The sequence below is a fragment of the Pantoea sp. SYBGC1 genome, from assembly GCF_057197005.1.
Genome location: NZ_JBXUNM010000006.1, coordinates 57,672 through 165,147, shown reverse-complemented (window position 1 = coordinate 165,147; position 107,476 = coordinate 57,672). Strand labels below are relative to the sequence as shown.

The 107,476-nt window shown below is 57.1% G+C and carries 91 protein-coding genes and 5 tRNA genes (1 of these 96 running past the window's edge); 30 read left to right on the top strand and 66 right to left on the bottom strand.

All coding sequences use genetic code 11. The features are described from left to right. Positions 1-618: 618 nt before the first annotated feature. From corA to AC2CF9_RS12395, 9 genes are all read right to left on the bottom strand, one after another. Positions 619-1,572, bottom strand: a complete 954-nt coding sequence (gene corA, locus AC2CF9_RS12435) for a magnesium/cobalt transporter CorA (RefSeq protein WP_039381760.1) — start codon at positions 1,570-1,572, stop codon at positions 619-621. Positions 1,573-1,758: 186 nt separating this feature from the next. Next, the gene (ysgD, locus tag AC2CF9_RS12430; protein ID WP_349919670.1) at positions 1,759-1,812 is read right to left on the bottom strand and encodes a YsgD/CorL family protein; all 54 of its coding nucleotides are present in this window, start codon (positions 1,810-1,812) and stop codon (positions 1,759-1,761) included. A gap of 75 nt (positions 1,813-1,887) precedes the next feature. After that, positions 1,888-4,050, bottom strand: a complete 2,163-nt coding sequence (gene uvrD, locus AC2CF9_RS12425) for a DNA helicase II (protein WP_150017878.1) — start codon at positions 4,048-4,050, stop codon at positions 1,888-1,890. Between the two features lie 166 nt (positions 4,051-4,216). Beyond that, positions 4,217-4,933, bottom strand: coding sequence for a 5-amino-6-(5-phospho-D-ribitylamino)uracil phosphatase YigB (gene yigB / locus AC2CF9_RS12420; protein ID WP_484557143.1), 717 nt, complete (start codon positions 4,931-4,933; stop codon positions 4,217-4,219). Then, positions 4,930-5,832 (bottom strand): tyrosine recombinase XerC, encoded by a 903-nt coding sequence (gene xerC, locus AC2CF9_RS12415; RefSeq protein WP_150017876.1) that lies wholly within the window; start codon positions 5,830-5,832, stop codon positions 4,930-4,932. Before xerC ends, yigB begins: the two co-directional genes overlap by 4 nt. After that, a complete protein-coding gene (locus tag AC2CF9_RS12410) occupies positions 5,829-6,533 on the bottom strand; it encodes a DUF484 domain-containing protein (RefSeq protein ID WP_150017875.1) in 705 nt (234 codons plus the stop codon). The genes xerC and AC2CF9_RS12410 overlap by 4 nt, the downstream gene beginning before the upstream one ends. Then, positions 6,530-7,354 carry a diaminopimelate epimerase gene (dapF, locus tag AC2CF9_RS12405; protein WP_150017874.1) on the bottom strand — a complete coding sequence of 275 codons (825 nt, stop codon included), beginning with the start codon at positions 7,352-7,354 and terminating at the stop codon, positions 6,530-6,532. The genes AC2CF9_RS12410 and dapF overlap by 4 nt, the downstream gene beginning before the upstream one ends. 29 nt (positions 7,355-7,383) lie before the next feature. Beyond that, positions 7,384-7,587, bottom strand: coding sequence for an LPS translocon maturation chaperone LptM (gene lptM, locus AC2CF9_RS12400; protein WP_039381747.1), 204 nt, complete (start codon positions 7,585-7,587; stop codon positions 7,384-7,386). Between the two features lie 112 nt (positions 7,588-7,699). Beyond that, positions 7,700-10,258, bottom strand: a complete 2,559-nt coding sequence (locus tag AC2CF9_RS12395) for a class I adenylate cyclase (RefSeq protein ID WP_484557142.1) — start codon at positions 10,256-10,258, stop codon at positions 7,700-7,702. 308 nt (positions 10,259-10,566) lie between these two features. On the opposite strand from AC2CF9_RS12395, the gene hemC reads away from it, so the two are divergent. Genes hemC through hemY form a run of 4 tightly spaced genes read left to right on the top strand, consistent with a single transcriptional unit; the run spans position 10,567 to position 14,598 of the window. Continuing rightward, on the top strand, positions 10,567-11,508 hold the full coding sequence (gene hemC, locus AC2CF9_RS12390; protein ID WP_039385678.1) for a hydroxymethylbilane synthase: 942 nt from the start codon (positions 10,567-10,569) through the stop codon (positions 11,506-11,508). Beyond that, positions 11,505-12,245, top strand: a complete 741-nt coding sequence (hemD, locus tag AC2CF9_RS12385) for a uroporphyrinogen-III synthase (RefSeq protein ID WP_484557141.1) — start codon at positions 11,505-11,507, stop codon at positions 12,243-12,245. The genes hemC and hemD overlap by 4 nt, the downstream gene beginning before the upstream one ends. A gap of 23 nt (positions 12,246-12,268) precedes the next feature. Next, positions 12,269-13,399 (top strand): uroporphyrinogen-III C-methyltransferase, encoded by a 1,131-nt coding sequence (gene hemX, locus AC2CF9_RS12380; RefSeq protein ID WP_484557140.1) that lies wholly within the window; start codon positions 12,269-12,271, stop codon positions 13,397-13,399. Positions 13,400-13,401: 2 nt separating this feature from the next. Beyond that, positions 13,402-14,598: a protoheme IX biogenesis protein HemY gene (hemY, locus tag AC2CF9_RS12375; RefSeq protein WP_484557139.1), complete on the top strand. Its 1,197-nt coding sequence runs from the start codon at positions 13,402-13,404 to the stop codon at positions 14,596-14,598. Positions 14,599-15,797: 1,199 nt separating this feature from the next. Here the strand turns inward: hemY and AC2CF9_RS12370 are convergent. From AC2CF9_RS12370 to trxA, 18 genes are all read right to left on the bottom strand, one after another. After that, positions 15,798-15,874, bottom strand: a tRNA-Pro gene (locus AC2CF9_RS12370). Between the two features lie 38 nt (positions 15,875-15,912). Continuing rightward, positions 15,913-15,999 (bottom strand) — tRNA-Leu (locus AC2CF9_RS12365). A 16-nt stretch (positions 16,000-16,015) separates the two neighbouring features. Next, positions 16,016-16,091, bottom strand: a tRNA-His gene (locus tag AC2CF9_RS12360). Between the two features lie 90 nt (positions 16,092-16,181). Next, positions 16,182-16,258: transfer RNA gene (locus AC2CF9_RS12355), tRNA-Arg, on the bottom strand. A gap of 158 nt (positions 16,259-16,416) precedes the next feature. Further along, positions 16,417-17,151 carry a lipopolysaccharide N-acetylmannosaminouronosyltransferase gene (gene wecG / locus AC2CF9_RS12350; RefSeq protein WP_150017870.1) on the bottom strand — a complete coding sequence of 245 codons (735 nt, stop codon included), beginning with the start codon at positions 17,149-17,151 and terminating at the stop codon, positions 16,417-16,419. A 27-nt stretch (positions 17,152-17,178) separates the two neighbouring features. Next, the gene (gene wzyE, locus AC2CF9_RS12345; RefSeq protein ID WP_108570104.1) at positions 17,179-18,522 is read right to left on the bottom strand and encodes an ECA oligosaccharide polymerase; all 1,344 of its coding nucleotides are present in this window, start codon (positions 18,520-18,522) and stop codon (positions 17,179-17,181) included. Then, on the bottom strand, positions 18,519-19,589 hold the full coding sequence (gene wecF, locus AC2CF9_RS12340; RefSeq protein WP_484557138.1) for a TDP-N-acetylfucosamine:lipid II N-acetylfucosaminyltransferase: 1,071 nt from the start codon (positions 19,587-19,589) through the stop codon (positions 18,519-18,521). The genes wzyE and wecF overlap by 4 nt, the downstream gene beginning before the upstream one ends. Next, positions 19,586-20,839 carry a lipid III flippase WzxE gene (wzxE, locus tag AC2CF9_RS12335; RefSeq protein ID WP_484557137.1) on the bottom strand — a complete coding sequence of 418 codons (1,254 nt, stop codon included), beginning with the start codon at positions 20,837-20,839 and terminating at the stop codon, positions 19,586-19,588. The genes wecF and wzxE overlap by 4 nt, the downstream gene beginning before the upstream one ends. Beyond that, a complete protein-coding gene (gene rffA, locus AC2CF9_RS12330) occupies positions 20,839-21,969 on the bottom strand; it encodes a dTDP-4-amino-4,6-dideoxygalactose transaminase (RefSeq protein ID WP_071668217.1) in 1,131 nt (376 codons plus the stop codon). The genes wzxE and rffA overlap by 1 nt, the downstream gene beginning before the upstream one ends. Continuing rightward, positions 21,966-22,664: a dTDP-4-amino-4,6-dideoxy-D-galactose acyltransferase gene (rffC, locus tag AC2CF9_RS12325; protein WP_150017866.1), complete on the bottom strand. Its 699-nt coding sequence runs from the start codon at positions 22,662-22,664 to the stop codon at positions 21,966-21,968. The genes rffA and rffC overlap by 4 nt, the downstream gene beginning before the upstream one ends. Further along, a complete protein-coding gene (rfbA, locus tag AC2CF9_RS12320) occupies positions 22,642-23,523 on the bottom strand; it encodes a glucose-1-phosphate thymidylyltransferase RfbA (protein WP_484557156.1) in 882 nt (293 codons plus the stop codon). Before rfbA ends, rffC begins: the two co-directional genes overlap by 23 nt. A 22-nt stretch (positions 23,524-23,545) precedes the next feature. Then, the gene (gene rfbB, locus AC2CF9_RS12315) at positions 23,546-24,622 is read right to left on the bottom strand and encodes a dTDP-glucose 4,6-dehydratase (RefSeq protein ID WP_484557136.1); all 1,077 of its coding nucleotides are present in this window, start codon (positions 24,620-24,622) and stop codon (positions 23,546-23,548) included. Further along, complete coding sequence (gene wecC, locus AC2CF9_RS12310) at positions 24,619-25,878, bottom strand: UDP-N-acetyl-D-mannosamine dehydrogenase (RefSeq protein ID WP_484557135.1); 1,260 nt, start codon at positions 25,876-25,878, stop codon at positions 24,619-24,621. Before wecC ends, rfbB begins: the two co-directional genes overlap by 4 nt. 2 nt (positions 25,879-25,880) lie before the next feature. Next, positions 25,881-27,005, bottom strand: coding sequence for a non-hydrolyzing UDP-N-acetylglucosamine 2-epimerase (wecB, locus tag AC2CF9_RS12305; RefSeq protein WP_150017863.1), 1,125 nt, complete (start codon positions 27,003-27,005; stop codon positions 25,881-25,883). A gap of 10 nt (positions 27,006-27,015) precedes the next feature. Next, positions 27,016-28,062: an ECA polysaccharide chain length modulation protein gene (gene wzzE / locus AC2CF9_RS12300; RefSeq protein WP_071668219.1), complete on the bottom strand. Its 1,047-nt coding sequence runs from the start codon at positions 28,060-28,062 to the stop codon at positions 27,016-27,018. A gap of 33 nt (positions 28,063-28,095) precedes the next feature. Further along, positions 28,096-29,172 carry a UDP-N-acetylglucosamine--undecaprenyl-phosphate N-acetylglucosaminephosphotransferase gene (wecA, locus tag AC2CF9_RS12295; RefSeq protein ID WP_065647819.1) on the bottom strand — a complete coding sequence of 359 codons (1,077 nt, stop codon included), beginning with the start codon at positions 29,170-29,172 and terminating at the stop codon, positions 28,096-28,098. A gap of 274 nt (positions 29,173-29,446) precedes the next feature. After that, positions 29,447-30,706: a transcription termination factor Rho gene (gene rho, locus AC2CF9_RS12290; protein ID WP_039381703.1), complete on the bottom strand. Its 1,260-nt coding sequence runs from the start codon at positions 30,704-30,706 to the stop codon at positions 29,447-29,449. A gap of 344 nt (positions 30,707-31,050) precedes the next feature. After that, positions 31,051-31,383, bottom strand: a complete 333-nt coding sequence (gene trxA, locus AC2CF9_RS12285) for a thioredoxin TrxA (protein WP_039381699.1) — start codon at positions 31,381-31,383, stop codon at positions 31,051-31,053. A gap of 116 nt (positions 31,384-31,499) precedes the next feature. Between trxA and rhlB the strand changes: the two genes are divergently transcribed. Both rhlB and ppx read left to right on the top strand, forming a co-directional pair. Then, positions 31,500-32,795, top strand: coding sequence for an ATP-dependent RNA helicase RhlB (gene rhlB, locus AC2CF9_RS12280; RefSeq protein ID WP_484557134.1), 1,296 nt, complete (start codon positions 31,500-31,502; stop codon positions 32,793-32,795). A gap of 6 nt (positions 32,796-32,801) precedes the next feature. Next, positions 32,802-34,286: an exopolyphosphatase gene (gene ppx, locus AC2CF9_RS12275; RefSeq protein ID WP_484557133.1), complete on the top strand. Its 1,485-nt coding sequence runs from the start codon at positions 32,802-32,804 to the stop codon at positions 34,284-34,286. A gap of 17 nt (positions 34,287-34,303) precedes the next feature. Here ppx and rep read toward each other — a convergent pair whose 3' ends face one another. Beyond that, positions 34,304-36,322: a DNA helicase Rep gene (gene rep, locus AC2CF9_RS12270; protein WP_484557132.1), complete on the bottom strand. Its 2,019-nt coding sequence runs from the start codon at positions 36,320-36,322 to the stop codon at positions 34,304-34,306. 160 nt (positions 36,323-36,482) lie between these two features. On the opposite strand from rep, the gene ppiC reads away from it, so the two are divergent. Beyond that, on the top strand, positions 36,483-36,764 hold the full coding sequence (gene ppiC / locus AC2CF9_RS12265) for a peptidylprolyl isomerase PpiC (protein ID WP_150017857.1): 282 nt from the start codon (positions 36,483-36,485) through the stop codon (positions 36,762-36,764). On the opposite strand, the gene AC2CF9_RS12260 is transcribed toward ppiC, so the two are convergent. Together AC2CF9_RS12260 and pdeH are read right to left on the bottom strand one after the other, a co-directional pair. Continuing rightward, positions 36,765-38,825: an AsmA family protein gene (locus AC2CF9_RS12260; protein ID WP_150017856.1), complete on the bottom strand. Its 2,061-nt coding sequence runs from the start codon at positions 38,823-38,825 to the stop codon at positions 36,765-36,767. It abuts the gene before it with no gap. Positions 38,826-38,884: 59 nt separating this feature from the next. Beyond that, positions 38,885-39,655, bottom strand: a complete 771-nt coding sequence (gene pdeH / locus AC2CF9_RS12255; RefSeq protein WP_484557131.1) for a cyclic-guanylate-specific phosphodiesterase — start codon at positions 39,653-39,655, stop codon at positions 38,885-38,887. A 573-nt stretch (positions 39,656-40,228) separates the two neighbouring features. On the opposite strand from pdeH, the gene AC2CF9_RS12250 reads away from it, so the two are divergent. After that, positions 40,229-41,101 carry an alpha/beta hydrolase gene (locus tag AC2CF9_RS12250; protein WP_484557130.1) on the top strand — a complete coding sequence of 291 codons (873 nt, stop codon included), beginning with the start codon at positions 40,229-40,231 and terminating at the stop codon, positions 41,099-41,101. Between the two features lie 95 nt (positions 41,102-41,196). Here the strand turns inward: AC2CF9_RS12250 and AC2CF9_RS12245 are convergent, their stop codons facing one another. The 19 genes from AC2CF9_RS12245 to AC2CF9_RS12155 all read right to left on the bottom strand — a co-directional run bounded on the left by AC2CF9_RS12245 (position 41,197) and on the right by AC2CF9_RS12155 (position 68,121). After that, positions 41,197-42,687 (bottom strand): M16 family metallopeptidase, encoded by a 1,491-nt coding sequence (locus AC2CF9_RS12245; RefSeq protein WP_108570099.1) that lies wholly within the window; start codon positions 42,685-42,687, stop codon positions 41,197-41,199. A 245-nt stretch (positions 42,688-42,932) separates the two neighbouring features. Beyond that, positions 42,933-44,213: a dicarboxylate/amino acid:cation symporter gene (locus AC2CF9_RS12240; protein WP_108570105.1), complete on the bottom strand. Its 1,281-nt coding sequence runs from the start codon at positions 44,211-44,213 to the stop codon at positions 42,933-42,935. A 233-nt stretch (positions 44,214-44,446) separates the two neighbouring features. Beyond that, entirely contained in the window at positions 44,447-46,456 is a 2,010-nt protein-coding gene (gene hmsP / locus AC2CF9_RS12235) for a biofilm formation regulator HmsP (protein WP_190314996.1), read from the bottom strand. A gap of 206 nt (positions 46,457-46,662) precedes the next feature. Then, entirely contained in the window at positions 46,663-47,667 is a 1,005-nt protein-coding gene (locus AC2CF9_RS12230) for a family 8 glycosyl hydrolase (protein ID WP_150017853.1), read from the bottom strand. Positions 47,668-47,676: 9 nt separating this feature from the next. Next, positions 47,677-48,123, bottom strand: a complete 447-nt coding sequence (gene bcsD, locus AC2CF9_RS12225; RefSeq protein WP_150017852.1) for a cellulose biosynthesis protein BcsD — start codon at positions 48,121-48,123, stop codon at positions 47,677-47,679. After that, on the bottom strand, positions 48,123-51,923 hold the full coding sequence (locus AC2CF9_RS12220) for a cellulose biosynthesis protein BcsC (protein ID WP_484557129.1): 3,801 nt from the start codon (positions 51,921-51,923) through the stop codon (positions 48,123-48,125). The genes bcsD and AC2CF9_RS12220 overlap by 1 nt, the downstream gene beginning before the upstream one ends. Before the next feature lie 11 nt (positions 51,924-51,934). Then, complete coding sequence (gene bcsB / locus AC2CF9_RS12215) at positions 51,935-54,370, bottom strand: cellulose biosynthesis cyclic di-GMP-binding regulatory protein BcsB (RefSeq protein ID WP_484557128.1); 2,436 nt, start codon at positions 54,368-54,370, stop codon at positions 51,935-51,937. After that, positions 54,367-56,472, bottom strand: coding sequence for a UDP-forming cellulose synthase catalytic subunit (bcsA, locus tag AC2CF9_RS12210; protein WP_484557127.1), 2,106 nt, complete (start codon positions 56,470-56,472; stop codon positions 54,367-54,369). Before bcsA ends, bcsB begins: the two co-directional genes overlap by 4 nt. A gap of 54 nt (positions 56,473-56,526) precedes the next feature. Then, complete coding sequence (gene bcsQ / locus AC2CF9_RS12205) at positions 56,527-57,327, bottom strand: cellulose biosynthesis protein BcsQ (RefSeq protein ID WP_150017848.1); 801 nt, start codon at positions 57,325-57,327, stop codon at positions 56,527-56,529. Beyond that, positions 57,318-57,944 carry a cellulose biosynthesis protein BcsO gene (gene bcsO / locus AC2CF9_RS12200; RefSeq protein WP_190314993.1) on the bottom strand — a complete coding sequence of 209 codons (627 nt, stop codon included), beginning with the start codon at positions 57,942-57,944 and terminating at the stop codon, positions 57,318-57,320. Before bcsO ends, bcsQ begins: the two co-directional genes overlap by 10 nt. 474 nt (positions 57,945-58,418) lie before the next feature. Next, positions 58,419-59,429, bottom strand: a complete 1,011-nt coding sequence (gene dppF / locus AC2CF9_RS12195; protein ID WP_484557126.1) for a dipeptide ABC transporter ATP-binding subunit DppF — start codon at positions 59,427-59,429, stop codon at positions 58,419-58,421. Beyond that, entirely contained in the window at positions 59,419-60,405 is a 987-nt protein-coding gene (gene dppD / locus AC2CF9_RS12190; RefSeq protein ID WP_150017846.1) for a dipeptide ABC transporter ATP-binding protein, read from the bottom strand. The genes dppF and dppD overlap by 11 nt, the downstream gene beginning before the upstream one ends. Positions 60,406-60,417: 12 nt before the next feature. Continuing rightward, positions 60,418-61,320, bottom strand: a complete 903-nt coding sequence (gene dppC, locus AC2CF9_RS12185) for a dipeptide ABC transporter permease DppC (RefSeq protein WP_150017845.1) — start codon at positions 61,318-61,320, stop codon at positions 60,418-60,420. A 9-nt stretch (positions 61,321-61,329) separates the two neighbouring features. Continuing rightward, positions 61,330-62,349: a dipeptide ABC transporter permease DppB gene (dppB, locus tag AC2CF9_RS12180; protein ID WP_484557125.1), complete on the bottom strand. Its 1,020-nt coding sequence runs from the start codon at positions 62,347-62,349 to the stop codon at positions 61,330-61,332. A 200-nt stretch (positions 62,350-62,549) separates the two neighbouring features. Further along, positions 62,550-64,160 carry a dipeptide ABC transporter periplasmic-binding protein DppA gene (gene dppA, locus AC2CF9_RS12175; protein ID WP_484557124.1) on the bottom strand — a complete coding sequence of 537 codons (1,611 nt, stop codon included), beginning with the start codon at positions 64,158-64,160 and terminating at the stop codon, positions 62,550-62,552. An 843-nt stretch (positions 64,161-65,003) separates the two neighbouring features. Further along, a tRNA-Pro gene (locus tag AC2CF9_RS12170) sits at positions 65,004-65,080 on the bottom strand. Between the two features lie 122 nt (positions 65,081-65,202). Continuing rightward, complete coding sequence (eptB, locus tag AC2CF9_RS12165) at positions 65,203-66,894, bottom strand: kdo(2)-lipid A phosphoethanolamine 7''-transferase (protein WP_150017842.1); 1,692 nt, start codon at positions 66,892-66,894, stop codon at positions 65,203-65,205. 260 nt (positions 66,895-67,154) lie between these two features. After that, entirely contained in the window at positions 67,155-67,583 is a 429-nt protein-coding gene (locus AC2CF9_RS12160; RefSeq protein ID WP_484557123.1) for an organic hydroperoxide resistance protein, read from the bottom strand. A 73-nt stretch (positions 67,584-67,656) separates the two neighbouring features. Further along, positions 67,657-68,121, bottom strand: a complete 465-nt coding sequence (locus AC2CF9_RS12155; RefSeq protein ID WP_484557122.1) for a MarR family winged helix-turn-helix transcriptional regulator — start codon at positions 68,119-68,121, stop codon at positions 67,657-67,659. 60 nt (positions 68,122-68,181) lie between these two features. Here AC2CF9_RS12155 and AC2CF9_RS12150 point away from each other — a divergent pair, with 60 nt between their 5' ends. Then, positions 68,182-68,775 carry an HD domain-containing protein gene (locus tag AC2CF9_RS12150; RefSeq protein WP_150017840.1) on the top strand — a complete coding sequence of 198 codons (594 nt, stop codon included), beginning with the start codon at positions 68,182-68,184 and terminating at the stop codon, positions 68,773-68,775. A gap of 41 nt (positions 68,776-68,816) precedes the next feature. Here the strand turns inward: AC2CF9_RS12150 and AC2CF9_RS12145 are convergent, their stop codons facing one another. Next, positions 68,817-69,113, bottom strand: a complete 297-nt coding sequence (locus AC2CF9_RS12145; RefSeq protein ID WP_039381633.1) for an HTH-type transcriptional regulator — start codon at positions 69,111-69,113, stop codon at positions 68,817-68,819. A 699-nt stretch (positions 69,114-69,812) separates the two neighbouring features. Here AC2CF9_RS12145 and AC2CF9_RS12140 point away from each other — a divergent pair. From AC2CF9_RS12140 to AC2CF9_RS12120, 5 genes are all read left to right on the top strand, one after another. After that, on the top strand, positions 69,813-70,529 hold the full coding sequence (locus tag AC2CF9_RS12140) for a DUF3053 domain-containing protein (protein ID WP_108570086.1): 717 nt from the start codon (positions 69,813-69,815) through the stop codon (positions 70,527-70,529). A gap of 431 nt (positions 70,530-70,960) precedes the next feature. Continuing rightward, positions 70,961-72,895: a PTS mannitol transporter subunit IICBA gene (locus tag AC2CF9_RS12135; protein WP_150017839.1), complete on the top strand. Its 1,935-nt coding sequence runs from the start codon at positions 70,961-70,963 to the stop codon at positions 72,893-72,895. Positions 72,896-72,988: 93 nt separating this feature from the next. Then, complete coding sequence (mtlD, locus tag AC2CF9_RS12130) at positions 72,989-74,137, top strand: mannitol-1-phosphate 5-dehydrogenase (RefSeq protein ID WP_150017838.1); 1,149 nt, start codon at positions 72,989-72,991, stop codon at positions 74,135-74,137. A 63-nt stretch (positions 74,138-74,200) separates the two neighbouring features. Beyond that, positions 74,201-74,746 carry a mannitol operon repressor MtlR gene (gene mtlR, locus AC2CF9_RS12125; protein ID WP_175540444.1) on the top strand — a complete coding sequence of 182 codons (546 nt, stop codon included), beginning with the start codon at positions 74,201-74,203 and terminating at the stop codon, positions 74,744-74,746. Positions 74,747-74,835: 89 nt separating this feature from the next. After that, positions 74,836-75,198 (top strand): YibL family ribosome-associated protein, encoded by a 363-nt coding sequence (locus AC2CF9_RS12120; protein WP_065647847.1) that lies wholly within the window; start codon positions 74,836-74,838, stop codon positions 75,196-75,198. Positions 75,199-75,204: 6 nt separating this feature from the next. Here the strand turns inward: AC2CF9_RS12120 and AC2CF9_RS12115 are convergent, their stop codons facing one another. The 3 genes from AC2CF9_RS12115 to fdhD all read right to left on the bottom strand — a co-directional run bounded on the left by AC2CF9_RS12115 (position 75,205) and on the right by fdhD (position 77,943). Then, positions 75,205-76,167, bottom strand: a complete 963-nt coding sequence (locus AC2CF9_RS12115) for a VirK/YbjX family protein (protein WP_484557121.1) — start codon at positions 76,165-76,167, stop codon at positions 75,205-75,207. A gap of 184 nt (positions 76,168-76,351) precedes the next feature. Further along, on the bottom strand, positions 76,352-76,969 hold the full coding sequence (gene sodA, locus AC2CF9_RS12110) for a superoxide dismutase [Mn] (RefSeq protein WP_039381619.1): 618 nt from the start codon (positions 76,967-76,969) through the stop codon (positions 76,352-76,354). 149 nt (positions 76,970-77,118) lie between these two features. Then, positions 77,119-77,943: a formate dehydrogenase accessory sulfurtransferase FdhD gene (fdhD, locus tag AC2CF9_RS12105; RefSeq protein WP_150017836.1), complete on the bottom strand. Its 825-nt coding sequence runs from the start codon at positions 77,941-77,943 to the stop codon at positions 77,119-77,121. Positions 77,944-78,240: 297 nt separating this feature from the next. On the opposite strand from fdhD, the gene fdhE reads away from it, so the two are divergent. Both fdhE and AC2CF9_RS12095 read left to right on the top strand, forming a co-directional pair. Beyond that, the gene (fdhE, locus tag AC2CF9_RS12100; RefSeq protein WP_150017835.1) at positions 78,241-79,167 is read left to right on the top strand and encodes a formate dehydrogenase accessory protein FdhE; all 927 of its coding nucleotides are present in this window, start codon (positions 78,241-78,243) and stop codon (positions 79,165-79,167) included. 48 nt (positions 79,168-79,215) lie between these two features. Then, positions 79,216-79,827 (top strand): glutathione S-transferase, encoded by a 612-nt coding sequence (locus tag AC2CF9_RS12095; RefSeq protein WP_484557120.1) that lies wholly within the window; start codon positions 79,216-79,218, stop codon positions 79,825-79,827. Positions 79,828-79,884: 57 nt separating this feature from the next. Here AC2CF9_RS12095 and glyS read toward each other — a convergent pair whose 3' ends face one another. Both glyS and glyQ read right to left on the bottom strand, forming a co-directional pair. After that, on the bottom strand, positions 79,885-81,954 hold the full coding sequence (gene glyS / locus AC2CF9_RS12090; protein ID WP_150017833.1) for a glycine--tRNA ligase subunit beta: 2,070 nt from the start codon (positions 81,952-81,954) through the stop codon (positions 79,885-79,887). A gap of 9 nt (positions 81,955-81,963) precedes the next feature. Continuing rightward, a complete protein-coding gene (gene glyQ, locus AC2CF9_RS12085) occupies positions 81,964-82,875 on the bottom strand; it encodes a glycine--tRNA ligase subunit alpha (RefSeq protein ID WP_150017832.1) in 912 nt (303 codons plus the stop codon). Positions 82,876-83,078: 203 nt separating this feature from the next. On the opposite strand from glyQ, the gene AC2CF9_RS12080 reads away from it, so the two are divergent. Beyond that, a complete protein-coding gene (locus AC2CF9_RS12080) occupies positions 83,079-84,074 on the top strand; it encodes an acyltransferase (protein WP_150017831.1) in 996 nt (331 codons plus the stop codon). Positions 84,075-84,117: 43 nt separating this feature from the next. Here AC2CF9_RS12080 and AC2CF9_RS12075 read toward each other — a convergent pair whose 3' ends face one another. After that, positions 84,118-84,861, bottom strand: coding sequence for an alpha/beta hydrolase (locus tag AC2CF9_RS12075; protein WP_370513342.1), 744 nt, complete (start codon positions 84,859-84,861; stop codon positions 84,118-84,120). Positions 84,862-85,351: 490 nt separating this feature from the next. On the opposite strand from AC2CF9_RS12075, the gene AC2CF9_RS12070 reads away from it, so the two are divergent. Both AC2CF9_RS12070 and AC2CF9_RS12065 read left to right on the top strand, forming a co-directional pair. Beyond that, a complete protein-coding gene (locus AC2CF9_RS12070; RefSeq protein WP_223810705.1) occupies positions 85,352-86,428 on the top strand; it encodes an EpsG family protein in 1,077 nt (358 codons plus the stop codon). 242 nt (positions 86,429-86,670) lie between these two features. Beyond that, positions 86,671-87,708 (top strand): acyltransferase family protein, encoded by a 1,038-nt coding sequence (locus tag AC2CF9_RS12065; protein WP_039381595.1) that lies wholly within the window; start codon positions 86,671-86,673, stop codon positions 87,706-87,708. Positions 87,709-87,773: 65 nt separating this feature from the next. Here AC2CF9_RS12065 and AC2CF9_RS12060 read toward each other — a convergent pair whose 3' ends face one another. The 4 genes from AC2CF9_RS12060 to AC2CF9_RS12045 all read right to left on the bottom strand — a co-directional run bounded on the left by AC2CF9_RS12060 (position 87,774) and on the right by AC2CF9_RS12045 (position 91,031). Further along, positions 87,774-88,907 carry an ROK family transcriptional regulator gene (locus tag AC2CF9_RS12060; RefSeq protein WP_484557119.1) on the bottom strand — a complete coding sequence of 378 codons (1,134 nt, stop codon included), beginning with the start codon at positions 88,905-88,907 and terminating at the stop codon, positions 87,774-87,776. Between the two features lie 93 nt (positions 88,908-89,000). Further along, positions 89,001-89,741 (bottom strand): replicative helicase loader DnaC, encoded by a 741-nt coding sequence (dnaC, locus tag AC2CF9_RS12055; RefSeq protein WP_150017827.1) that lies wholly within the window; start codon positions 89,739-89,741, stop codon positions 89,001-89,003. After that, positions 89,741-90,277 (bottom strand): primosomal protein DnaT, encoded by a 537-nt coding sequence (dnaT, locus tag AC2CF9_RS12050; protein WP_150017826.1) that lies wholly within the window; start codon positions 90,275-90,277, stop codon positions 89,741-89,743. The genes dnaC and dnaT overlap by 1 nt, the downstream gene beginning before the upstream one ends. A gap of 100 nt (positions 90,278-90,377) precedes the next feature. Beyond that, a complete protein-coding gene (locus AC2CF9_RS12045) occupies positions 90,378-91,031 on the bottom strand; it encodes a hypothetical protein (protein WP_150017825.1) in 654 nt (217 codons plus the stop codon). A 128-nt stretch (positions 91,032-91,159) separates the two neighbouring features. Here AC2CF9_RS12045 and AC2CF9_RS12040 point away from each other — a divergent pair, with 128 nt between their 5' ends. From AC2CF9_RS12040 to AC2CF9_RS11995, 10 genes are all read left to right on the top strand, one after another. Next, positions 91,160-91,720, top strand: coding sequence for a DNA-3-methyladenine glycosylase I (locus AC2CF9_RS12040; RefSeq protein ID WP_150017824.1), 561 nt, complete (start codon positions 91,160-91,162; stop codon positions 91,718-91,720). Between the two features lie 108 nt (positions 91,721-91,828). Beyond that, positions 91,829-92,491: an OmpA family lipoprotein gene (locus AC2CF9_RS12035; protein WP_150017900.1), complete on the top strand. Its 663-nt coding sequence runs from the start codon at positions 91,829-91,831 to the stop codon at positions 92,489-92,491. Positions 92,492-92,645: 154 nt separating this feature from the next. Next, positions 92,646-93,641: a LacI family DNA-binding transcriptional regulator gene (locus AC2CF9_RS12030; RefSeq protein ID WP_484557118.1), complete on the top strand. Its 996-nt coding sequence runs from the start codon at positions 92,646-92,648 to the stop codon at positions 93,639-93,641. 61 nt (positions 93,642-93,702) lie between these two features. After that, positions 93,703-94,728 carry a LacI family DNA-binding transcriptional regulator gene (locus tag AC2CF9_RS12025; RefSeq protein WP_150017822.1) on the top strand — a complete coding sequence of 342 codons (1,026 nt, stop codon included), beginning with the start codon at positions 93,703-93,705 and terminating at the stop codon, positions 94,726-94,728. A 127-nt stretch (positions 94,729-94,855) separates the two neighbouring features. Continuing rightward, complete coding sequence (locus AC2CF9_RS12020) at positions 94,856-95,602, top strand: sugar phosphate isomerase/epimerase family protein (protein WP_150017821.1); 747 nt, start codon at positions 94,856-94,858, stop codon at positions 95,600-95,602. Between the two features lie 10 nt (positions 95,603-95,612). Beyond that, positions 95,613-96,560, top strand: a complete 948-nt coding sequence (locus tag AC2CF9_RS12015; RefSeq protein ID WP_484557117.1) for a sugar kinase — start codon at positions 95,613-95,615, stop codon at positions 96,558-96,560. Positions 96,561-96,653: 93 nt separating this feature from the next. Continuing rightward, the gene (locus tag AC2CF9_RS12010; protein WP_150017819.1) at positions 96,654-97,934 is read left to right on the top strand and encodes an MFS transporter; all 1,281 of its coding nucleotides are present in this window, start codon (positions 96,654-96,656) and stop codon (positions 97,932-97,934) included. Positions 97,935-98,001: 67 nt separating this feature from the next. After that, entirely contained in the window at positions 98,002-98,976 is a 975-nt protein-coding gene (ghrB, locus tag AC2CF9_RS12005; protein WP_484557116.1) for a glyoxylate/hydroxypyruvate reductase GhrB, read from the top strand. 84 nt (positions 98,977-99,060) lie between these two features. Continuing rightward, positions 99,061-100,347, top strand: a complete 1,287-nt coding sequence (locus AC2CF9_RS12000; protein ID WP_150017817.1) for a valine--pyruvate transaminase — start codon at positions 99,061-99,063, stop codon at positions 100,345-100,347. A gap of 40 nt (positions 100,348-100,387) precedes the next feature. After that, entirely contained in the window at positions 100,388-101,293 is a 906-nt protein-coding gene (locus tag AC2CF9_RS11995) for an EamA family transporter (protein ID WP_150017816.1), read from the top strand. 55 nt (positions 101,294-101,348) lie between these two features. Here the strand turns inward: AC2CF9_RS11995 and ibpA are convergent, their stop codons facing one another. After that, complete coding sequence (gene ibpA, locus AC2CF9_RS11990; RefSeq protein WP_484557115.1) at positions 101,349-101,765, bottom strand: small heat shock chaperone IbpA; 417 nt, start codon at positions 101,763-101,765, stop codon at positions 101,349-101,351. A gap of 286 nt (positions 101,766-102,051) precedes the next feature. Here ibpA and AC2CF9_RS11985 point away from each other — a divergent pair, with 286 nt between their 5' ends. Continuing rightward, positions 102,052-102,408, top strand: a complete 357-nt coding sequence (locus AC2CF9_RS11985) for a YceK/YidQ family lipoprotein (RefSeq protein WP_223811800.1) — start codon at positions 102,052-102,054, stop codon at positions 102,406-102,408. On the opposite strand, the gene AC2CF9_RS11980 is transcribed toward AC2CF9_RS11985, so the two are convergent. The 5 genes from AC2CF9_RS11980 to AC2CF9_RS11960 all read right to left on the bottom strand — a co-directional run. Continuing rightward, a complete protein-coding gene (locus AC2CF9_RS11980) occupies positions 102,377-103,648 on the bottom strand; it encodes a YidR family protein (protein WP_484557114.1) in 1,272 nt (423 codons plus the stop codon). The two genes, AC2CF9_RS11985 and AC2CF9_RS11980, sit on opposite strands and share 32 nt — an antisense overlap. A 101-nt stretch (positions 103,649-103,749) precedes the next feature. Next, positions 103,750-105,042, bottom strand: a complete 1,293-nt coding sequence (locus AC2CF9_RS11975; protein WP_150017814.1) for an MFS transporter — start codon at positions 105,040-105,042, stop codon at positions 103,750-103,752. 258 nt (positions 105,043-105,300) lie between these two features. Then, the gene (gene dgoD, locus AC2CF9_RS11970) at positions 105,301-106,449 is read right to left on the bottom strand and encodes a galactonate dehydratase (protein WP_283341344.1); all 1,149 of its coding nucleotides are present in this window, start codon (positions 106,447-106,449) and stop codon (positions 105,301-105,303) included. Next, positions 106,446-107,063, bottom strand: coding sequence for a 2-dehydro-3-deoxy-6-phosphogalactonate aldolase (locus AC2CF9_RS11965; RefSeq protein WP_484557113.1), 618 nt, complete (start codon positions 107,061-107,063; stop codon positions 106,446-106,448). Before AC2CF9_RS11965 ends, dgoD begins: the two co-directional genes overlap by 4 nt. Beyond that, on the bottom strand, positions 107,047-107,476 hold the final stretch of the coding sequence (locus tag AC2CF9_RS11960; RefSeq protein ID WP_484557112.1) for a 2-dehydro-3-deoxygalactonokinase. It continues 449 nt past the right edge of the window; 430 of the gene's 879 nt are visible here — the last part of the coding sequence; the start codon falls outside the window, past its right edge; its stop codon occupies positions 107,047-107,049. The genes AC2CF9_RS11965 and AC2CF9_RS11960 overlap by 17 nt, the downstream gene beginning before the upstream one ends.

Here is a 107,476-nt window from a genome sequence, read left to right as displayed (position 1 = left end):
TTCAACCAGGGCGCCATGAATGGCGTCATCAGACGGGTGCGATATTCGGCCAGGGCGCCATGAATGGCGCCCCTACAGGAACGTAGGGGGCGCATTTATGCGCCCCTGGCGTCAGACGGATGCGGTATTCAACCAGGGCGCCATGAATGGCGTCATCAGACGGGTGCGATATTCGGCCAGGGCGCCATGAATGGCGCCCCTACAGGAACGTAGGGGGCGCATTTATGCGCCCCTGGCATCAGACGGGTGCGATATTCAACCGGGGCGCCGCCATGAATGGCGCCCCTACAGAATGTAGGGGGCGCATTTATGCGCCCCTGGCGTCAGACGGGTGCGGTATTCAACCGGGGCGCCATGAATGGCGCCCCTACAGAACGTAGGGGGCGCATTTATGCGCCCCTGGCGTCAGACGGATGCGATATTCAACCAGGGCGCCATGAATCGCGCCCCTACAAAAATGTAGGGGCGCATTTATGCGCCCCTGGCATCAGACGGATACGGTATTCAACCAGGGCGCCATGAATGGCGCCCCTACAGAACGTAGGGGGCGCATTTATGCGCCCCTGGCATCAGACGGATACGGTATTCAACCAGGGCGCCATGAATGGCGCCCTGCGATCACAGCCAGTTTTTACGTTTGAAATAGAGATAAGGTGCCAGGCCCGCCAGCATCATCAGGCAGATTGCGCCAGGATAGCCGAAGCTCCATTTTAGCTCAGGCATAAACTCAAAGTTCATACCATAGCTGGAGGCCACCAGCGTTGGCGGCAGGAACACCACCGAGACCACTGAGAAGATCTTGATGATGCGGTTCTGTTCGATATTGATAAAGCCCATCGCCGCCTGCATCAGAAAGTTGACCTTCTGGAACAGGGATTCATTGTGCGGCAGCAGCGATTCGATATCGCGCAGGATTTCGCGCGCCTGCTCCAGCTGGTTACCCGGCAGGCGCGCCTTACGCACGAGAAAGTTGAGCGCACGCTGCGTATCCATCAGGCAGAGACGGACTTTCCAGCCGATATCTTCCAGCTCGGCGAGACGCGACAGCGCCTCGTCATACTCTTCACCCTGCTGACCTTCCATAATCACGCGGCTCAACTTCTCCAGCGCGCTATAGATATTTTCAATCTCATCCGCCAGCTGCTCAATCTTGGTCTCGAACAGATCCAGCAGCAGCTCATAGGCGTTACCGTCAGTCAGCTGCTGATTACGGGCGCGCATGCGGTAAAGGCGAAAGGCTGGCAGCTCGCGCTCGCGCAGCGTATAGAGGCGATCTTCGCGGATTGTAAAGGCCACGGTGGAGTTGCCGGCGTGATCTTCAGCATCTTCAAAGAAAAAGAATGAGTGGATATGCAGGCCATCTTCATCTTCAAAGAAGCGCGCCGAGGCTTCAATATCTTCCAGTTCCGGACGCGTTGCCAGGCTCTGTCCCAGCTCTGACTGCACGCGCTCGCGCTCGCTGTCATCCGGCTCGATGAGATCGACCCATACCGACGTGTTGAGTTTATCGTTGTTGTCTTCCAGCTCGATGCGCGTCAGGCGATCGCGCTCAAGTTTAAATGCGCTCAGCATAGCAATACTCCCCATTGCAGACCAAATGGGACAGGGCGGTGCCCGTCACGTCCGAAACGTAACGGACACGGCAAAGCCTTAACGCGGAAACTTTCGCTTCAGGGTGTGATCAGTGCTGACTCATGCGACGGATAAGCAAAGGAGGTCGCGGATAACCTTTCAGGCTACCTGCGTAAAGAGGTAGCCTTAGATATTCCTGCTAAACAGGATGTTGAGCCAGCATCGACTGGGCGCGTCCAAGGCATTGTCCTCTCATGATAATAGTGCGCGCATGTTACGCTGAGACGAAAAAGTCGTCAAGGTAGCGCAGCCGCGCTACATCGCCTCCAGCCGCGCATACGCGGCGACCAGCCACTTAATGCCCTGCCCCTGAAAGGCGACCTGCAGGCGACTGTGCTCGCCGCTGCCTTCCAGATTAATAATGGTGCCTTCGCCAAACTTCGCGTGGCGCACCCGCTGACCCAGGGTAAAGCCGCTGTCGCTTTTGCTGGTGGGCGTGCCCATGCGCTGATGGCTGACCGGACGGCTGACGCTGGCGCGCAGGCGCACTTCCTCCACGCACTCTTCCGGCAGTTCGCCAATAAAGCGCGACGGACGATGATAGACTTCCTTGCCGTAAAGCCGCCGCGTCTCGGCGTAGGTGAGCGTCAGCTTGACCATCGCCCGGGTGACGCCAACATAGGCCAGCCGCCGCTCCTCCTCCAGACGCCCGCCCTCATCCAGCGACATCTGGCTCGGGAACATGCCCTCTTCCATGCCAACAATAAAGACCTGCGTAAACTCCAGCCCTTTTGCCGAGTGCAGCGTCATCAGCTGTACGGCATCCTGCCATTTATCCGCCTGACCTTCGCCCGCTTCCAGCGCGGCGTGCGATAAAAACGCCTGCAGCGGCATCAGATCTTCATCTTCATCCTGATAGCTGAACTGGCGGGTGGCCGTGACCAGCTCCTCTAAGTTCTCAATACGCGCCTGGCCTTTTTCGCCTTTTTCCTGCTCATACATCAGCCACAGGCCGGAGTCTTTAATCACGCGATCGGTCTGCACATGCAGCGGCATCTCTGCGGTTTCATGCGCCAGCGCATCAACCAGTTCGCAGAAGCGCTGCAGTGCCGACGCCGCCCGGCCTGCCAGGGCGCGATTCTGCAGCAGTTCCCGCGTGGCCTGCCACAGCGTAAGCTGTTTTTCGCGCGCCGTCTGACGCACCACATCAAGCGTCCGATCGCCCACGCCGCGCGTCGGCGTATTGACCACGCGCTCAAACGCGGCGTCGTCGTTACGGTTGGCAATCAGGCGCAGATAGGCGAGCGCATCTTTGATCTCCTGACGTTCAAAGAAGCGCATACCGCCATAAATACGGTATGGCATGCTGGCCTGCAGCAGCGCCTCTTCCAGCACGCGCGACTGGGCGTTACTGCGATAGAGAATCGCGCAATCCTGCAGCGCATTACCGTTCTCATGCCAGGTTTTGATGCGGTTAACCACAAAGCGCGCTTCATCCAGCTCGTTAAACGCACAGTAGATTGAAATTTTTTCGCCATCGCTGCCGTCGGTCCAGAGCTCTTTTCCGAGCCGTCCGCTGTTGTTGGCGATCAGGGCGTTGGCGGACTTCAGGATATGGTTAGTGGAGCGATAGTTCTGCTCAAGGCGGATCGTTTCCGCACCGGGAAAGTCCTGCAGGAAGCGCTGGATATTTTCGACCTGCGCGCCGCGCCAGCCGTAGATGGACTGATCGTCATCGCCGACAATAATTACCCGGCTGCTGTCGCCCGCCAGCATGCGGATCCACGCATACTGAATGTTGTTGGTGTCCTGAAACTCATCGACCAAAATATTGCTAAAGCGCTCGCGGTAGTGATTCAGGATCTGTGGCTTATGCAGCCACAGCTCATGCGCACGCAGCAGCAGCTCGGCAAAATCGACCAGGCCCGCGCGATCGCACGCCTCCTGATAGGCCTGATAAATACGCAGCCACGTCTGCTCAACCGGATTGTTGTAGCTTTCGATATGTTTTGGCCGCAGACCCTCATCTTTCTTGCCGTTGATGTACCACATGCCCTGCCGCGCCGGCCACTGCTTCTCATCCAGATTCATTGACTTAATCAGACGCTTCAGCAGCCGCAGCTGATCTTCGCTGTCGAGGATCTGAAAATCCTGCGGCAGTCCGGCGTCCAGGTGGTGCGCCCGCAGCAGGCGATGCGCCAGGCCATGGAATGTGCCAATCCACATGCCGCCCTGCCCGCTGCCAATCAGCTGATCGATACGATGACGCATCTCAGCCGCCGCTTTATTGGTGAAGGTGACCGCCATGATGGAGTATGGCGAGCAGTTCTCCACCGACAGCAGCCAGGCGATGCGGTGCACCAGCACACGGGTTTTGCCGCTGCCTGCTCCGGCCAGCACCAGCAGATTGCTGCGCGGTGCGGCAACCGCCTCACGCTGTTTGTCATTCAAGCCGTCGAGCAGATCAGAAACGTCCATAAGCACCGTTTTAAAGAATAGAGTTGCGTACCCTGAGTCATTCGTCCTGCAGCGATGCTGCAGATCTCTGAATGGTCGCGCGCTTACGCAGGTAAGTCGCCAGAGTGAACCGGCACAGCCCGTAAAGCCGTGCGCCGGAGGATACGACTGGATAAATTTACAGCCATTATAGCAGTGAGGTCAGGGATGCCAACCGATGAATTTCAACGTGCGGCAGCAGACGGGCGTCATCAATCTGCATCAGATTGCCGCTGTTCAGATTGATCCAGCACGCCTGCAGGCCGGCGCGCAGCGCGCCTGCAACATCGGTGGTCAGGTCATCGCCAACGTGCAGGATCGCCTCCGGCGCAATAGCCAGCCGCTCCGCCGCGAGATGATACATATCCTGCCACGGCTTGGCGCGACCGTGCGGACCGGCGCGCAGCGTAAACTGAAAGTAGTGCTGAATGCCGAGCTTTTCCGGATCGGCATTGCCGTTGGTGATCGCCACCAGCGGCACGCGCTCGCCGAGCCAGCGCAGCGTCTGGTGCGTCTCTTCCGGCATCACAACCTGACTGCGCCAGTGGTGAAAGGTGCGCATCACCTCTCCTGCGCCCGCGGCAGCGTCGGCTGCCGGCAGGCCAATATTCAGCAACGCCAGTTCCACTGAACGGCGGCGCCACTCTGAGACGTCGTGATAAATATCGGGCTCGCGCACCAGCAGCTCATCACGCAGCTGCTGATAATCGGCCGGCGTGAATTCACGCAGCGCCGGGTGAAACGCCTGCAGCGCCGCATGCGTCTCCTGCGCGGTCTTGCGGATCACCGGGCGGTTGTCATACAGCGTATCATCCAGATCGAAGGTCAGCGCCTTAACCGGATGCAGGGAGCGGTAAAACTTCATTCTGATTTTCCTCGTTTGGCACGCGGATGCGCGGCATCGTAGACCGAGGCCAGATGCTGGAAATCGAGATGGGTGTAGATCTGTGTGGTCGAGAGATTGGCATGCCCGAGCAGCTCCTGTACCGCACGCAAGTCGCCACTTGACTCCAGCAGGTGGGTGGCAAAAGAGTGGCGCAGCTTATGCGGATGAATATGGCTGGCCACGCCCTGCCTGATGCCCCACTCGGCAAACCGCTTCTGCACGTTGCGCGCAGAAATCCGGCTGCCGCGCGAAGAGACAAACAGCGCATCATCCTGCGGAGCAAAACTGTCGCGCAGCGCCAGCCAGTGCTGCAGCCAGGTCACCGCCGTTGCGCCAACCGGCACGCGCCGCTCTTTACTGCCTTTACCCAGCACCTGGACTTCACCCGACTCCGCATCAAGATCGCGGCAGTTGATCCCGACCAGCTCGCTGAGACGCAGGCCGCCGCCATACATGGTTTCAAGCATCGCGCGATCGCGCACCGCCAGCGGGTCATTAAGGTCAATCTCCAGCAGCTGCGTGACTTCATCCACGTCCATATTCTTTGGCAGATGGCGGGCGTTACGCGGCGTGGCGATACCTTTCGCCGGATTTGCGCTCAGCATGCCCTGGCTGACCTGCCAGTCAAGAAAGCTGCGCAGGGCAGACATACGCAGCGCCAGACTGCTCGCCTGCAGGCCATCGCGCCGGCTGCGCGCCGCCAGGCTGCGCACCTGCGCCGGCTCCAGCTTCGACCATTCGGTTAACTGCATGCTCTCCGCGAGCGCCACAAGCGCCAGCAGCTGGCGACGATAGTTTTTTTGCGTCAGTGGACTGAGCTGGCGTTCTACCTGCAGATAGCGCAGAAAGGCGTCGACGGCGGGCAGCAGCGTACTCATACGCGCTCGATCCAGCGCGCCAGCAGCGCCGGCAGCATCTGGGCCAGGTGCTGCAGTAAGAGTGTCCCCATGCCAGCCTGATAGTGCTGATTGTCGCGGCTGCTGAAGATTATGACGCCCGCTTCACCCCGCTCGCCCAGCAGCGACATTGCAACCGAGCCGACGGCTTTCGCCTGCGGCAGCAGCAGCAAAAGCTCCGGTCCGTTCAGGCTGCCAAGATAGTGCTGCTGCTGACCAAAACGCTGAATACGCAGCGGCTCAAACGCCTGTCGCGCCAGACCCAGCTGGATAAAATCAGAGGGTGCGCCGAGGCGCCATTGATCGCTGAACAGCCGCACATTGGCGCCCGCCAGACCCAGCTCGCGCGCCCAGCGCTGCAGGCGGTTCAGCATCTCCTGCAGGCTGTCAGCGGCGGCGAGATGTCCCTGCAGCGCCAGCAGGCGATCGAAGAGCTGATGATTGGCGTTGGCCTGCTCCATCAGCAGCGTGATCTCCTCTTCCAGTTGACGGATGTGGTTGCGCTGGCGCGCCATATGCCACTCTACCAGCGAGACGCTGCCGCGCACCGCGTGCGGCACCGCCATCTGTTCAACCTGACGTGCGTTGCGGATAAAAAAATCGGGGTTCTGCTGCAGATAAGCGCTGACGGCGCGATCGTTGAGCTGCACCGCGCTGTCAGTCTGCTCTTCCGGGTATTTCATAAATGGATAAATCCGTCATAAACGTGGGTGGCGGGTCCGGTCATATATAGTGGCTGTCCGGCCCCCTTCCAGGCGATATGCAGCGTGCCGCCTGGCAGGTCGACACGCACTTTTTCTGCCAGCAGCCCCTGCTGAATACCACAGGCTACGGCTGCACAGGCGCCGCTGCCGCACGCCTGCGTTTCGCCGGCTCCGCGCTCATAAACGCGCAGGCGTACGTGCTCACGGCTGACCACTTCCATAAAGCCGACGTTAACGCGTTCCGGGAAGCGCTCGTGACTCTCCAGCGCTGGCCCCAGCGTCTCAACGGCTGCAGTTGTCACGCTCTCAACCTGAATCACGCAGTGCGGATTACCCATTGAGACGGCACCAAACATTACGGTCTGCTCAGCGACGCGCTGCAGATAGAGATTCTCCGCCTTGTTAGCGCGCAGCGGCACGCGCTGCGGATCAAAGTCAGGCTCGCCCATATTGACCCGCACCAGCTCATCGCTGGTCACGCTCAGCACCATACGTCCGGTTTGGGTACTGACGCGAATATCATTTTTATTGGTCAGCCCTTTGAGGCGCACAAAGCGGGCGAAACAGCGCGCGCCGTTGCCACACTGCGCCACTTCACTGCCGTCAGCGTTAAATATGCGATAGTGAAAGTCGAGATCCGGATCGTAGGGTGGTTCTACGATCAGCAGCTGATCAAAGCCGATCCCCAGATGCCGATCCGCCAGGCGGCGAATCAATTCCGGCGAAAAAAAGACGTTTTGTGTCACTGCATCCACGACCATAAAGTCGTTGCCGAGACCGTGCATTTTCGAGAACTGCATTTTCTGCTCCGCCGGATTACTCATTGAATTTAGTTTGACTGTACGCCTGATGAGCTGCCGGTGACCAGGCCCCCGGTATCCGCCTGCTGAGCGGCCTGCTGCTGCTGTTCTGTCGGCTTGTCGTTCTGCTGCGGCTTATCCGCGGGCGGGAAGTATAACGGGCCTTTCAGGCCGCAGCCTGCCAGGCTGACCAGCATCAGCGCCATGCCCAACTGGCTTATGACTCGTCTCATTTTATCTGCTCATATTGTCCAATTCTCAGCTGCTTATCATCGCAGCTGATGGTGTAAAAGCAACAGGAAATATCGGACAGAGTGGCCGCGCAGGCTGGCTGAAAACCCGCGATCAGTGCACCTGATAACGCGGCATAAAATCGGCGTTGTCGTTATCCGGTGGGGTCGAACAGAGCTGCGTCAGGGTCTGACTGCGGAACGGGATCACCTGAAAACGGTCGCCGGTGTTCACGATTTGATAAAACTGCGGCAGATTGAAATTGATAAAGCTTGAGCCGTAGGTAAAGCGATCGTGTGACGAGGAGTAGAAACGGCTGACGTCGCGCACCAGCTCCTCTTTGCTGCCTTCGCAGTGGTGGTAAATCTCCACACGATTACTTTCATCGAGAATATAGATATTGAATCCGCGATCGTCGCTGGTGTCTTCAAAAAAGAACTGAATAATGCCTTCGCTGGCGTAGCCGTTTACCACCGGCGGCAGCGGAGTCTGATTCGATTCGACCTTGATCGATAATCCATGCAGCTTGTTATTGGAAATTGCGCCGTAAAACTCTACCGCGTTTTCCAGCTTCTGCACCGAGACGCTCATGCGTTCAAAGAAGAGTCCCCACGTCTGTCCTGCAACGCGAATCGCTTTAAAGCGGCCCGGCTCCTGCCGCGTACTCGACAGGCGCAGCTCAATGCACTCAGATACCAGCTGCTGTACCCGCGTGCGGATCAGGCCACGCAGATGCTGACTGTAGCAAAATACCTCAACCGTATCGGGCGGCGCCGCATCCTGATGCATCTTGCCCAGAATGGTTTTCAGCGCGTCAATCATCGCCTGTTCACCGCTGAAATGCAGGGTGCGTACTTCATTCCATGAGTTGCGGTAGAGCAGATCGACGCTGCCAATCAGACACTGCTGCTGCTGACCAAAGCTGAAGACATCCAGCTTGCGGAAATCAAAGTGCACCACCTGGTTGCGGAATGCCGCGGTGGGATCGTGCTCAAGATTGACAATGATCGCCAGATGGCGGATTTCGCACGGGCTGTAGAGCGCTTTTGGCGTAGGCGCCGGCAGGCGCAGCGGAAAGTGGCCGGAGACATCGCTGACCAGCTCCTGCAGACGCGCCAGGTCGCACAGCTCGTTACCTTTAATGTGCAGACGCGTTTTCTGCGTCAGTAATCCGTTGAACCATGCCCACGCCACCAGCTTGTTCAGGTAGCGGTTATATTCCAGCGGCTGATGGCTGATAATCGAACTCATATCCGGCGACTGATTATAGAGATACCAGCCAGGCCGGTTCGCGCGCCCGGCGGGCACGTGGATAAAGGTCAAATTCTCTTCTGACAGATCGGGGGATATTTGCGGGTTAACCAGCGTGACTTTACCCGGCAGCGCTTCAAAAGCGGCATATAGTTTACGCGTCAGTACGCCGATATCCTGCGGGCTGGCACTGACGCTTAAATTGTTCCGGCGCGCAAAGCGGATCAGATTACGATAGCTCTGCATCATCGCATCCAGCAACTCATTATGCGCCTCGCGCACGCGCTCGATCTTCCACTCCGCCCGATTATCCAGAACGGCGAGTTTCTCATCGTCCCAGCCCCAGGCTTTTACCAGCTGCAGCAGGATTTCGCGCCGCCAGCCGTTGCGGGCGTGCTGATCGTCTCCGGAAAGCTTCTCGCACACTTTCAGATAGAAACAGCGCCGCACCAGGTCGAGGCGGGCGTGATCTTCCACACTGGTCAGATAGCGCGTAACCCGCTCCAGCATCATGCAGTAGGGATCCAGCCCGAAACTGACGATCTCACCTTCATGCAGGCGCTGTCTGATATCCATCGCCAGCAGCTGTGTATTGGGATACTCCCAGCTGTACGCTTCCAGCAGCAGCGTTTTCAGCACCGCTTTATAGGGGGAATCGATACTTTTATAGAGCTGCCACAGGCTGGCGCCAAAATACTCTTCTGCCGAGAGCGTACCGAGGCCGCCTAAATCGAGCCATTCGTTTGGGGTCAGTACGCCCTGTGAATAGAGCGACATGACGTAATCGTCATAGTGATGCTCTTCCTCATTCGGCACCATATTCCACAGAATACGCTTACCCGCCATGCGCACTGCCGTACGGTAGAACTCATCGAGCAGCAAAATATGCTGGGTCGATCCGCAATCCTCACCGCCGAGGCTGCCGCTCTCGTTATGGCGAAAACGGTTTTCATCAATCAGGAAAAAGCTGACTTCCACACCCATTGACACACACCACTTCTGTAACAGCGTACACTTACGCTGCAGGGCCAGACGCTCTTCGTTATCAAGCCAGGAGTGGTGGCAGACCCAGATATCCAGATCGGATGCGCTGTTCTGTCCGACTGACGAGGTGCTGCCCATTGAGTAGATAGCGGTAATTGGCCGTTCGCCCCCGGCCGCTGGCGTCAGGTCTGCCGCCGCTTTGCCGGTGACGGTATGCAGCAGCTGCTGTTGCTGTTCATCAGGCGTGAAGAAGCAGACGCCGTGTGGAACGTTACCTTCGAGGTAACCCGGCATCAGAGGATGATGATAGTGCAATAATGTTGGCAGCAGACTGTAGACGTGCTGGAAAGCAGGCCCCATGGCAGCCAGCGCGCGATCTACACGCAGCTGGTTAATCGCATCCAGTCTCTGTTTAAGTGTCTCAATGTAGAGGTACAAGACGTTTCGCCTGATTGTCCCAGTGTTAAGCACCCTGCTTCCAGCGTCTGCCATTTTAATAATGAGGTATGCAGGCAAATTATTGCTGGAAACGTGATCAATCTAACACCAGAAGGATTGACCGTAAAGAAAGTTGCGCTACATGACAGTTTAGCATCTGCCACAGAGCAACCCGCTTTTTTTGCGCCACGCCTGCTGAGGTGTGGCGAGCCACAGATGAATAGTGCGGCCTTTTCAATCCGTTGAAACTGACAGCATTCCCCTATCGATGATAGGATAATCGATGAACGATCAAAATGGTTAACGGTATGTTAAACAAAATTTTCAGAATTGCTACCCGTCAAAGTCCTCTCGCACTCTGGCAGGCACAATATGTTCAGCAGCGCCTGATGGCAGCCCATCCGGGCCTGCAGGTAGAGCTGGTGCCGATGGTGACCAAAGGCGATGTTATTCTCGATACCCCGCTGGCAAAAGTGGGCGGCAAGGGTTTGTTCGTAAAAGAACTGGAACAGGCCATGCTGGAGAATCGCGCCGATCTGGCGGTGCATTCCATGAAAGATGTGCCGGTTAACTTTCCGGAAGGCCTGGGTCTGGTGACTATCTGCGAACGTGAAGATCCACGCGACGCCTTTGTCTCTAATCACTATAACGCTATCGATGAGCTGCCTCAGGGTGCCGTAGTCGGCACCTCCAGCCTGCGCCGCCAGTGTCAACTGAGCGCACGCCGGCCTGACCTGGTTATCCGTTCGCTGCGCGGCAATGTCGGCACCCGTCTCGGCAAGCTTGATGCGGGTGAATATGATGCCATTATTCTGGCCGCTGCCGGTCTGAAACGCCTTGGGCTGGAAGATCGCATTCGTCAGGCGCTGCCTGCAGAGCTTTCACTGCCCGCCGTGGGACAGGGTGCCGTAGGCATTGAGTGCCGGCTTGATGACAGCGCATTAATCACGCTGCTGCAGGCGCTGAACCACAGTGAAACAGCAGTGTGCGTACGGGCTGAGCGCGCCATGAATACCCGGCTTGAGGGTGGATGTCAGGTGCCGATCGGCAGTTTTGCCGTACTGGAAGATGACCAGCTCTGGCTGCGCGGTCTGGTCGGTGCGCCCGACGGCAGCCAGATGGTAACCGGTGAGCGCCGTGGCCCGCGTGAGCAGGCGGAGCAGATGGGCATTTCGCTGGCTGAAGAGCTGCTGAATAAAGGCGCGCGCGAAATTCTGCATGAGGTTTATCAGGGGCAGCCACCGGTATGACTATCCTTGTGACCCGTCCGGAACCGGCTGCCAGCGAGCTGGTTGCGCGCCTGCGCAGCCTGGGCAAGCTGGCGTGGGCGTTTCCGCTAATTGAATTTACGCCGGGTCGCGATTTAGCACAGTTACCGCAACAGCTGACGGCGCTGCGGCCAGGCGATCTGGTGTTTCTGCTGTCACAGCAGGTAGTGAATTTCGCCCATCCGGCGCTGCAGCACAGCCAGACAGCCTGGCCCGCTGCCGCTGACTACTATGCGATTGGCCGCTCAACCGCGCTGGCGCTGCATACCGTCACAAATCTCAAAGTAGACTATCCTCATGCGCGGGAGATCAGCGAAGAGCTGGTTCGCCTGCAGCGCCTGCAGCAGGTCAGCGGCAAGCGCGCGCTGATCCTGCGCGGCAGTCCCGGTCGGGAATTATTAGCTGAAACTCTCATCGAACGTGGCGCAGAAGTGCAATACTGTGAGTGCTATCAGCGCAATGAGAAGCACTACGACGGCGCTATTGAGGGCCGGCGCTGGCGCGACCGCGGGATCACCACGCTGGTGGTAACCAGCGGTGAAATGTTAAAACAACTCCATGCACTGTTTCCGCCAATCGATCGGCGGGAGTGGTTACTGCACTGTCGACTGGTGGTCGTCAGTGAACGTTTGGCTACCCAGGCCGCTGAAGCGGGCTGGCAGGAGATAGACGTAGCCGATGGTGCCGATAACGACGCGCTGCTGCGTGCGTTACGCTGAACTTAACAATGGGATGAGCCACAATGACGGAACACAAAGCTTCCTCCGCCATGGTTGAAGAAACTACCCCAGCGGACACTTCCCCGACGCCAGAAAACCAGCCACCACGCAAAAAACAGCGCGATGGCCGGGTATTAAGCGCCGTGGCAATTGTGATTGCGCTGGCGATTGGCGCAGGCCTTTACCTCAACGGGAAACATCAGGCCGATGTACAGGCTCAGACTAACCAGCAGCTCAGTGAGCAGCTCAGCGCGCTGCAGCAGCAGCTTGGCAGCGACAAACGCCAGCTGACGCAGCAGCTGACTGACGCGGGCACTGCCCTGCAGGAAGCGCGCACTAAGCAGGATAACAGTGCAAAAGAGCTGGAGACGCTGCGCGAAAAAGTCGCCACTATTTCCGGTAATGATACCCGCACCTGGCTGCTGGCACAGGCTGACTATCTGGTCAAACTGGCGGGCCGCAAACTCTGGAGCGATCAGGATGTCACCACGGCCGCTGCTCTGCTGAAAAGTGCCGATACCAGTCTGGCTGAGATGAACGATCCCAGCATGACCAATGTCCGCCGGGCGCTGACGCAGGATATCAGCTCACTTTCGGCCGTCAGCCAGGTCGACTACGACGGCATTATTCTTAAACTGAATCAGCTCTCTAATGGTGTAGACAATCTGCGCCTGGCGGACAACGATAACGACGATGCGCCAATGGATAGCGACGGTGGCGAACTCTCCGGCTCGCTGCACGAATGGCGGCAGAATCTGGTGAAGAGCTGGCATAACTTTATGGATGATTTCATTACCATCCGCCGCCGCGATAATACCGCTCAGCCGCTTCTGGCGCCTAATCAGGACGTCTATCTGCGTGAGAATATCCGCTCCCGTCTGCTGGTTGCTGCGCAGGCGGTGCCGCGTCATCAGGAGGAGATCTATAAGCAGTCGCTGGATGCGGTATCGAGCTGGGTACGCGCCTGGTATGACACTAACGATGCGGCGACCCGGGCGTTTCTTGCACAGCTGGATGAGCTGAGCCAGCAGACTATCTCAATGGACGTGCCGGATTCGCTGGAGAGTCAGCCGCTGCTGGAAAAACTGATGCAAACGCGCGTGCGCAATCTGCTGGCGCAGCCATCGGTTGCGGCTGAACAACAGGGAGGCTGACCATGCTAAAAGTACTGGTACTTTTCCTGCTGTTGCTGGCTGGCGTCGTGCTGGGCCCGATGGTCGCCGGGCATCAGGGTTATGTGCTGATCCAGACGGATAACTGGAATATTGAGACCAGCGTGACGGGGCTGGGGATTATCCTGATCCTGAGCCTGCTGGTGATTCTGCTGGCAGAATGGATCCTGCGCCGTCTGTTCCGCACCGGCGTCCGTACGCGCGGCTGGTTCACCGGCCGCAAACGTCGCAGCGCGCAGCGTCACACGCAGCATGCGCTGATGAAGCTGGCTGAAGGTGACTATCAGCAGGCCGAGAAGCTGCTGGCGAAGAATGCCGATCACGCCGATCAGCCGGTAGCAAACTATCTGCTTGCGGCCGAAGCGGCACAGCAGCGCGGCGACGAAATCCGCGCTAATCAGCATCTGGAACGCGCCTCTGAACTGGCAGATAACAATACTATCCCGGTAGAGATCACCCGGGTCCGGCTGCAGCTGGCGCGCAATGAAGATCATGCGGCGCGTCACGGTGTCGACCGTCTGCTGGAGGTTGCGCCGCGCCATCCGGAGGTGCTGCGTCTGGCGGAGCAGGCCTATATTCGCACCGGTGCCTGGAGTGCCCTGCTGGATATTCTGCCCGCGATGCAAAAAGCCAAAGTTAACGATGATGCGCAGCGTCATGCGCTGCAGCAGCAGGCGTGGCTGGGCCTGATGAATCAGGCGATGGCCGATCAGGGTAGTGAGGGCCTGAAGCGCTGGTGGCAGAGTCAGAGCCGCAAGACGCGTCAGGAGACTGCGCTGCAGGTCGCCATGAGTGAGCATCTGATCGAGTGCAACGATCCCGACACGGCTCAGGATATCGTGCTGGACGGTCTGAAAAAGCAGTATGACGATCGGCTGGTGCTGCTGATGCCGCGCATTAAAAGCGGCAACCCTGATGCGCTGGAGAAAGCGCTGCGTCAGCAGATCAAACAGCATGGCGCAACGCCGCTGCTGCACAGTACGCTGGGGCAGCTGCTGATGCGCCACGGCGAATGGCAGCAGGCCGCCGATGCGTTTGAACAGGCGCTGGCGCAGCGTCCTGATGCGTTTGACTATGCCTGGCTGGCGGACGTCTACGATCGCCTGCAGCGTCCGGAGGATGCGGCCAGCATGCGCCGCGAGGGTCTGCTGATGACGCTGAAGAACAATCCGGCAACCTGATTTATGCTTGTTGTTTGTCTGCCGGGCTTGTCCCGGCTTTTTTTTGCCTGAACCGTGCCATCCCGCCGCAAAAAGATAAAAAAACACCTGCCAGAAGCAGGTGTAAGATCAGGTCGTAAGACAACTGATGGTATCCGACTCAACGTAATGTCCGTCTAACTACAGTAGCGCACAGCGTTACTGCCAGGCTGGACAACGGATACCGTAAGGGGCTCTGCATCATTCCCAGGTTTATGTCGCCAGGGCGGACATAAGAGGTGGAATGAGCATCTACGACAGGAAGTATTGCACAAGATGTGCCAAAATGGCATTTTTCTTAAAAAGCTTTTAGGGTTCAGGAAGTTAACGCTGCTGTTCTTCTATCTGAAAAGCGGGATGCCGCAGGCAGTATGCCACTGCGGTCATTTCTGTCGCAAAACCACGACAAACAGATCTCTTGCGGAATAAAGATAATATTATCAATTAGTTATTTGTCGCAAAAATACGACAATAACTGCAGGGGTCGCATTGCGGGTTCAAACCAGGGCGCCATAAATGGCGCCCCTGCGAAATCGTAGGGGTCGCATTTATGCGACCCTGGCCGCAGATCGTAGGGGCCGCAGACCCTATCACGGGTTACGTGGTTACGTATCAAATCCGCCTTTAACCAGGGCGCCATAAATGGCGCCCCTGCGAAATTGTAGGGGTCGCATTTATGCGACCCTGGCCGCAGATCGTATCGCGGGTTACGTCATTACGTATCGCACCCGCCTTTAACCAGGGCGCCATAAATGGCGCCCCTACGGTTTTTTGGGGCCGCAGATCGTATCGCAGGTTACGTCATTACGTATCGCATCCGCCTTTAACCAGGGCGCCATAAATGGCGCCCCTGCGGTTTTTTGGGGCCGCGATCGTATCGCGGGTTACGTCATTACGTATCGAATCCGCCTTTAACCAGGGCGCCATAAATGGCGCCCCTGCGGTTTTTTGGGGCCGCAGACCCTATCACGGGTTACGTGATTACGTATCAAATCCGTCTTTAACCAGGGCGCCATAAATGGCGCCCTTACGGTTTTGTGGAGGCCGCAGATCGTATCGCGTATTTTCAGGGTTCGCAGATCGTGTCGCGTGTTTTCTGTAGGGGTCGCATTTATGCGGCCCTGGCCACAGATTACACGCAAACGAAAAAAGCCTGCTTTTTCAAGCAGGCTTTTCGAATATGGTCGGCGAGAGAGGATTCGAACCTCCGACCCACTGGTCCCAAACCAGTTGCGCTACCAAGCTGCGCTACTCGCCGATTTTTTACTTCTTTACTTCTGTTACTAAAATTCTGCCTGGTGCGAAGAGAGGGACTTGAACCCTCACGTCCGTAAGAACACTAACACCTGAAGCTAGCGCGTCTACCAATTCCGCCACCTTCGCATGTCCCAGCAAAATCTGGGGTGGCTAATGGGACTCGAACCCACGACAACTGGAATCACAATCCAGGGCTCTACCAACTGAGCTATAGCCACCATAATTCTGGTGCGTAAGCTGTCACGCTTACTATTCACTGCATAACGCGGTTAAAACAAACCACCGAAGCTCTTGCGCCTGAAAGAAAATGGCGCGCCCGACAGGATTCGAACCTGAGACCTCTGCCTCCGGAGGGCAGCGCTCTATCCAGCTGAGCTACGGGCGCGTAGCGCCGTTGCGGATGGGCATACTACGTATTTGGCTTCACCCTGTCCAGTGCTTTTTAAAGAAAAAAACGCGTTTGGTTATGCTTTGTGCATTCCGTCGATAAATAGCGCAATTTCATGCTTATAAGCTAAAAAATCGCTGGATTAATCAGCAGCCTCAGAGATCGCCCCGCCAGTGGTAGCGCAAATATTTCAGCAGCTTTAACTGCCGGCGCCAGCGTGAAGGCTGCCGGATCAGCCGATAGAGCCACTCCAGCCCCAGACGCTGCCAGAGACGTGGTGCACGGGTAACGTTGCCGGTGAAAACATCATACGTGCCGCCCACCCCCATATAGAGTGCGTCGGGCCAGTGCTGGCGGCAGTCACGCATCAGAAGCTCCTGACGTGGTGAGCCCTGCGCTACGGTAACGATTTTTGCGCCGCTCGCAGCGATACGTGCAAACAGCGCCTCGCGGTCAGCCGGGGCAAAATAGCCGTTCTGGCTGCCAACAATATTTACGTTCCACTGACGCTGCAGTTTGTCGCAGGTCTCCTGCAGTACCTGCTCGCGGCCGCCAATTAAAAATACCGGGATCCCGGTGCGTCCGGCGCGCTCCATCAGCGCCTCCCACAGATCGGCACCGGCAATGCGACTAACCTGCAGCTGCGGATACTTTTTGCGCAGCGAGCGGACAATACTGATGCCATCCGGATATTTAAACTCAGCTTCGCTAATCAGAGCGCGCAGCTGCGCATCTTCTTCCAGCGTCAGCATCTTTTCAGCATTGATGGCAATCAGCGTACCGCAACGGGGCGTATTGTCAGGCAGCAGAAAGCTGACAAAGCTCTCCATATCGTTAAACGCGTGCAGATCAACGCCGCGTATCGCGTAATGCGGCTCAGTGGTCTTCATGGTTTTCATCTTCCGTTTGCCCGGTGATCAGGAGGAACCGCGCAGCGCCTGAACACGACGCGGACGAATAAGCCCTGCGCGCGCCAGCAGCCAGCTGAGCAGCTTTGCCAGGCCTGTACAGGCGGCAAAAATGATGCAGAAAAACACCACGCGCGAGCCGAATGCGTCCAGCCCCTCGCGAGCGAGAACGATCATGTTAAACACCGCGCCGAAACAGAAACTCTGCAGCACCGCGCCGCTATAGCGGTTGTCGCTGTCACGTCCCTGCGTATAAAGCGCGTCAAAGCCTTTCATCAGGAGACCCACCGCGACCGCACCCAGTGGAATAAACAGCACGCCACCCATGATCAGCAGCGAACCGATCAGCGTCGGCGAAATGGCCAGGCCGGAGTGGTTATTCAGCACTTCCCAGGTAAAGTAGTTAGCGCTGTTCAGGATCGCAGAGGGGCGATCGGGCCACAGCCAGCCCGGAATAAAGACATAAAAGTCGCGCCAGAGCGGCGCCAGCCCCTGAAAGTCGATTTTGTCATAGTTCTGCAGCAGCAGCGCCAGGTTCTCCCACGGCGAGAACGTATCCCGCGTCAGGTAGAGAAACGTATAAAAGGCCTCTGCCCCGGCCACATCCAGGTTGTAGCGCCGCAGCGCCAGCCAGAACATACCGCAGATCGCCATCGCGCCTGCCCCTGCCAGCATCCAGAGCGTGATCCAGCCGCGCGTAATACCGATGAACAGAAACAGCGCAAAAGCGATGATGATGTTTGCGCGCGTACCGCCCACCAGCGCATAGGTCAGCAAGCCAAACGCCACCGTCACCAGCAGAAACAGCAGCCACTGCCGCTGTGTCGGATGCAGAAAATAGCGGATTAGCATCGCCGGAATAAAGAAATAGAAGAAGCGCTTGAGCGCCACGCCAGAAACCTCACTCGAGAAAATCTGGTTATAGGCGGAGAGCCGGAACAGCAGCAGCCCGTTATGCATGAAAAACACGGTCACCGTGCCAATCGCCACCAGCGCCAGCAGCAGGCAGGTGAGATGCGTCTCCACCCGATCCATAACCAGCCACGGCTTGCGCGGCGCGGCACTGGCTGGTCGCAGCCGGACTTTATAACTGACGTAATAAATAGCGTAGAAGCTGGTGGCTGCCAGCAGCGCCTGCAGCAGAAAGGCTGGCGGTACCACGGCCACATCAAAGCGGAACACCAGTATGCTGGTCAGCGGAAAACCAAAGTAGAAGGTCAGCAGAAACAGCAGCGTAAAGAAGAGATGAAAGTTAAAGCGCACGCGCCTGAACTCACGCCAGGTGAGCGTCAGGATAAAGCCCAGCGAGCAGAGATAAACCACCAGCAGACCACTAAACTGCAGCAGACTCATGATGCACTTCCTTCACTCAGGCTGAGCGCATGGCGCCAGCCGGCAAGATAGCCCGGCGCAAAAAAAGCGATGGCCGGCTTGTCACACGCCGTCAGCTGGCGCTGCGCTTCCGCAATGCGGCTGGCATCAAGTTCATCACAGCTGAACAGCACCGGAACACCCTGCTCGCTGAGATCGCGCCAGAACGGATTTTTACGGTTCAGCACAAAGGGAATGTTAGCCTGAATCAGCAAACAGAGCGTGCCAATCCCTTGCTGCCGCTCAAACATAAAATAGCCAAGCTGGCAGCGTCTGAGCAGCTGCAGGTAGGCTGGAAAATCGAGCCTGTCGCGGATCAGCGTAACCTGCCCGGCCGGAAACAGACGCTGCGCCGCCGCATCGATCTCATCGATATAGGCATAGTTGTTGGCCGGGTAGCCAAGCGGGACCAGCACGCTGACCTGCTCGCCAAACTGCCGGCGTATCGCCTGTAATCCTTCAACGTGCCGGTTGCTGCGATCGCCGGAGTTACCCAGCAGGATCGTCAGCGCACCCTCCGATACTGTGGCTGACGGCAGCGCAATATCAGGCATGCGCGTCGGAAAATAGAGCAGTGACGCCGGCACCTGCGGATGCCGCTGCTGATAAAAAAAGAGATCGCCGCGCGTAGCAAATACCTGAGCCACACGCCCCTGTGCGATGCGTCGCAGCAGATAGAACAGACGATATTTCAGCCCGGCGCCCTCTTCATACAGGTCAGCCCCCCAGACATGCCAGAACGCCTGATGACGGCGGATCTTTCCACTGAGCAGCGCCAGCCAGATACGCGGGTTAAACTGTCCGTGAAAGAAAAAGCGCTGAGAGCGATCGGCGGCACGCGCTATCACCGCCTGCGCCAGCGCGGCTTTAGTGGTGAAAGTTTCGATCTGCAGCTGGCTACAGGCGGGCAGCGAGCCAGGCGCAGCAACCACCATAAAGCGGCGCGGCGCGGCGGCAGGCAATTCAGTGCCCATCACGTCATTAAAGAAACGCAGCACCGTCTGATTGTGATGCGGGATATCAGATCCCAGCACATGAAATAACGTCATTTTGTCCGGCAATAAATCAGGAAAGCGCCACAGCAAAGGGCAAAATAGAGTATATAGGTCGCCATATACGCCTGCGCTGCGCCAGCCGCGCCGTGAAGCGGGATCAGCCAGCGCGAAAACAGCGTCAGCAAAGCAAACTGGCTGATCTCGGTGAGAATATAGAAGCGCAGCGACGCTTTGGCGATCACCAGATATCCGAAAACATAGGCGCCGACTTTAAAGAGATCGCCACATAACTGCCAGATAAAAAGATCGCGCATGCCGCTAAACTGCGGAGAAAACAGCAGCCAGATCGCCATGTCGCGCAGCAGCCAGACAGCGAAACTGGCGGCCGCCACCGCCGGCAGTACAAACCGCAGCGCGCGGCCTATCTCCCGCGCAATCTGCTGCTTATCCTCCAGGCGTGCCAGCGTCGGCAGCAGCCAGACGCTGAAAGTGGCGGTAATAAACTGCAGATAGGCGTCAGAGATCGTCGTCACGCCCTGCCATAATCCCACCTGCGCCCAGCCCTGCTGTTCCGCCAGCAGATTACGCATCATCACCCACGCAACCGGCAGCGTGATCGACGTCATCAGCGCCATCAGCGTATACTTTGCCAGATTGCGTGCCCGTTCCGGCTGCCATACCGGCCTGAGCCAGCGCAGCGGCAGCACCGCACGATGTCGCCGCAGCATAATCAGCGCCGGTACTACCAGCAGCGTCGGAACCAGCGCCAGTCCCGCCAGCGCTCCCTGATAACCGCCCAGCCACCAGCAAATAATATAACCGGCCACGCCTGTCAGGCTGCCGGTTATCAGCGCCAGCGCATTGCCGCGCGCATCGCGAAAGCCTTTCAGCAGCGCCAGCGCCAGGTTTGCCCAGGCGATGCCAAACTGCAGAAACGCCACGATGCGCACCACGCTCTGGTAGTGCTCATGCCCAAACAGCACCCGGCTGACCGGTGCCGCGCCCAGCAGCAGACCGGCGGCCAGCAGCGCCGAGAAGCCCAGCACCATCGCAGAGGCCGTGCCGGTCAGCGCCCGCAGCTGTGCAGGTTCATGCTGCAGCTGCGCCACGCTGGCGGTCACGCCATTAAAAATGCCTGCGCCGGCCAGTACGCCGAGCACGGTGATCAGCTGCCGGAAGTTACCCGCCTGCCCGACGCCTTCCGGACCGAAACTCAGCGCCAGCAGCTTTATCACCAGCAGGCCAGCCGCAATTTTTACCAGCGTGGAGGCCGCGGTCCAGACCGATGCTTTTGCCAGCGACATCAGGCAAAGTAGCTCAGCAGAGAGCTAATCACGGTACGCTGATTGTTATCTGACAGGTTATAGAACAGCGGCAGGCGCAGCAGGCGCTCGCTGTCGCGCGTGGTGACGCGATCTTCACCGTGGAAGCGGCCAAACCGCTCACCGGCAGGCGACGTATGCAGCGGGATATAGTGAAATACCGTGAGGATTTCCGCTTCTTTCATCCAGCGTATCAGCGCTTCGCGATCGTCGCTGTCGCGCAGTTTCAGATAGAACATATGCGCGTTATGACGGCAGCTATCCGGCACTGCCGGCAGCGCGATCCGCCCCTGAGCCGCCAGCGGCTGCAGCGCATCGTAGTAGCGCTGCCACAGTCGCAGTCGCTGCTGATTAATGGTCTGTGCCGCTTCCAGCTGCGCCCAGAGATAGGCTGCCTGCAGATCGGCCATCAGGTAGCTTGAGCCGATATCGCGCCAGGTATATTTATCCACCTGACCACGGAAAAACTGACTGCGGTTGGTGCCTTTTTCCCGGATAATTTCAGCACGCTCGGTGAGCGCCGCATCATTTATCAGCGTCGCGCCGCCTTCACCTCCGGCGGTGTAATTTTTCGTTTCGTGAAAGCTAAAGCAGCCGATGTGCCCGATGGTGCCAAGCGCGCGGCCTTTATACTGTGACATGACGCCCTGTGCAGCATCTTCGATGACATAAAGCTGATGCTTTGCGGCCAGCGCCATAATAGTGTCCATTTCACACGCCACGCCCGCATAGTGTACCGGTACGATAGCGCGCGTTTTCGGCGTGATCGCAGCCTCAATCAGTGTCTCATCGATGTTCATCGTATCCGGGCGCACGTCAACAAAGACAATGGTGGCACCGCGCAGCACAAACGCGTTTGCGGTGGAGACAAAGGTATAGCTCGGCATGATCACTTCATCACCGGGCTCGATGTTGATCAGCAGCGCGGCCATCTCCAGCGAGGCGGTGCAGGAGGGCGTCAGCAGCACTTTTTTACTGCCAAAATGCTGCTCCATCCACTGCTGGCAGCGGCGGGTAAAGCCGCCGTCACCGCACAGCTTGCCGCTGGCCATCGCCGACTGCATATAGTCTGTTTCAGTGCCCACCACAGGGGGCGCGTTAAAAGGGATCATGATGCTTTCCTGTAAAACCAGTAGGCGGTGCTTTCCAGCCGGGCACCGCAGCGTAAATAGAGGCGCATCGCTGCAAGATTGCTGAGCTGCGTGGCAACGCGCAGCTGCGCCAGCTGGCGCACCCGGCCCCAGTCAGCCGCAGCCAGCAGCAGACGCTGGCCGGTTCCCTGCGACCGGGCGTCAGGCAGCACCGCCAGCAGTCCGATACGCACATCGCCGTTCACTTCACGCAGGGAGACAAAGCCCTGCAGGCTGCCCTGTTCATCGCAGGCGATCAGGCACTGGTGATCAAAGGTGCCGCGCACCGCGTTTTCAATCCACTGCGCATAAAACCGGCCGCTGTCGGCCGCGTCAAACCACGGGGCACGAAACCGGCTCTGGCTGAAGGCTTCTGCGGCGGCGGCACGCAGCGCCGGGATTTGCGCCTCACGCGCAATTCGTATGCCGGGCTGACGCGCCGTCTGCGTCAGCGGTAACGTCAGATCGGCTTCTCCCTCAACCAGCTGAAAGCCGTGCTGGCAGACCGCATCAATCGCCGCAGTCTGCTCTGCCGGAACTTTTATCTGCAGCAGTCCCGTCGCCTGCTGCAGCGCCTGCGGCAACGTCAGCTCACCCTGCAGCGTCAGGCGCGCCGTGGGCTGATGAAAGAACTCACTCTCCCACTCAAGGGGATCAATACTGACGCGGACGGGCATGTAAAATATCCAGCAGATACCGGCCGTAGCCGGTTTTGGTTAACGCCTCGCCTGCCGCCTGTAGCTGAGCATCGCTCAGCCAGCCGTTGCGCCAGGCAATCTCTTCCAGGCAGGCTATCTTGAATCCCTGCCGCTTTTCTACCGTCTGCACAAAGACGCTGGCCTCAACCAGGCTGTCATGCGTGCCGGTATCCAGCCAGGCGAACCCGCGCCCCAGCAGCTCAACAGAGAGTGAGCCCGCCTCCAGGTACATCTGGTTAATCGCCGTAATTTCCAGCTCACCGCGCGCCGAGGGCTGGACGCGCTTGGCAAACTCCACCACGCGGCGATCGTAAAAGTAGAGTCCGGTCACCGCCCAGCGCGATTTTGGCTGCGCCGGCTTCTCTTCGATTGAAAGCGCATTAAACGCCTCATCAAATTCCACCACGCCGAACCGCTCGGGATCCATCACCTGGTAAGCGAAGAGCGTCGCCCCTTCCGTCCGGGCAGCCACTTTTTTCAGCTTCGGACTAAAACCCTGACCAAAGTAGAGATTGTCGCCCAGCACCAGACAGCAGTGGTCGTCACCAATAAACGATTCACCAATAATAAACGCCTGCGCCAGTCCATCCGGGCTTGGCTGTTCAGCATAGGAGAGCCGGACACCAAACTCACTGCCATCCCCCAGCAGTCGCTCAAAGTGCGCCCGGTCCTCAGGCGTGGTAATGATTAACACATCGCGGATGCCTGCCAGCATCAGCACTGAAAGGGGATAATAGATCATCGGCTTGTCATACACCGGCAGCAGCTGCTTGGAAATTGCGCGGGTAATCGGATGCAGGCGCGTGCCTGAACCACCCGCCAGAATAATACCTTTCATCATTGCTCCTTCTGGCTCTGCTTCAGCGCGATGCGTTTAAGCCGAGGCGTTCAGCGCGATAGCTGCCGTTGAGAATAGCCTGCCACCACTGCGGGTTGGCCAGATACCACTCCACCGTTTTACGTATGCCGCTCTCGAAGGTTTCCTGTGGGGTCCAGCCCAACTCGCGGGCAATTTTGCTGGCATCGATGGCGTAACGCAGATCGTGTCCGGGACGGTCGGTGACAAAGGCGATCAGCTCGCGGTAGCTGTTAATTGCCGCAGGACGTTGCCCGGCGGCAAGCTCATCCAGCAGATCGCACAGGGCGTGCACTACCTCAAGGTTACGTCGCTCATTATGCCCGCCAATATTGTAGGTCTCTCCTGCTTTGCCGTGACTGACAACGGTATAGAGCGCACGCGCATGATCTTCCACATAGAGCCAGTCGCGGATCTGGCTGCCGTTGCCATAGACCGGCAGCGACTTGCCCGCCAGCGCATTGATGATAGTCAGCGGGATCAGCTTTTCCGGAAAATGGCACGGGCCATAATTATTGGAGCAGTTGGTAACGATCACCGGCAGTCCGTACGTTCGCATCCAGGCACGCATCAGATGATCGCTGCTGGCTTTTGATGCGGAGTAGGGGCTGCTCGGCGCATAAGGCGTGGTTTCGGTGAAAAAATCATCCGTACCGTGCAGATCGCCAAAGACTTCGTCTGTGGAAATATGGTGCAGCAGGAAGCCCGCTTTGCGCGTGCTCTCCATCGCCTGCCAGTAGTGGCGTACCGCTTCCAGCAGATGATAAGTGCCGACAATGTTGGTTTCGATAAAGGCGAATGGCCCATCAATCGAGCGGTCGACGTGGCTTTCTGCTGCCAGATGCATTACGCAGTCGGGCTGATAGTGCGCCAGCACCCGATCAAGCGCCGGCCGGTTACAGATATCAACCTGTTCAAAGGCAAAACGCGGATGCTGCTGCACGCCAGCCAGCGACGCCAGATTGCCGGCGTAGCTTAGCTTGTCCACCACCACGACCTGATGCTCCGTGCTTTCAATCAGAAAGCGCACCAGCGCTGAGCCTATAAATCCCGCGCCGCCGGTGATCAGAAAGCGTTTCATCGCCATACCCCTTTGGTATCGACAATCCACGGCTGGGTAATCTGCGCAGCGTCAATGGCCCGGAACTGTGCATGATCGACCAGCATCACCAGAATGTCAGCCTGCTGCAGCGCCTGCTCCACGGTTACCAGCGAGGCGTCCTGCGCCAGCCGGTCAGGAATCGTTGTAACGTGCGGCTCGACAACCCAGGTTTCTCCGCTGTGCCACGCCGCAATGCGCTGCGCGACCACCATCGCCGGGCTCTCACGCAGATCGTCGATATCGGGCTTAAACGCCAGCCCGAAACAGGCAATAGCGATCTCGCTGGCGCGCTTATCGCTCTGCGTCGCGCACTCCGCCAGCGCCTGTTTTACCTGCTCCAGTACCCAGCCTGGTTTGGCATCATTCACTTCACGCGCGGTACGGATCAGCCGCGCCTGCTGCGGGTTCTGCGCCACGATAAACCACGGGTCGACGGCAATACAGTGTCCGCCCACGCCCGGTCCGGGCTGCAGAATATTGACGCGCGGATGCCGGTTCGCCAGCGCAATCAGCTCCCAGACGTTGATCTTCTGATCGGCGCAGATCAGCGACAGCTCATTAGCAAAGGCGATATTGACATCGCGGAAGCTGTTTTCCGTCAGCTTGCACATCTCCGCCGTACGCGCGTTGGTTTCAACGCAGGCTCCGCGCAGAAAAATACGATACAGCTCGCTGGCCCGTGCCGAACAGGCGGGCGTCATGCCGCCAATCACGCGATCGTTCTCCAGCAGTTCGGTCATCACCTTGCCGGGCAGCACCCGCTCCGGACAGTAGGCGATAAAGATATCGCTCTCGCCATCATGCTGAGGGAAGCGCAGATCGGGACGCGCCTCGGCCAGCCATTCCGCCATCTGCTCTGTAGCGCCGACTGGCGAAGTTGATTCCAGAATTACCAGATCGCCTGTTTTCAGCACCGGTGCCAGCGACAGCGCGGCCGCGCGGACAAAGCTCAGGTCTGGCTGATGATCGTTCATAAAGGGCGTGGGGACAGCGATCAGAAACGCATCTGCCGGTTCTGCCGTCGTGGTGGCGCGCAGCAGCCCCTGCTGCACCGCCTGACGGACCACCTCGCCGAGATCGGGCTCCACAATATGGATTTCACCCCGGTTGATGGTTTCAATGGCGCGCAGATTGACATCCACGCCTACGACCTGCTTTCCCCTTGAAGCGAAAACGGCTGCCGTTGGCAGCCCGATGTAACCCAGTCCGATCACGGAAATGGTATTAAAAGACATAATTAAACTCTGTTGTTGTTCAGCGCCTGCAGAATGCGTGCGCAGGCGTGGCCGTCGCCATAAGGGTTGTGTGCCCGGCTCATACTCTGCCACGCCTCTTCATCCTGCAGCAGCAAAGTGACTTCAGCGACAATGGTATCGACATCGGTGCCAACCAGTTTTACCGTACCTGCCGCGACCGCTTCCGGCCGCTCGGTGGTGTCGCGCATCACCAGCACCGGTTTCCCCAGCGACGGCGCCTCTTCCTGAATCCCGCCGGAATCGGTGAGGATCAGCCAGGCACGGTTCATTAACCAGACAAAGGGCAGATACTCCTGCGGTTCGATCAGAATGATATTACCGATGCCGCTAAGTATCCGGTTAACCGGCTCGCTGACGTTGGGATTGAGATGCACCGGATAGACGATCTGCGCCTGCGGATGAAGGCGCGCAATCTGCGCCAGCGCACTGCAGATACGCTCAAAGCCCTTACCAAAACTTTCGCGCCGGTGACCGGTAACCAGGATCAGCTTTTTGTCCGGTTCCAGAAACGGATAGTGCGCCGCCAGGCGGGCATTGAGATCGGCGTTGGTCAGCACGCGGTCGCGCACCCACAGCAGCGCGTCGATTACCGTATTGCCGGTGACAAAGATACGCGCATCGGGCAGGTTTTCCCGCAGCAGGTTCTGCCGCGATGTGGTGGTCGGCGTAAAGTGATAGCTTGCCAGATGGCCTGTGAGCGTGCGGTTAGCCTCCTCCGGCCAGGGCGACATCAGATTACCGGTGCGTAAACCGGCCTCGACGTGTCCTACCGGGATCTGCTGATAAAAGGCCGCCAGGCTGGCCGCCAGCGTGGTGGTGGTATCACCATGCACCAGCACCACATCAGGTTTAAAATCGGCTAAGACGGTTTTCATGCCCTGCAGAATACGACAGGTAATCTCGGTCAGCCCCTGCTCCGGGCGCATGATATTTAAATCGTAATCGGGCTGCAGCTGAAACAGATGCAGCACCTGATCGAGCATTTCACGGTGCTGTGCGGTGACGCACAGGCGGGATTCAAACGCAGCATCCTGCGCCAGTGCCTGCACCAGCGGCGCCATTTTGATGGCTTCAGGACGGGTGCCAAATACAGTCAGTACTTTCACGCTGATTCTCTTATTGGCGAATAGCTGATAACGCGCGCGGCCGGCGCACCAGCGCCACACCCGCTCCGACCAGCGCACCGATCGCTCCCCACATCACCATCATAAACAGACGGCGCGGGCTGTCGCGTGAAACGGGCTCTTCCGGCGTGCGCAGGTAGCGGTAAGTCTGGAACTGTTTATCAAGGCGGGGGCCAGCCTGTAGCGTGCTCAGCATCGCCCTGTTTTGATCATAGCTCAAATCGTAGGCGGGGCCGCTGGCCTGCAGCATATCGAGCTGCGCCTGTAGCCGCTGCTGGCCCAGTAAAAAGCGATCGCTCTCTGGCAGGCTCTCACCTGCAGCAGGCGCACGGTTATCGGTAATACCCTGCTGACTGGCGAGCTTCAGCGCCTGCTCAATGCGCTGACGCTGGCGATCGTACACCGCCTGCGCCACCGCCTGCTGCCGATCAACCTGCGACTGCAGCTGCACGTTACGCGCCTGCCATGCGCCTTTCAGCTCTTCATTCAGATGGCGCGCCGCACGCTCACTGGCGTAAGCAATGTACTGACGCAGAAGATTGTTAGCGTCGCCGGCGGTTTCTGCCACCAGCCGCACCGTATCAAGCGTGTTGTGCGCGCTATCTGCCGGCATAAACTGGATATTGGTGATCATATCATCCAGCAAAGCCGCATCATTATGCGCATTACCGCTTTTACGACTTTTAAAATAGTCGGTCTGCTGCCAGAAGTCGCGCCGCGTATCCCAGGAAGCGAGCTGCATGGTGAACTCCTGATAGACCTCATCCATCACGGTAGGGGCCGGATTATTCAGGCTTAGCGTATTGCTGTGGATATCGAGGTTGTTCAGAAACTGCTGCTGTACATAGTAGTCACCCAGCATGTTAACCGTAGGCCTGTCGGTAACTGCCGTGGTGCTCCACGCCTGTTTCATCAGCATTGAAGCCAGCCAGGCCAGCAGGGCAAACAGAACAGCGCAGCCCGCTATCCAGCGTTTACCGCGCCACAGCGTGCAGCCCAGGCCGCGAATATCCAGTTCGTTCTCCACAACAGAGTTCATAACAGCGGTGTCCTTATCTGATGCTTATCCAGGTCATGTTTTATTGATATGCGCGTGATTCCATCTGCGCTTGAGACGGCGAATCATTCGTGCCATACGCCACGCGTGCTTAATGCAGTAGCCATAGAGCAGAAATGCCACCAGGAAGAGCACCAGCATGACCCACTCAGGTATGAACGCCAGATATTCGCCGAGCACGCCAATGCCTGCCAGCAGCGCCGCCGCCAGCGTGATCAGTAAAAAAGCCTGACGTGACGAGAAGCCGGCACGCATGATGAGATGGTGAATATGTTGCCTGTCGGCTGAGAATGGACTCATGCCCTTGCGCAGCCGGCGATACATGATAGCCACCATATCCATCAGCGGGATGGCGATCAGCCACAGCGCGGTTACCGGCGTAATAGGATGGCTCAGGCCCTGCGTCGTTTCCAGCAGGATCCAGATAATGGTGAAACCAATCATGGTACTGCCGGCATCACCCATAAACACTTTATAGCGTTTGCCCAGAAAACCGAGGTTCAGCAAAATATAGGGAATCGTGGCGGCGATCATGGCGAAACACCACATTGCCAGGCTGGTCATGCCGTCGAAATAGAGAATGATCCCCATTGCACCGAACGTTACGCAGGAGAGCCCGCCCAGCAGACCATCGATACCGTCGACCATGTTAAACGCATTAATTGCCGCCCAGACGGCGAACAGCGTTAATACGTAGCCAAAGGGACCTACGACAATCTCCACCGGACCCACAATAAAACCCAGACTCAGCAAATAGAGCTTGGCGCCATACATCATGACCACGGCGATAATCGCCTGCATACAGGCGCGAAACTTTACGCTGATATCAAAGCGATCGTCGAGTGCGCCGACCAGCACCAGCACGCCGGCACAGAACAGATAGAGCAGGCCGTTCGGCATATAGGACTGCGTAATAAGGAAAGCGAAGCAAACGCCAGCGTAAACGGAAATACCGCCAACGAGAGGAATAACGCCCTGATGCTTTTTCCTTGCATTGGGCTTATCAACTAATCCGATTTTTTTTGCGACCTTACGGGCCATAAAAAGGAATGCCAGAGAGAAGAGAAAAGTTAAACCCAGCTCTGCACCCATAGTGAGTAAATTCACATTAACGCTCTCAGCTAAAATCGTGGACAACAATAAGCAAAATCCCGGTTATTGCTGTATATCCCTGTCTGACCAGGCCGCAGCGCGCGCGGTTGCTGAAAAAATCGCCGCCTTTCTGCTTGCGTCATTCTAAAACGTTTCTGACTCGCCTAATCCTAATGCGCACAAATAAAAAACGCCACGATAAGCCGTGGCGTTTAACAGAAATAATGCCGATTTATTACCTGCGTAACAATATCATTGCTTCGCTTTTAACCGCTTATGAACGCTTCATCATATCGAAGAATTCATCATTGGTTTTGGTCATCGCCAGCTTGTTGATGAGGAATTCCATCGCGTCAATCTCGCCCATCGGGTGAATAATTTTGCGCAGGATCCACATCTTCTGCAGCTCTTCCTGAGAGGTGAGCAGCTCTTCTTTACGGGTGCCGGAACGGTTGTAGTCAATGGCCGGGAAGACGCGTTTTTCCGCGATCTTACGCGACAGGTGCAGTTCCATGTTACCTGTACCTTTAAACTCTTCGTAAATGACCTCATCCATCTTCGAGCCGGTATCAACCAGCGCGGTGGCGATGATAGTCAGGCTACCGCCCTCTTCCACGTTACGTGCTGCACCGAAGAAACGCTTCGGACGATGCAGGGCGTTGGCATCAACACCACCGGTCAGGACTTTACCTGAGGCAGGAACCACGGTGTTATACGCACGCGCCAGACGGGTAATTGAGTCGAGCAGGATGATGACATCTTTTTTATGCTCGACCAGGCGCTTGGCCTTTTCGATGACCATTTCAGCAACCTGCACGTGGCGGGATGCGGGCTCATCGAAGGTAGAGGCGATAACTTCACCTTTAACCAGACGCTGCATCTCGGTCACTTCTTCCGGACGCTCGTCAATCAGCAGCACCATCAGGACGCAATCCGGGTGATTATACGCGATGCTCTGCGCAATGTTCTGCAGCAGCATGGTTTTACCCGCTTTTGGCGGTGCCACAATCAGACCACGCTGGCCGCGGCCAATTGGCGATGCCAGATCCAGCACGCGAGCGGTTAAGTCTTCAGTTGAGCCATTACCCCGCTCCATACGCAGACGACTGTTAGCGTGCAGCGGCGTGAGGTTTTCGAACAGAATCTTACTGCGGGCGTTTTCCGGCTTGTCGTAGTTAACTTCGTTAACTTTCAGCAGGGCAAAATAGCGCTCGCCCTCTTTTGGCGGACGGATTTTACCGGAAATGGTGTCGCCGGTACGCAGGTTAAAACGACGAATCTGGCTGGGGGAAACATAGATATCATCAGGACCGGCGAGGTAGGAGCTGTCTCCGGAACGGAGGAATCCAAATCCGTCCTGCAATATCTCCAGCACGCCATCACCAAAGATGTCTTCGCCGCTCTTCGCATGTTGTTTGAGGATGGCGAAAATAATGTCCTGTTTGCGCATGCGCGCCAGGTTTTCCAGCCCCATATTTTCGCCGAGAGTAATCAGCTCAGAAACCGGCGTATTCTTTAATTCGGTAAGATTCATAGTGATGGGTTCTTAAACTCGGGGTAATTCTCGAAATGATTGTCGTGAATGGTATGGCAAAAATTCCATGCCTGTTAATGGCTCTTTTTCAACGCTGCTCGGCGGGTATCGTCTGATAGGGCGATAGAAAGCGAGAGACGGTCGAAAGATGATGCCGGGTATGCTAGCCGTCAGATTGCCAAACCACAAAAACGTTCAACTCGAGCGGGGTCTGACAAGAGAAATCTTTAGATGCAAACTACAAAGGTAAGTGCGTAATGCAGTATCGTCAAATTAGCACGCCTGACCAGCGGCGTCCAGCAGTGGCGAAAAAATTCACCACTGCGGAACAGAGCGCGTTGCGCTTACGCCAGATTGGCGTTCAGGAACTCTTTCAGCTGGCCTTTAGACAGCGCACCCACTTTAGTTGCCGCCACTTCGCCGTTTTTAAACAGCAGCAGGGTCGGAATACCACGGATGCCATATTTTGGCGCGGTACCTGGGTTCTCATCGATGTTCAGCTTGGCGATGGTAAGCTTACCGTCGTACTCTTCAGCAACTTCATCAAGGATCGGGGCGATCATTTTGCAAGGACCACACCATTCAGCCCAGAAGTCAACCAGGGTAACACCCTCGGCTTTCAGCACGTCAGTATCGAAACTGTCATCGGTGAGGTGAACGATTTTATCGCTGCTCATGTTTAACTCCAAAGATTATGCCTGGCGAATTGGCGTAAAATATACCAACGTTGGTTAACTTTATTTCATCGGATACGCTTTCGTAAAGCGATAGTAAGCTGATATTCTACCACACTATGAGCAAAACACACTTAACCGAACAGAAGTTTTCCGACTTCGCCCTGCACCCTCAGGTCGTGGAAGCCCTTGATAGCAAAGGCTTTCAGCACTGCACGCCTATCCAGGCGCTCGCATTGCCTTTTGCGCTTTCAGGGCGTGATGTTGCGGGTCAGGCGCAAACCGGTACCGGCAAAACGATGGCGTTTCTGACGTCAACGTTTCATTATCTTCTTTCTCACCCTGCTGCTGAAGGGCGCCAGGTTAATCAGCCACGTGCGCTGATCATGGCCCCTACGCGCGAGCTGGCCGTACAGATTCACGCCGATGCGGAACCGCTGGCTAAAGTGACCGGCCTGAAAATGGGTCTGGCTTACGGCGGCGACGGCTATGACAAGCAGCTTAAAGTGCTCGCTGATGGCGTCGACATCCTGGTGGGCACCACCGGACGTCTGATCGATTACGCAAAACAGAATCATGTGAACCTGGGCGCCATTCAGGTTGTGGTGCTGGACGAAGCCGATCGCATGTTCGATCTCGGCTTTATTAAAGATATTCGCTGGCTATTCCGCCGCATGCCGCCTGCCACGCAGCGTCTGAGCATGCTGTTTTCCGCAACGCTCTCCTACCGCGTCCGGGAACTGGCGTTTGAGCATATGAACAACGCGGAATATGTCGAAGTGGAACCGGAACAGAAAACCGGCCACCGCATTAAAGAAGAGCTCTTCTATCCATCCAATGAAGAGAAGATGCGCCTGCTGCAGACGCTGATCGAAGAAGAGTGGCCGGATCGCGCCATCATCTTTGCTAACACCAAATACCGCTGTGAAGATATCTGGGGCCATCTGGCCGCCGACGGTCATCGTGTGGGTCTGCTGACCGGTGATGTCCCGCAGAAAAAGCGCCTGCGCATTCTCGATGATTTTACCAAAGGCGACGTGGATATTTTGGTGGCAACGGATGTCGCGGCACGCGGTCTGCATATTCCGGCCGTAACGCACGTCTTTAACTATGATCTGCCGGACGATCGTGAAGATTACGTCCACCGTATCGGTCGTACCGGCCGTGCCGGTGCCAGCGGACACTCTATCAGCCTCGCGTGTGAAGAGTATGCGCTGAATCTGCCTGCGATTGAGGAGTATATCGGTCACGGCATTCCGGTCAGCAAATACAACAGCGATGCGCTGCTCAGCGATCTGCCACCGGCAAAACGTCTGCAGCGTAACCGCACCGGCAACGGTCAGCGCCGCGGCGGCAACAACAGTAATCGCCGGAGCAGCGCGCCCCGTAACCATAACCGTAAACGCTCAGGTTAATCCCACATGCTAAGCGCATCATCACTCTATGCAGCGATCGACCTCGGGTCTAACAGCTTTCATATGCTGGTGGTGCGTGAAGTTTCCGGCACTATTCAGACCGTGGCGCGCATCAAGCGCAAAGTCCGGCTGGCAGCAGGACTTAATGCTGACAGCGAACTCTCTGCTGAGGCGATGCAGCGCGGCTGGCAGTGCCTGAAGCTGTTTTCGGAACAGCTGCAGGATATCCCGCCAGAGCAGATCCGCGTGGTGGCAACCGCCACGCTGCGCATCGCACGCAATGCGCCAGACTTTCTCGCCACTGCTGAAGCGATCCTGGGCTGTCCGGTCAATGTTATCAGCGGTGAGGAAGAAGCGCGGCTGATTTATCAGGGCGTGGCTCATACTACCGGCGGCTCTGACCAGCGTCTGGTAGTCGATATCGGCGGCGGCAGCACCGAACTGGTTACCGGTGAAGGTTCGCACGCGACCACGCTGTTCAGCCTCTCAATGGGCTGCGTGACCTGGCTGGAGCGTTTTTTCAGCAATCGCCATCTGACGCAGGAGAATTTTGACCGGGCAGAACAGGCGGCGCGCGACATGCTGCAACCTGTGGCAGCGACGCTGCGTGAGAAAGGATGGCAGATCTGCGTCGGTGCATCCGGTACGGTTCAGGCTCTGCAGGAGATCATGGTGGCGCAGGGGATGGATGAGCGTATCACCCTGAGTAAGCTGCAGCAGCTGAAGCAGCGCGCTATTCAGTGCGGCAAGCTGGAAGAGCTGGAAATTGAAGGGCTGACGCTGGAGCGCGCGCTGGTCTTTCCCAGCGGTTTGTCGATTCTCATCGCCATTTTCAACGAACTGAATATTGATAGCATGACGCTGGCAGGCGGCGCGCTGCGCGAAGGCCTGGTGTATGGCATGCTGCATCTGCCGGTCAATCGCGATATCCGCAGCCGTACGCTGCATAATGTGCAGCGCCGTTTTTCTATCGATGTGGAACAGGCCGACCGGGTGCAGCAGCTGGCTGAACGTTTTTTTCGTCAGGTCAGCCAGAGCTGGAAGCTTGATCAGCGCTGTCGCGATCTGCTGTTAAGCGCCTGTGCCGTACATGAAATCGGGCTGAGCGTCGATTTTCGTCAGGCTCCTCAGCACGCCGCCTATCTGATCCGCCATCTTGATCTGCCTGGCTTTACGCCCGCGCAGAAAAAAGTGCTCGCCTGTTTGCTGCAGAACCAGAGCGGCAGTATCGATCTGGCTCTGCTGGCCCAGCAGAATGCCGTACCGCCGCGTACGGCAGAACGCCTGAGCCGCCTGCTGCGCCTGGCGATCATCTTCTCCACGCGTCGCCGTGACGATACGCTTCCGGCGGTACGCTTACTGGCAGAAGAGGATGCGCTGCACCTTACGCTGCCGGCGGGCTGGCTGGAGGCGCATCCGCTGCGCGCCGAGCTGCTGGAGCAGGAGAGCCACTTTCAGTCCTACGTTCACTGGCTCCTGACCTTCTCCTGATGGCGTGACGGCTGCCATCACTTTTTTGCATTCGCCAGCATTGCCCGCAACCCAGCCACCCGGGTTTGCCCGGTTTTAACGCGCTCTTCTGCGCTTACCACTTTTTTCTCACGCTCCCACTCGACGTCATCCTGCGGCAGTTCCAGCAAAAAACGGCTGGGCTCAGGACGAACCAGTTCACCATACTGGCGGCGCTCACGGCAGAGCGTAAAGGTCAGCTCTTTCTGCGCGCGCGTAATACCTACATAGGCGAGACGCCGCTCCTCTTCGATATTGTTCTCATCAATGCTGCTCTGATGCGGCAACAGACCCTCTTCCATGCCCACCAGGTAGACATAGGGAAATTCCAGCCCTTTTGACGCGTGCAGCGTCATCAGCTGAACCTGGTCGAGATCTTCATCACTCTCTCCCCGCTCCATCATATCGCGCAGGGTAAAGCGCGTGACAACCTGTGCCAGCGTCATGGGCTCATTCAGCTCATCACCTTCAAGCATTTCCGTCATCCACTGGAACAGCGTATTGACGTTTTTCATCCGCATCTCTGCGGCTTTCGGACTGCCGGAGGTCTCAAACAGCCAGCTCTGATAGTCGATACCGCGGATCAGATCGCGCACCGCGCTAATCGGCTCCCGTTCAGTCAGCTGCACAATCTCATTCAGCCAGTGGGTAAAACGCTGCAGATGCTCCAGACCGCGCCCGCTCAGCGTCTGAGCCAGCCCCATGTCAAAACTGGCATTAAACAGGCTCTTATTACGCAGCGTGGCCCACTCACCCAGCTTCTGCAGCGTGGCCGGGCCGATTTCGCGACGCGGCGTATTGACGATGCGCAGAAACGCGCTGTCGTCGTCCTGGTTAGTCAGTACGCGCAGATAGGCCAGCAGATCCTTGATCTCCGGGCGTGAAAAGAACGAAGTTCCGCCGGAAATACGGTAGGGAATGCGGTTCTGCATCAGCAGCTTTTCAAACACGCGCGACTGATGATTGCCGCGATAGAGAATGGCGTAATCTTTATATTGGGTGCGGTTGATAAAGTGATGTGCGATCAGCTCGCCGGTCACGCGCTCCGCTTCATGGTCTTCATTATTCGCGCTCAGCACCTTCAGCGATTCGCCTGAGCCCAGCTCAGAAAAGAGACGCTTTTCAAACACGTGCGGATTATTGGCGATCAATATATTGGCTGCTTTGAGAATACGCTGCGTGGAGCGATAGTTCTGCTCCAGCTTCACGACCTCCAGCGCCGGAAAGTCCTCTTTCAGCAGCACCAGGTTTTGCGGACGCGCCCCGCGCCAGGAGTAGATAGACTGATCGTCATCGCCCACCACGGTAAATCGCGCGCGCGCGCCGACCAGCAGCTTTACCAGCTCATACTGGCTGGTGTTGGTATCCTGATACTCATCCACCAGCAGATAGCGAATACGCTGCTGCCAGCGTTCGCGTACCGCTTCATTGCGCTGCAGCAGCAGCGTGGGCAGCAGGATAAGATCGTCAAAATCGAGCACGTTACACGATTTGAGATGCTGATCATAAAGCTGATAACAGTGCGCAAATATCTGGTCACGCTGGGATTTTGCTATTGCTGCCGCACCCTGCGGATCGATCAGATCGTTTTTCCAGTTTGAGATCGTGGCAATGAGCTGCTGCAGCTGTGTTTTATCCTCTTCCAGCCACTGGCTGGTCAGCTCTTTCAGCAGCGCCAGCTGATCCTGATCGTCAAACAGCGAAAAGCTCGATTTCATCCCCAGCGCGGCATATTCACGCTTGATAATCTCCAGCCCCAGCGTGTGAAAGGTTGAAATCATCAGGCCGCGCGCCTCTTTGCGCCCCAGCGTTTGCGCCACGCGCTCTTTCATTTCGCGCGACGCCTTATTGGTAAACGTCACCGCGGCAATATGGCGCGCCTGATAACCGCATTCGCGGATCAGGTGAGCGATTTTATTGGTAATGACGCGGGTTTTACCGGAACCCGCGCCCGCCAGCACCAGGCAGGGGCCGGTGACAAATTCGACAGCACGTTGCTGGCCGGGGTTTAAACGCATAAAAACATCACTCGATTGAATCAGACAGGAAGAGTTACATCGCGTCGCAGGGTGCGCATTGATGCGCACCTGAGCGCAAAGGTCGCCATGAATGGCGCCCCTGCAACTGACGCGCACTACGCTATAATGCGTCGCACATTATACATAACAGGAGAGCACCATGGCGAAAACCGCAGCAGCTTTACATATCCTTGTGAAAGAGGAAGCGCAGGCGAAAGCCCTGCTGACGCAGCTGGAGAAAGGAGGCAACTTTCAGCAGCTGGCAAAAAAACATTCAACCTGTCCGTCCGGACGCAACGGCGGTGATTTAGGTGAGTTTCGTCAGGGACAGATGGTGCCGGCTTTTGATAAAGCGGTTTTTACCTGCCCGCTGCTGAAGCCTTACGGACCGGTAAAAACCGCGTTTGGTTACCACATTATTAAGGTGCTGTGGCGCAGTTAATCACTTCTGGCTCTTCATCTGCTGCAGCACATTGCTGCACTGATTATCGTCGGTGTCGCTGGGTGAAATCAGCGCCAGCAGCGCGGCAGCCGGTGCCACAACCGCCCCCAGCGCCACGGCAGCCGCACCGCGCGCGATAAGCGGTCCGGTTTTGACTCCGGCATCCGGATTTTTAAAAGTTCCGCGCACATAGAGCGGAGAACGCAGCGTAATAATGCGAATGCCTTTACTCTCCGGATTCACCGACAGATCGAGTCGCTCGCTGGCAAAGTTAACGTTACCGGTGACGTTAATTACCGCATTTTCGGTATCAAACACGAACAGCCGCGGCGTTGCGACACCCTGGCGCAGCGTAAGATCGGTGGCGGCACAGTTGATGCGCACCTCATCATCACCAAACAGTTTACCCACCACATAGTTTCCGACGTTAAGCCCGGCGATTTCCATCAGGCTGCGGCTGATGAGGCCATTGTTCATCAGCAGGCGCAGCTGACCGTTGCTGCTGCCCAGCAGTGCGGCAACCGAATTGCCGGTACCGCTTAGCGTTGCGTCGCCATTGAGCTGGCCCAGGCTGCGCTGCATGGCGGTTACATCAGGAAACAGCTGGCGCAGCTGCAGTTTGCGCGCGTGCAGATCGGCGCGGCCGCGCATCGGCGAACGACTGCCTTCGAGCCGGATAGTGGTATTGATATTGCCGCCGGCCATACCGAAGCGCAGTGGATCAAGCAGCAGATCGCCTTTTTCCAGCGTCAGATGCGTATAGAGGTCACTGAGCGGCAGCTTACTGCTGTGCTCAATGCGCTTGCCGCTAAACTTCACATCGGCATCCATCGCATCCCAGCTTTTGGTTTCAAACTTATCGTAAGGCAGCACGCGATCGGCAGGCTGCGTGGCGGCTTCACCACGCTGCGCTTTCGCCCGCGCCGTTTTCTCACTGCCTTTACCGGAATCAACGCCAATCAGCGGGCCGAGATCGGCCATGCGCAGCTGACGGGAAGTGAGTTCGCCGCTCAGTTTCGGCCGGGGTTTGCCCTGACGATAGGTGAGCGATCCATGAATATCACTGTCACCGATGTGGCCATTAAATTTTTCATAGCGGAACAGCGCGCCTTTTGCGTCATTAAAGCGGGCAGTCAGATGACCGTCAGTTTCATAAGGCGGGGTATCAGGCAGCAGCACGCCGGTTAAGCCATAAAGGTTGGCCAGCGTATCGCCGGAAAAACGCAGGCGCACATCCAGGCCGCCCAGGTTGAGCGGATCCTGCAGCGTGCCTTCCAGCCTCACTCGCGTGGTGCCGTTACGCAGATCGGCCTGCAGCGGAAACGGCGTGGTTTTACTGCGCAGTGAGAGCATGCCGCCAATTCTGCCTTCGCCGGAAAGCGGCTGCTGGTTATAGGTGCCTTTCGCCTGCCAGCCAAAAACAAAATCGCCGGCGCCTTTCTGCTTATCATCGCCGCCGGTAACCTGAGCATAAGGCACAGGTTTACCGAGTGAGTTGATATTTACCGTTACATCAGCTTTGTTGATCGCATCGCGGTAGCGCAGCTGCCCCTGATCAAACAGGATATTATCCATACGGAATGACCAGGCTGAGGGAGCGGCGTCAGCCTCGCTGTTTTCGCTGCTGGCGAGCGTAAATGTCCAGTTATTCTTCTTGCTGGCGAGCTGTATCAGACGCGCGTCAGGCTGCTGCAGCTTAATCCAGGGCAGGTAGATCTCTTTGTGCAGCAGCGCCAGGGGCGCCAGCGTCGCATCAACGCGCTGCAGGTGTACCATCGTTACATCAGGAATGTCGGGTGGATTGCCCAGCATGATATCTTCAGCGTGTACCTGCGGCCAGGGGATCCAGCTGCGCCAGCCCGGCTCTGCGCGGTTACGCGCCCAGTGTACGCCAAGGTCGCCGCGTATCGCGAAAGGGCGGTTCAGCTCTGCTGAAACTTTTTGATTAATAGTTGGTTTCAGGCGGTTCCAGTCAAAGGTGGCAATCACCACTACCAGTACCACGATCAGTAACAGCAGAATCCCCGCTACCCAGCTGGCAGCTTTTCCCGTGCGAGTCATGCTTTTTCCTCCTTGTTTCCACGTCTCATTAAAGATAGTCGAGACGCAGCGTAACAACATCAGAGAAGCATCAACGGCAGCGATTCCAGCTGATTAAAAGGAAGCGGACGGGAAAAAAAGTATCCCTGAGCTGCAATAGCGGGAGAGGATTGTACCTGGCGCCACTCCTCTTCGGTTTCTACGCCTTCAACGATTACGCCGTTGCAGTAGCGATTAATAAGCGTCAGCAGCGTTGAAAAAAGGACCCGCCCCTCTTCTGACGCGCGCAGCAGCATAAAGAGTTCACGCGATAATTTGATGTAGTCATAGCGCAGTTCGGTCAGTGCGGAAAAGTTTGCCATGCCGGAGCCAAAATCATCCAGCCATAGCGGCCCCAGCTCCGGCATCTGCGCCACCATCTCCTCCTGCGGCAGCGCATGATGCTCAGTGAGTTCAAAGCGCACCCACGGCAGCCGGCCAATCAGTCGCCGGAGCGCCGGATGCTGCTGTATCGCCAGCAGCGTCGGCCCATCAATATTGACCGATGCCACCAGCTGGTGCCGGATAAAAAAGTGCGACCACGTCAACAGCAGCGTAAGTTGTTCATGTACCACATCCAGCCGCTGTTTTGTTGATAGCGCAGCAAAGTAGCTTTCCGGTGAAAGACGCTTTTCCGGCATAGCCACATGCGTCACGGCGGTCAGCAGCTCAATCGCCAGCAGGCGGCCAGATATCTGATAAATAGGCTGAAAAGTATAAGTACGCTGGCACTGCTGCCGGAAAAATGCGATATCCGGTTGCGTATGTTTAAGAGAAACGGGCAGCCGGTGTCCGGAATCCTTCATCACCATGGTTTTTTCCTGGTCGGTGGTGAGTGCCTGCAGAAAGCAACCCGGCGGCAAGTATCGGCTGGTTCCTGGATAACTTTATCGCTTTGTGCAGCCATATAGGGCGTCGAGTCTAACAGCGCGTCTCTGGCTTAATCGCAGAAACAGAGGATGCTTTGTCTGCTAAATCGTCACCAGATAGCGATTTAAGGACTTAAGGCAAACTGACGCGCCAGAAACCGGCCGCCGGAAGAGTTCGGAAAAGGCGCAGCCGGAGCTATTTCTCTGCTGAAATTTACCGGGACCGGTTTGAGTTAATACTCTCTTTTATCCTGTTCATTGCGCTTAGTGCGCCTCTTCCCTCTTTCGCACTTTATCTGAAGTGTGCATTTATTATCTTCCCTAATCATAACCGTTTAAATTCAGTGCATTAAAAGGCAATTCCCGCCTGCCAGGTATAGTCTGATTCTCGCTGGTTATCGCTTTTTCGGCTGGACGACAACGCAAAAGAAGACCATCTTTTAATCAATAACAGCAGGACGCTGTTCCTTCGGCCGCAGAAAAACAACGACTATACGCCCTGCTCAGGACAGATTTATGCACACAGAAATTATCAATATCTGGCCATCCGGTGATGCGCCAGGCGCCAGTGACTCCCGCGCTCAGCCGCAGATTGTTGACCTGGCTAAAGAGTATGAACCTTACGATCGCGCAGCAACCGGCGTGCGCTGCCCGGAAATGGCCATCTGGTATCCGGAAACCTCCAACGGGATTACCCTGCTGGTGGCACCGGGCGGCGGTTATCAGCGGGTGCTGATCGATCGTGAAGGCAGCGCGCTGGCCACGTTTTTTACCTCGATGGGCTACACGCTGGCCGTTATGACATATCGCCTGCCTTATGACGGGCATCATGAAGGTGCGGATGCACCGCTGGCCGATGCCCAGCGGGCGGTCCGCGTGCTGCGCGAACGGGCGCAGCAGGGGAAAAACGGCAAATATATTGTGATGATGGGCTTTTCCGCAGGCGGCCACGTTGCGGCCTCGCTGGGAACGCGGTTTAACGAGAAGCTCTATCCGGTGCAGGATCGCATCGATGCGCTCTCACCGCGCCCCGACGCTATGGTGCTGATCTACCCGATTATCAGTATGCGTGACGGCCTGGCACACGAAAGTTCACGCACGCGCCTGCTGGGCGCCTGGCCGGACCAGAAAAGTATCGATGCCTATTCGCTGGAGACGCGCGTGCACGCGCAAACGCCGCCAGTCCTGCTGATCCATGCGGCTGACGATGAAGCGGTTTCCGTTAATCACAGCATGCTGTTCTTCAGCGCGCTGCGTGAGCATAAAATCCCGGCCGAGATCCATTTTTATCAGAAAGGCGGGCACGGTTTCGGTATCCGCGGCGTGGCCGATCTGCCGCTGGCAAGCTGGCCGATGCTGGTCACCGAATGGCTGCGGGCGAAAACCTGACGTTGTTACGTCCCGTGCGTGCATCGGCCAGGGCGCCATGAATGGCGCCCCTACGGGGGAATTTATCGTAAGGTAATTCATCACAGGGGACGCATTTATGCGCCCCGATCGGCGCTGTTTTCTGCTTTACTGCTTTCGTCCGGGGCCGGTGCTGCGGGTGCATCAGGCACTGCCATCACCTTATTCCAGCTCTCCTGCAACATCTTCACATTGGTCTCTGCTTCGCCCTGCGGCTGGATTAGTACCATAGTCAGCTCCTGCGTCAGCTGCTGACGCAGTTCCTGATTGAGCTGCTCGCGCGTTAACTCACTCAGGAAAGACTGCCGCAGTTTCTGATACTGCTCGGGAGCAATATCCACTACCGCGTTCTGCTGCGAGCGCAGGCGCTGCCCCATCAGAATGTCAGTATCCGTACGGGCGTAGGTGGTAAACAGCTTATTCAGCTCCAGCAGCTTCTGCGCCATAAGCGCATCAAATTCATCCTGCGGCAGCCCTTTATCGCGAACCACGGCCAGCGCTTTAGCGATCTGATTCATGTTTTGCGGCAGTGAGGCATTGGGGCTTTCCATATTAATGGAGCACTGCGCGCGCTGATAAAGCACGCGGCAGTCAAAGCCGACCTGCACATTTTGCGCTTTATTATCTGCAAGCGCGCGCTGCACGTGCCAGAACAACGCTTCACGCGCCAGATCGCTCTGCCAGTAGCGTTGCAGATACTGCGATTCGCGAATCGGCTGCCACGATGTATCCCACACCAGCGACAGTCGATCCTGCGCCAGAGAGCCATCAACCAGATTAACCGGCTGATGCGGCAGCGGTGACAGCGTGGGCAGCGGTGCCGGCGTATCGCGTTTTCCTTTCAGCGTTGCGAAGGTCTTGCCAATCTGCTCCGTGATAGTGCGGCTGTCGACATTACCGACCACATAGAGCGTCATATTATCTGGCGTATACCACTGCTGATAAAAACTGTTCAGCTGCGCGGGATCGACCGGGGCGCGCGGTGGCTCACCAGGGTCGTGCGCCAGCATGGTTGAGCCTTTCAGGCGGTAGCGCCACCAGACATCCTGCGTGTCAGAGGGCCAGGTGGCGATGGGATCGGTCGCGCTTAATGCCGTCGCGACCACCTGCTCATTAATGCTCATTTTACCCGCGGTCGCGGCCAGCCAGTTCAACGCTTCTTTAAGCAGTTCTGGCCGGTTGTTGGGCAGACTGAGGTTGTACTGGGTATAGTCGTATGACGAGATCGCTGGCGGCAGCGGGCGCTGCGGATCCATCGCCTGCTGCCACAGTGACCGCTGCTGATTGGTATCCAGCGCGGTGTTATGCACCATCGCCAGGCGCGGTAACAGGTGACTGAAACCGGTCTGCTGAGCGCTCTCCGCCAGTGAGCCGGTATTAACCACCAGGCGAAGCTCAATGCGATCGCTGGGACGTTGTGGTGTGGTCAGCAGCTGCCAACTGAACCCGTTGTCCAGTTTGCCCTCCTGCCAGGCGGGATCGGGCTGAAGTGTTTCGGCGTGCGCGCCGAAACCGGTCGCTGCAAGCAGCAAGCCGCCAACCAAAAGCCGAATTCTGGTGCCCTGCATGTGAACCCCTAATCAAACAGAAAAACGCTTGTTAGCACGGACTGACTGGCCACCGGGAAAGCGGCCCGCGCGGCGTATTGCCGCCGCGTTTATATAATGACAGTTCCTTTGACCACAGGATGGCCAGGAAGTCGCGCAACAAGGAAAAAAATCGGGAAAAAAATCAACGGGGTTTATTATGCAAATGCCCGCTGTCAGGGCAAGTGACAGCGGGCATTTAATCGGAAATTAACGCAAATTGTGGATTATGCGCCGGTATGAGAGACGTGACTGACCTTTTTGGCTGAAGAAAGCGTCTCTTTCATCTGGTTTTCATCCAGCTGACCTACCCACTTAGCCACCACCACTGTGGCAACGCCATTACCAACCAGATTAGTCAGCGCACGCGCTTCGGACATAAAGCGGTCGATGCCCAGAATCAGCGCCAGGCCTGCGACCGGCAGATGCCCTACCGCAGAGAGCGTCGCGGCCAGAACAATAAAGCCGCTTCCGGTAACGCCCGCCGCTCCTTTCGAGGAGAGCAGCAGCACCACCAGCAGGGTGATCTGATGGAAAATATCCATATGGGCATTGGTCGCCTGCGCGATAAACACGGCGGCCATGGTCAGATAGATTGAGGTGCCATCCAGATTAAACGAGTAGCCCGTTGGAATAACCAGCCCCACCACCGATTTTTTGCAGCCAAGGCGCTCCATCTTATCCAGCATGCGCGGCAGCGCTGATTCAGACGATGACGTACCCAGCACAATCAGCAGCTCTTCTTTGATATACCCAATAAATTTGAAGATGTTAAAGCCAGCCCAGCGCGCAATTGCACCCAGCACGATCACGACAAACAGGATACAGGTAATATAGAAACAGATGATCAGCTGGCCAAGCTGCACCAGCGAGCCGACACCATATTTACCGATGGTGAAGGCCATGGCGCCAAACGCACCGATAGGTGCCAGACGCATAATCATATTGATTACGCCAAAGATCACTTTGGAGAAGCTTTCGATAACGTTGAACATCACGGTACCGGCGCTGCCGAGGCGATGCAGTGCGAAACCAAACAGAATAGCGAACAGCAGCACCTGCAGAATGTTGCCACTGGCAAAGGCACCAATAACGCTGCCCGGAATGATATCAAGCAGGAACGCGATCACACCCTGCTGTTCTGCCTGCTGTGCATAAACGGCTACCGCTTTCGCATCCAGGGTGGCGGGATCCACGTTCATTCCTGCGCCAGGCTGAACCACGTTCACTACTACCAGTCCGATGATCAGCGCGATAGTACTGACGATTTCAAAATAGAGCAGCGCTACTGCGCCGGTGCGTCCAACGGCTTTCATGCTCTCCATGCCGGCGATACCGGTCACCACCGTACAGAAGATTACGGGGGCGATGATCATCTTGATCAGCTTTACAAAACCATCACCAAGCGGCTTCATCTGCGCGCCTAATTCGGGATAGTAATGGCCTAACAGAACGCCGATGCCGATGGCAACCAGCACCTGAAAGTAGAGGCTTTTAAACAGTTTCATAACAGGTGTCCAGGTAGAGACGGCATTCACCGCCTGTGTCAGGGAGAAACGCATGCGGCAAGCCGCCTGAGAGCGTAAAACCTTACCGATAAACTGAAAATAACACCCTGTTAACAGGATGAGTATCCCCTGACATTCCTTACAAAAGTTACAAAACTCTAACTATGAACTGAAACGCTTCAGCTGGCGCTGTGGCGCGGTTTCTGCAGAACAATCAATTGATAAGGTCACTATCACGTGCGTGAACAGCGCTGCAGCCAGCCCTGCTCAAAGGCGGTAAGCGGCAGGGCTTCGGCATACAGATAGCCCTGACCGATAGTGATGCCGCGCGCCAGCAGCCAGTCGCGCTGCTCCGCCGTCTCTACTCCTTCAGCCACAACATCGGCATCCACAATCTTTGCCACGGCGGCCACGATACGCACCATGGTGTCATCGTCCGGCAGCGCGGCGACAAAGCTGCGATCCATCTTCAGCTTATTAACCGGTAACGCTTTAAACTGATGCAGGTAATTGAGATTGCAGTAGCCCATACCGAAATCGTCCAGCGCAACGGCAACCCCGGTCTGCTGTAGCGCGAGCAGCAGCGCCATCGCCTGCTCAGCATCGCCTATCCCGGCGGTTTCGGTAACTTCCAGTACCAAAGAACCTGGCCGGATGCGATGCCGTTCCAGCAGGCTCTGCAGATGCGTCACCATGCCGCTGTCGCGCAGCTGCAGGGCCGAAATATTTACGCTCAGCGGCAGCGTAATTCCCCGTCGCTGCCAGCCGGCCAGAATGCGGCACGCCTCTTCAAACACCCAGCGACCGATGGCGGAAATCACCCCAATCTCTTCCGCGCTGGCGATGAACTCTTCCGGCAGCCCGTAGCTGCCATCCGCCATCCGCATTCGCAGCAGCGCTTCAGCACCCGTCAGCTCGCCGGTTGCCATGTTGAGCTGGGGCTGCAGATAAAGTGCAAATTCGCCCGCCTGAAGTCCCTGCAGAATGTCATGCTCCTGTGTCAGCCGCTTCTGCGCCCGTTCGGTCAGTACCGGATCAAAAAACAGGATCTGATTTTTCCCCTGATGCCGCGCTGACATCATGGCTGACGTCGCCCGATCCAGCTGCTCGCGTGCAGAGCACAGGCTCTCGTCAGAGAGCGACAGCCCGATACTGGCATTAGGTCGCAGCTGCAGTTGATACAGATTGACTGGCTGATTGATACGCAGCATCAGGTTGCGCGCCAGGCGCATCGCACGGAACGGGTTGTGCGCCCGCTTCAGCAGCAGCGCAAAATCGCTGGGCCCCGTCTGCGCCAGCAGCGTATGATCATCAATCGTGCTGCGGATTTTCTCTACCAGCGTCAGCATTAGCGTATCGCGCTGCTCATCGCTCAGCACGCCGTTGGCTTCCTGCAGCGTTTCGATACGAATAACCATGACGCTCCAGGGCTGCTGCCGGTGACGCTGCTGCAGATGCTGGTCGAGCAGCGCCAGGAACAGCGTGCGGTTAGGCAGATCCGTCACGGCAAAATGGGTGGTCAGCCGGCTCATCTCATCGTGAACAGACTCCAGCACCTGCTGATTGCGGTTATAGCTGCGGATCAGCATGCCTATCTCATCATCGCGGTGATTGCCGGGCAGCGTCAGCTTGTGTGTCAGGATGGCTGGCGGCGGCAGCTCCTGCAGCTCGCGTGAAATATCGCGCAGCGGGTGCACAACCAGACGGTTAATACACCAGCTAATGGCGACCGAGAGGATCAGCGCCATCAGCAGCCAGGTGGTGATCATGGTTGAGAGCGTACTGAGCAGAAACTGGTAAACGCGTGAGGAGTCCGCCTGAAGCACCAGATAGGCGATGGGTTTTGGCATGCCGCCCCGCTCTATCGCATACAGCGGCAGCGTAATCTGCACCGGCAGTTCAAACAGCCGGGCGACCAGACGCGGAACCGGCTTTTCCGGTGCAAAATCGGCGTGCAGCGCCTGAAACGCATTGGGCAGCACCACATCGGCCCGCGACAGAATACCGGCGGGTTTTAGTGTATTAAGGATATGCTCCGCCTGAGGGATGTCCGCTTTCAGCACCGCCTCTGAGAGCGGCTGGCGTACCGTGTGCGCCACATTCTCCATCTGCTGGGCGTAATCAACCCTGCGCTGCTGCACAAAGTGAAAGAGCTGGATAACGATAAAAATCGTGATCGTTACCAGCACAACCGCAGACACGGCTGCCATTTGCTTGATGGTTAACGAGCGACTGACGCGCAAAAAAATTTCTCCCGGCCGCAATGCCGCCATAATCCGGAGTGATAGTAGCCTGAATGCGCAGCAAGTATATCCCAGGTCTCAGACGTTGTACGCCGCGATAAGGGTGAAAATCATCGGTCGGAAGGGAGAGAGACGCGTTTTCAGTGTTTTGCCCGTTGCCGGGAGCGGGAGAACGCGAGCGCGCACCGCGCGCTCGCAGAAGAGCATTAACCTTTTTCCTGCCAGGCAAGCCACACTAATAGCTGCAGGCTGGCAGAGAAGTAGTTCTGTTCCGGCTGAATGCGGTCGCTGAGATGACCGGTCTGGTTCAGCGTCAAATCGCGTACCGCTGTCAGGCCACCTTCCATATTGTAAGGTGCCGGGCTGTTAGCCAGTACGTCGAACCAGGCCGGCGTGGTCTGACGCGGATAGCCCTGCCAGACGCGCTGAAAAGGCACCAGCCGCAGGCTCTGCGGATCGTACCACCAGATATTCAGCGGCACGCGAATCGCATCATAACTGAACCGGTTAGAGTACCCCACCGCCGGCGCGACAGAGCCATCCGCATTCAGTGCAACCCAGTCCAGCGGCAGCGCGGTTTTACCAAACTGCATCTCACCCAGCAGCGTCATGCCATCGTCAATGAGCGTGTTCCAGACGCGCAGATGGCTCTGCTGTGCAAACGCCTGCCAGGCAGCAAACAGGAAATAGGAGGGGTTCAGCACGACGTAGCTCGACTTATTAAAGCCGTTTGCGCCAGGCAGCATAACTTTGTGTCCGGCGTAATCGATCACGTTCAGCTTAATAATTGCCCGCTGAATGCGATCGGAATCCTGCTGATAATCCCCTCCCCACTTCTGAGCCGCACGCTGCAGCGCCCAGGCAATGAGCACATTACCGTCGCTGGCGTCGTTTTTGTCTGCCACCGGATCGGCCGCATCAGGCACATAACGCCAGTAAAACAGATCATTTTGCGGATTATGCAGGTGGGTACGCGTCCACTGCCACAGCAGATCAAAGGTAGCGCGATCGTTATTCGCTATCGCCAGCAGCATACCGTAGCCCTGACCCTCTGTATGGCTGACGCCTTTGTTGCCGGTATCGATAATCCGGCCGTCGCTGTTCAGAAAGCGGCTTTTATAACTGCTCCAGCCGTCTGCCATCGCCTGCGCGCTAAAAAATATCATCATTAAACAGAGCATCCACCGACGCCCGTGCCGCATTACATTCATTACCGCTTCCTATTGATATCGATACAGCAGCGTTGAGCCATTGTTGTTTTCCAGCGTCAGCGGTACTGCGGCGCTGCCGCCCTGATCGCGCAGCCATTGCGCATACAGGCCGCCCAGCACGGCGCCCATTGCCAGCCGCCAGCGTTCAGCCGGCAGCGTGTCGTGACCGGCTGGCAGCGCATGATGCTCAATCTGAATCGCATTTTCTGCCGGGTGCAGCTGCACAAAGCCCCAGTTGAAGCGGGCCAGCTGCAGATTCATCTCCCGCTCCAGATCCTGCACGGTACGTGAAGCCGGCAGCGGATAGCGCATCGCCAGCGTCTCCCCGGTGCTGGCCAGAAAAGCCGTGGCCTCATCGCCGCCGTTCTCCAGCACGCCCTCTGTCATTACGCAGACCAGGTCAAACCAGCCAGGCTGAGGCGACCAGGTCACGCGTGCGGTGGGTTGCTCGCTCATCAGTTATCTCCAAACATATAGCGGAAGTAGAGGTTGGCAGTGCTTTCGTTATAGTCGCCAAAGGTGTCATACCCCAGCTGCCCGCCAATCGTGACATCTTTATTAATCTTATAATCCGCACCGGCGTGCAGGTTGTAACCTATGCCGTTTTTACTTTCACCGCTGTAGTAAGCACTTCTGACAAAGCCGCGATCGGCCAGACTCTGCAGCTGCGACTGCAGCGCAGCATCGTCCGGGAAATAGGCGCTCTTATCCTGGCTGTAAGACTGATACCCTACCGATCCCCCGACGTTGACTTTCAGATCGTCAAACTGACGGCTGAAATCCACCGGGAATGAAACGGACGCATAGTTCTGCGGGCTGAAATAGCCGCCCTGACCATAACTGAAATAGCTAAGATTTTTGGAGAAATCCATCCAGGAGAGGTTCATCCCCACCTTCAGCTCGCGATCGTCGTAGTGGAAAGGCCGTACATAAACGCCAGCGGTTGCCTGAACGCTCTGGTTGCTCGCCACATTTTCGCCAATGTAGCTATAAGCGCCGCCGCCGGCATAGAGTCCGGCATCGCCGTTGTCATAGCTCAGCAGGGCATTCGCGCCATTTTTCGTTACGCGTCCCCAGCGTTTGCCGCTGGTTTTATCTTCTGCGCCCACATAGGAAAGCAGGCTGTCGGTCATGGCACGGCGTTCACCGGTCAGGATCAGCGTCAGGAAATCAGTCAGCTTCGGTGACCACTGGATCCCGCCCACCAGCGTGCTGAGATCCTGGCCCAGCGGCGTGCTGCCGAGATCGATTTTATAGCTGTCGCCCTTCAGCGCCATGTTCAGCTCAACGCCGGAAGCGGACTGCGAATCGGTAGCTGAAGCGGGTACGTCAGTGAGTTTTGCATCGCCTGCCGCCACCACATTGCCCTGCACCAGCGCATTGCTGCCAAAGCGACGCCATGCATCTCCGCCAGCGCTGCCCGCCGTCAGTGAAACCGGCGTAACGGTAAAATCAAACCGCGATTCGCCAAACGGCACCGTGGAAAAGGTCAGCGGCGCTTTCGCTTCCGTCAGCTTACTCAATCCCGATTCGCCATCGCGTCCGCGTACCTGCATCTGGCCCTGTACCCAGGTCCCGGTTTTCTCCTGCAGCGCCTCCATCATCGTATCAATCTGATGCAGTGTCTGATTCTGCTGCAGCGCGGGCGTATCGGCTGCCAGTGCAGTGTCTGCGGTGCGGCTGACAGTCGGTGCGTTCTGCCACGGCATGACTGCGCCATAGCTGGAAGATGAACGGCCAACCGGCGAGGTGCTGCGGTTGATAAAGGGATTGTCTGCCAGCGCCAGTCCGCCAACCGTGGGTACGCTGCCGCTTTGCGCGCCCTGCAGACCAATCATTTTACCGCGTGCGGTGCGCAGATAACGCATCGCTTCGCTGTGCTCACCGTTGGCTTCCGCTACGCGCGCCAGCAGCAGCAGTCGCTCCGGCGACTCTTCATTACGCAGCCCGCGCGTCAGCGTATTTGCCCTGTTGATATCATTCTGCGCCAGCGCCACGTTAATGGCTCCAGTGCGCGCATCCTGCTGCGGCGTATCCTGCGTGATCAGATAGTCATAGACCACGCCCGCCTCTTTATTCATTTTGCCGGACTGATAGAGACGCGCCATGGCAAACATCAGATCGCGGTTTTGCGGATCCTGCTGCAGCGCACCCACCAGTTTGTCATAGGCCGCCGCATACTGTTTCTGCTCGCGCAGGCGATCCACTTCGTTGATCAGATAGCCGTTGCGCACATCAGCCAGCTGCGCGGGCGTACTGCGCGCCTGCAGCTCAGGCGAGCTGAGAAAACGCTGCGCCTCACCGCTTAAGCCCGCCTGGTTGAGCACCGTAACCTGCGTAGCATAATCCCCGGCGTTACCCTGCACGCCGCGCTGCATGTTGCTGCGTACTACCGCCACGGCGCTGGTGAGATCGCCCGCTTTCGCCAGTTTCTCCGCCAGATTGCCGGCGTCAACCGGATTAGCCGGCGGGGTCGCAGCCAGCGCGCGCAGCGTGTTCGCCGCCGCCGCATTCGAGCCCTGCGCCAGATACTGGTCAGCCGTTGCCATTTGCAGATTAAAGTTAACGCGCTGCGCCAGTTCGCGCATTGCGCCGGTTTTACTGCGATCGGGAATACGCGCCAGCAGCTGGCTGGCCTGCTGCCACGCGCCGCTTTCGCTGGCGTTGAGCGCACCGGCATAGAGTTCGCTGCTGGTCGCACCGTTGCGCATCACCGGCTGCATGACATTGGCCGCCATCAGCGTATTGCCCTGCGCGCGATAGAGCCGCGCCAGATCCAGACGCAGCCAGCCATCGGTGGGATAGCGCTGTACGCCGCTGGTCAGCGTGGCAATCGCGGCAGCGCTATTGCCTGCGGCCTGCTCACGTTTCGCCTGCGCCCGGATGGGATCGCTGTTGTTACCGCGTGGTGCCACGCTCTGCCGTACGCTGTCAGGCAGTGAGGCGAGCAGGCTGTTGGCTTCAGCGCTGCGATTCTGCTGACGCAGCACATAGAACAGCCCCTCTTTGGCACTGCGGTTATCCGCATCGCTTTGCAGGATCGCACGGTAGGTCTGCTCCGCCTGCTGCGGCTGATTGGTGCGGCGCTGCACATCGGCACGGAACAGTTTTGCCGCCACGCCTTTTTCGCCTTCGGCCTGGGTCAGCGGCTCGCTCAGCGCCAGCGCCTGCGCACTGTCGCCGCTTTTCAGCGCCTGCTGAGCGGCGGCAAGCTGCGCGTAAAAACGGGCATCCGCCGCCTGTTTCTGCCGCGCATCGCTCTGATCGCCCCCCAGCTGTGCCGCCCGGTTCAGGTAGTCTGCGGCTTCAGCGTAGCGCCCGGCGCGCTGCGCAACATAGCCCATGCCCGCCAGCGCATCCGCATCCTGCGGGTTCGCCTGCAGCACTTTTTCAAAGCTGGACTGCGCACCGCTGACATCGCCGCTGTTCAGAGCCGTAAAGCCGGCACCCTTTTCCGCGCCGCCCACGTTTTTACGGTAGTACTCCAGTACCGCGTTATCCTGAGGATGACGCTGCTGCCAGGTCTGATAGAGCGCAGCGTCCTGAGCCTGCGGTGCCAGCCAGAGCAGCGCCTGACGCAGCGAGCGGTCAGCCTCTTTGTTGCCGTCAGCCATACCGGCCAGCAGCTCAATTCCCTGACGACGGGTCGACTCCTGATAGGTCATCGCCTTGCCCAGCGCCAGCTGCGCACCGGTATCCTGCGGATGATCGGCGGCAAACTGCCGCAGCGCCTCAACCGCCTGCGGCAGCAGCGTGCGATCGCCAGCCATGGTCAGATAATATTCAGCGGCGACGCTCGGCGGTGGCTCGTTGCCGCTGAAGGTGTTGCGCCACGTCTGCAGCGCTGCGGCGATGTTGCCGCTGCGCGCCTGCTGACGCGCCAGCGACAGCTGCGCCTGCGGAATACTCTGCAGCTGACGGGCGTTATCCAGCTCGGCCAGATGCGCATCGTTGGGCGAAACGGCACTCAGCCGCGCACGCCACTGCGCTGCCTCGGCGGTACTTCCGGTCTGCTGGGAGTAGAGCGCCAGCAGATAGAGCGCCTGGGTATTATTTGGCTCCGCCTGCAGGATTTTCTGCAGCGACGCCTTTGCCAGATCGTCATGCGCTTTCTGATGCCAGTAGGCAGCCTGGTCAAACAGCGCCTGCAGCGCAGGATTGTTGCTCTCTGCCGCCAGCAGCGGCTGAGAGAGCGTCAGCGCCCCACCCAGCAGCAGGGCGTGGCGGATGCCGGCACTCAGTATATTTTTATGCATTCTTTTTATCCTTACTTCCTGCCGGACTGACTGTCTGCTTTGGGATTAAGACGCCGCCATGCGTGACGCTTCAGCATGAGCCAGGCGCTGCTGCCGATCAGCACGGCAACCAGCAGCGCGGCCAGCGCCATCAGCACCGAGTGCTGGTTGGCGTACCACACCACCATCATGTACCACGGCATCTCACCGCTCGGAAACTGCGGGCCAACGCGGAAGCTGCGGATCCCGTTCTCATCGGTAATGATGGCGGTATCGCCGCGAATACCGGCGTTGATGCGCGCTGAGTTAAGATCGTCATGCAGGCGCAGCAGCTGCTGATCGCTGGTTGCCACCGTCATTACCACCAGCCGGTCGGCACTCCACGGCGAGCGATAGCTGACAAAACCGCGCCACGCCTCATTAGAGGAGAAGTAGCGATCGGCGTCCAGCTGCTGACGATACCAGTCGCCGGTCAGCCAGCCGCGCAGCTTCTCCATCAGGCCAGGCTCGTTAACGCTCAGCGTATTGCCACTGGTCTGCCACGGCGTGCCGTGCAGCATCTGCTGCGTAAAGGCACTGTGCTGCATGGTGCTGACCGCCAGTACATCATTCTGCTGCAGCCGGCTCAGGTTGGTGCCGCCTTCAGGCAGGCCAAACAGCACCTGGTTCTGTACCAGCGCAACGCCGGTTGCATTACCCGCGCGCGCCGCCATATCGAGCAGCGTGGCGATCTCCGCATCGCCCGGTTTCTCCGGCAGCAGCAGCGTGGTCTGCGAGAAATCTGCCAGGCGCGTGAACGGGAACGCGGCCCCGACAAAGTAAGAGAGATTTGGCAGCATGGTAAAGTGACGGGTATGGCTCAGATCGATCCACGAATCCTCTTCAATGCGGCTTTTGATGTTGTTGTTAAGCAGTACGCCGCACGGCGCATCCGCTTTTGGCTTGATATTAAAGTAGAGCGCCAGCTGGTTATCGCCGTAAATCAGATACGGCTCCAGCTTCAGGGTATAGTGCTCCTGACGCGCATCGCCGCCCAGGCGGTGCCAGGCGCTCTCCAGCAGGCCGACTTTGTTAACCGTCAGATTACGCAGGAAAGTTCCGTTGAGAGCGACATTCAGGAACGAATTGTTTTCGTCGATCCAGCTTTCAGTGGGAAAACGGTAGTTCAGGTTGACCGGGATCGTATCGCCATCCCATAAAAACAGATCGGGCGCCGCGCGGAAGTTAACGCGCAGCGCGTCATGCCAGATACCGGTCGTGGTCAGGCTCTGATCTTTCCGCAGCAGTTCACTCAGGCGTACCGGGCGTGAGGTGTTGATCCAGCGCGGGGCATCGTAAGGTTTACGCTGGGCCAGCGGCTGCGGCTGCACAGCAAGCTGGCTGGCATCCGTGGTCAGCGGTTTAGTTGTCAGACGATTCGCCGCCTGACGCAGCTGTGCGTCATCACTGCCCACAATCAGCAGCAGTTTATAGACCGGATTATCAGGATTATCGATCACCTGCAGCAGCGGACCGTTGCTGGCTGGCAGCGTCACCATGCCGATTTTATCGCCCGGATGCCCGACCAGAATACCGTTGCGCTCTGGCAGTGCGCCGCGGCTCACCGGAAAGCGAATGCCGCGGTAGTCAGACTGAATGCCCATCCACGACGCCACCAGCGCGGCAGCGCTCACCGCATCCGGCGTCACGCTGCTGGCAAAACCAAAGGTCACGCTGGCGGGAGTCATACGCTGCGCATCGATAAACGGACGCGGGAAGTTGCGCAGACTGGTACCGATGTTCAGCTGCTGACCCTCCAGGCTCAGCGTGGTTTGCGGCAGAATTGTTACCTGATACTGCTGCGCGCTCTCTTTCTCGCACAGCAGCTTATCCGCATCGTTAATTTTAAAGCTGAGATTGTTATCTGACACCACCATGGCAGCCGGGATATCCAGCTGATAGTCGCTGACATCGCTGTCGCTGGAGCCGAGCGGCAGCGTGCCGAGCGGCTGTCCGTTCAGCATCAGCTGCAGCGAGGTGTTGCGCGCTGCCAGCGCTGATGAGACGCGCAGCGACAGGTTGAGACGCGCGTTGGTAACCACCTCATCACCGGGCAGGGTAAAGGTAATGCCCGACTGCAGCTGTCCTCCGGTAAGGGTGATGCCCTGTTTCTGGCCCATCTGCGCCACGGAAATCGTACTGCTTACCGGCTGGTTGAGGACGGCGCTTCCGGTATCAGCCGCAGGTGCAGGCAACAGAATTGCCGGCGCCTCAGTCTCAGCTGGCGCGCCGGCACTGTTTTCCGGCGCATAAGGGGCAGCCCCGGCGGCCTGCTGCAGCTGCTGATCGGCCGTGAGCCCTTCCGGCGGCGGCACGGCTGACAGCGCATTGCTATCCTGTGTGACCGCAGGCTCCTCAGCCTGAACCGGAGTAAGCAGCAGTGCCGTCGCCAGCGAACTGGCGAGCAGCGTTTGCGTTAATCTTTTCATGCTGCGCTGTCCTCTTTGGCCGCAGGCTGGTTATCACGCTTGTGCTTCTCGCGGCGATCTTTCCAGGTCAGCCAGAACAGCTCAAAAACGGTACGAATAATAGTGCCGATCGACACCAGCGGATTGTCCTGCTTGTACTCCGGCTGGATCCACGCATCCGCTCGCGCCAGCACCACGCGAACCAGCTCGCGGCGACGCGCCAGCGGCATCGCGCCAAAGCGCAGGCGAATCGTCTCTGCATCGCCGGAAATTTTGCTGACCGGAATGGTGATGGTGCCGGACTTCAGCAGCAGATCGATCTCTTCAATCTCATCCTGTTCATGCCGGTTATCAGGCGCATCCAGCTGCGCACCGCCCATCGAGAGATCGCTGGTGCGGGTGCGCGACGAAATCCCGCTGGCGTAGTGGATCACAGCCGGGATCTGCACCTCAATACGAATGGTTTTACGCACCTGCTTGGTTTCGCGCGCCACGGCGATGGCCGCCATCAGAATAATCAGACTGAAAATCGCCCAGCCAACGTTGAGCGCGATAACCCAGGGATCGACCCCGAAATAGTCATGCGCCGTCGCGCGGACTACGCCGGCCACAATGCCGATGGAGAGCAGCGTCGCGACAATGACGTGTGGGCGTACGATATGAAAATCAAAGAAGCCCTGATCGAGCAGCCCGCCTTTGTCCGTTACGTTGAACTTGCCATGCTTCGGCGACAGCAGCGTCAGCAGGGTCGGGATCACCAGGTGGAAGCACATCACCGTTTCATAAATCTCTCCCCAGAAGGTATAGCGGAAGCGGCCATTCATGCGGGAGTTAACGTAGAGCGACATCACCAGATGCGGCAGCACATAGGCGAAGATCAGCGACGCCGAAGAGTGGATGATATTCAGGTTAAACAGCAGATAAGCCAGCGGCGCGGTAAGAAACGCCACGCGCGGCAGACCAAACTGAAAGTGCAGCATGGCGTTGAGATAGCAGAGGCGCTGCTGCCACTTCAGGCCGCGACCAAACAGCGGATTATCTACGCGGAAAATCTGCGTCATGCCGCGCGCCCAGCGGGTACGCTGAATAACGTGCAGGCCGAGGCGTTCCGTTGCCAGACCGGCCGCCAGCGGGATCGCCAGAAACGCTGAGCCCCAGCCGCGACGCTGCATTTTCAGCGCGGTGTGCGCATCTTCCGTCACGGTCTCAACGGCAAAGCCGCCAATCTCTTCCAGCGCGCTGCGCCGGATAACGGCACAGGAGCCGCAGAAAAAGGTCGCGTTCCAGTTGTCATTGCCCTGCTGTACCGGACCATAAAACAGCGATCCCTCATTAGGAATAGAGCGGGCGGCGCGCAGGTTGCGCTCGAACGGATCGGGAGAGTAGAAATAGTGCGGCGTCTGCAGCAGGGCCAGCTTCGGATCTTTCAGGAAGGGGCCGACCGTTGCCTGCAGGAACGCGCGCGTGGCGACGTGATCGCAGTCGAACACGCAGATCAGCTCGCCTTTGGTAATGGTCATCGCGTGATTAAGATTGCCCGCTTTGGCGTGCCGGTTGTCATCACGCGTGATATAGCCCACGCCCACGTCGGCGGCGAATACCGCAAACTCGCTGCGCTTGCCGTCATCCAGCAGATAGACTTTGATTTTATCGCGCGGGTAATCGATACACTGCGCCGCCAGCACGGTATCGCGCACCACATCCAGACTTTCGTTATAGGTCGGTACGTATACATCCACTGTGGGCCACAGGCGGGTATCATCCGGCAGCGGTTCGATCGTACGCTTTAATGGCCAGGTGGTCTGCAGGAAGCCGAGAATTAAGATCAGCCAGACGTAAAGTTCAGCCAGATATAAACCAATGCCGAGAATAGCTTCGATCTCGGAATTAAATTCCAGCGTTTCGGTTGTGCGCCACCAGATATATCGGGTCGACATCAGCGCGGAAAGAATAACCATTACCACGGTTATTTTACGGCTTTTGCTGAAGCCCAGTAAAAACATCATCCCGATGCTGATTAAGCCAAAAATATATTGTTTCTGGCTGTCCATAGGCGTGATGATGATTACCGCCGCCACCGGCGCGAGCACCAGCAGCAGCAGGTAAAACCCGAGTTTACTCATGAGTCACCCTGAAAAAGCGTTATAAATTATCTGAGCCAGGCCTGAACCCGGCTATTAATACTGGCTGCGGATCGGTGCCTGAACTTCACCGTTACCGACCTGAATACTAAGCAAATTAGCAATGCGCTTTGCCACCAGTTCAATATCAAATGCGGCCGCGGAAGCGGGACTGAAATCGTAAACTGACTGCTGTGATGCATTCGCTTCCGCCACGCTTTCATCGCGGTGGACAACGCCAAGCAGGTTATCGCCCAGGCGCTGCTGCATAAATGACGTGACTTCCCGGCTGATATTGCGGCGATTGTCGCTTTGGTTCAGCACAAAATAGTGGCCATGTTTATTATTCAGCGGCTGACCAATCATGCGGTTATTTTCAATTTGCGGCAGCAGAGAGACGGATGCCGTATCCGCAAGCATTACCACTAAATGCATATCGGCAAGTTGCTGCATCGCTTTAAGCGCCGGTCCCGGACCGGGAGGAAAATCGGCCACAATCACCAGACCGGGATAATTCAGCACGGTGTCGAGACCGCGCCGCAGAAAATGCGTGTCGCTGGCAAGCTTGTGCTCAAAGCGTTCACGCTGCTCCTCTGTAACGTCGCCGTAGGGCAGCACAAAAATATTTCCGCCGGTGGTCAGAATCGACTGGCTCCAGTCAGCCTGCTCTTCAGAGCGCGCAACAAAGCCGCGGCCATCCTGCAGCGGGACGCCAAAATGCAGACGCAGCGCATTCTGCACATCAAAATCGATTGCCAGCACCTTGCTGCCGGCGCGCGCCAGACTCCATGCAAGGTTGGCCGCCATGGTGGTCTTCCCTACTCCCCCTTTTGGCGAGCACACACAAACTAACGGCATAACGCAATCTTCTCCAGTAACGGTTTGAGGAGTGTTTCTTTGGACAATACAGCGGGTTCAGCCGGACGCGAGCGAAACAGCGTGCTGAAGCGGGCAGAGGCGGGCGGAGCGACAGGCGCTGCCGCTGGCGCTGCTGCGACCGGCACCGCGCTGGCAGGCGGCTGCGGGGCAGCGGAGCGGGCCATAACCGGCTCAGAAAGCGGAGGCGGAAACAGCGAGCCGGCGCGCTGCCGCTCCACAAGCGCCGCCGCTGGCATCGCTGCCGGCGCGCGCTTCGGCGGCGGCGGCGGAAACAGCGCACTGCTGCCCGGCGCGGCCTCGCGAACCGGCGCGGTGGCCGCCAGGCTGGTGAGCAGCGCGGCGCCGTTCTCAGCCGGAGCACGCGGAGCGGCGGGTATGGCTGGCGCGGCAAATGCCTCAGGCCCGACAGGCTGTGGCTGAGGCAGATCGATACGCTGCCCCTGGCCCAGCTCCGGTGCGTCATCTGTACTCAGCTGGCGCAGAATGGCCCACTGATGATGATCGGCGCTCTGCGCCTGACCCGACATATCTTTGAAATCGATATCAAGCGTCTGCGTTTTTTCTTTGAAACGCTGCAGATCGTCATAATTCTTCATGATCAGTGCCTGTGAAAGCAGAGGGAATTTTTTGGCGAATATAGCACACACATTAAAAGACGGTGAGAAAATTCTGATTATTAAAACCGCATATCTGATAAAGCTGCTTTATCTGTGTTTATAAAAAACCGGACGCTTTGCCGGCGGGAGATACGCGGCGAGAAGAGACTAATACATTGCCATTAACCAAAACGAAAAACCCGCTGCAATGCAAATAACTCTATGTAAAAAAAGGATATTTATGAATTCAGCGTTGCATAATCCCAGCGGGTAAGCCGGTAACGCCTGCGCGGTGATTTAAGAATTTGTCTTAGCACGCTGCGCGGGGAGCCCTGGCGCTGACAGTCAGATAACGTAATGTGATAGATTTCCGGTCTTATGCCCGGTTAACCTGATAAAGGTTAGCATTGCTGAACTGTTTTCGCTGAAAAAAAGAAAGGCTCCCGCGGGAGCCTTTTTTATCAGTGGCGTTAATCAGGGTGTTTCCAGCGGCTGGTTTTCATCCTGATCGACCGCAAAGCAGGCAACCTGCTGATCGCCATAGCGTTTGAGTTTTGGCTGCAGCTGCACGCAGGTGCCAAAACGGCGACGGCAGCGCGCGTTGAACGCGCAGCCTGGCGGCGGATTGAGCGGGCTGGGCAGCTCACCGGTCAGTTTAATACGCTCGCGCCGCTCATCCGGATTAAGACGTGGCGTGGCGGAAAGCAGCGCCTGCGTATAAGGATGACGCGGATTGCTGAAGATCGCTTCTTTACTGCCTTTCTCCACGCAGCGTCCCAGGTACATCACCATGACTTCATCGGCGATGTGCTCTACCACTGAGAGGTCGTGCGAAATAAAGACGTAGGAGAGGCCGAGGTCCTGCTGCAGATCCATCATCAGGTTCAGCACCTGCGCGCGCACTGAAACATCGAGCGCCGAAACCGGCTCATCCGCGATCAGGACATCCGGATCCAGCATCAGCCCGCGCGCAATGGCAATACGCTGACGCTGACCGCCGGAGAACATGTGCGGATAGCGATCGTAATGTTCGGTCTTGAGACCCACTTTCGCCATCATCTCCAGCGTTTTTTCACGCCGCTCTGCTTTGCTCAGCGCGGTGTTAATAATCAGCGGCTCTTCGAGGATCTGGCTGATTTTTTTACGCGGGTTGAGTGAGCCGTAGGGGTTCTGAAAGATGATCTGAATTTTCTGCCGGCGTAGTTTTTGCGCCTGTGGATCGTGCTTCAGCAAATCCTGTCCGTGCCAGTAAAGCTCGCCTTCGGTCGGGGTTTCGATCATGGTCAGCAGACGGCCAAGCGTGGATTTTCCGCAGCCCGACTCGCCAACTACCGCCAGCGTTTTACCCCGTTCAAGGTTGAAGGAGACGCCATCAAGCGCCTTCACCAGGCGCTCCTGACCAAACAGGCCTTTCTTCACCGGGTAGTGTTTTTTCAGGTCAATCGCCTGCAGCAGATAATCCTGCTTCATGTTATCAGGACTCATAGGTCGGTCTCCCGGCATCATCCAGTGGGAAGTGGCATTTAGACTGGCGGCCCGGAATATCGCGCAGCGCAGGTTCTTCGGTACGGCAGCGATCGGTCACATAGGGGCAGCGCGGATTCAGCAGACAGCCAGAGGGGCGGTCATATTTGCCCGGCACCACGCCTGGCAGCGATGCCAGCCGCGCTTTGTCTGCCGCAAACTCCGGCAGCGCGCGCAGCAGCGCCTGCGTATAGGGATGACGCGGCGCTTTGAAGATATCCACAGCTTTGCCACTCTCCACCACCTGACCGGCATACATCACGATAATGTGCTGCGCCGCTTCGGCAACCAGCGCCAGATCGTGGGTAATGAGGATCAGCGCCATGTTCTCCTGCTTCTGCAGCGCCAGCAGCAGTTCGATGATCTGCGCCTGAATGGTGACATCCAGCGCCGTGGTTGGCTCATCGGCAATCAGCAGTTTAGGCTTGCAGGCAATCGCCATGGCGATCATCACGCGCTGGCTCATGCCGCCCGACAGCTGGTGCGGATAGACATCCAGCCGCGAAGCCGGATCGGGAATACCGACCTGCTCCAGCAGATCGATAGCGCGCTGGCGGCGGGTGCGTTTACTGCCGCCCTGATGCACCTTGAGCGCTTCCATAATCTGGAAACCCACGGTATAGCAGGGATTAAGGCTGGTCATCGGATCCTGAAAAATCATCGCAACTTCTGCGCCAACCAGCTGCCGGCGCTCTTTTTCAGAGATTTTCTGCAAATCGCGCTGGTTAAACTCCAGCTTCTCAGCCATGACGCGGCCAGGAAAATCGATCAGACCCATAATCGCCAGCGAACTGACTGATTTACCGGAGCCCGACTCACCGACAATCCCGACGACCTGGCCCTGCTCTATCTGATAACTGATGCGGTCAACCGCACGGAACGGTGTTTTTTCGTCGCCGAAATGCACCGATAACTTCTCTACATTTAATAACGCCATCTCGGTGCCTCTTTACTGCTTGAGTTTCGGGTCGAGTGCATCACGCAAACCATCGCCCATGAGGTTGAATGCCAGAACCGTCAGCAGGATGACCACTCCGGGGAAGGTCACTACCCACCAGGCACTTTGCGCATACTGCAGAACGTCGGAGAGCATGGTGCCCCACTCCGGCGTTGGCGGCTGCGCCCCCATTCCGAGAAAGCCCAGCGCCGCCATGTCGAGAATGGCGTTGGAGAAACCGAGCGATGCCTGCACAATCAGCGGAGCCAGGCAGTTTGGCAGAATATTGACGAACATCTGACGCAGCGTTCCCGCGCCTGCCACGCCGGAAGCGGTAACATAATCGCGGTTAACCTCCACCAGCACCGCCGCGCGCGTCAGGCGGATATAGTGCGGCAGCGCCACAAACGTCAGCGCCAGCGAAGCGTTGACGATAGAGGGGCCAAAGATGGCTACCAGCACCAGCGCCAGCAGCAGGCTGGGCAGCGCCAGCATGATATCGACCAGGCGCATAATGGTGGCATCCACTACACCACCGAGATAGCCCGCCATCAGGCCAAAGATCACGCCGAAAATCAGTGACAGCACCACAACCAGGCAGCCTACCAGCAGCGACAGGCGCGCCCCGAACATCAGGCGTGACAAAATATCGCGGCCCACATCATCGGTGCCGAGGATATAACTCCAGCTGCCGCCCTCCTGCCATACCGGCGGATGCAGCAGCGCATCGCGGAACTGCTCTGCCGGACCGTGCGGTGCCAGGAAATCGGCAAAAATCGCAATCAGCAGCATCAGCGTGATGTAAACCAGGCCGATGACCGCGCCCTTATTACGTTTAAAGTAGTGCCAGAATTCCTGAAACGGGGTCATCGGCTTTGGTGCGGCAGTTACGCGCGCGGGTTCAACAGCAGACATAGCTCCCCCTTATTTCTTATGTCGGATGCGCGGGTTAACCACGCCATACAGCAGATCAACCAGCAGGTTGACCAGAATGATCAGGATGGCAACCAGCAGCACGCCGCCCTGCACTACCGGATAGTCGCGGCGCTGCAGCGCTTCAATCAGCCAGCGGCCCAGACCCGGCCATGAGAAGATCGTCTCGGTCAGAATCGCACCGGCCAGCAGCGTACCGACCTGCAGACCGATAACGGTGACCACCGGCAGCATCGCATTACGCAGCGCATGCACAACAATCACCCGCATACGCGTCAGCCCTTTGGCGCGGGCGGTGCGGATATAATCCTCGCCCAGCACCTCCAGCATGGAGGAGCGCGTCATACGCACAATCACCGCCAGCGGAATGGTGCCCAGCACAATCGCCGGCAGGATCATATGCATGACCGCATCTTTGAAGTCGCCCTCTTCTCCCCACAAGAGCGTATCGATCAGCATAAAGCCGGTCAGGGGATGGCTGTCGTCAAGGAAGATGGTATCGCTGACCCGGCCAGAGACCGGCGTCAGGTTAAGCTGCACCGATACCAGCATAATCAGCATGATGCCCCACCAGAAGATCGGCATGGAGTAGCCGGTCAGGGAGATCCCCACGGCGGTATGATCGAAAATTGAGCCGCGCTTTACGGCGGCCAGTACGCCCACCGGAATACCCACGGCGATAGCAAACAGCATGGCGCAGATGCCCAGCTCCAGCGTCGCCTGAAAGCGCGGGACAAACTCCTCCCACACCGGAATGCGGCTCTTCAGGGAGATACCGAGATCGCCGTGCAGCACCCCATTGATATAGGTGATGTACTGCTTCCACATCGGCTGGTCGAGGCCAAACTGCGCCATCAGCTGTGCGTGACGCTCCGGAGAGATACCGCGTTCGCCCGCCATGATCAGCACCGGGTCGCCGGGGATCAGATGAACAAACGCAAAGGTCAGTAGAGTAATACCGATAAACGTCGGGATGACAAGGCCCAGACGTCGGAGTATGAATTGCAGCATAAGCCGGATTCTCAGTCATTCTCCCGCAGCGGAAAGTCGTCGCGGGACTACATTGCTCATAACGCGCGGTCGGCAAAGCCGGACGCGATGCAGGCAGCGCTTCAGTAAAAGTATTTGCCGGAAAAAAGTACGGGACGCGGATGGCAAAGAGCGCATCCGAGGGCCAGCAGGCTGGCCCTCACCGTGATAATCCGAAAGGGTTATTCCTGAATATCGACGTTTTCGAAGTGATGCTTACCTAACGGATCAACCACATAACCGCTCACTTTCTTGCTGACAGGCTCATAGACGGTCGAGTGTGCAATGATCAGCGCCGGGGCCTGATCGTGCATAACGACCTGCGCCTGCTTGTAGAGCGCAATACGTTTGTTGTGATCGGCTTCTGCACGCGCCGGCTGAATCAGATCTTCAAACGGCTTGTAGCACCAGCGGGAGTAGTTGGAGCCATCTTTTGCCGCTGCACAGCTGAACAGCGTGGCAAAGAAGTTATCCGGGTCGCCATTATCGCCGGTCCAGCCCATCATGACCGTCTGGTGTTCGCCTGCTTTGGCGCGCTTGAGATATTCGCCCCACTCATAGGTAACAATTTTGGCTTTTACGCCAATTTTCGCCCAGTCCGCCTGAACCATCTCCGCCATGCGGCGCGCGTTCGGGTTGTATGGACGCTGCACCGGCATTGCCCAGAGATCGATAGAGAAGCCATCCGCCATGCCTGCTTCTTTCAGCAGCGCTTTGGCTTTTTCCGGATCGTAGGCGTAATCTTTGATCTCGTCGTTATAGCCCCACATGGTTGGCGGGATCAGGTTTTTCGCTGCCTGCCCTGCTCCCTGATAGACCGCATCGATGATCGCTTGCTTGTTGACCGCCATGGTCAGCGCCTGACGCACTTTGGCGTTATCCAGCGGCTTTTTCTCTGTATTGAATGAGAGATAACCCACGTTCAGGCCAGGCTGCTCCATCAGATTGATTTTGCTGTCTTTCTTCATGCTGGCGATGTCCGCCGGATTCGGATAAGGCATCACCTGACACTCGCCTTTCTGCAGCTTGGCGTAGCGCACTGACGCATCTGGTGTAATAGAGAAGACCAGACGGTCGATTTTTGGTTTAGTCCCCCAGAAGTCCGGGTTCGCTTTGTAGAGAATGCGCGAATCTTTCTGATACTGCTGCAGTACAAACGGACCGGTGCCGACCGGATTGAGGTCGATTTTTTCCGGCGTGCCTGCTTTCAGCATGTTGTCCGCATACTCTTTGGAAAGAATAGAAGCGAAGTCCATACCGAGGTCAGCGAGGAAAGGCGCTTCAGGACGGGTCAGGGTGAAACGCACGGTGTGATCGTCAACTTTTTCAATTTTGCCGATCAGCTTCGGCATATCCATGCCTTCGAAATATTCATAGCTGCCGCCAGAGACGCCGTGGAATTTGTTGTTTTTATCGAGCTGGCGCTCAAATGAAAACACCACGTCATCGGCGTTAAACTCGCGCGTCGGTTTGAAATCTTTCGTGCTCTGCCACTTCACACCCTGGCGCAGGTGGAAAGTGTAGGTTTTGCCATCTTCGCTGACATCCCACTTTTCAGCCAGGCCTGGCTGCAGTTCAGTGGTGCCGGTTTTAAACTCAACCAGACGGTTATAAATCGGGACCGAGCTGGCATCATAGGTGGTGCCAGAGGTAAAGAGCTGCGGGTTGAAACCTTCCGGCGAGCCTTCTGAACAGTAGACAAGGGTCTTCGCCTGAACACCGGCAGCGACGGTCATCGCAATCAGGCTGAGACCGGCCTTCAGCATCCTGGATTTAGCCCGGGAGTTCATCATGTTTTGCTCCATTGTGATGTGATGTTGTGTGCATCGCCCGTCCTCTGATTTTTTTATGCGGTACGGGCAGGTCTGACAGCGACCAGAATGTGAGCGGTTATTGTTATTGCCCTGGCGGGGTAAACCAGCCAGATGCGTCCGTCTCTACATCTTACTGAGGCATCAATTTGTCAACAGTTGCAACGAACGTCAATACAATGTGGGGTTATTTACACAGAGTGTGAGTAAGTGCAAGCAACGATAAAAAAGAGAATTAGAGAGAGAAACCGATATATAAAGCGGTGAAAAAGCGTTCGATACCGCTGGATTATCTGGCGCTTGCGTCAGATAACAGTGATTATCACCGTTAAAAAACATCTTAAAGTTGTCGGTAAATGTTGAATATATGAACGATTCCCCGTGCGTTATGACGTTCAGGCAGCGAAATATGCTGGCGTAATGGCATAAGAAATCAGCAAAAAGCAAAAGCTGGTCATAAGCAGAATGTGTCGCGAATTAAGAGAGGTGCTTTGATGCAGCAAGGGATGAAGAGCGGTGTTGAGGGATAATAAGGTTTATCCCGGTAATGATTAATGGAATGCGTAAATTGATGACTTTGCCTGATCGCTGCCGGAATGTGAGTCTGGTTCAGAAAAGGTCAGTAAATCCTCAGTCATCGCCGAAGCCGGATAAAGGGTGAAATGCGGAGTCGTGGAGTAAAGCGTCACACGTCATAGATGGCGTGTGCCGGACAATCAGAGACGGGACAGCGTCTTTACGGAGCGGTCGCGTATTTCCCCCTGAGAGTGCAAATACGACAGACGAAAAAAAACCTGCTTTTCGCAAAGCAGGTTTCTTAAATGATGGTCGGCGAGAGAGGATTCGAACCTCCGACCCACTGGTCCCAAACCAGTTGCGCTACCAAGCTGCGCTACTCGCCGATGGGGGCGAATATTACTGCTGCGCCTTTACAGCGTCAATCCCTTTTCCCTTTAAAGCTGCCTGATTGCCTGAAAAGCAGGCAACCCGCGCCGGGAAAGCGATCTCAGCGCGGGCATACCGGTCAGAGATTGCTCTGTGCTTTAGCGGCGGGAGCCTGACACCAGTTGTTTGCCGGATTGATACCGCCATTGGGTGAGGTGTAGCCCAGACAGCCCAGTATGGTATCAAACAGCTCAACGTGACGATGCGTTTTACCGACACGCTGCTGCGCCTGCAGCCGCTCAAAGTTGCTGCGGTTAACCGGATCGTCCAGATATTTATCGGACGCCCAGACCATCATCGGCACGCGGAACTGCTCCGGCGGCGCCATCTCACGTGGGGTCCCGTGCAGGTGCATATTTTCACTGATCGACTCGCCGTGATCCGCCGCATAGAACACCAGCGCTTTTTTATCACGCAGCTGATCCAGCACGCTGTCGAGCATCGAGTCCACATACAAAATGGAGTTGTCATAAGCGTTGATCAACTGCGCTTTGCTGCAGGTGTCATCCACGCCCATGCACTCAGGCTGATAACGCGCGAAGCTGCGGGGATAGCGCTGCGAGTAAAGATAGTGTGAGCCTTTGGTATGCAGCACCACCAGATGTTTGCCTTTCGGGAAACGCTGCAGGGAAGCCTGCAGTTCCGGCACCAGCAGCATGTCGTCTACCGCTTTACCCTGATTACGCTTTTCAGAGCCGATCTGTTCGCGGAAAGAGAAATTATTCACATCGGCATTATCATAAAACCAGACCTCGCTCTGCATGGCGAACAGCTCAGAGGTGAAACCCAGCTCTTTCATAACGGCAAATACGTTCTGCTCTTTCAGGGTGCGACCCGGGTTATCCATCGTGCCGCCTTCGCGAACAAACATGCAGCGCAGCGAGAGCTTGGTTGCGGTGTCGCAGGACTCACCGCGAAACGCCACCAGGTTTTTCTCTTTGGAGAGCTTTGGCGTGGTATCGCGATCGTAGCCCAGCATCCCCATATGATCCCAGCGCGTGGTTTCACCGATCACAAACACGACGTAAGTGTCATCAATGCCTGCCGGTGCCACATAAGTAAAGTTTTTCGCCGGATCGAACAGCGCTTCGCTGTCCAGCTTTTCATCCACTTTAGTCCAGGTAAACAGCCCCAGAGCGGCAATCCAGTTAGAAGGCAGATAAGAGTGTGCCACTACCCCGCCATAGCTGGGCAGATCGATATTCGTGATCTCTTCCTGCGTTTTCTGCAGTTTGTCAAAGTAGCGGATCGGCAGCCATACCAGCGCCACGCTCAGCAGCATAATGGCTACCGGTTTCAGGCGTTGTCCCGGCGTTTTCAGCTGCTCAATCAGCGTCATACGCAGCCGGTTGCGCCAGATCAGCAGCAGCGGCAGCGCGCTCACCAGCACCATCCAGACAACAAAGTGCAGACCGATCACTTCTTTAGAGAGATCGATGTCGGTTGTCATAACCGAAGCCACAATGCCGTAGCCAATCACGACATTAAAGAAGGTCATGTAATATGCCGCGGCTACGGAAATCACCACCAGCAGACTGGCCAGCACGCGGTAAGCCCATTTTCCACCCAGCGAGAGCAGGCGCATCAGGAAAAAGGTAAGCAAAACAGCGGCCGTGACTTCAGCAACAGCAGAAAGCCAGTCGGACGGGGTTGATCTGGTTAAGAAGCCGTCAAAGCGGCGGTAAAAAATTGGCAGGTTTAGCAGGATGCCAAGATAAAGTGCGAGCAGCAGAGAGAGCTTCTGCTGAGTTAAGCTTTTGATATAATTCATTTAAATTTTCTGTTCCCGACCCGGTGTCGATTTATCACCGTTCCTGTGACTCTGTTCAGACAGCAAGGTTCGCTTTGAGAATGGAAAAGCGTGACGTATCGAGCAGGATCGGGACGAATCTGAACCGAAAATAACTGCGATGCCGTGTTAAGCGCAGCAGTAGAACATTTAACCAATGGTAAGACCAGATTTTTTTGTGCGGGCTAAAAGCGGGCGAATAAAAAAGGCTCCCGCAGGAGCCCGGTTAACCGCGTGCGTGCTTAATTAATGATGTTCAGCGTCACGTCGATATTGCCGCGGGTGGCATTAGAGTAAGGGCACACAATGTGTGCAGCATCGACCAGCTTTTGGGCTTCTGCAGCATCCATCTCCGGCAGGTGGATATTCAGCGTCGCTTCAATACCAAACCCGGTCGGAATCGGGCCGATGCCAACTTTACCTTCAATCCACGCCTCTTTTGGCATCGCAATTTTGTCGCGACCGGCAACAAATTTCATGGCGCCGAGGAAACAGGCTGAATAGCCCGCCGCAAACAGCTGTTCAGGGTTAGTCGCCTCGCCACCGGCTCCGCCCATCTCTTTCGGCACGCCCAGCTTAACGTCCAGTACGTTGTCAGAAGAGGTTGCACGTCCGTCACGGCCACCGGTTGCTTTTGCTTTAGCTGTATAAACCACTTTCTCTAAAGACATACTTTATCTCCGTTCGCTATATAATAGCGCGCTACTTATCCGCGCCCATGTAAATGCTTTTCTATCCGCGCAGTCAGCCTGCGCGGTTCAGATTGGTTCGCAGCATATCAAGCTGCTCTTTCAGCGCTGTCATCGTCCCGGTGTCACAGGCCGTCGCACACTGCACCGCTTCCGGAATCACAGCAGCGCGCGCCTGTAGCTCGCGCCCCTCATCGGTCAGCGTCACCACGACCTGCCGTTCATCCTGGCGTGAACGCTGCCGGCGTACCAGCCCGGCTGTTTCCAGCCGCTTAAGCAGCGGCGTCAGCGTCGCGGAATCAAGAAACAGCTGTTCGCCAATTTCTGATACCGTGACTCCATCCTGCGCCCAGAGCACCAGCATCACCAGGTATTGCGGATAGGTAATATTGAGTGCCGCCAGCTGCTGACGATAGACCTTATGCATGGCCAGATTCGCCGAGTAGAGTGCGAAACAGAGATGCTGATCAACCTGGAGTGGCGGCCGCTTCACTTTTTTGCCATCTTGATTACTGTTCATGCAGATCAATATAGATAGCGCGCTAGATAATTGCAAGCTACTTTTCACGGGAGAGTGAAGATGCAGGATTCACTGGAAGAGCAGGCGCGTCGCTTTGCTACTGAGCTTCATGCGGCTGCAGGCCAGCGGCGTAAATACACCGATGAGCCCTATATCGTTCATCCACAGGCAGTGGCTGAACTGGTTCGCAGCGTCACCGATGATGAAGAGATGCTGGCAGCTGCCTGGCTGCACGATACGGTAGAAGACACATCCAGCACGCTACAGGATATTGAACAGCAGTTTGGCCAGCGCGTGGCCGGGCTGGTTGCGATGCTGACCGACAGCGCCCAGCCGCAGGCCAGAAACCGTGCGGCGCGCAAGCTGGCTCATTTCCGGCATACGGCGGACGCCTCGCCCGAAGCGCAGACAATTAAACTGGCAGATATTATCGATAATACCCGCGCGATAGTGCAGTTTGACCCGGATTTTGCGCGCGTTTATCTGATCGAGAAGCAGGTGCAGATTCAGCTGCTGTTGCAGGGCGATAAACAGCTCTGGCAGCAGGCGCATCAGAATATTAAACAGGGATTGCAGCAGCTGTCGCAGCCTCCCTATAACGTTCCGGAAAGCTGGTTTGCCCGTCAGGCGGCTAAATTTGAAACGCTGGAATAAAAAACCCGCCGTGCAGGCGGGTCGGAGAACCGATAATTGTATTACTCAAGCAGCTGCCGTCCCAGATAGGGATTCGCCTGCAGCAGCTTCATCAATTTGCGCGCCGTAGCGGAGGGGCGCGTGCGCTGCGCTTCCCAGCTTTTTACTGATGAGACGCTCACCCCCATCACGCGGGCGAACTCATCCACCTGCATGCCGGTCATCTCACGTAAACGCTGTGGCTCGGGAACTGACACCGTGTTGAGTGCAATATCTGATACGGAAGGCTTAGCATCACGTGTCAAAACAATTTGCTCAAGACTGCTGAGTAATTCAACCATTGGATCTTTTAATTCCATAGAGAACTCCTTAAAACTCACTATGAAGCACGTGAAAGTAGAGAGGTAAGCATCAAATGATGCTGAAACCAGGCTTTATCAGGCTGCATCCCGCAGCGGTTTGGACGTTAGAGTTATAAAACCGTTACGGGACACAGCCTGCTGGACACTGCGAATGTGTCAGCGCAATGCAACAATTGCCGGGTTTCTTAGTATGGGTCAGAATTCAGGAATTGCCGTCTGTTTTTTGATTATTTTTTCATCTTGCTTATGGCTAAAACCTGCAGTAACTCTTAAGTGCCTGTCAGGTAAAAAGTTGCTGTCTGTCACACTCTGATCCCTGACCTGAATAAAGCAAAAATAGCGCCAGATTTGCATTTCGCTCCCTGCAGGCGTTTCGCACCGCCGCTGCCGCATTTTTGTCTGCAAAATGTTCAATAATAGAGCAGAAACGCACCCGTCTGGTGCATATCTAAGGAAAGATGATGAATCATGCCAGCCTTACTGCGTGCACTCCTTCACATTGCACGCTGGTCAGGAACTGAAATGTGGCAGCGGTCTGCCACACAGCTGACGATTGCTGTGCCGTGCGGGCGCGCTGACCAGAGAGCATCACACTGCACGCCTTCGGTCATTGTGCAGGCCAGGCCATTGCACTATTCTTTAGGACCATTCTCAGCGATTCACACATTGCCATTTTGTCACGACAGGAGTTGAAACATGGCGTCAGGAACTTCCCGCATCTGGATGCGCACCGGCATGCTGTTCGCCAGCGCGCTGATCGTATTGCAACTCACCGCCTGCGGTGACAAAGAGGGCGATCAGCGTAAGGCGTTTAACGATTTTCTGCAAAATACCGTGATGCGCAGCGGTGAACATCTGCCAGCACTGAGTGAAAACCAGAAGCAGACCTTCGGTAACTACGCCAGTGACTATGCCATTCTGTATGGCTTTTCTCAGCAGGTGAGTCAGGCCACGGAACAGGGTATGCGTCCGGTCGTGGATGAGCTGGCTGCAATTCGCGTTCCGCAGGATTATCTGACCCGCCGCGATACCCTGCGCCAGGTGAGCGGCAATCTCAGCGTTCTGACGCAGCAGATCCAGAGCGCGAAAATGCAGGCTGACAGCAGCAAGGCGACACTTAAACAGCCCGACGATCTGAAAAAGTCGTATGACGCAGCCTATGCAAAAGTGGTTACACAGCCGGCAGGCACGCTGATCCCGCTGCTGCCCAAGCTGCAGGCGCTGAGCCAGAGCGCTGTGCAGACCGGTGACTATCTGCAATCGCAGGGAACGCGCGTCACGTTTAATGATGGCGGTGTACAGTTCCCGACGCAGGATCAGGCGACCCGGTACAATGCGCTGATGAGCGAGCTCTCTGCAAACGCGCAGGCGCTGACGCAGGCACAAAACGCCGTACAGGGCTCCTGGCAGTAATGCCGGTTACGGGCAGTATTACTACTGCCCGGTTCTCGCTGCGCTTGACGTTATAGCAGCCTGGCGCTTTATCTGCCCGCCTGTGATCTGGCGCAATTATGATCAGAAATTCTTTGTGACACGAATCACACTTCCGCAATAAACCCGCACTACCAAAGAGTGAGGTTTATCACATAAAACCCGTTTTTTTGCTGGATTTTTCGGCGCCGCTGCTTTTTTATTCCAGCTTTGTGTGACCAGAGTCACATTACACCCCCCTGTTCACCCCGCTTTTACGTGATATGGATCACACTAATTCCGGACGCTACGCACGCCCCTGAACAAGTGCTAGAGTCCGCCTGCATACAGTAATGCCACGGCCCCCGCCGTAACGTCTCAACAAAAACAAATGCGCGCTCTTATTGCAGCGCGTCTCAATAAGGGGTGGGTTTATGTCCTCATCAGTCAAGGTCAGAGTGCAGAGCTTTGGTCGCTTTCTGAGTAATATGGTGATGCCTAACATCGGTGCGTTTATCGCATGGGGTATCATCACCGCGCTGTTTATTCCAACCGGATGGATCCCGAACGAAACGCTGGCGAAACTCGTCGGTCCGATGATCACTTATCTGCTGCCGCTGCTGATCGGCTTCACCGGCGGCCGTCTGGTCGGCGGCGATCGCGGTGGCGTGGTCGGTGCCATTACGACAATGGGCGTCATTGTCGGTGCCGATATGCCGATGTTCCTCGGCGCGATGCTTGCCGGACCGCTGGGCGGCTGGGCAATCCGCGCGTTTGACCGGGCCGTTGACGGCAAGATCAAAAGCGGTTTCGAGATGCTGGTGAATAACTTCTCCGCCGGCATCATCGGTATGCTGCTGGCGCTGCTGGCGTTCCTGGCTATTGGGCCGCTGGTGCAGGGGCTGTCGCACATTCTCGCCGCCGGGGTTAACCTGATGGTGCAGAACAACCTGCTGCCGCTGACCTCTATTTTTGTTGAGCCGGCGAAAATCCTGTTCCTTAACAATGCCATCAACCACGGCATTTTCTCGCCGCTGGGTATTCAGCAGGCGAGCGAAGCGGGTAAATCGATCTTCTTCCTGATCGAAGCTAACCCGGGCCCGGGCATGGGCGTGCTGGTCGCTTATATGATCTTTGGTCGCGGCAGTGCCAAACAGTCAGCGGGCGGTGCCGCTATTATCCACTTCCTCGGCGGCATCCATGAGATTTACTTCCCGTATGTGCTGATGGCACCGCGCCTGCTGCTGGCGGTGATCCTGGGCGGTATGACCGGCGTATTTACGCTGACGCTGCTGAATGGCGGCCTGGTCTCTCCGGCGTCACCGGGTTCTATCCTGGCGGTGCTGGCGATGACGCCAAAAGGCGCCTATTTTGCTAACGTTGCCGCTATCGTGGCCGCTTTTGCCGTCTCTTTTGTTGTCTCTTCTATCCTGCTGAAAACCAGCAAAGTGAAAGAAGATGAAGATATTGAAGCGGCGACCCAGCGTATGCGTGACATGAAAGCGCAGTCTAAAGGTCAGCCGGCTGCAGGCGCGCCGGTGGTAGCTGACGCTAACAGCGTAGACGTAAGCCACGTGCGTAAAATCATCGTTGCCTGCGACGCCGGTATGGGTTCCAGCGCCATGGGTGCCGGCGTGCTGCGCAAAAAAGTGCAGGATGCAGGCCTCACCAATGTCTCGGTGACGAACAGCGCTATTAACGCGCTGCCGGGTGACGTTGACCTGGTGATCACACACCGCGATCTTACGGAACGGGCGATGCGTCAGGCACCGCAGGCGCAGCATATCTCGCTGAATAATTTCCTTGATAGCGCGCTCTACACCAACCTGACCGAGCGACTGGTTACGGTAAACCGCAGCGTGGCGCATCGCGAAACGGTGCAGTCAACGCTGGCAGACAGCTTTGATAACGAGAATACGCACCTGTTTAAGCTCGGGGCGGATAACGTCTTCCTCGATCTGAGCGCCAGCAACAAAGAGCAGGCGATCCGCTTTGCCGGTGAGCAGCTGGTAAAAGGTGGCTATGTCCAGCCAGAGTACGTTGAGGCGATGCTGGCCCGTGAAAAGCTGACGCCGACCTATCTGGGTGAGTCGATTGCGGTTCCGCACGGAACGGTAGAAGCGAAAGATCGCGTGCTGAAGACAGGCGTGGTGTTCTGTCAGTATCCGGCAGGCGTACAGTTTGGCGATGAGCCGGATGAGGTAGCGCGCCTGGTAATCGGGATTGCGGCCCGCAACAATGAGCACATTCAGGTGATCACCAGCCTGACCAACGCGCTGGATGATGAGAGCGTGATTGAACGACTGGCGCAGACCCGCAGCGTGCAGGAAGTGCTGGATCTGCTCTCAGGCAGCAGCGTCAAAGCGTAATCAGTCAGCAGTTTTTTCCCCGGGGCGGGCAGGCCCGCCCTGTGTCCGGGGCGGAAATGCCCGCCCTTTCGCTATTTGAGATGGGTCAATTTTATGAAAGCGTTACATTTTGGAGCAGGCAATATTGGTCGCGGATTTATCGGCAAACTGCTGGCCGATGCCGGCATCGAGCTGGTCTTTGCTGACGTCAATCAGGTTGTGCTGGATGCCCTTAACGCCCGTCACACCTATCCGGTTCATGTTGTTGGCGAACAGGCGAAAACGGAGACGGTCACTGGCGTCAGCGCCGTTAACAGCACCAGCGATGACATCATTGCGCTGATCGCTGAAGTCGATCTGGTCACGACTGCCGTCGGACCGCAGATCCTGGAACGTATTGCCGGCAGCGTGGCGCAGGGTCTGATCGCCCGTCACGATCGGGGTAATACCGCACCGCTTAACATCATCGCCTGCGAAAATATGGTGCGCGGCACCAGTCAGCTGAAGCAGCATGTGCTGAAAGCGCTGCCGGCGCAGCATCACGCCTGGGCAGAAGCGCACATTGGCTTTGTCGATTCCGCCGTGGATCGTATTGTCCCGCCTTCTGAAGCGGGCAGCAGCGATCCGCTGGAAGTGACGGTGGAGACCTTCAGCGAATGGATTGTTGATAAAACGCAGTTTAAAGGGGCGCTGCCGGCGATCCCTGGCATGGAGCTGACCGACAATCTGATGGCGTTTGTTGAACGCAAGCTCTTTACCCTTAACACCGGGCACGCTATTACCGCTTATCTGGGCAAACTGGCGGGCCATGTAACCATTCGCGATGCGATCCTGGATAGCCGCATTCGCGCCGTGGTCGAAGGAGCCATGCAGGAGAGCGGTGCGGTTCTGATCAGGCGCTACGGTTTTGACGCAGAAAAACATGCGGCTTACATCAGCAAAATCCTTACCCGTTTTGAGAACCCTTACCTGAAAGATGACGTCGAGCGCGTAGGCCGCCAGCCGCTGCGCAAGCTGAGCGCAGGCGACCGCCTGATCAAACCGCTGCTCGGCACGCTGGAGTACCAGCTGCCGCACGATAATCTGGTGCAGGGGATCGCAGCCGCGATGCACTACCGCAGCGATGCCGATCCGCAGGCGCAGGAGCTGGCCACGCTGATCGCGGAACAGGGCGTTGCAGAGACGCTGGTAAAAATTTCCGGACTGGAGCCGGAGAGTCAGGCAGTAGAGGCTGTGGTGAGCGCTTACAGCGCTATGGCATAATGCGCGCCCCCGGGTGAGCAAACCGGGCGCAACAGGGTTGCGCCCGCAGACGGTAGCTGAACGATGCAGGCAATGATGGAAGAGAAGCAGGCTTTTGAAAACCAGGTGCTTGAGCGCCTGAACGCCGGTCGTTCGGTGAGAAGCTTTCTGATTGCTGCGGTTGAACTGCTGGCAGAAGCGGTTAATCTGCTGGTGCTGCAGGTTTTTCGCAAAGATGATTATGCGGTAAGGTACGCCGTCGAACCGCTGCTGCTGGGAGACGGGCCGCTGGGCGAGCTGTCGGTACGTCTTAAGCTTGTTTACGGACTGGGCGTGATTACGCGGCAGGAGTATGAAGATTGCGAACTGCTGCTGACGCTGCGCGAAGAGCTGAACCACGACGCCAGCGACTATCGCTTTACCGATGACGAGGTGCTGGGTCCGTTCAGTGAACTGCACTGCGTGGTCGCCTGGCCGCCACAGCCCGACTTTACCCGCGATGATGAGGCGCTGCGCATTATGCAGCAGCAGCGTTATCTGCAGATGGTGCGATCCACCATGGTGCTCTCTTTGACCGAACTTATTTCCCGTATTTCGCACAAGCAGGCATTCAAAAAGCCCGCTGTCTGACCTCAGGCAGCGGTACATCGAACAGTCGTACTGCCCGCCCGGCCTAAATTAATGTATCCTTTCCCTGTTTTCCTTAATGAGTTTTTCCAATGAAAGAACAAGTCAAAGCCGAGATCAAACGCCTCAGCGATCAGCTGGACGCACTGAACCGCAAAGAACCCCAGCTGCTGGAAGCGGGTGACGCTGAAAAGCTGGGTGCGCTGCTGAAAGAGAAAGAGACGCTGGTGCAGGAGATTGAACGTTTGCGCGGCGTACGTGATGAAAAGCTGAGCAAAGAGGCGCAGCAGCTGCAGCAGCTGCCGTTCAGCCGTGAAATCACGAAAAAAGAGCAGGCCAACATGGGTGCGCTGAAGAAAAGCGTGCGCGGCCTGGTTGTGGTGCATCCGATGACCGCGCTGGGACGTGAAATGGGTCTGAAAGTCATGACCGGCTACGCAAAACAGCCGTTCTGAGGCTGTTCAGGCTGCACGGTCTGCGCGCTGAGCGCAGCCGGCGGCCTGCTGAACCTGCTCTTTCAGGCTGTCGAGCAGCGTGTAGCGCCGGCGGTATTCGGCGCGCTTTTTACTGGCTATCTCCTCCAGCGCTTTGCGCTCCATCTGCAGCGGCAGCGTAAAGCAGCCGTCGGCCCGCTCCTCGCCACCCAGCGACAGCCAGAACTCACTGTAGCTGGCAAAAAACTTATCCCCTTTACTGTGTCGATAGCGCAGGCTGCGAAACACATGCGTGGTGTCGCCAACGGCGGCTATCGCTTCTGCTCCACACGCTTCTGCCAGCAGAAACAGCGCTTCCATCAGCACGCGCTTGGGAAACAGACCGTGCGCCGCTTTGGTCGCTTCGCGGATCGCCTCCGACGGAATATGCTTGCGCGGCCCCTGCAGTCCGCCAATAAACAGCGTACACCGCTGCGGCTCGCCAATCAGCGAGAATGAGAGGGAGGCCAGCAGCATATTCTGATAGTGCAGCGTCAGCGTCAGCTCACCTTCGCGATCGTAATAGCCGGAGCTACAGGCAATCGTAAACTGCTCTTCATTTTTACCGCTGAGCTGTGCAACAGGCGTCCCGGCCGGATTCAGCATCAGCTGACGCAGAGCGGGATTATCCAGCTGTGCAACATGCTGGTAGTGCTGCACGATAGCGCGTGCGCGCTGCGCCACGTTAAACCGCGAACAGAGATAGGGACGATGCGGTTTAGCGGGCAGCAGGCCCTGGCTGGCCATCAGCTGCGGCAAAAAGGGCAGCTGTGCCAGCTGCTGCAAGTAGGTCAGCGTGGTAAACGGATAGAGCGCCGATCGCAACGCAAATTTGGTACGAAAGCGGCCGCTGTGCCAGAGATTATCAGGGCGAAGTTTGCCGCTGATCAGCGGAAAAAACAGCGCTGAAGAAGAGAGATTGCCCGATTCAGTGTGGGTAATTGTTGTCATAAGGAGCTTAACGTCTCGAAAAAACCTGCTGCAATGTTAAGCACAGCCGCTTCAACGATTCGTTAATGACCCCGCCCCGCCGGCACTAAACGGTTTGCTGTTTAGCCGGGGTTTAGGTTGCCGTGACGCAGATAAAAAAAACCGGCGACATCGCACCGGTTTTTTACGCAGAAATCCGCGCTGATTATTTTGCTGAAGCAAAACGCGCTGCTGCTTCGTCCCAGTTCACTACGTTCCAGAACGCTTTGATGTAGTCAGGGCGCTTGTTCTGATACTTCAGATAGTAAGCGTGCTCCCACACATCCAGACCAATGATTGGGAAGCCAGACGCACCGGCGATCGCGTCGCCCATCAGCGGGTTGTCCTGGTTAGCGGTGGAAACCACAGCCAGTTTGTCGCCTTTTTTCACCAGCCACGCCCAGCCAGAGCCGAAACGGGTAGCCGCTGCTTTTTCAAACTCTTCCTGGAATTTCTCAACGCTACCGAAATCTTTTTCGATCGCCGCTTTCAGGTCGCCCTGCAGCGTGGTGCCGGTTTTCAGGCCTTTCCAGAACAGGCTGTGGTTAGCGTGGCCGCCAGCGTTATTGCGCAGTGGGCCTTTTTTGTCTGCTGGCAGCTGATCCAGTTTGGTAATCAGCTCATCAACCGGCAGATCGGCGAATTCGGTACCTTCCAGCGCTGCGTTAGCGTTGTTTACGTAGGTCTGGTGGTGTTTGGTGTGATGGATTTCCATCGTCTGCTTGTCGAAGTGCGGTTCCAGTGCGTCGTAGGCGTACGGCAGGGATGGCAGTGAATAACTCATGTTCTTCCTCTCCATTTAATGTTTTGCAGCATCACCTTACCAGTGTGCCGCGTAAGCAGTGGGATCATTATAGTTAAAATCATGATCCATAAAAGGGTTATCAATGCCGTAGAAATCATAAGGATTTGCGGTTCAGCGGCCTCAACCGGCTAGCGCAGCCGCTGCGGGTGGGTATAGATCGTTGCCCGTCCTGGCTTACTGAAGCCTACCAGCGTCAGATTGCTGCGCTGCGCTACCTCTACCGCCAGCTGGGTGGCGGCCGAGACCGCAAACAGGATCTCCACGCCGCACATGGCGGACTTCTGCACCATCTCATAGCTGGCGCGGCTGGAAACCAGTACTGCGCCCTGCTGCCATCCCTGCTGACTGCGCAGCCCAAGCAGCTTATCCAGCGCAACGTGCCGCCCGACATCTTCACAGCCGCCCGGCAGCAATCCCTCTGGTGAGAGCCAGGCAGCCGCGTGCGTGCAGCCGGTAAGATTGCCCACCGGCTGATAGTCGCGCAATCGCGCCAGCCCGCTATCCAGCTGAGCCAGGTCAAACGTCTGGGTAAAAGGCAGTGGCTGCAGCGGCTTACCAATCTGATCCAGCTGCTCAACGCCGCAGACGCCGCAGCCGGTTCGCCCCGCCATCGCCCGGCGCTGCGCTTTTAACGCCATAAACCGGCGGCTGGCGAGTTCAATCTGTACTTCAATGCCGTTGCAGCCCGGCACCACATCGATGCCATAGATCTCAGCCGGTTGTTCAATAATCCCCTCTGAAAGCGAGAAACCCAGCGCAAATGCCTCAAGGTTGTCAGGCGTTGCCATCATGACCACATGTGAGATGCCGTTGTAGACCAGCGCTACCGGCACCTCCTGTGCCAGCCAGTCAGTTTCGGCCGTTTCCGGTGTCCGGCGCTGCCACACTTCAGCCTGGCTTACGCCAGCGATCGTTTTCACAGGTTGCTCACCTGCCTGCTGTTTTGCTGTCACGTTATCTGTCTCTTATTGCACTCATCGAAAGCGGCGGGCCTCACGGCCTGGACGCTATACCGGCTGCCGGTTCAGAGGTTGAGCATGAACGTCGGCCAAAAATTTTTCTTCAACTTATGTGCTGGCCCTCTGGCTGCGGCCCGCAGCGGTCACAGAATCGCCTCTCCCTCCGGCTGCCGTCACCGGCAGTTAATCGTCCGTCAGCCAGCCGCCTGAGCGTCAGGCTGCTATCATCAGCGTAGTCGTGCTGCTTTCATTGTTGGCAGCGTTATCGCCAGAAAATAGAGGTGTTCCCTGATGAGTATTCGCATTATTCCGCAGAATCAGCCGGAAACACGCGAACCGCAGACCGCGGAACAGATCCCGCCGCTGCTGTTTCCCCGGCTGAAAAATCTCTATAGCCGTCGCGCTGCCCGCCTGCGCCATCTGGCGGCAAAAAATCCGCTGGGCGACTATCTGCGCTTTGCTGCGGTGATCGCTCAGGCGCAGGAGATTGTGCTGTATGACCATCCGCTGCGGCTCGATCTGCGTCCGCGTCTTGAAGAAAGCGCGCAGCGGAATGAGCCGCCGCTTGATATTCGCCACTATCCGCGCGATCGTCACTGGCAGCAGCTGCTGCATTCACTGATTGCAGAACTCAAGCCGGAGATGAGCGGCCAGGCGCTGGCGGTGCTGGAGAACCTGGAAAAATCGTCCGCCAGCGAGCTGGAAACGCTTGCCGGCGCGTTGCTGGCCGGGGAATTTAGCCGGGTCAGCAGCGACAAATCGCCTTTTATCTGGGCAGCACTGTCGCTGTACTGGGCGCAGATGGCCGCCATGATACCCGGCAAGGTGCGGACGGAACAGGGCGATCACCGGCAGTTCTGCCCGGTCTGCGGCAGCGTTCCGGTTACCGGTCTGGTGCATATGGATGTGGCGCAGGAAGGGTTGCGCTACCTGCACTGCAACCTGTGCGAAAGTGAGTGGCACGTCGCCAGTGACAGATGCTGCAACTGCGAGCAGACGCGCGATCTGCACGTCTGGTCGCTCGATAATCACCAGGCTGCCGTTCATGCAGAGAGCTGCGGCGACTGCGGCACCTATATGAAACTGCTCTGCCAGGAGCGGGATCCGGCGGTAGAGCCTGTTGCCGACGACCTGGCGTCGCTGGTGCTGGATGCGCGCATGGAGCAGGAAGGGTTTGCCCGCAGTAGCCTGAATCCATTTATGTTTCCCGGCGAATAGCTGGCCCGGGCGTTACCGCTACGTACCGCGTTTTATACGGAGGCTTTGATGAAACTGATAGGCAGTTATACCAGCCCGTTCGTGCGCAAAATTTCAGTTATCCTGCTGGAAAAGGGCATCGTATTTGAGTTTATCAACCATACGCCCTGGGCCGAAGATAGCCAGGTGCCCCACTATAATCCGCTGGGAAAAGTACCGGCTCTGATCGACGAGCGCGGATTAACCTGGTACGACTCTTCTGTCATTGCTCAGGTTATTGAACTGCGTGATGAAGCGCCCGCCCTGCTGCCTGATGATGCGCTGCGCGCACTGCAGGTACGCCAGCTGGCAAAGCTGGCTGATGGTATTAATGACGCGGCGGTGACCATTGTGCGGGAACAGATGCGGCCCGGCGCGCAGCAGTCTGAAGAGGTGCTGCTGCGCAACCGCGAAAAAATCCAGCGCGGTCTGGATGCGCTGGAGGCGGCTGCGGCGCAAGCGGAGTTGATCAACACCGGTATCCTGAATCTGGCGGATATCGCGACCGGCTGTATGATTGGCTATCTGAATTTTCGCCGCGTGCTGCCGAACTGGTGTGTAAACCGCCCGGCGCTGGTCAGGCTGGCGGAAACCCTGTTTCAGCGCGAGAGCTTCGCCCGTACCGTGCCGCCGGCAGGTTAAACGGCAATAAAAAAGGAACGATTGCTCGTCCCTTTCGTTACCGCAGCCTGCTGCCGCTTACTGCAGCAGGGAAATATCTGCCACCTGCAGGAACAGCTGACGCAGCTGTGCCAGCAGCGTCAGACGATTCACGCGCACGGCATCATCTTCTGCGTTAACCATAACGTTGTCGAAGAAGTTATCCACCGCTTCACGCAGCTGTGCCAGCTCCACCAGCGCATCCTGATAGCGGCCTTCAGCAAACCAGGGCTGCAGCTTATCGCTCAGCGCAGTGACGAAGGTCGCCAGCTGGATCTCCGCGTTCTCTTTCAGCAGCGATGCCTGCACGCTGTCGTTCAGCGGATCGCTGGCTTTCGCCAGAATGTTCGACACGCGCTTGTTAGCCGCCGCCAGCGCTGAGGCTGCCTCCAGCGTGCGGAAATGCGATACCGCTTTCATGCGCGCATCGAAATCTGCCGGACGGGTAGGACGACGCGCCAGTACCGCCTGAATAGTATCAACGCTGTGGCCCTCTTCCTGATACCAGGTACGGAAGCGACCCAGCATGAAGTCGATCACTTCATCAACCACTTTCGCGTTGCTCAGCTTGCTGCCGTAGAGGCGCACGGCCTCTTCGGTCAGACTCTGCAGATCGAGCGGCAGATTCTTCTCGACGATAATACGCAGCACGCCCAGCGCGGCACGGCGCAGCGCAAAGGGATCTTTGTCGCCTTTCGGATGCTGGCCGATACCAAAAATGCCCGCCAGCGTATCCATTTTGTCTGCAATCGCGACGGCACAGGCCACCGGGTTAGAAGGCAGCGCGTCGCCGGCAAAGCGCGGCTGATACTGCTCATTGAGCGCTACCGCCACATCTTCCGCTTCCCCGTCATGACGGGCGTAGTGCATACCCATGACGCCCTGGGTGTCGGTAAATTCAAACACCATGTTGGTCATCAGGTCGCACTTGGAGAGCAGGCCGGCGCGGGTCGCGTGATTGACATCTGCACCAGTCTGCGCGGCGATCCAGCCTGCCAGCGCCTGAATGCGGTCGGTCTTGTCACGCAGCGTGCCCAGCTCTTTCTGGAACAGCACCGTCTCCAGACGCGGCAGATTATCTTCCAGACGCTTTTTGCGATCGCTGTTGAAGAAGAACTCCGCATCCGCCAGACGGGGACGCACAACTTTTTCATTACCGGCCACGATCTGCTGCGGATCGCCTGACTCAATGTTGGTAACGAAGATGAAGTTCGGCAGCAGTTTTCCTTCCGGGCTGTAGACCGGGAAATATTTCTGATCGCCTTTCATGGTATAAACCAGCGCTTCCGCCGGCACCGCCAGGAACTTCTCTTCAAACGTTGCGGTCAGCACCACCGGCCACTCTACCAGCGATGCAACCTCTTCCAGCAGGCTGTCGCTGAGATCGGCGACGCCGCCCAGCTGCTGTGCAGCCGCTTCCGCATCCGCCTTGATTTTTGCTTTACGCTCAGCGTAATCAGCCATTACTTTGCCGCGCGCCAGCAGCTGCTGCGGATAGTGATCGGCGTGCTCCAGCGTAAACTCCGGCTCGCCCATAAAGCGATGGCCGCGAATGGTGCGCGCTGACTGCACGCCCAGGATAGTGGCCGGGATCAGCTCGTCTCCCAGCAGCAGCGTCACGGTATGCACCGGGCGCACGAACTGGACATCGCTGGCGCCCCAGCGCATCAGTTTTGGAATCGGCAGCTTGCTCAGTGCGGTAGTGACCATTGCCGGCAGCAGCGCGCTGGCCTGCTCACCCTTCACCGCGGCGCGATGCACCAGCCATTCGCCTTTATCGGTGCTCAGGCGCTCAGCCTGATCGACCGTGATACCGTTGCCGCGCGCCCAGCCTTCTGCTGCTTTGGTCGGGTTACCCGCTGCGTCAAACGCAGCCGCGACGGCGGGGCCGCGCTTCTCAATCTCGCGATCGGGCTGCGCCGCCGCCAGCGCTGCGACTTTCAGCGCCAGACGGCGCGGAGCAGCAAACCAGCTGACTTCGCCGTGCGTCAGGCCCGCGCTGTCCAGCTCGGCAGTAAAGTGTGCAGCAAAAGCTTCCGCCAGGCTGCGCAGGGCTTTCGGAGGCAACTCTTCGGTGCCAATTTCCACCAGGAAAGTTTTATCGGTCATGGCTGCCTCTTACTTATTACGGTTGCACATCGGGAAACCCAGCGCCTCGCGTGACGCATAGTAGGCTTCCGCCACGGCTTTCGTCAGGGTGCGAATACGCAGAATATAGCGCTGGCGTTCGGTAACGGAGATCGCCTTGCGCGCGTCGAGCAGGTTAAAGCTGTGGGCCGCTTTCAGAATGCGTTCATAGGCTGGCAGCGGCAGCGGCTTCTCCAGCGCCAGCAGCTGCTGCGCCTCTTTCTCATACTGCTCAAAGCAGCTGAACAGGAAACCGACGTCGGCATATTCGAAGTTATAGGTCGACTGCTCTACTTCGTTCTGATGAAACACATCGCCGTAGGTGGTTTTGCCAAATGCACCGTCGCTCCAGGTCAGATCGTAGACGCTGTCCACGCCCTGGATATACATCGCCAGACGCTCCAGGCCATAGGTGATCTCACCCGTGACCGGCTTGCACTCAAGGCCGCCAACCTGCTGGAAGTAGGTAAACTGCGTCACTTCCATACCGTTGAGCCACACTTCCCAGCCGAGGCCCCAGGCGCCCAGCGTCGGGTTTTCCCAGTTATCTTCTACGAAACGAATATCGTGGATAGTGGGATCGATACCCAGCGCTTTCAGCGAGCCGAGGTAGAGCTCCTGAAGATTGTCCGGGTTAGGCTTGATCACCACCTGGAACTGATAGTAGTGCTGCAGACGATTGGGGTTTTCACCATAGCGTCCGTCGGTCGGACGACGTGAAGGCTGCACGTAGGCGCTGGCCATCGGCTCCGGGCCGATAGCGCGCAGGCAGGTCATCGGGTGTGAGGTGCCGGCGCCCACTTCCATGTCCAGCGGCTGGACAATGGTGCAGCCCTGGCGCGCCCAGTAATCCTGCAAGGTCAGGATCAGGCCCTGAAAGGTCTTGGTATCAAACTTTTGCATGTTGAATTCGCACGGGATACGGGTGAATTAAAAAGAGTTCGACAGTATACCCTTTGACCGGGCAATGTGCAGCCGGAAATCCTGAGGCTGTGCGGGCCGCGCGCGCTTTTGCCGCACAGAGGGATCTGAATTACGGCGGCAGATGTTGTTGAGTGGCGGCACAGCGGCTACCCTTCCTCGCACCATCTGTACGCGAGGATCCCATGCCGCAAAAAATTAGCTGGATCGACAACTTACGTGCGGTCGCCTGCCTGATGGTGATCGTGATCCATACCACGACCTGGTATATCACCGGACCGATGGCGGTCACCGGCATAACCTGGGATGTGGCTAACCTGATGAACGCCGCCTCGCGCGTCTGCGTGCCGCTGTTCTTTATGATTTCAGGCTACCTGTTTTTTGGCGAGCGCAGCGCACAGGCGCGGCATCTGATACGCATTGTGCTTTGTCTGCTGTTCTACAGCGCGGTCGCGCTGGCGTATATCACCTGGCTGACGCCGATCAGTGAAGGCCGATCCATCATGAAGCTGCTGCAGAAGCCGGTGTTTTATCACCTGTGGTTCTTCTTTGCGATTATCGGTATCTACCTGCTTTCGCCGCTGATCCAGGTCAAAACGGTGCAAAAACGCTATGTGGCGCTGCTGGTGGTGGTGCTGGCGGTGGTGGCAAACCCGAATACGGTCAGCCAGTCAGTGGGCTCTTTTCGCTGGCTGCCGGTTAATCTCTATGTCAGTGGCGACAGCATCTATTACCTGTTATACGCCCTGCTCGGACGCGCTATCGGCTGTATGGAGACGGGCGGCCGCCGGATCGGCTGGCTGGCGGGGGGCGTTTTTATCGCCTGCGTGCTGGGTATTGCACTCGGTACAAAGCAGCTGCTGAAAATCAACGGTGCCTTTAATGACACCTGGTATCTCTACTGCGGGCCGCTGGTCTTTATCGCGGCCATCAGCCTGCTGGTTCTGTTTAAAAACAGCCTGAACCAGCGGCCGCTGCCGCTGCTGGCGACCATTTCTCGCTATTCGCTGCCGGTATATGGTTTTCACGCGCTGTTTATTCACTATCTGCGTACTCACCATTACGACGATATGTCACGCCCCTGGCTCGATTTGCCGTGGGTGTTTGGCGTCACGCTGCTGGGCAGCCTGCTGCTGGCGATGGTGCTGAAGCGCATCGATACGCGGCAACTGGTCAGCTGAAAGCGCTGTCCGGCTCGTCAGAGCTCATCGCGCACGCTGGCTGTTACCGGTCAGTCAGCGTGTTCTGCCAGTCATGAAACAGCGTCAGCCAGTTTCTTACCGGCAGCTTCAGTTTTTGTCCGGTACCGAAACCGTGCCCGCCCTGCTGGAACAGGTGCATTTCTGTTTTCACTTTATGCTCGCGCAGCGCGGCAAACATCAGCAGCGTATTCTGCGCTGAAGCCGTGCCGTCATTCAGCGCGTGAACGAGAAACGTCGGCGGCGTACGATCGCTGACGCGCGCTTCCTGCGACTGCTGCAGAAGGGTCTGCGGGCTGATGTTTTTGCCGTACATGGCGGCGCGCGTGCCCGGATGCGTTACGCCATCCTTAAGCGACAGTACCGGATAGATAAGGGCAGTGAAGTCGGGACGGGCTGAGACGCTGTCCTGCGCATCCTGTACCGGATAGTTATCAGCCTGCGGATCGTTACTGAGATTCGCGGCCAGATAAGCCCCCGCGGAAAAACCCATCACGCCAATACGATCGGCAGCAATATGATATTGTGGGGCGTTAGCCCGGATAAGTCGCAGTGCCCGCTGCGCATCCGCAAAGGCCGCCAGGCGATTCTGTGCGGTGCCGTCGTGCGGCATACGGTAAAGAAGAACGAAGGACGTATAACCCTGACGACTTAATAGCGTGGCGATATTAAGCCCCTCAAGATCTTTCATAATATAAGAAAATCCCCCACCGGGAATGATAAGCACGGCTGTGTGATTATTTTTTCCCGCAGGCGCTACGTAAATCATTTCCGGCGAATTAACCTGCGTAACAGCACGATTATTATCAGCAGGATTTTTACTGAAATTAATAAATTTATTCTGTGTTATGTTTTCGCCCGGCCAGATAGGAATTTCCTTAGAGGCAAAGGCCAGCGGAAGATAAAGCAGTAAAAACGCGCTTATCAGGCGAAAAAGGATCATTCTTCTGGCTCCATATTATTAATAAAAACAGTTACAAACGCACTTTAGCCTCGGCCTTTTCTTTCCCACTGCGGATCGGCAACTCTCTGAAAAGGAAAAATATCAGCAGCAGAATTTGAAAATAGCAGAAAGCGGATGAATAATAATCCCGGCAGTAATCTGATAAAATACCGGGCCAGGAAAAATTAGACTTTTCTCATGTTTACCAAAACATAGCCCTATGTTATAAGTGCATTTTAAACTATAAGAATCTGTGACCATGGGAATTTACTGGATCATAAGTCTTAGCCTGACTTTCGTCGCAATTGTCGAAATCATGTTAAGTAAAAATGAAAACACAGCACATATCAGGACGTGGCTTTATTTTATTGCTGTTGTAGTACTTTTTACTTTTGGCGGCATCCGTGGCCTGGGAACCGGCCTTGATGACTTCCAGTATCGCGACTTCTATGCACAGTTTCTCGATAAAATTGTTATCGAAGGCTTCTGGCGCGCTGTGGTCGAGTTTCGCTATGAGCCTGCTATTTATGCGATTGCCGGTGCAACGCGCATATTTACGGCCAATGCTGACATCTTTATCTTTGTTATCGCCTTCATTGCGGTATGCGTTAACGCGCACTACTTCCGCAAGCTGACGCCGCTGCCGCTGGTCGCACTGGCCGTCTACTCGGCGCACCTGTTTATCAACAAAGATATGAACCAGATCCGCTTTGGTCTCTGCTCCGCGTTTCTGCTCGGCTTTGTCTGGCATATGTCGCGTCGCAGTAAATCGGGTATGGTGACCACGTTTCTGCTGTCGTTTTTCTGCCACGCCACGGCCATTGTCGCGCTGCTTATTCCGATAGCGATGATTATCCGCAAAAACAAATATGTGCCGATTGCGATCGTCGTTATCAGCCTGCCGCTGGCCTTTATGGGCAGCTCAGCACTGATCTCCGCGCTCTCCAGCCATCTGGGTTCTCTGGGCGACAGGGCCATGGGCTATGCCGATGCAGAGTCGCGTCAGGAGCAGGGTATTCTCACGCTCTCGAACCTGAAGAACATTGGCTTTGTCTTTATCTTCAGCTACATGCTGCTGAGCGATAAAATCAGAAACGCCGACCCGGCAAAATTTAACACTTACTATATTCTGGCAATTACGTTTGCCATCGGCAGTGGCCTGCGTATGGCGCTGCAGGACTACGCCTCTGGTGGCCGCCTGGCAAACTACCTGCTGCAGGTTGAACCGGTGCTGATTTCACTCTGTATCTGGGAAACCAAAAAGCTGAGAAAGGTCATCGCCGTAGCGATAACCGTGCTGATGGTGCTCTACTATCTCTACTACAACACCATGGCCAGTAAGCAATCGATCGTCGGCTACGAGGTTTCGCGCAGCTTCCAGCTGTTCCGTTAATTGTTAAAAACGCTAACCAACTGGTTAGCGTTTTTTATTTATAACCGCTGTTTTCCACTATGCCAGGGAAATTCTGAATATCTTGCCGCGCTTATACATCGCTTGATTTTTCTATCGTTTAAAACTCTAATAGTTTACATCTGCCGCGGCAGAGCTTAACGCTTTTAATCAGAACACCATCCGGCACAGGCGCTTTAATTAGTATTACAGCGCGTGGTTATCCCATTAAAAAGAATGCTGATATGAACGAAAAAAATAATTTTGATATTGTCAGGCTTTCGCTCGCCTTTATCGTTTTGCTGGTACACTCAGCTGAAGTCACCAGAAATGCCGATATTCGTTTCCTTGCACATTATCTGAATAGCGATTTTGCTGTGAAAGGATTTTTTGCAATAAGCGGATTTCTTATTGCAAAAAGTTACTTAAGAAGCCGCTCACTGAATTCTTATTTTATTAAGCGCGCCCAGCGCATCCTGCCCGCTTATATATTTGTTATCCTGATGTGTTTTACCATTGGCCTGTGTCTGACGACGTTGCCGCTAATGGATTTTCTGAAACATCGTGAAACTATTAAGTACCTGGTGGCAAACTTTACCTTTTTGAATTTTATTCAGGCTTCGCTGCCGGGTGTGTTTACCGATAATCCAAACCAGCCGATGGATGGCTCACTCTGGACAATCAAAGCAGAACTGACGCTCTATGTGCTGTTACCGTTTATCGTTCCGCTGATGAAGCGTAATCCGCTGAAAGTCTGGGGCGCCATTTTCATCATCTCCTGCGCCTGGTTCTTCTATTTCACCTCTGTCTATAGCGGCCCCAAAGCAGATACGCTGGCGAAGCAGTTTGTCGCCCTCTCCTCGTACTTTTTCTTTGGCAGCCTGCTGGCGATACACAAGCCCGCTTTTGATCGGCTGAAGCTGATTACGCTGGTATCGATGGCGGCATGGCTGCTGTGTAAACGCAGCGAGTATGCATTTCTTATTGAGCCGGTCGCGTTCTCTTCAGTGGTGATTTTTTGCTGTACCAGTCTGTGTCGTGAGATAAAAATCAGCCAGTTTGGCGATCTCTCTTATGGCATGTACCTTTATCACTGGCCGATTATTCAGGTACTGCAGCACTTCGGTGTATTCAGCGCTAACGCCTTTGCTGGCCTGCTGCTGACCATCGTCATCACTCTGGCGCTGGCATGGACCTCATGGACCCTGCTGGAGAGCCGTTTCCTGAAGCGGGCGCATCATACACCGCCTTCTATCGTACCGCCGGCTGCTGCCCGCGACTGAATCAGCCAGCAGGCCACCTTCGGGTGGCCTGACCTGCGGTGGGGTAAAGAGAATGGTGCACGGCGTTAATAATCTGCCTGCTCATACTGCGTAATAACCGCCAGTGCCAGCCCCTGGGCCGGCTCAAGGCGCTGCGTCAGAAAATGGAGCGTCGTATGCGCGTGGGTGAACGCCAGCGTACCGGCCTGCATCGTCTGCTTTACGGCCTCCCTGAAAACAGCTGAGCTGTTCCACGGTGCGTCAATAATGATACAGGCCGGGTTAACCAGCTGCATGACCTGACTCAGCGCAAAACCAAGATGCTCGCCCGCTTCGCTCATCAGCGGATTAAACAGTGAAGGTTCACTCTCACCCTGCTGCCAGCGCAGGCCCGGCTTACGTTTACTCAGCTGCTGCTGAATGGCGGGCTGACCGATCAGCGTCTCAAGGCATCCCCGGCGGCCACAGCTGCAGAGCGGACCTTCGCGCTGCATCCGCAGATGACCGATTTCACCGGCGGTCCAGCTGCTGCCGGTAAACAGCGCGCCGCGATCGATCAGCGCGCCGCCCACGCCCTCCGCAATACGCAGATAAAAATGGCTCTGCGCCTTACTGAGCTGCAGCTGCTGTACAGAGAGCAGCGCGGCGGCCTTGACGTTATTGAGCACCAGCAGCGGCAGGCTGACGCAGCGTTGCAGCGGTGCCAGCACCGCCACGTTCTCCCAGCCAAGCGGTGCAGAGAAGTGCACAAAGCCGCGCTGTGAATCGATAATGCCCGGCAGACCAATCGCAATTCCTGTCAGCTCCGGATGCGCGGCGCATAATGTCTGACACACTTCAGCCAGTTCCTGCAGCAGCCGCTCCGGTGCGGCCGTTTCGGTGCGCCACGTCTGTTCCGCAATAACCTGTGAGAAGTAGTCGCGTACCTGCCAGTGGATCATCTGTCGCGCGACCATGATGCCAGCGCTTTTCAGTTTTTCCGGCCGCAGGGCGATCTCAATTTTGGGGCGTCCTGCTGCCGCCACGCTGACCGGGCCCAGCTCGCGCACCAGCCCCTGCGCCAGCAGGTCGTCAATGATCAGTGAAACCGTATTTTTGCTCAGATCCAGCGCCCGGGCGATGTCCTGACGGGAGGTGATGCGGGCGGAGCGCAGCTGCGTCATGACCCGCTTCAGATTATTCAGTCGAAGTACCGCTGGTCCTTTACCGGCTGCTTTCATGGCGTCTTCACCTGAGGATGAGATACGGTTCAGTTTAGCAGCCCGGCATCACCCGAGCGCACAGGCCGCCGCGCAGTTTACCCGTTTCAGCTATCAATATTCATCACCGCGCACGCGGCTGCGGTAGCTCTCCCAGTCGAAGCGGACCCAGAGGCTGTTTCCCAGCCGCATCCGGTCCATTACGCGCTCGCCCAGCAGGCTGTTCATTCCCGCCGGGTCAAGGTTAGAGAGCATGCCGGTAGGGCGCTTTGAAGAGGAGCGCCGATCGACAATCTGATTAATAATCACTTTTTCATAGCGCGATTCGCTCTGCATGCCGATTTCATCGATCACCAGCAGATCAACCTGAGTAAGATCCTGCAGCAGCCGCTCCTCCGTGATATCGCTGCCGCCGCTGAATGTACCCTTCATGCTGGACATCAAATCGGCCACTGTCACAATCAGGACGCTCCTGCCGCGAATGATCAGATCATTTCCGATCGCCGCCGCCAGATGGTTCTTTCCGGTGCCGGGCCGGCCGGTAAACACAAAGCTGGCAATACTGTTTTCAAATCCGGCCGCGTACTCGCGCGCCAGCGTCAGCGCTTTGCGCTGCCCGTCATTCTCTACGCGATAGTTGTCAAAAGAGCAGTTCATATGCAGTTCGCGAATACCGGAGCGGCCCATGATGCGCTGCATCTTCATGGCGCGGTTCTCACGCACTATCGCTTCTGAGCGCAGACGGCCCTGCTCCTGATTCCACGCCAGCAGCTCAGCGCCATTTTTGAATTTCGGCTGCACCTCTTTCGGCATGATTTTTTTCAGGCGATTGAAAAGATCGGTCGGCGTTTTCATTACTCACCTCGGAAACCATCGGGAATATCGTAATCAGTATTGTCGATACGCGTAATATCGCGCTTTGGCTGGCCCCCATTGCCGGCACGATGCATCTGCACGCTGCGCGCCAGCTTCTGCTGCCACTGCACATGATGAAACGGCCGCCCTTCTGCCTGCCAGTAAGCCACAAAGGTGGCCAGCTCGGCGGGCGTCACCGGCTCGCTGAGCGCCACGCCCCATATGGCGGCCTGACGCTGAAAGTCGCTGTCGGGCTGCCAGCCCTGATACATGGCAAACTTACCCGCCGGGATAGCCAGCGCGGCGCTATCCGGCTGAAACAGAGTGTCATCCAGCGCGACATCGCTGGGCTGCCGGGCTGCCGCTTCCAACGCCAGCAGCGCTGCCAGCCGCTGCGGCGTCAGCGCATAAAAAGCGGGTGCGTTATCCTGCAGCACGGCCAGCGTACCGTTATCGGCCTGATGCAGAGCGGCAAGCGGATCGCGGCAGAAGCTGTCCAGCCCGGCCAGCGTTGAAGATAAGATTTTTACGGACATGAAGAGACCTGACGTTGAGCATTTCGGGGCGCCAGATAACCCGGCGCCAGAGAGACAGTGTACCTGTTTTAGCACCGGGGATCGTCATAAAAGGCAGGAATTAGCGTGCAGCGCGACTTAGCACAGGCGAGACGCCATCGCGGGACAGAGACGCCTGCGGCTGCCACAGATAGCGCAGCGATGCGATAAGGCAGAGAGAGTAACCAAAAAGTTCGCAGCCCTCTTCGGCCATATTTTTCACGACCCGGTTATACCCCTCCAGCATCAGCTGCTGCCAGAGCTGATGCATACCGAACAGCCGGGAAAAGACCAGTATGGCCAGTAAGCCTGCGGCCATCATCTGCCAGCTGCGGTGCTGCAGCAGCGCAGCGAGGCCAGGCAGGATCTGCGCCGGGGTACGCAGCGCCAGCGCCAGTGACGCGGCGGTGGTCGCCAGCGCAAACCAGAGCCAGGCACCGTGCCGGATAAGATCAAACAGATAATCGAGTTCGCGTATCAGCATGCAACTGTAGAATCCACCCACCAGAATCAGCGCGCTGCGCTGCTCCGGTCGCTGCGACGCGGCGCGAAAGAACAGCGCAGCCAGCAGAGTCAGCATCACGGCCTGCGTAATTTCAGTAAACGACGTTTCGTGTAATGCGTTGTGCATCCAGGCGACGTCGATATATACCATCGCCATACAGAAAACCAGAAGCGATCCACTGATGAGAAAGGCCGCCATCTCGCGGCTAATAAGAGTAATATGTTCACGCATTATAATGTAACCAAATGATAAAATAATTAGCGTGCTTAGTATATTTCACCCGACTGATCGCGCTTCTCATTTGGTGCCGGTTTTCAGCCTTGCCGCTGAACGTTCGTAGCAGAAACAGGGAGCAGAGCATGCAGCGATGTGGCTGGGTAACCGCAGATCCGCTTTACGTGAGTTATCACGACCGTGAATGGGGGGTTGCGCAGCGAGAGAGACGCGCCCTGTTTGAGATGCTCTGCCTTGAAGGGCAGCAGGCGGGTCTCTCCTGGATCACCGTGCTGAAAAAGCGCGAAAATTACCGCCGGGCGTTTCATGATTTCGATCCGGCCACCGTCGCGCGAATGGACGAAGCGGATATAGACCGTCTGATGCAGGAGAGCGGAGTGATCCGCCATCGCGGCAAGCTGGAAGCGATTGTGCAGAACGCACGCGCCCTGCTGGCGCTGGAAGCAGCAGGCGAAGATTTTTCCCGCTTTATCTGGTCATTCGTGAACGATCGCCCCATTTTGCACCATTATGCCGATTACCGGCAGGCACCGGTCACTTCCGAACCCGCTCTGGCACTCTCTAAGGCCCTGAAGCAGCGCGGCTTCAAATTTATCGGCCCGACAATATGCCACGCATTTATGCAGGCCTGCGGGCTGATTAACGATCATCAAACTACCTGTTTTCGCCATCCCGATAATCTTTAACGCAAAAACTTACATTTTCAGATTCGGCCTCACGAATTTCCCCATCTTTGAACGGCATAATAGTGGCTTTCCGGGACTGTTACCCATAAGTATATTGAGGGACTGATGATGAAAAAGCGTGCTCTGACGCTGGCCTTATTTGTAAGCGGCAGCCTTGCGCTGTCGGGTTGTACTACCAATCCTTATACCGGCGAATCGCAGGCGGGTAAGTCCGGAATTGGTGCGGGTCTGGGTGCCGTGGTCGGTGCGGGAGTAGGCGTGCTCTCCTCCTCGAAAAAAGATCGTAAAAAGGGCGCGCTGATTGGCGCGGCATCCGGTGCGGCGCTGGGCGGCGGCGTGGGGTATTACATGGATGTTCAGGAAGCGAAACTGCGCGACAAAATGCGCGGTACGGGCGTTAGCGTAACCCGTCAGGGCGACAATATTGTTCTGAATATGCCAAACAATGTCACCTTTGACTCCAGCAGCGCAACGCTGAAAACGGCCGGTGCCAACACCCTGAGCGGCGTGGCGATGGTGCTGAAAGAGTATCCGAAAACCGCCGTTAACGTTGTCGGCTATACCGACAGCACCGGTTCACGCGCGCTGAATATGCGTCTGTCGCAGCAGCGTGCCGAAAGTGTGGCCAGCGCACTGGTGCTGCAGGGCGTCGCGCAGAATCGCCTGCGCACGCAGGGCATGGGACCGGATAACCCGGTTGCCAGCAACAACACTGAAGAGGGTAAAGCGCAGAACCGTCGCGTTGAGATCACCCTCAGTCCGCTGAACTAAACAGCCTGCCGGCCTGCACCCGCAGGCCGCTTTTCTGACCCCTTCCGGAAATAACTGGAAACCCTTCCAGAAAACAGTATATACTGCCTCCGCTTTCTGAAGACTACACTGGCTTATACCAGCGTGACAAAAACTCAACCGGTCGGATACGCCCATGTCACTCAAAGCGATCGCTGCCGCCCTTGGCCTCTCTGTTACCACCGTCAGTCGCGCGCTGAACGGCTACGACGACGTGGCGGAAGCAACCCGGCAACGCATTCAGGATGAAGCACGCCGTCGCGGTTATCGTCCAAACATTGCGGCACGCCGCCTGAAAACCGGTCGGGCAAACGCCGTCGGGCTGGTATTACCCGTCAGTACCGCCTCGCTTAACGACAGCTACTACAGTGAAATGCTGCTGACGCTGGATCGGTGCCTGGCGCGTCAGGATATCGACCTGCTGCTGCTGCCGGATAAACCGCGCGATCAGCAGCGCAATTTACTGCGCATGCTGCGCAGCGGCGCACTCGATGCGCTGATCGTTACCCATACCACCCCGCACGACGCTCGCCTGCAACGCCTGCAGCAGAAAGGGTTTCGCTTCCTTACCCTCGGCCGCAGCGAGCTGCCGCAGCCCTACGCCTGGTTTGACTACGATAACTACGCGGGGGCGCAGCTGGCGGCGCGGCATGCTCTGCAGCAGGGGCTGACGCGTCTTGCCTGGCTCGGTACCGATGAGCCGGGCACCTATATCCTCGATCGCCGCCGCGGCTTTCTCGATACGCTGCGGGATGCCGCACAGCCTGCAGAATTTGTTGCGGCACTGCCGCCCACCCGCCGTGCCGGCCTGCAGCAGACGCTCGCCTGGCTGCGTCACCCTGCACCTCCGCAGGCCATTATCACCGACTGCAGCACGCTCGGCGAGGGTGCAGCCATTGCGCTTCAGCAGCAGCAGCGGCTCTCCGGTGCGCATGCGATCGCACTCTACGTCTATGACGGTCTGCCTCATGACTCGATTATCGACCATCCGGTTAATGTGATCCTGCAGATCTCTCAGCAGCGCATCGGCGAATGTGTGGCGGAGATGGTGCTGCAGCTGCTGGCAGACAGGCCGGTCACCGAACTGCAGAGACTCTGGCAGCCGGTTTTGCGCCTGGCTGCTGACGCCTGATGATGGCGCGCCGCGCGTGCTGTGATAGTCTTCGCCTGATTTAACTTTTCAGGAATATGTAATGAAAACCAGGCCACCACGCGCCACAATCAGCGATGTTGCCCGCACGGCAAATACCGGTAAAACCAGTGTTTCCCGCTATCTGAACGGGGAAGAACATCTCCTTTCGCCCGATCTGAAAACCCGTATTGAGCAGGCGATTGACGCGCTGAATTATCGTCCCAGCCAGATGGCGCGCGGCCTGAAGCGCGGCCGTACGCGATTAATTGGCCTGATCATTGCAGATATCACTAATCCCTATTCCGTGGATGTGCTGAGCGGCATTGAAGCGGCCTGCCGCGCCCGCGGGTTTACGCTGCTGATGTGCAACACCAATAATGAGGTCGATCTGGAGCAGCACTATCTGCAGCTGCTGAGCAGCTATCAGGTTGAGGGCATTGTGGTTAATGCGGTCGGCATGCATGAAGTGGTGCTCAACCGGCTGCAGCAGTCGATGCTGCCAATGGTGCTGATCGACCGCAAAATTCCTGATTTCGCCTGCGATGTTGTCGGGCTGAATAACCAGGAGGCAGCCTGCAACGCCACGCGTCATCTGCTGGATAACGGCTATAACGCCCTGCTGTTTCTCAGCGAGCCGCTGGGCAGCGTCAATACCCGCCGCGAACGCCTGCGCGCCTTTTTTGCCACCGCAGGCGCCGCGCCGGACGCCATCGCGGAGAATGCGGAAGTGCCGCTGCACCAGCCAGAACCTCTGGATCGGGCGCTGCTGGACTTTTACCAGCGGCATGCCGGCAGACGCGTTGCCGTGGTAGCCGCCAACGGTGCCCTGACGCTGCAGGTAGCCCGGGCGCTCCAGCGCCTGGAGCTGGTCTGGGGTAAAGATATCGGCCTGCTGGGGTTTGATGAACTGGAGTGGGCGGCGCTGGCCGGCGTTGGCATTACCACGCTGCGTCAGCCCACCTGGCAGATTGGCTATGCGGCGCTGGAGCAGGTGATCACCCGCATTGACGGCAGCGATGCACCGATACGGGATCAGGTTTTTTCCGGCGAGCTGATCGTGCGCGGATCGAGCCAGCCGCTACGCTGATCGCAGAAGCGAATGCTGACTTCGTGAGCAGGATCATAAATCCGCAGTCTGCGTCTTTCCTTTGGAACCGGTTCCATCTAACGTTTTCTCAACGATTGGGAGGCAGTTTGGTGCCCGGAGAGACGTGATGAGACCAGAAATTATTGTAGTGACCGCCGCCTACGGCGCGCATAAAATTGCCGAGCTTGGCGGGCAGAGCCGCCTGCTGCCGCTGATCAAAGCGGCCGGCGCTGATGGCGTTGAGATTCGCCGCGAGCTGTTCAGCGACACTGAGCTGCAGCAGCTGCCGGAGCTGGGCCAGACGGCGCGTGAACAGTCGCTGCGGGTCAGCTACTCCGTCCCGGAATCGCTGTGGCTGGCAGATGGCGCACTCAACCCGCGACTGGCACAGTTTTTCCACGAAGCGGAGCAGCTCGGCGCGCAGCGACTGAAACTCGCTATTGGCCACTTTGTTCAGCTGGCTGACCGCCAGCTGGTAGAAATTCTGGCGTCAACGTCCGTGACGCTGGTGATTGAGAACGATCAGACCGCTGACAGTACGCTGGCGCCCATGCTGCGCTTTTTTCACCACGCCTGCGACGCCGCCCTGCCGCTGGATATGACGTTTGACATGGGGAACTGGCTCTGGACCGGCGAGGATGCGCTGCAGGCTGCTCATCAGCTCAGCCGCTACGTCAGCTATGTGCACGTTAAAGCGGCCATTGCGCATCGCGACACATTCCGGGCGATCGCCCTTGATGATGCGGATGAGAGCTGGCGCACGCTGCTGCACGCCCTGCCCGCAGACGCACCGCGCGGTATTGAGTTTCCGCTGGAAGGCGGCGATCTGCTGGCGGTAACCCGCCACTATGTTGACCTGCTGCGTGCCGCGTAAGGAGCCTGCCATGACACAACCTTCTCAACTTGATGTCGTCACCATTGGCGAAGCGATGGCGATGTTTATCGCGCAGCAAACCGGCGATCTCGCGGCGGCAGAGCGCTTTATCAAGCGTATTGCTGGCGCCGAACTGAACGTTGCCATCGGTCTGGCGCGTCTTGGCCTGCAGGTTGGCTGGGTCAGCCGCGTGGGAGATGACAGCTTCGGACGTTTCACGCTGCAGCAGCTGGCAAAAGAGAACGTTGATCACCGCTGTGTGACCACGGATGCCCGCTACCGTACCGGTTTTCAGCTGAAAGCGCGCGTCGACGACGGCTCCGATCCGGAAGTGGAATATTTCCGCAAAGGATCGGCGGCAAGCCACCTCTCGCCGGACGATTTTAATCCGGACTATTTTGGCAGCGCGCGCCATCTTCATCTGAGCGGCGTGGCCGCTGCGCTCTCTGATTCATCGCTGGCGCTGCTGCAGTATGCAGCGCAGACAATGCGGGCACAGGGCAAAACGATCTCTTTCGATCCCAATCTGCGTCCGGTGCTGTGGCGCAGCGAAATAGAGATGCGCCAGCAGCTTAATGCGCTGGCAGAGTATGCCGACTGGGTGCTGCCGGGTGAAAAAGAGGGCTATATCCTGACCGGCTATCGCCAGCCGGAGGCGATTGCTGATTTCTACCTCGATAAGGGCGTAAAAGCGGTGGTGATTAAAACCGGCTGCGACGGCGCCTGGTATAAAACGGCACAGGGCGAAAAAGGCGTTGTCGCCCCGGTGCTGGTCGACAACGTGGTGGATACCGTAGGCGCAGGCGATGGCTTTGCCGTAGGCCTGATTAGCGCCCTGCTGGAAGGTAAAACGCTGCCGCAGGCGATTCTGCGCGGCAATAAGATCGGATCGCTCGCTATTCAGGTAGCGGGAGACAGCGAAGGTTTACCCACCCGCGCGGCGCTGGGTGATTACTGAGTTACTGCGCCGGCACGATACTACTTACCCTACAACACTATTATTCTGAGGCGCATCCACGGAATGTGCCCGCCTCAACCAGAGGAGTCACGCATGAAATCGCAGACAATCGCGCCAAAACGCTGGTGGTATATCATGCCCATCGTGTTTATCACCTACAGTCTGGCGTATCTGGACCGGGCGAACTTCAGCTTCGCCTCTGCCGCAGGCATTAATGACGACCTCGGCATTACCAAAGGCATGTCATCGCTGCTGGGCGCGCTGTTTTTTCTCGGCTACTTCTTCTTTCAAATCCCCGGTGCTATCTATGCCGAGCGCCGCAGCGTAAAAAAACTGATTTTCTGGTGCCTGATCCTGTGGGGCGGCTGCGCTTCGCTGACCGGGGTCGTCAGCAATATTCCGATGCTGGCAGCGATCCGCTTTATCCTCGGCGTGGTGGAAGCGGCCGTGATGCCCGCAATGCTGATCTACATCAGTAACTGGTTTACCAAATCGGAGCGCTCGCGTGCCAATACCTTTCTGATCCTCGGCAACCCGGTTACCGTACTGTGGATGTCGGTGGTGTCCGGCTATCTGATTAACGCCTTTGGCTGGCGTGAGATGTTCATCATCGAAGGTTTTCCGGCGGTGATCTGGGCTATCGCCTGGTGGTTCCTGGTACAGGATAAACCAGCGCAGGCCAAATGGATGAGCGATGAGGAAAAAGCCGCGCTGCAGGCGCAGCTGCAGAAAGAGCAGGAAAATATCAAAGCGGTGCGGAACTACAGCGAAGCGTTTCGCAATCGCAACGTTATCATCCTTTGCATGCAGTATTTTGCCTGGAGTATTGGCGTATACGGCTTTGTGCTGTGGCTGCCTTCCATTCTGCGTAACGGCACGCAGATGGGTATGGTGGAAGCGGGCTGGCTCTCAGCGGTGCCTTACCTGGTCGCCACTATCGCCATGGTGGTGGTGTCGTGGGCGTCCGATAAAACGCAAAACCGTAAACTGTTTGTCTGGCCGCTGCTGCTGATTGGCGCACTGGCGTTCCTTGGCTCTTATCTGGTAGGTCCGGGCAATTTCTGGCTCTCCTATGCGCTGCTGGTGATTGCCGGCGGAGCGATGTATGCCCCTTACGGTCCGTTCTTTGCCATCATTCCGGAAATGCTGCCGCGCAACGTTTCGGGGGGTGCCATGGCGCTGATTAACAGCATGGGGGCGCTGGGTTCCTTTATCGGTTCATGGATTGTCGGCTATCTTAATGGAGCAACCGGCAGCCCGGCCGCATCTTATATCTTCATGGGTTCAGCCCTGCTGGTTTCGGTCTGGCTGACGCTGATCGTCAAGCCCGCCGCAAATAAAACGCCGCCGATTCATGGGGCGAAGCACGCCTGAAAGCGTAAGAGATGACTTCTCCGGGCGGCCCCTGTCGCCCGTCACCTATTTCTACAGGAAGCGATTCATGAAACCTGCTGTGATCCTCTACAAAAGCCTGCCTGACGATCTGCGCCGCCAGCTCGATACGCATTTTCGCGTTACCGAAGTTAAAGATGTTTCACCGGAAACGGTACACCAGCATGCGGACGCGTTTGCGCAGGCAGAAGGTATCATCGGTTCCGGCGGCAAAGTCGATGACGCACTGCTGTCGCAGATGCCGGCGCTGCGCGCCTGCTCCACCGTCTCCGTCGGCTATGACAACTTTAACGTTGACGCGCTGAATCAGCGCAAGGTGCTGCTGATGCACACTCCGACGGTCCTGACCGAGACCGTCGCGGATACCATGATGGCGCTGGTACTGAGCACCGCTCGCCGCGTGGCCGAGCTGGATAAATGGGTTAAAGAAGGCAACTGGAAAAAGAGCATCGGTCCGGATCTGTTTGGCACCGACGTTCACCACAAAACCATGGGGATTTTAGGCATGGGCCGTATTGGCCTGGCGCTGGCGCAGCGCGCCCACTTCGGTTTTGGTATGAATATTCTCTATAACGCCCGTCGTCAGCATGAAGAAGCGGAGAGCCGCTTTCAGGCCCGCGCCTGCGATCTGGAGACGCTGCTGAAAGAGAGTGATTTTGTCTGCATCAGTCTGCCGCTCACCGAACAGACGCACCATATGATTGGTGCCGCGCAGCTGCAGCTGATGAAGCCCGGCGCAATTCTGATCAACGCGGGTCGCGGCCCGGTCGTGGATGAGCAGGCGCTGACGGCAGCGCTGAAAGCGAGTACCCTGCTGGCGGCCGGACTGGACGTTTTTGAGGTGGAACCCGTTCCCGCTGAGGCAGAGATCCTTACCCTGCCAAACGTGGTAACGCTGCCGCATATTGGTTCAGCCACGCATGAGACGCGCTATGGCATGGCGCGTGATGCGGTTGAAAACCTGATTGCTGCGCTGACCGGTACACCGGATAAAAACTGCGTTAACCCGCAGGTTCTGCGCTGATGCGACCGCTTTAGCCATTGCGCCCGCCAGCGGCGGGCGTTATGGTGGTTTTCTCCATTCGCTTTCACAAAATTTTTACTTCCTATGTCCTTTTCTCAGTTCGGCGACAAATTTACGCAACCCACCGGTATCTCCCGTCTGATGGAAGATATGGGAGAGGGACTGCGCACACCCGGCACCATCATGCTGGGCGGCGGTAACCCGGCACAGATCCCGGCAATGAACGACTATTTTGACCAGCTGCTGCTGCAGATGCATAAAGATGGCACGCTGAGTGAGGCGCTGTGCAACTATGACGGGCCGCGCGGCAAAGCGCAGCTGCTGGCATCGCTTGCCACCCTGCTGCGCGAGCAGTTTGGCTGGCCTGTTACGGCGCAAAATATTGCGCTGACCAACGGCAGCCAGAGCGCGTTTTTCTACCTGTTTAATCTGTTTGCCGGACACCGCGCCGACGGCAGTAAAAAGCGCGTGCTGTTTCCGCTGGCGCCGGAATATCTCGGTTACGCTGACGCCGGCCTCGAAGAGGGGCTGTTTGTTTCAGCGAAGCCCACCATCGAGCTGCTGCCAGAGGGGCAGTTTAAATATCATGTCGATTTCGACCATCTGCCGCTGCATGAGGATATCGGGCTGATCTGCGTTTCGCGCCCGACCAATCCGACCGGCAATGTGGTTACTGACGATGAGCTATTGCAGCTGGATGCGCTGGCACAGCAGCACGGCGTGCCGCTGTTGATCGATAACGCCTACGGCGTACCCTTCCCCGGTATTATTTTCAGCGAAGCGCGCCCGCTGTGGAATCCCAACACCATTCTCTGCATGAGCCTCTCCAAGCTCGGCCTGCCTGGCGCACGCTGCGGCATCATTATTGCCGATGAGAGCACCATCGGCGCACTGGGCAATATGAACGGTATTATCAGCCTGGCGCCCGGCAGCATTGGTCCGGCGCTGGCAAATGAAATGATTGTACGCGGCGATCTGCTGCGCCTCTCTGATGAGGTTATCCGGCCGTTTTATCAGGCTAAGGTGGCAGAGACGCTGGCGATCCTGCGTCGCTACCTGCCGGAAGATCGCTGTCTGATTCATAAACCGGAGGGGGCGATTTTCCTCTGGCTCTGGTTTCGCGATCTGCCCATCACCACCGAAGTGCTCTATCAGCGTCTCAAGGCGCGCGGTGTGCTGATGGTGCCGGGCCACTTCTTCTTCCCGGGGCTGGAGCAGGCGTGGCCGCATACGCATCAGTGCATGCGCATGAACTATGTACCGGAAGCAGCGAAAATTGAGCAAGCAGTCCGGATCCTGGCGGAGGAGCTGGAGCGCGCGGTCCGCGAGGCCGAAAGCGTCACCTGCCCCGCAGACGGAAACCAGATTTAACCGCCCGAAACCGGCTACAGCCTGAGAACAGGAAGCCCTTATGTCCGTGAAAGATATGCTGTTAGCGCTGTGCGTCGTTGTGGCGTGGGGCGTCAATTTTGTGGTGATCAAACTCGGGCTGCAGGGCATGCCGCCTTTTCTGCTGGCGGGACTGCGCTTTGCCCTGGTGGCGTTTCCGGCCCTGCTGTTTGTAAAGCGTCCGGCTATTCCGCTGCGCTGGCTGGTGATCTATGGCATGACGATCAGCTTCGGGCAGTTTGCTTTCCTGTTTTTAGCCATCAAGCTTGGCATGCCTGCCGGAGTAGCCTCCCTGGTGTTGCAGGCGCAGGCGTTCTTCACACTGCTGCTCGGCGCGCTGCTGCTGGCTGAGAAGCTGCGCTGGAATCATATTACCGGCATCGTGATTGCGACCCTGGGGATGTATCTGCTCGCCAGCGCCGGTATGGCGGGCCAGACGGCAGGTGGCATTACCCTGACAACCATGCTGCTGACGCTGGCGGCGGCGGCCTCCTGGGGGCTGGGCAATATCACCAATAAAATCATTCTGCGCAATCACCGCGTGCCGGTGATGTCGCTGGTGGTGTGGAGCGCGCTGGTGCCGGTTATTCCCTTTTTCGTCTGCTCCTGGTGGTTTGAAGGCAGCGCGCTCATCGTGCACAGCCTGCAGGGGATCTCACTGCAGACTATCCTGGCGCTAATCTATCTGGCTTTCATCGCCACTATCATCGGTTATGGCATCTGGGGCCGGCTGCTGAGCCGCTATGAAACCTGGCGCGTTGCGCCACTGACGCTGCTGGTGCCGGTGGTGGGTATTATCAGCGCGGCCGTTGTGCTGGATGAGGCGCTGACCGCGCAGGAGCTGCTGGGCGCAGCGGTAATCGTTGCCGGTCTGCTGATCAATGTTTTTGGCGGCCTGCTGAGCCAGCGGCTGCTCTCCCGCGCCTGACTCTGACCAAAAAAAACGCCGCATTGCTGCGGCGCTTAAGGCTTTTGTGCTGGCCTTATTTCAGAATTTCAATCCGGCGCGGTTTCGCCTCTTCAGGAACGATGCGCTCCAGATCGATGCTCAGCAGACCGAGTTCGAGACGCGCATCGCGCACCACGATGTGCTCGGCCAGCTGGAATTTACGCTCAAAATTGCGCTCGGCGATGCCCTGATAAAGATATTTGCGCTCCGGCTGCTCTTCAGGATGCGCGCCGCGTACCACCAATATATTGTTATGGGCGGTAATATCCAGCTCACTCTGGGCAAAGCCTGCTACCGCAATCGTGATGCGGTATTGGTTTTCATCCACCAGTTCAACGTTGTAAGGAGGATAGTTTCCGTTCGGGTGGTTCTGATTAGTTTCCAGCAGTTTAATCAGATGATCGAACCCTATGAAAGAACGATAAAGTGGAGAGAGATCAAAGTTACGCATAATAAGACTCCTGATAATCAGCAAGTTTTGGCAACCTTCCACTATGGACAGGTTGTCCGGCCTGGCACTGTCCCATGCGGCAACAGTCATACGGCCGTAATGTGAAAATGGGTATGGTAGCGATCTTTTCAAGGGCCACCGGCGTGATTTTTTGCAGCAAAACCGGTGAGATGACATACACTCAGGAAACCCTGCACCTGCACTGAAAACAGGGCCAGAGAGCGCTGATAACGACAGGTGACATATTGCTGCCAGGGATGCAGCCATGACTGAAGGGATGATGACAATGAAGATGATAAAACGTTTTCCGCTGACCGGACTGCTGGTGTGCTGTGTGATAACCACCTCCGGCTGCTCCAGCATGATGTCGCACTCCGGCGGTAGCCAGGGTTACTATCCTGGCACGCGCGCCAGTGCCAAAATGCTGACTGATGACGACACGGGCTGGGTGCTGAAGCCGCTGGCGCTGATCGATCTGCCCTTCTCTGCCGTACTGGATACGCTCTTGCTGCCGTGGGACTACTTCCACGCCGGTGAGGACAAACGCAGCTCCTCACCGCGCGAACGCGTGCTGCAAAGTGAAAGAGAGGCCAATACCCAGGCGAGCCTCGCTACGGCTGCTGCGATGCCGGCATCGCACTGACGCAGAACAGCTGGCGCCAGCCTTCCACTTCACGCATATAGGCGATCTGTTTGCCATCCGGCGACCAGACCACCGCGTCGCCGCTCAGCGCGGCAGCAGAGGCAGGTGTCAGTGGCGTACAGCGACCGTCTGCCATTTCGCAGCGCATTACGCGGTTGGCACAGATAAAGGCGATGGCATTACCCTGCGGGTGCCAGCTGAACGCAGACTGGATACTGCTGCTGAGCCGGGTGATCTGCCGCGGCTCACCGCCGTTGGGCGACACGCTCCAGAGCTGAATAATGCCCTGCTCATCGGCCAGCAGAAAGGCGATCGCGCTGCCGTCTGGCGCCGCGCGCAGCCAGTGGCGCGGCTGTAGCGCCAGACCCCCGGTATGCGTCAGCCGCCGCTGCTGCACCCCTGCCGGCGGTGCCGGCAGCCGGGTATCGCTGCCCTCCAGCGGCGAGCTGCCGGGACGGGCGTAATCAGCCAGCACGTCCGGTAAATCCACGATAAATACCTCCGGCACTTTTTGCCCGCGAGCGTCGCGCGTGTCGCCGATAAAGGCGATAGCCCAGCGCTGCCAGCTGCCGTCAGCTTTCTGATAGCCGCGATCGCCTATCCAGCACTCTTCATAAGCGCGATCGATCGCATCGCTGCCGGGCTGCGGGTCGCGCTGCGTCTGGCTGATCAGCACGCAGTAGTGGCTGCCATCATACTCACGCGGATGTTTTTCAGCCGGGCAGACCGGATGCAGCGGCACGGCCACGCCGACGTTGCGCAGATCCTCGCGGCTGTCGCGCTCATGCATCACATGATCGTTGTAAGTAAAGCTGAGGCGGGTGCCGTCCGGGCTAAAGACATGCACATGCGATCCGCCGCGCAGCGCGCCCGGCGTATAAGGCGCGGTGATATCGCAGGCGTCCAGCGTCTCCGCATGGCCATCCTGCACGATCACGCCACGGCGATGGTGAAAATCGTAATGCCAGTGCGCATCGGGATGTTCCGGGCCATGAATAAAGACGTAGCGCGGCGGCAGATCGGGACTTACGGTCACCACCCCAACGTGAGCCCCGTCGCGCGCCTGATAAAGAAGCTCAACGGCGCCCGTAAAGACGTTAACCCGCTCAATGGTCAGGCCGGTAAAAGAGGCGCCGGAGGGGCGCACATCAAACGCCAGCCACTGGCTGTCGGCGGTCCAGACGTTGATATTGGTCAGCTGGTGATGCCGCTGCGCAAAGGTAAGCTGTTTTTCTGACATGGGATGCTCTTACAGATAACCGATGCTGATACGGTACGCGATTCCCTGCCGTGGCGCAGCAGTTTTGCGGGGATGTGCGCTTCCATGCGCGCCTCGCCGGATCAGCCAACGCGTTTCACGTCGCCGACCAGCAGAATATAGGAGAGTGCGCCCACCAGCGCCACGGCGGAGATATACACCAGAGCCGGGGCAAAGCCATAATCCTGCGCCAGATAACCGACCACCAGCGGAACTGTGATACCGCCAAGTCCGCCGATAAAGTTGAACATGCCGCCGGTCAGACCAATCAGGCGAACCGGTGCCAGCGAAGATACCAGTGACCAGGTGATTGAGGCGAAACCGTTGCCGAAGAACGCCAGCGCCATCAGCACCATAATCCACACGGGGTCATTGGTGTAGTTAGCACCCATGATGCAGGTTGAGATCAGCAGGCCGCAGATGATTGGCATTTTGCGTGCGAAGCCGATTGAGCGTCCGCTGCGCACCAGCCTGTCAGCCACGATACCAGACAGGATCACGCCGAAAAAGGCGGCCAGAAACGGTACGGTTGTCATGAAACCGGCGGTTAATGCGGCAATATGCTTCTCCTGGGTCAGGTAGTTAGGGAACCACGTCAGGAAGAACCACAGCGTTGAGGTCACCGCAAACTGACCAAGGTACACGCCGCACAGTTTACGGTGAAACACCAGTTTCCAGTCGGCGGCAGTAAGCCGGGGGCGCGCTTTTTTCTCTGACGGCGCATCACCGTCAACCATTGCGCCACCTTCGCGAATATAGTCCAGCTCGGCCTGATTGATCCCTTTGCTGTGTCTGGGTGCCCGGTACACTTTGATCCACACCAGCGACCAGACGATGCCGATTCCGCCGGTAATGATAAACACCCAGTGCCAGCTGAGCAGCTCCTGGATCCAAATCAGCAGCGGCGTCAGGAATGCCAGTCCGACAAACTGTCCGGAGGTGTAGAAGCCAACGGCAGACGCACGCTCCTGCTCCGGAAACCAGCTGGTTACCAGGCGATTATTTGTCGGGAATGCCGGCGCTTCAAATACACCGGTAATCGCACGTAAGCTAATCAGCGATAATAAGCCCGTGGCAAATCCCTGAAATAATGTCGCCACCGACCAGCCGAGGATGGCAATAAAATAGGTCAGCCGCGAACCCACGCGATCGAGAAACCAGCCTCCAGGAATCTGGCAGAGCGTATATAGCCAGGCAAAGGCGGAAAAAACATAGCCCATTTCCGCTTTGGTAATACCAAACTCCTCCTGAATATGGGCTGAGGCTACCGCTAAATTAGCGCGGTCCACATAACAAATAACCACGGTAATAAAGATCATTAACAGCGTAATATAACGCCGCCGCGTTGGTCTGGCCTGAACAGCAGAGAGATCCATGGTGTTTCTCCGTCATGATGTTGTTCACAGGGCGCAGCAAGGCGCACCGCAAACAATGCAGGGTAAGATAGTCAGATGTAATCCGCCGTAGCGGTAAATATGCCGTGCCGTCAGTAAGGCTGAGGGGTAGCCTGAGCCTTATTTATCTGGCACTTTTTTAAAATATTTATAAATTTTTAACAGCCTGAAAAATCCGGCCTGACGCAGGGTGATTATTTTAATCAGTCACCCGCGCAAAGGCGCGCAGCAGAGCAGCGATTACCATTCAGCCACAGAACCGTCCGGGAAGCGCCATAGCGGATTACGCCAGTCCGGCGCATTTTTACTGCGCTCAATCACCAGCTCTTCATTAATTTCCACGCCAAGACCTGGTTTATTCGACGGATAAAAGTGGCCATCATCCATTTTAAAATCGTCTTTATTAATAACGTAATCGAGCAGTTCGGCGCCCTGATTGTAGTGAATACCCATGCTCTGCTCCTGGAATACCGCATTACGCGATACGAAGTCGACATGCAGACAGGCCGCGAGCGCAATCGGGCCCAGCGGACAGTGCGGCGCCAGCGCAACATCATACGACTCGGCCATGGCGGCAATTTTGTAGCATTCGGTGATGCCGCCAGCATGCGACAGATCGGGCTGCAGAATGGCCAGCCCGCCCGCTTCCAGCACGCGTTTGAACTCAAACCGCGAGAACATCCGCTCACCGGCAGCGATCGGCAGGTGAGTCTGCGCAGCCAGGCGCGGATAATATTCCGCCTGCTCGGCCAGCACCGGCTCTTCAATGAACAGCGGACGATAGGGCTCCAGCTCTTTGATCAGCACTTTTGCCATCGGCGCGCTGACGCGGCCGTGGAAATCGAGGCCAAACTCAATCTCGCTGCCGAATGCTTCGCGGATTTGCGCCACGGTATTGACCGCCGCGTCGACTTTGCGCGAGTTATCGATAATGCCCATCTCTTCGCAGCCGTTGAGCTTGAAGGTATCAAACCCGATGGCGCGCAGTTTCTGAATGCCGTCGATGACCTCCGCCGGACGGTCGCCGCCTACCCAGCTATACGCTTTGATACTGTCGCGTACCAGACCGCCCAGCAGCTGATATACCGGTACGCCAAGCGCTTTGCCTTTGATATCCCACAGCGCCTGATCGATGCCGGCAATGGCGCTCATCAGAATCGGACCACCGCGGTAAAAGCCGCCGCGGTACATCACCTGCCATAAGTCGTTGATGCGCGCCGGATCCTGCCCGACCAGATAGTCTGACAGCTCATGCACCGCTGCTTCGACGCTGCGGGCACGTCCTTCAATCACCGGTTCACCCCAGCCGGTGATGCCCTCATCGGTTTCGATTTTCAGGAACATCCAGCGCGGCGGCAGGCGATAGGTCGTGAGTCGGGTAATTTTCATTGTACAGCGTCCTTGTAAGCAGCAATAAATGCGCGGGCCTTCTCTGCCGTGCGTGACAGCGGCTGGCCGGCGCGATAGAGATCGCTGCCCAGACCGGCGCCGATGCAGCCTGCAGCCATAAATTCATGCAGATTTTCGGGTGTAACGCCGCCAACGGCAAACACCGGTACTTCCGGCGGCAGGACCGCTTTCAGCGCTTTGATATAGCCGGGGCCAAAGGCTGAAGAGGGGAAAATTTTCAGCGCCTGTGCCCCCGCCTTTAACGCGGTAAAGGCTTCTGAAGCGGTAGCACAGCCGGCTGCCACAATCATGCCCTGCGCGACCGCCTGGCGAATCACGTCCGCATCCGTATTGGGCGTAACCACCAGCCGACTGTTCAGCGTGGCCAGCCTGTCGACCTGTGCCGTTTCCAGCACCGTTCCTGCGCCAATCAGCGCGCTATCGCCAAACGTTGTCACCATCGCACCGATGCTTTGCGCCCAGTCAGGCGAGTTCAGCGGAATTTCGATGGCATCAAAGCCAGCCTCAATGAGCGCACCGATGTGCGCTTCAGCTTCATCCGGTGTAATGCCGCGCAGAATAGCAATCAGCGGCAGTTTAGTGGGCCAGGACATTCGCAATACTCCTCATTCCATGCTGGAATGCAACATCGCCTTCCAGCGTAACTGAATCCCGGTTAATAAAAGACAGCGCCTGCTGATAACGCTGCGCCAGCGTGTGGCCGCCAATAATGGCGATCGGCTGTGGTGCCGCAGCCATGCGCTGCGTCATCAGCGCCACTTCATGACCAATTAACAGACCGGAAAGAAACTCACTGACATGACGGCGATCGCGGGCACCCAGCACATGCGCCGCGCGCACTTCAAACAGGCGGGTAATAACGGACGCATCCTGACACCCTCTTTCCACCCCCTGCATAAATGCCGCCTGAGAGGTTTCCTGTTCGGGCAGACCGGCACCAATCAGCGACTGCTGCAGCAATAAATGATGCAGCTCACCGGTCATAACCGTACGGAAGTCCAGCACC

What these genes read in the sequence shown, in the direction of transcription:
- corA (WP_039381760.1), bottom strand. Translation starts at nt 1,572, where the DNA reads ATGCTGAGCGCATTTAAACTTGAGCGCGATCGCCTGACGCGCATCGAG.
- uvrD (WP_150017878.1), bottom strand. Translation starts at nt 4,050, where the DNA reads ATGGACGTTTCTGATCTGCTCGACGGCTTGAATGACAAACAGCGTGAG.
- yigB (WP_484557143.1), bottom strand. Translation starts at nt 4,933, where the DNA reads ATGAAGTTTTACCGCTCCCTGCATCCGGTTAAGGCGCTGACCTTCGAT.
- xerC (WP_150017876.1), bottom strand. Translation starts at nt 5,832, where the DNA reads ATGAGTACGCTGCTGCCCGCCGTCGACGCCTTTCTGCGCTATCTGCAG.
- AC2CF9_RS12410 (WP_150017875.1), bottom strand. Translation starts at nt 6,533, where the DNA reads ATGAAATACCCGGAAGAGCAGACTGACAGCGCGGTGCAGCTCAACGAT.
- dapF (WP_150017874.1), bottom strand. Translation starts at nt 7,354, where the DNA reads ATGCAGTTCTCGAAAATGCACGGTCTCGGCAACGACTTTATGGTCGTG.
- lptM (WP_039381747.1), bottom strand. Translation starts at nt 7,587, where the DNA reads ATGAGACGAGTCATAAGCCAGTTGGGCATGGCGCTGATGCTGGTCAGC.
- hemC (WP_039385678.1), top strand. Translation starts at nt 10,567, where the DNA reads ATGTTAAACAAAATTTTCAGAATTGCTACCCGTCAAAGTCCTCTCGCA.
- hemD (WP_484557141.1), top strand. Translation starts at nt 11,505, where the DNA reads ATGACTATCCTTGTGACCCGTCCGGAACCGGCTGCCAGCGAGCTGGTT.
- hemX (WP_484557140.1), top strand. Translation starts at nt 12,269, where the DNA reads ATGACGGAACACAAAGCTTCCTCCGCCATGGTTGAAGAAACTACCCCA.
- hemY (WP_484557139.1), top strand. Translation starts at nt 13,402, where the DNA reads ATGCTAAAAGTACTGGTACTTTTCCTGCTGTTGCTGGCTGGCGTCGTG.
- wecG (WP_150017870.1), bottom strand. Translation starts at nt 17,151, where the DNA reads ATGAAGACCACTGAGCCGCATTACGCGATACGCGGCGTTGATCTGCAC.
- wzyE (WP_108570104.1), bottom strand. Translation starts at nt 18,522, where the DNA reads ATGAGTCTGCTGCAGTTTAGTGGTCTGCTGGTGGTTTATCTCTGCTCG.
- wecF (WP_484557138.1), bottom strand. Translation starts at nt 19,589, where the DNA reads ATGACGTTATTTCATGTGCTGGGATCTGATATCCCGCATCACAATCAG.
- wzxE (WP_484557137.1), bottom strand. Translation starts at nt 20,839, where the DNA reads ATGTCGCTGGCAAAAGCATCGGTCTGGACCGCGGCCTCCACGCTGGTA.
- rffA (WP_071668217.1), bottom strand. Translation starts at nt 21,969, where the DNA reads ATGATCCCTTTTAACGCGCCCCCTGTGGTGGGCACTGAAACAGACTAT.
- rffC (WP_150017866.1), bottom strand. Translation starts at nt 22,664, where the DNA reads ATGCCCGTCCGCGTCAGTATTGATCCCCTTGAGTGGGAGAGTGAGTTC.
- rfbA (WP_484557156.1), bottom strand. Translation starts at nt 23,523, where the DNA reads ATGAAAGGTATTATTCTGGCGGGTGGTTCAGGCACGCGCCTGCATCCG.
- rfbB (WP_484557136.1), bottom strand. Translation starts at nt 24,622, where the DNA reads ATGAAACGCTTTCTGATCACCGGCGGCGCGGGATTTATAGGCTCAGCG.
- wecC (WP_484557135.1), bottom strand. Translation starts at nt 25,878, where the DNA reads ATGTCTTTTAATACCATTTCCGTGATCGGACTGGGTTACATCGGGCTG.
- wzzE (WP_071668219.1), bottom strand. Translation starts at nt 28,062, where the DNA reads ATGAACTCTGTTGTGGAGAACGAACTGGATATTCGCGGCCTGGGCTGC.
- wecA (WP_065647819.1), bottom strand. Translation starts at nt 29,172, where the DNA reads ATGGGTGCAGAGCTGGGTTTAACTTTTCTCTTCTCTCTGGCATTCCTT.
- rho (WP_039381703.1), bottom strand. Translation starts at nt 30,706, where the DNA reads ATGAATCTTACCGAATTAAAGAATACGCCGGTTTCTGAGCTGATTACT.
- trxA (WP_039381699.1), bottom strand. Translation starts at nt 31,383, where the DNA reads ATGAGCAGCGATAAAATCGTTCACCTCACCGATGACAGTTTCGATACT.
- rhlB (WP_484557134.1), top strand. Translation starts at nt 31,500, where the DNA reads ATGAGCAAAACACACTTAACCGAACAGAAGTTTTCCGACTTCGCCCTG.
- ppx (WP_484557133.1), top strand. Translation starts at nt 32,802, where the DNA reads ATGCTAAGCGCATCATCACTCTATGCAGCGATCGACCTCGGGTCTAAC.
- rep (WP_484557132.1), bottom strand. Translation starts at nt 36,322, where the DNA reads ATGCGTTTAAACCCCGGCCAGCAACGTGCTGTCGAATTTGTCACCGGC.
- ppiC (WP_150017857.1), top strand. Translation starts at nt 36,483, where the DNA reads ATGGCGAAAACCGCAGCAGCTTTACATATCCTTGTGAAAGAGGAAGCG.
- AC2CF9_RS12260 (WP_150017856.1), bottom strand. Translation starts at nt 38,825, where the DNA reads ATGACTCGCACGGGAAAAGCTGCCAGCTGGGTAGCGGGGATTCTGCTG.
- pdeH (WP_484557131.1), bottom strand. Translation starts at nt 39,655, where the DNA reads ATGGTGATGAAGGATTCCGGACACCGGCTGCCCGTTTCTCTTAAACAT.
- AC2CF9_RS12250 (WP_484557130.1), top strand. Translation starts at nt 40,229, where the DNA reads ATGCACACAGAAATTATCAATATCTGGCCATCCGGTGATGCGCCAGGC.
- AC2CF9_RS12245 (WP_108570099.1), bottom strand. Translation starts at nt 42,687, where the DNA reads ATGCAGGGCACCAGAATTCGGCTTTTGGTTGGCGGCTTGCTGCTTGCA.
- AC2CF9_RS12240 (WP_108570105.1), bottom strand. Translation starts at nt 44,213, where the DNA reads ATGAAACTGTTTAAAAGCCTCTACTTTCAGGTGCTGGTTGCCATCGGC.
- AC2CF9_RS12230 (WP_150017853.1), bottom strand. Translation starts at nt 47,667, where the DNA reads ATGAATGTAATGCGGCACGGGCGTCGGTGGATGCTCTGTTTAATGATG.
- bcsD (WP_150017852.1), bottom strand. Translation starts at nt 48,123, where the DNA reads ATGAGCGAGCAACCCACCGCACGCGTGACCTGGTCGCCTCAGCCTGGC.
- AC2CF9_RS12220 (WP_484557129.1), bottom strand. Translation starts at nt 51,923, where the DNA reads ATGCATAAAAATATACTGAGTGCCGGCATCCGCCACGCCCTGCTGCTG.
- bcsB (WP_484557128.1), bottom strand. Translation starts at nt 54,370, where the DNA reads ATGAAAAGATTAACGCAAACGCTGCTCGCCAGTTCGCTGGCGACGGCA.
- bcsA (WP_484557127.1), bottom strand. Translation starts at nt 56,472, where the DNA reads ATGAGTAAACTCGGGTTTTACCTGCTGCTGCTGGTGCTCGCGCCGGTG.
- bcsQ (WP_150017848.1), bottom strand. Translation starts at nt 57,327, where the DNA reads ATGCCGTTAGTTTGTGTGTGCTCGCCAAAAGGGGGAGTAGGGAAGACC.
- bcsO (WP_190314993.1), bottom strand. Translation starts at nt 57,944, where the DNA reads ATGAAGAATTATGACGATCTGCAGCGTTTCAAAGAAAAAACGCAGACG.
- dppF (WP_484557126.1), bottom strand. Translation starts at nt 59,429, where the DNA reads ATGAGTCCTGATAACATGAAGCAGGATTATCTGCTGCAGGCGATTGAC.
- dppD (WP_150017846.1), bottom strand. Translation starts at nt 60,405, where the DNA reads ATGGCGTTATTAAATGTAGAGAAGTTATCGGTGCATTTCGGCGACGAA.
- dppC (WP_150017845.1), bottom strand. Translation starts at nt 61,320, where the DNA reads ATGTCTGCTGTTGAACCCGCGCGCGTAACTGCCGCACCAAAGCCGATG.
- dppB (WP_484557125.1), bottom strand. Translation starts at nt 62,349, where the DNA reads ATGCTGCAATTCATACTCCGACGTCTGGGCCTTGTCATCCCGACGTTT.
- dppA (WP_484557124.1), bottom strand. Translation starts at nt 64,160, where the DNA reads ATGATGAACTCCCGGGCTAAATCCAGGATGCTGAAGGCCGGTCTCAGC.
- eptB (WP_150017842.1), bottom strand. Translation starts at nt 66,894, where the DNA reads ATGAATTATATCAAAAGCTTAACTCAGCAGAAGCTCTCTCTGCTGCTC.
- AC2CF9_RS12160 (WP_484557123.1), bottom strand. Translation starts at nt 67,583, where the DNA reads ATGTCTTTAGAGAAAGTGGTTTATACAGCTAAAGCAAAAGCAACCGGT.
- AC2CF9_RS12155 (WP_484557122.1), bottom strand. Translation starts at nt 68,121, where the DNA reads ATGAACAGTAATCAAGATGGCAAAAAAGTGAAGCGGCCGCCACTCCAG.
- AC2CF9_RS12150 (WP_150017840.1), top strand. Translation starts at nt 68,182, where the DNA reads ATGCAGGATTCACTGGAAGAGCAGGCGCGTCGCTTTGCTACTGAGCTT.
- AC2CF9_RS12145 (WP_039381633.1), bottom strand. Translation starts at nt 69,113, where the DNA reads ATGGAATTAAAAGATCCAATGGTTGAATTACTCAGCAGTCTTGAGCAA.
- AC2CF9_RS12140 (WP_108570086.1), top strand. Translation starts at nt 69,813, where the DNA reads ATGGCGTCAGGAACTTCCCGCATCTGGATGCGCACCGGCATGCTGTTC.
- AC2CF9_RS12135 (WP_150017839.1), top strand. Translation starts at nt 70,961, where the DNA reads ATGTCCTCATCAGTCAAGGTCAGAGTGCAGAGCTTTGGTCGCTTTCTG.
- mtlD (WP_150017838.1), top strand. Translation starts at nt 72,989, where the DNA reads ATGAAAGCGTTACATTTTGGAGCAGGCAATATTGGTCGCGGATTTATC.
- mtlR (WP_175540444.1), top strand. Translation starts at nt 74,201, where the DNA reads ATGCAGGCAATGATGGAAGAGAAGCAGGCTTTTGAAAACCAGGTGCTT.
- AC2CF9_RS12120 (WP_065647847.1), top strand. Translation starts at nt 74,836, where the DNA reads ATGAAAGAACAAGTCAAAGCCGAGATCAAACGCCTCAGCGATCAGCTG.
- AC2CF9_RS12115 (WP_484557121.1), bottom strand. Translation starts at nt 76,167, where the DNA reads ATGACAACAATTACCCACACTGAATCGGGCAATCTCTCTTCTTCAGCG.
- sodA (WP_039381619.1), bottom strand. Translation starts at nt 76,969, where the DNA reads ATGAGTTATTCACTGCCATCCCTGCCGTACGCCTACGACGCACTGGAA.
- fdhE (WP_150017835.1), top strand. Translation starts at nt 78,241, where the DNA reads ATGAGTATTCGCATTATTCCGCAGAATCAGCCGGAAACACGCGAACCG.
- AC2CF9_RS12095 (WP_484557120.1), top strand. Translation starts at nt 79,216, where the DNA reads ATGAAACTGATAGGCAGTTATACCAGCCCGTTCGTGCGCAAAATTTCA.
- glyS (WP_150017833.1), bottom strand. Translation starts at nt 81,954, where the DNA reads ATGACCGATAAAACTTTCCTGGTGGAAATTGGCACCGAAGAGTTGCCT.
- glyQ (WP_150017832.1), bottom strand. Translation starts at nt 82,875, where the DNA reads ATGCAAAAGTTTGATACCAAGACCTTTCAGGGCCTGATCCTGACCTTG.
- AC2CF9_RS12080 (WP_150017831.1), top strand. Translation starts at nt 83,079, where the DNA reads ATGCCGCAAAAAATTAGCTGGATCGACAACTTACGTGCGGTCGCCTGC.
- AC2CF9_RS12075 (WP_370513342.1), bottom strand. Translation starts at nt 84,861, where the DNA reads ATGATTTACGTAGCGCCTGCGGGAAAAAATAATCACACAGCCGTGCTT.
- AC2CF9_RS12070 (WP_223810705.1), top strand. Translation starts at nt 85,352, where the DNA reads ATGTTAAGTAAAAATGAAAACACAGCACATATCAGGACGTGGCTTTAT.
- AC2CF9_RS12065 (WP_039381595.1), top strand. Translation starts at nt 86,671, where the DNA reads ATGAACGAAAAAAATAATTTTGATATTGTCAGGCTTTCGCTCGCCTTT.
- AC2CF9_RS12060 (WP_484557119.1), bottom strand. Translation starts at nt 88,907, where the DNA reads ATGAAAGCAGCCGGTAAAGGACCAGCGGTACTTCGACTGAATAATCTG.
- dnaC (WP_150017827.1), bottom strand. Translation starts at nt 89,741, where the DNA reads ATGAAAACGCCGACCGATCTTTTCAATCGCCTGAAAAAAATCATGCCG.
- dnaT (WP_150017826.1), bottom strand. Translation starts at nt 90,277, where the DNA reads ATGTCCGTAAAAATCTTATCTTCAACGCTGGCCGGGCTGGACAGCTTC.
- AC2CF9_RS12045 (WP_150017825.1), bottom strand. Translation starts at nt 91,031, where the DNA reads ATGCGTGAACATATTACTCTTATTAGCCGCGAGATGGCGGCCTTTCTC.
- AC2CF9_RS12040 (WP_150017824.1), top strand. Translation starts at nt 91,160, where the DNA reads ATGCAGCGATGTGGCTGGGTAACCGCAGATCCGCTTTACGTGAGTTAT.
- AC2CF9_RS12035 (WP_150017900.1), top strand. Translation starts at nt 91,829, where the DNA reads ATGAAAAAGCGTGCTCTGACGCTGGCCTTATTTGTAAGCGGCAGCCTT.
- AC2CF9_RS12030 (WP_484557118.1), top strand. Translation starts at nt 92,646, where the DNA reads ATGTCACTCAAAGCGATCGCTGCCGCCCTTGGCCTCTCTGTTACCACC.
- AC2CF9_RS12025 (WP_150017822.1), top strand. Translation starts at nt 93,703, where the DNA reads ATGAAAACCAGGCCACCACGCGCCACAATCAGCGATGTTGCCCGCACG.
- AC2CF9_RS12020 (WP_150017821.1), top strand. Translation starts at nt 94,856, where the DNA reads ATGAGACCAGAAATTATTGTAGTGACCGCCGCCTACGGCGCGCATAAA.
- AC2CF9_RS12015 (WP_484557117.1), top strand. Translation starts at nt 95,613, where the DNA reads ATGACACAACCTTCTCAACTTGATGTCGTCACCATTGGCGAAGCGATG.
- AC2CF9_RS12010 (WP_150017819.1), top strand. Translation starts at nt 96,654, where the DNA reads ATGAAATCGCAGACAATCGCGCCAAAACGCTGGTGGTATATCATGCCC.
- ghrB (WP_484557116.1), top strand. Translation starts at nt 98,002, where the DNA reads ATGAAACCTGCTGTGATCCTCTACAAAAGCCTGCCTGACGATCTGCGC.
- AC2CF9_RS12000 (WP_150017817.1), top strand. Translation starts at nt 99,061, where the DNA reads ATGTCCTTTTCTCAGTTCGGCGACAAATTTACGCAACCCACCGGTATC.
- AC2CF9_RS11995 (WP_150017816.1), top strand. Translation starts at nt 100,388, where the DNA reads ATGTCCGTGAAAGATATGCTGTTAGCGCTGTGCGTCGTTGTGGCGTGG.
- ibpA (WP_484557115.1), bottom strand. Translation starts at nt 101,765, where the DNA reads ATGCGTAACTTTGATCTCTCTCCACTTTATCGTTCTTTCATAGGGTTC.
- AC2CF9_RS11985 (WP_223811800.1), top strand. Translation starts at nt 102,052, where the DNA reads ATGAAGATGATAAAACGTTTTCCGCTGACCGGACTGCTGGTGTGCTGT.
- AC2CF9_RS11980 (WP_484557114.1), bottom strand. Translation starts at nt 103,648, where the DNA reads ATGTCAGAAAAACAGCTTACCTTTGCGCAGCGGCATCACCAGCTGACC.
- AC2CF9_RS11975 (WP_150017814.1), bottom strand. Translation starts at nt 105,042, where the DNA reads ATGGATCTCTCTGCTGTTCAGGCCAGACCAACGCGGCGGCGTTATATT.
- dgoD (WP_283341344.1), bottom strand. Translation starts at nt 106,449, where the DNA reads ATGAAAATTACCCGACTCACGACCTATCGCCTGCCGCCGCGCTGGATG.
- AC2CF9_RS11965 (WP_484557113.1), bottom strand. Translation starts at nt 107,063, where the DNA reads ATGTCCTGGCCCACTAAACTGCCGCTGATTGCTATTCTGCGCGGCATT.